The following is a 108371-nucleotide window of genomic DNA, read 5'->3' on the forward strand; positions in this document are numbered from 1 at the left end:
CGCCGGGATGCCGACCTGACGGCCGAGCAGGATGTGCTCGCGCGTCTGCGGCATCGGGCCGTCGGCCGCGTTCACCACCAGGATCGCGCCGTCCATCTGCGCCGCACCCGTGATCATGTTCTTGACGTAGTCGGCGTGGCCGGGGCAGTCGACGTGCGCGTAGTGGCGGTTGTCGGTCTCGTATTCCACGTGCGCCGTCGAGATCGTGATCCCGCGTGCCTTCTCCTCCGGCGCGCCGTCAATCTCGTCATACGCCTTGAAGTCGCCAAACTGCTTCGTGATCGCCGCCGTCAGCGTCGTCTTGCCGTGGTCAACGTGACCAATCGTGCCAATGTTGCAGTGCGGTTTCGACCGCTCAAACTTTTCCTTCGCCATTGTGACTGGCACCCTCTGTCGTTGGGGGGTGCGCCGCGTGCCGGCCACCCGGGTTGGTTTCGCGCGGCAAATATGGCGGAGGCGGACAAAAATCAAGCGGTTTGCGCGCCTCTGTCAGAGCGCGTTCAGGCCGCCTCGTCGGCGTCCACCGCACCCTCAGAAGCGAACCAGCCGGCCTCTTCCGTCTGGCGCACCAGCCACAGCTCGATCTGCTTGGACGCCGAGCGCGCGAGGCTCGCCACCTGCTCCTCTGCGGTCTGCGTCAGGCCCGAGCCGAACAGGGTCTTTGCCGAGGTCGATTCCACGATAAAGAACCGCTCCGGCTCTTCCGTCAGCTTGGCCCCCGCCGCGTCGTCCCAGACCGTCACGAGGATGACCATGCCAGAGCGCGGCGCCGCGACGACTGGAATACCGCCCATGGCGAGCTCATACTGCGCGATAACCACGGACAGGTGGTAGAGCCCGCTCCCGGCATAACGCGAAAACCGAGCGTCGACGGCGGCTTGCATGGCGTCCGTCAAAAGCTCTTCCTCGACCTTGCGCGACAGAGCAGAGGATTTGGGATCAACGGCCACCGCCACGTTGTGCCCGAGGCGGAAGTCGCCGAGCGGCACCGGTGGCCCACTCAGATCGTTGCCCGAGGCACACGCGGCCACCAAAACCAGGGCCACTAGCCCGATCACGCTGCGCATCTGCCATCCCCCAAGCTGCGACGCCATGGCGGGATAGCCGAACTTGCGCGCGATGGCAAAGCACATAGATTTACAGGCGACCGTGGCCATCACAGGACCCCTCCGATGCCCGACACGTACCGCCCCGCCCCATTCGAGCCTGTCAAAGTGCCGCTGCACGAAACGCCGCTTGGCCTCCTGCAAAGCTGGCGCGCCGCCCGCGAGAACGTCATCAACCTGATCCCGGGCGCCGCCACACGCGACAAGATCCTCTCCGGCCACACCGGTACGCGCTGGCACATGGTCATGGACCCCGCCGCGCTCAAGGAGGTTCTCCTCGACCGGCTGGACGACTACCCCAAAAGCAAAGTGACCAAAGCGCTGCTCTCCCCGGCCATCGGCGACTCCCTCTTCATTGCCGAGGGCAAGCAATGGCGCTGGCAACGGCGCACGGCGGCGCCGGTCTTCAGCCACCGCAACATCAGCGCGCTCACGCCGATCATGTCGCGCGCCGCGGACCGCACCGTAGACCGCATCGCCGCCGCAGGACCGCGCGCGATCGACCTCTCGGGCGAAATGGTCACCACAACCTTCGATGTGATCGCGGACGTCTGTTTCTCCGGAGACGCAGCCTTCGACGCCGCCTCCGTGCATGCGGCCATCGACGACTACATCGCGGACGCCGGCAAAATCTCCCTCCTGGATGTGCTCGGCGCGCCCGACTGGCTTCCCCGCCCCGGACGCATCCGCAGCACGCAGTCCCTCAACCAGATGAAGCGCGCCGCGGACACCATGATCGCCGCACGCGCCGCGCGAGCAGACGGCGAAGTTTCCGACCTGCTCGACCTGCTCAAGGCGGGCGAGGACCCCAAATCAGGCCGGCAGATGACCACCGAAGAGCTGCGCGACAACCTCCTGGCGTTCGTTGTCGCGGGCCACGAGACAACCGCACTGGCGCTCAGCTGGGCGCTCTACCTGCTGGCCCACCACCCGGACATCCAGGAACAGGCGCGCGATGAGATCATTGCCACCTGCACGGGCGACAGCGTGACAGGAGACAACGCCGCAAACCTGCCGCTCACCCGCGCGATCATCGACGAGGCGCTCCGCCTCTACCCGCCCGCCGCGGTTGTCTCCCGGACCGCACAGAAACCCGACACGCTCCTAGGTGCCGACATCCGGCCCGGCGACACGGTGATGATCCCGATCTACGCGATCCACCGCCACCAGGCGCTTTGGGAAAACCCCGACAACTTCGATCCCGGCCGCTTTGCCGACCGCAAGGCGATCCGGCGCTACAGCTACCTGCCCTTCGGCGACGGCCCGCGTATCTGCATCGGCGCGGCCTTCGCACTGACCGAGGCGGTGATCATCCTCGCCACACTGCTGCGCCGCTACCGATTCACGCCGATCAAAGGCAAGGACCCCGAGCCCGTGATGATCCTGACACTGCGCCCCCAAGGTGGCGTGTGGCTCGAAGCAGAGCGGGTCTGACTTCTCTGGTTCCGAAATACCTCGGGGTTTGGGGCAGCGCCCCAATTCGGGGGCTTGGGGGCAAGGCCCCCAAAAGTAGAGCGTGCGCACCCGCGCACCCCGTCAAGGCTTTGAGGTAAAACGATTGTCCCGCGGGAAGCCGCGCGGCGCCATGCGGCCCGTGCCCGCGCGCTTGCCACGCCATTCGGCCAAATCCGCCTCGGTGCGCGTCCGCCCCGCCGGATCGAGCCAGCTGAGGCCTTCGGCCCAATTGAACGTGGTCGCATCGGACAGCCCGCCGTCCTTGTATTTCTGCAGCCGCACGCCCTTGCCACGGGTCATTTCAGGCAGCTCGCTGAGGTCAAAGACCAACACCTTGCGGTTCTCGCCAACCACAGCGACCGCGTCCCCCGTCACAGGGCGGCACACCCGCGCCACCACGGGCGCGCGCACATTGAGCGCCTGCTTGCCAGCCCGGGTCTGCGCGACGACCTCGTCCTCCGGCACGACGAACCCGTCCCCTGCCGACGAGGCCAACAGCAGCTTGCCGCCCGCCCGGTGGATAAAGAGATCAACGATCTCAACCTCTTGCGGCAGGTCCACCATCAGGCGCACCGGTTCTCCCATACCCCGCCCGCCCGGCAGGTTCGACGCCTGCAGCGTGTAGAAACGCCCGTTCGAGCCAAAGAGCAGCAGCTTGTCCGTCGTCTCCGCGTGAAAGATGAAGCGGGGTCCATCGCCGTCTTTGAACTTTAGCTCGCGCGCCAAGTCGATATGCCCGGTCATCGCGCGCACCCAGCCCATCTGGGAGCAGACCACCGTGATCGGCTCCCGCTCGATCATGGCCTCAAGCGGCACGTCCTCGACCTCCGCGGCCTCCGCGAGCTCAGTGCGGCGCGGACCCAGCACGTCGTCCTTGCCAAAGACCTTCTTGGCCTCTTTCAGCTCCTCGGCGATGCGCGCCCATTGCAGCGCCGGATCGCCCAGCAGCGCCACAAGCCCCGCCTTTTCCTCCAAGAGCGTCTCGCGCTCGCGGTTCAGCTCCATTTCCTCGAGCCGGCGCAGCGAGCGCAGGCGCATGTTGAGGATCGCCTCGACCTGCACTTCGGTCAGCGCCGGATCGGGGCTGAGACCGGACAGACCAATTGGGCTGACATAGTCGCTCTCGTCCATCGCGCGGGCAATGTCGCGGTCCCAATCCTCGGCCATCAGCGCCGCCTTGGGATCGTCGTCGTACCGGATGATGTCGATCACACGGTCGAGGTTCAGAAAGGCGATGATCAGCCCGTCCAGCACCTCGAGCCGGTGGTCGATCTTTTCCAGCCGGTGCGCCGAGCGCCGCTGCAGCACTTCCCGCCGAAAGTCGAGAAAGGCGCGCAGCACCTCCTTCATCGAACAGACCTTGGGCGTGATCCCGTCGATCAGCACGTTCATGTTGAGCGAGAATCGCACCTCGAGATCCGAGTTGCGGTAGAGCATGTTCATCAGAACATCCGCGTCGACATTCCTGGTGCGCGGCTCCAGCACGATGCGGATGTCGTCGGCGCTCTCGTCGCGTACGTCGCTCAGGATCGGGACCTTCTTGGTCTGGATCACCTCGGCCAGCTTCTCGATCAGCTTGGACTTCTGGACCTGGTACGGGATCTCGGTGACGACGACCTGCCACTGGCCGCGGCCCAGATCCTCGATCTGCCATTTCGCGCGCAGCCGGAACGAGCCGCGCCCCGTCCGGTAGGCTTGCGCGATGTTCTCGGCCGGCTCCACGAGCACGCCGCCCGTCGGAAAGTCCGGCCCCGGCACGTAGTTCAAAAGCGTGTCGTCGCGCGCATCCGGCACCCGGATCAGGTGCAGGCAGGCGTCGATCAGCTCGGCGATGTTGTGCGGAGGAATGTTGGTCGCCATGCCGACCGCGATGCCCGAGGCGCCGTTCGCCAAAAGGTTCGGAAAGCGCGCCGGCAGCACCACAGGCTCGGTCAGGGTGCCGTCATAATTGTCCCTGAAATCAACGGCGTTCTCGCTCAGCCCCTCGAGCAACGCCTCGGCCACCGCCGTCATCCGCGCCTCGGTGTAACGCGAGGCGGCTGGGTTGTCCCCGTCGATGTTGCCAAAGTTGCCCTGCCCGTCCACCAGCGGGTAGCGCACCGCGAAATCCTGCGCAAGGCGCGCCATCGCGTCATAGATCGCGGCATCCCCGTGCGGGTGGTAATTGCCCATCACGTCGCCCGAGATCTTTGCCGATTTTCTGAAACCACCCCCGGAACTCAGCCGCAGTTCGCGCATTGCGTAGAGGATACGCCGATGCACAGGTTTCAGCCCGTCGCGGGCATCCGGCAGAGCGCGGTGCATGATCGTCGAGAGCGCATAGGTCAGATAGCGCTCGCCGATGGCACGCCGCAGCGGTTCTGCAACGTCGCCTGGGCTGGGAGTATCGACCGTATCCGTCATAGCTCTTGTGTAGCTGTGGCAGAAAACCGCAACAAGATGTGGCGGGGGAAATTGTCGTACCAATTGCCCCTTAAGATTGTCAGCGGCAAATGATATGGCCTTGAGCGGGTCTGAAGCGTGGGGATACCTACCATGATAAAATTCATGGCAGTCTGTTTTCTTTTTCTCGGCTGGGCGTTCTGGGAGCTGAGTGGCGGGTCCGAGTTCGAACCCGCCGTGACGCGCACCGCCGTGGCTGACGTGACCGCAACGACGCTCGACGAAAGTCCGGCGGAGGAGGTGGAGGTCGTGGCCTCCGAGCCAGTGGCACCAGAGACTGACACGACCGAGCCGGAAACCACCGAGATCGCGGCGGTGGACCCCGCGCCCGAACAGACCCCGGAAAGCGTTCTGACGACCGAGCTGAACAACGCCCTCGACAGCGCCATCGAAGAGACGGCCCAAGAGACCGCGGCGCTTGCCGAAGAGGTCGTTCCCCAACCCGTTGCCGCCCCTATTGATCTGCGCCGCGTCTCCGGCGACCGCGTCAACATGCGCCAGGGTCCAGGGACCAATTTTGGCATCGTCACACGCCTGACGCAGGGCGACGAGGTCGAGGTCATTCAGGAGCCCGGCAACGGCTGGCTCGAGTTGCGCGTCGTCGAAAGCAACAAGATCGGTTGGATCGCCGACTGGCTGGTCACAGGCGGCTAAGCGCTTCGCCGTGGCAAGCCGCTCCGTCCTCATCACAGGCTGCTCCTCGGGAATCGGGTACGATGCCGCGCTTCGTCTCCGGGACAAAGGGTGGACGGTCATCGCGTCCTGCAAGCAAGAAAAAGACTGTGTGCGACTGCGCGAGATGGGCTTTGTCAGCCCGCAGCTCGACTACACCGACGACGCCTCCATCACCCGCGCGTGGGACGAGACGCTCGCCGCGACAGGCGGCACGCTGGACGCGCTCTTTCACAATGGCGCGCACGCCCTGCCCGGACCGGTCGAGGACCTGCCTACCGATGGTCTGCGCGCGGTGTTCGAGGCCAACTTCTTTGGCTGGCATTCCCTCACGCTCAAGGCGATCCCGGTCATGCGGCAGGCTGGCGCCGGGCGGATCGTGTTCAACTCGTCGGTCCTCGGCTTCGCCCCGATGAAGTGGCGCGGCGCCTACAACGCCACCAAGTTCGCCGTCGAAGGGTTCACCGACACGCTCCGGCTCGAGATGCAGGGCACCGGCATCGAGATCGTCCTGATCGAGCCGGGTCCGATCCGCACCAGGATCCGCGAAAACTCGATCCCGCATTTCGAGCGTTGGGTGGATTGGGAGGCCTCCGCTCGGGCCGATCAATATCGCGAAAGCCTGCTCGACCAGCTCTACGAGGGGCAAGCAGGTGCGGCGTTCCAGCTCGAACCCGAGGCCGTGACGGGCAAGCTGATCCACGCGCTCACCGCCAAACGCCCCCGCCCGCGCTATTATGTCACGACGCCGACCCATGTGATGGGCGCGCTCAAACGGCTATTGCCGACACGGTGGATGGACTGGGTGCTGAGCCGCGCGGGCTGACTTTCCTTCACCCGTCACACGGCTACATACCGAACTGAACTCTGAGCCTGCGGGAGATACCATGCTCGACGACCCCCTTTTTATCGTGGCCGCCATCGCGGTGCTGGCCGTGGCCGGCATCCTGATCTTTGGCATCGGCGTCTTTGCCAAGGGCGGCGAGTACAACCGCAAGCACGCGAACAAGATCATGCGCTGGCGCATCGGCGCGCAATTCGTCGCGGTCCTGTTGATCCTGCTCTTCGTCTTTATCCGTCGTCAGACCGGGGGCTAGGCCGTGGTTGTCCTCAACAAGATCTACACCAAGACCGGCGATGCCGGTGAGACCGCGCTCGGCAACGGCGCGCGGGTGGCAAAGCACGCGCTGCGGGTGACGGCCTACGGCACGGTCGACGAGACAAACGCGGCGCTCGGCCTTGCGCGCCTGCACAGCGATGGCGAGATGGACGCGCGGCTCGCGGCGATCCAGAACGACCTCTTCGACCTCGGTGCGGACCTCTGCCGCCCGGACATGGAGAAGGACGCCGAGGCCGAGTACCCGCCGCTGCGCATGTCCGAGGCGCAGGTGAAACGGCTTGAGAGCGAGATCGACGCGATGAACGCAGACCTGGCCCCGCTGCGCAGCTTTATCCTGCCTGGGGGTACTCCTTTGGCCGCGCATCTGCACCAGTGCCGCACGGTTGCCCGCCGCGCCGAACGTCTGACGGTCGAGCTGGCCACGGTGGAGGCCGTCAACACCGCCGCAGTCACCTATCTCAACCGCCTGTCCGACTGGTTCTTCGTCGCTTCGCGCGTGGTGAACGACAACGGCGCAGGCGATGTTCTGTGGGTTCCCGGAGCGAACCGCTAACGTTCGATTTGGAACGGGCCTCCTTCGACGTGACACATACAAGTTAGACGATCACGCGCCGTCCCGCGGGGTGGCGCATCGCGCCGCCCCAGGGGGGCGGGTCGGCGCGGCCTGACAGTGCCTGTCAGGCAGGTGCTTTGATTTGGGCAAGGAGCTAGCCAGCCACCGGCTCCCACAACTCGATCGGGTTGCCCTCGGGGTCCTCGATATGCGCAAACCGGCCGATGCCGGGCATGTCGTCGAGGACCTTCACCTCCGTTCCGCCAGCCCGCACCTGCGCGATCATCCTATCGAGGTCCGTCACGCGAAAGTTGAGCATCACGCGCCGGTCCTTGCGGAAATAATCCGTGTCGCTGGGAAACGGCGCAAAGATCGTCGCGCCCGCCTCTTGCATCCACGGCATATCGCCGGGCCCTTGCGGCACCGGATCGACCCCCAGCGTATCGCGGTACCACGCGGCCAACGCGCTCGAATCATCGGCGCGGACAAAGATGCCGCCGATCCCCGAAACCCTCTCCATCCGTTTCCCATCCTCTCCATCCGTGCCCCTGCGGCGCAAACGCGACGTCGCGAGGCGCCAGTGCGGCGATTTTGTCCTGTCGCACCCACAGGCGAGAGAGTATCACACCGCTCGACAGAAATGTGCGAAATTGAGGAGAGCGCGACCATGAAGGTGCTGGTGCCGGTCAAACGCGTGATCGACTACAACGTGAAGGTCCGCGTCAAGGCGGACGGATCGGGCGTCGATCTTGCCAACGTCAAGATGTCGATGAACCCCTTTGACGAGATTGCCGTCGAAGAGGCGATCCGCCTCAAGGAGGCCGGCAAGGCCGAAGAGATCATCGCGGTCTCCATCGGGGTCAAGCAGGCGCAAGAAACGCTGCGCACCGCGCTCGCCATGGGCGCCGACCGCGCGATCCTCGTGATCGCCGCCGACGACGTGCACACCGACATCGAGCCGCTGACGGTCGCAAAGATCCTCAAGGGTGTCGTCGACGCGGAACAGCCCGGCCTCGTCCTCTGCGGCAAGCAGGCGATCGACAACGACATGAACGCGACCGGGCAGATGCTGTCGGCGCTGATGGGCTGGTCCCAGGCGACCTTCGCCTCCGAGGTCGACATCGACGGCGACAGCGCAACCGTGACGCGCGAGGTCGATGGCGGCCTGCAGACGATCAAGGTCAAGATGCCAGCAGTCGTGACCGTGGACCTGCGCCTCAACGAGCCGCGCTACGCGTCGCTGCCGAACATCATGAAGGCCAAGAAAAAGCCGCTCGATGAAAAGACCGCCGCCGACTATGGCGTCGACGTCGCGCCGCGCCTCGAGATCGTGAAGACGACCGAGCCCGAGGCACGCGCCGCCGGGATCAAGGTCGGCTCGGTCGACGAGCTTGTGGAGAAACTCAAAGAAGCGGGAGCTGTGTAACATGGCCGTTCTTTTGATTGCCGAAGTCACCAATGGCGAACTTAACGCCGACGCCACCGCCAAGGCCGTCACCGCTGCCAAAGTCATGGGCGATGTGACGGTGCTGGCCGCCGGCGCGTCTGCGGCGGATGCCGCCGCCGAAGCCGCCAAGATCGACGGCGTGGCCAAGGTGCTTTGCGCCGAGGACCCGTCGCTGGGCCACCGTCTTGCGGAATCGACTGCCGCGCTCATCGTTAGCCTCGCAGGCGATTACAGCCACATCGTCGCCCCGGCCACGACCGACGCCAAGAACGTGATGCCGCGCGTCGCCGCGCTGCTCGACGTGATGGTCGTCTCCGACATCTCCGCCGTGGTCGATGCGGACACGTTCGAGCGTCCGATCTACGCGGGCAACGCGATCCAGACGGTCAAATCGTCCGACGCAACCAAAGTGGTGACCGTGCGGACCTCGACCTTCGATGCTGCGGACATGGGCGGCTCTGCCGCGGTCGAAACCATCGGCGCAGCTGACAACCCGGGTCTGTCGGAATGGGTCGAGGACAAGGTCGCCGCTTCGGACCGCCCCGAACTCACCTCGGCAGGCATCGTGGTCTCCGGGGGCCGCGGCGTAGGCTCCGAGGATGATTTCAAGATCATCGAGGCGCTGGCCGACAAGCTCAACGCCGCCGTTGGCGCCTCGCGCGCCGCTGTGGACTCGGGCTACGCGCCGAACGACTGGCAGGTCGGCCAGACCGGCAAGGTCGTCGCGCCCGACCTCTACATCGCCTGCGGCATCTCCGGTGCCATCCAGCACCTCGCCGGCATGAAGGACTCCAAGGTGATCGTCGCGATCAACAAGGACGAAGAGGCTCCGATCTTTCAGGTGGCCGACTATGGCCTTGTCGCCGATCTTTTTGACGCCGTGCCCGAGCTGACCGAAAAGCTCGGCTAAGCGCGCCATCAGACCGGGATCGAAGGGCCTCGCCAAACGGCGGGGCCTTTTTCGTGTGATCGCTTCACGTCCGGATCACTTCACGTCCAGATCATCGTCTCCACCTCGCGCGACAGCGTCATCGCCACTTCGACATGTGCCGAAGGACCCAGCAGCTCTGCCGCCATCTGGGCCTGCATCGGGCCAAAGATCATTCCGCGCGTGTTGGTCGCAAGTGCGGCGGCACTGACGCGGATCACGATGGGCGGCTCGGGCGCCACGCGCGCCATCATGTCCACGTCGACAAAAAGCGGCGCACGGCGCATCCGGTGATCGCCTGGCTCGGGCGGCGTGGTGTCCGAAATCCACGTGAGCAGCACCGGCGGTTCGAGCCGCTCCATCAGCGCGATCATCGCCTCTTCCCACGCCCCCTTGAGCGCGAGCACCACCGTCTCGAACCGCTTGCGCGACACCTGCCGCAACCTCAGGAGCATGGCGCGGGTAAAGTGATGCTCGGTAAAGTCGACCTCGGGGTAGAGCGCGGTCAGCGCCTCCGTCGGCGCGATAAAGCGGTCGTTACGGCGCGGATGCACCGTGTAGAACGGATTGTTGAGGTTGTGCGCGCACATGACCTGCACCACCCGGCACCCGGCGGCGTTCGCCGCCTCGATCAGCGCGGGGTCCTGCAGGAATGTGTCGACGCCCGCATTGTCGGCCCCGAGGTTCACGCACGGCACGCCCACCAAATCCTGCACGAGCTGGGGAAAGGGCTCGGGCACGAACTTGCCAAACGTGTCGGTGCTGCCAAGGCAGGCCACGCTTTCCGGCGAGATGGTCTGTTTCGGCCCGCGCACCGGCACCATCGACGCGCCATACCGGCACGGCGCATAATCCAGCGCGCCAAGGGACGAGCGTTCGAATGTCATGTCTACCTCCTGCACCCCGGACGCAGGGCTAGACCGGCGGGCGTTACCAAGGTGCTAAAGCTAAAAAGCTGCAGGCTTCCCTTGAGGGTCGCGGCGCGCGGTCTTATCGTCTGGGGCGTGACCCCAGACAGCAGGTGAGCGATGGAGATCCAGCGGATTGGCGTGATCGGCGCAGGACAGATGGGTAATGGCATCGCGCATGTCATGGCGCTCGCGGGCTATGACGTGTCGCTCAACGATGTCTCGGACGAGGCGCTCGCCAAGTCATTGAAGATCATCGATAAAAACCTCGAACGGCAGGTCGCGCGCGAGAAGATCTCCGAAGACGACAAGGCCACGGCGATGGGCCGGATCACCACCACCCGTGCGCTCGAGGAGCTGGGCCAGACCGACCTCGTGATCGAGGCCGCGACCGAGCGGGAGACGATCAAGAGCGCCATCTTCGAGGACCTCGTGCCGCATCTCGCGCCGCATACGATACTTACGTCAAATACGTCTTCAATTTCGATCACCCGCCTTGCGAGCCGCACGGACCGGCCGGAAAAGTTCATGGGGTTCCATTTCATGAACCCGGTGCCGGTGATGCAGCTTGTGGAGCTGATCCGGGGGATCGCCACGGACGAGCCGACGTTCACCGCCTGCAAGGGCGTCGTCGACACGCTCGGCAAGACGGCGGCGACGGCGGAGGATTTCCCGGCCTTTATCGTGAACCGCATCCTGATGCCGATGATCAACGAGGCGGTCTATACGCTTTATGAAGGTGTCGGGAACGTGACCTCCATCGACATGGCGATGAAGCTGGGCACGAACCACCCCATGGGGCCGCTGGAGCTGGCGGACTTCATCGGGCTCGACACGTGTCTGGCGATCATGAACGTGCTGCACGATGGGCTGGCGGATACCAAGTACCGGCCCTGTCCGCTCCTGACCAAGTATGTCGAGGCCGGATGGCTGGGCCGCAAGACGCAGCGCGGGTTCTACGATTACCGCGGCGAGAGCCCGGTGCCGACGCGCTAAATTTTTCTTGCGAAAAATTTACGTGAGAATTTTCGCAGGAAAATTCTGCTCAGGCTTCATCTTTGAGCGCCAGCGTCCGCTCGCGCAGCCACGCCATGAACCCACGCGGGTTCGACGTCCACGCTTTGAGCTCTTCGGGATCGATCGGCTCGCCGACCACAGGCGCTTGCGGCTTATTGAGCGCATGCACGACTTCGAACAGCAGCAACCCCTGGCGCAGCACCGCCGCCGTCTTGTTCGCCATCTGGTACCAGCGCGAGTTCTGCCCCGGAAAGAAGATCGGCAGCACCTGCGCGCCCGAGCGCTGGATCATCTTGGCCGTGAACGGGTTCCACTCGCGCTCGATGGCCGGGCCAAACATCGTCTCGGACGCGGCCACGACACCCGACGGGAAGAGCACGACGACGCCGCCCGCCTTGAGGTGATCCATCGCCTGCTTGCGCATCTCGAGGTTCTTTTGCAGCGCGTCGTCCTCGTGCGGGAACGGCACGGGGATCATGAATTCCTCGATCTCGCCCACGCCCGTCAGCAACGACCGCGTCAGGATCTTGTAATCGGTGCGCACCTTGCCGATCAGCTCGGCCAGCACCATCCCGTCCACCAGCCCGTGCGGGTGGTTGGCGGTGATGACCACCGGGCCGGTCTTGGGGATGCGGGCGATCTGGTGCGCGGGGGTGGTCAGCGTGATCCCCATCACGTCGAGCGCCTGCTTCCAGAAGCCCTGCCCGTGCGGGACGCCCATCCCCTCGAACTTGCGGATCAGGCGCAGGAGGCGAATCTTCCCGGTGAGCAGCTCCATCGTCTGGATCGTGCGGCGGGCCCACCAGTTTTCGAACGTGTTGGCGTAGCTCAGGCGGCGGCGGTCATACGCCTCGTCCGCCAGGTTGCTGCCATCGCCCTGGCCCACCGGGCGGCGCACCGGGTGGTTGTGCATCAGCACCGACTTGCGTCCTGCCGTCTCGACCATTGATCAGCACTCCCTGAACCGCGCGAGCCGCGGTCAGTTCTCTTCCCCAAACCGGTCCTTGACCAGCGCCTCGATCGCGTCTGCAAGCGCGCCTGCCTGCGGTCCCGAGGTCTGGACTTCAATAAAGGTTCCCTTGGAGGCTGCCAACATCAAAAGCCCCATGATGGAATCGCCCTCGGCGGTCAGGCCATCTTTTGAGACTTCTGCCCGCGCCTCAAAGCTCTCGACCACCTCGACCAATTTGGCGGACGCGCGCGCGTGCAGCCCCTTGGTGTTGCAGATCTCGAGGCGGCGGGGGGCGGTGTCAGTCATAAGGCTATGCAATCAGGAGATATTTTTGGCGTCGATATACTTGCGGCCGGCGTTCAGGGCGCGGCTCACCGCCTCGTCCACCGGCAGGCAGCGGACCTTGGCCAGCTTGATCAGCATCGGCAGGTTCGCGCCGTAGACGATGCGGCGGTTGGTGGGTGCACAGGCCTTGAGGCTGAGGTTCGAGGGCGAGCCGCCGAACATGTCCGTGACCACGACCACGCCGTCGCCTGTGTCGACGTCATCGGCGGCCTTGCAAATCTCGGTCTGCTTGGCGGCGCGGTCGACCTCGACCCCGATGGAAATCGCCCGCATCCCGTCCGCGGCGCCCACGACATGCTCGACTGCCGCGAGGTACTCCCGCGCCAAGCCGCCATGTGCCACGATCACGATCCCAATCACTTACGCGCTCCACTCAGGCCGGACGTGGCGCGCGCGGTCGCGCGGCCCTGCCGGTCGAGGTCCCTGTGCCTTACTGACACTTGCCAGCCGCCTTCTGCAAGCCCGGCCGCCACGGCCTCGGCCATCATCACCGACCTGTGGCGCCCGCCGGTACAGCCGAACGCGGCGGTGAAGTGCGCCTTCCCTTCGTCGATGACCGCCGGCAGCAGGAAGGTCAAAAGGTCGAGGGCCTTGTCCTGGAACGGCGCGTGGCGCGGATCCGCCGCGACGTAGTCGGCCACCTCCGCATCCCGCCCGGTGAGCGGTCGCAACGCGGCGTCCCAGTGCGGGTTGCGCAGAAACCTGCAGTCAAAGACCACGTCTGCGCCGCGGGGAAGGCCATGCTTGTACGAGAACGACACGACCGACAGGGCAAGCCGCAAGTGGCCGTCCACCGAGAAACGCTGCGCGATCTCGGCTTTGAGCTCGTGCGGCGACAGCTCGGACGTGTCTAGCACATCGGTCGCCAGAGGCATCAGCGGCGCAAGCAGCTCCGCCTCGCGCGCGAGGCCCTGATCCGGCCCGTCGCCTTGCGACAGGGGATGCCGGCGGCGCGTTTCCGAGAACCGCCGCAGCAGCACATCCGTGCGGCAATCGAGGTAGAGCAGGTCCGGCGCCATCCCCATGCGGTCCGTCAGTTCTTCGATCAAGGCCGCCACGCGGTCCGGCTCGAAATCGCGGTTGCGCGCATCGAGGCCGAGCGCCAGAGGGCGCCCTTCGCCAGAGAGCAGACGCGGGATCAGCGAGACCGGCATGTTATCGATCGCCTCGTAGCCAAGGTCCTCGAGCGCCGCGATGGCCGTGCTGCGCCCTGCCCCGGACGGGCCGGTGACCAGCACCAAACGTGCGGCGGGATCGCGGGACAGGGACATGGGTCAGACGGGGTCCGGCTGCTTGAGAAACTGCAATACTGCGGCCGCAAAATAGGCGTGCTGCACCGCCGATATCAAGGGCACCGCATGACCAAGGTAGTGTGCGTGACGTGGCGGCGGCAGGCGCGCGTTGCTCACGTCTTCGAGATCGACGACCAGCCTAAGCCGCGCCTGCTCGATCGGTGCCGCGCGCAGGATGCCAATGCCGCGCGCCTCTATGCTTCCCCGGATCGTCTCCGGCGCCGCCATCTGCACGCCGCCCGCATCAGCGGTCAGCGCCACCTGATCGTCCGCCACCAGCTCTGCGCCAAACGCCATGAGCTGCAGCGTCAGCGCTGATTTGCCGCTGCCGGACGGGCCTAGAATGAGAACGCCGCGGTCCCCACCCACGGCCGCGGCGCTGCCGTGTATCGTTGAGCCTGTGACGCGGGCGGCGAGGTCCATGTGCGGTGCCGCCCGTCCGGTCAGACGGGCAGACCCACCACGAAACGCGCGCCCAGCGGCTCGGAGGTCACGTCGGCCTCGGTCGGGCGGATGTTCTCCGCCCAGACGACGCCGCCATGTGCCTCGACGATTTGTTTCGAGATCGCCAGCCCAAGGCCAGAGTTGTTGCCAAAATCACCCGCTGGTCGCTCGGAATAGAACCGCTTGAAGATCTTGTTCAGCGCCTCTTCGGGGATACCCGGTCCTGTGTCCTCGACCACCGCCAGCACGCGGTCGTCCTTGCGCCGCGCCCAGATGCGGATCGCGTCACCCGGCTCGCAGAAACTGATCGCGTTGGTGATGAGGTTCACGAACACCTGCGCCAGCCGCGCCTCGAGCCCGTGGATCACGATCGGCTCGTCCGGCAGGTCGGTGATGAAGTCGATGCCCTTGGACTTGGCATCCTCGCCGAGGAACTGACCGAGATTGCCCAGCATGTCCAAGAGGTTGAACGCTTCCTGCTCCTCCTTGACCAGCTCACTGTCGAGGCGGGAGGCGTTGGAGATGTCGCTCACCAGCCGGTCGAGGCGGCGCACGTCGTGGTCGATCACATCGAGCAGCTTTTCGCGCTGGTCGTCCCGTTTTGCGACGCGCAAGGTGCCCACTGCGGAGCGGAGGGAGGCGAGCGGGTTCTTGATCTCGTGCGCGACGTCGGCGGCGAATTGTTCGTTGCCGTCGATCCGGTCGTAGAGCGCCGAGACCATGCCGCGGAGCGCGCCAGAGAGGCGCCCGATCTCATCGGGGCGGGCTGTCAGGTCCGGGATGCGGATGCGGCCCGAGGAGTACTTGCCCTTGTCCCGCGACCGGCCAACTTCGGCGGCAGTCGCGAGGTCCGACAGCGGGTTCGAGATGGTCGAGGCCAGCACCAGCGACAGGCCGATGGAGACAAGCGTTGCGATCACGAACATCTGCAGCATCGACTCGCGTTCGGCGCGGACCGTCGCCTCAATCTCACCGGCGGCGCTGGCGATGGCGACGACGCCCGTCACTTGGCCCGCGTCATCGAATATGGGCGTGTTCACGGTGTAGATCGCGCCACCATCCGGTCCAAGCGCCATGGACACCTTGGTCTGGCCTGCCAGCCCCGGCGCCAGCATGTCGGCGATCTGCGTCTCGAGAGGGGGTGGCGGCAAGTCGCTTTCGCCTGACAGCAGCGAGGCGCCCGCGCCCCACAGCCAGGACAGCGCGTCCACGATCACCGTCGACTGCGGCTCGTCGGACGCGCGGCGCAACGACGGCGCGCGGTCCCCGACACTGCGCGCCACCAGCGCGCTGTCGGTGTCGAACACGAATGCCTTGACCCCGCCGCGCAAGTCCAGGTTGTCGAGCACCGCCTGGCTGTCAACATCCGCGCCGGACTGCGCCTCGAAGACGTCAGCCACAAGCTCGGCCTCGGACACAAGCGACGCCGCCCGTTCGATGGCCAGCGAGTCGCGTGTCGAGTTGAGGTAGAGAATCCCGACAACGAGGATGTTCAGCGCGATCAAGTTGAACGTGATGATCTTGCGCGTCAGCGGCGAGCGTTTGAGGCTGAAAAGCCCCCTGCGCGCGCGCCGCTCCTGCACTTCATCCTCGACCATGCCTCGCGGCGCGATCCAGTCGTCACCCAGCACGACCTCGGCCCCGCGACGCGGCGCGTCCTTCGGGGCCTGGGGCGTGAAGTCTATGCGTTCGGCCAGAGCCATCAGACGCGCCTCACGTTATTCTTCGTTGTAGCGGTAGCCGATCCCGTAGAGCGTCTCGATCGCCGAAAACTCGTCATCGACGGCGCGCATCTTCTTGCGCAAACGCTTGATATGGCTGTCGATTGTGCGGTCGTCGACATAGACCTGATCGTCGTAGGCCACGTCCATCAGCTGGTCGCGCGACTTGACGAAGCCCGGACGCTGCGCCAGCGCCTGCAGCAACAGGAATTCCGTCACGGTGAGCGAGACGTCCTTGCCCTTCCAGTTCACGGCGTGCCGCAGCGGGTCCATCGAGAGATCCCCGCGCACCATCAGCTTGGCATCCTCGGCCTCGCCGCCGAGATCGCCCGACACCGCGTCCTGACGGCGCAGGAGCGCGCGGATGCGTTCGACCAGCAGGCGCTGCGAGAACGGCTTTTTCACGTAGTCGTCCGCGCCCATGCGCAGGCCGAGCACCTCGTCGATCTCGTCGTCCTTGGACGTCAGAAAGATCACCGGCATCGTGGTTTTCTGGCGCAGCCGCTGCAACAGGTCCATGCCGTCCATGCGCGGCATCTTGATGTCTAGCACGGCCATATCCGGCAACTTTTGGTTGAATGCGTCCAGCGCAGACTGACCATCGTTATATGTTTCGACCTCGAACCCCTCCGCCTCAAGGGTCATCGAAACGGACGTCAGGATATTCCTGTCGTCATCGACAAGAGCGATCTTCGACATGTGTCTGATCCTTCGTACTGCTCATTTTTATATTTTTGATCTTTATGAGCGGTTTCCATCTTTACAATCAATCGCAAACTGCGAATCAGCCGCGAGCTGTGCCAAATTTCCACCACAATTGGTGAAGGCTTGACTAATTTGCCTCTGGTTTTGTGCACCTTTTGTCCTTGGTGGCGCTAACCTGTTGCCGTGATTGCGCAAACATGCCGACCGCTTGCGCTAACCTTGCGGCTGCACCTGTTCAGGCCAAAAATTGCCATGTTAAGAGCGTTTCATCCGCCGAAACAAATTCGGCCATCAGGAGCGACTAGCCATGGAACATGGACGTGTGAACCCCGACTTTCAGTTGTCCCACCAGGGGATCGAAGGCCTAGGCCACGTCTATTACAACTACGCCGAGCCTGCCCTGATCACCGAGGCGCTCAAGCGCGGCGAGGGCACGCTGGGACAGGGTGGCGCGTTCCTGTGCTCGACCGGCAAGTTCACCGGCCGCTCTCCCAAGGACAAACATGTGGTGCGGACGCCTTCGGTCGCGGACAGCATCTGGTGGGAGAACAACGCGGAGATGTCCGAAGAGGGCTTTGACGCGCTCTACGACGACATGCTGGCCCACATGAAGGGGCGCGATTATTTCGTGCAGGACCTCGTGGGCGGTGCCGACCCGGCGCATGCCATCGACGTGCGCGTCGTGACCGAGCTGGCCTGGCACTCGCTTTTCATCCGCACCATGCTGCGCCGTCCCGAGCGGTCTGAGCTCGACGACTTCTCCGCCGATTTCACCGTGATCAACTGCCCGAGCTTCCAGGCGGACCCGGCCAAGCACAACTGCCGGTCCGAGACCGTGATCGCGATGAATTTCGACCGCAAGCTGATCCTGATCGGCGGCACGGAATATGCGGGCGAGAACAAGAAATCGGTCTTTACCCTGCTCAACTACCTGCTGCCCGAGAAAGGCATCATGCCGATGCACTGCTCGGCCAACCACGCGCCGGGCAATCCGGTCGACACGGCGGTCTTCTTTGGTCTGTCGGGGACGGGCAAGACGACGCTCAGCGCCGATCCCGACCGCGTGCTGATCGGCGACGACGAGCACGGCTGGTCCGACCGCGGCACCTTCAACTTCGAGGGTGGATGCTATGCCAAGACGATCAACCTCAGCGAGAAAGCCGAGCCTGAGATCTACGCGACCACGACCAAGTTCGGCACCATCATCGAGAACATGGTGTTCGACCCCGAGACGTTCGAGCTCGATTTCGAGGACGACAGCCTGACGGCCAACATGCGCTGCGCCTACCCGCTGCACTACATCTCGAACGCGTCGCCGGCGGCGCTTGGGGGCCATCCCAAGAACATCATCATGCTGACCTGCGACGCCTTTGGCGTGCTGCCGCCCATCGCGCGGCTGACCCCGGCGCAGGCGATGTATCACTTCCTGAGTGGCTTCACGGCCAAGGTGGCCGGCACCGAGAGGGGTGTGACCGAGCCGCAGCCCACGTTCTCCACCTGCTTTGGCGCGCCCTTCATGCCGCGCCGGCCGGAGGTCTATGGCAACCTTTTGCGCGAAAAGATCGCCAAGCACGGCGCGACCTGCTGGCTGGTGAACACCGGATGGACCGGCGGTGCCTTTGGCGAGGGCGAGCGGATGCCGATCAAGGCGACGCGCGCCCTGCTGACCGCCGCGCTCGACGGCTCGCTCGCGGATGCCGAGTTCCGCAAGGACGCCAACTTCGGGTTTGAAGTCCCGGTCGCCGCGCCCGGCGTGCCGGAGGTGCTGCTCGATCCGCGCCGCACCTGGACGGACAAGGCCGCTTATGACGCCATGGCGGAGAAACTCGTGGGCATGTTTGCCGACAACTTCGAGCAATATATCCCGCATATCGACGACGACGTTAAGGCCGTGGCGATCGGCTGAGGCTTAGAGCCCCATAATTTTCTTGCGAAAATTATGGGGTGCGCCGCGCATGCTAGTCTTTTAGCGGATCGTGGCCCCAGTTCATCAGGGAATACCGCCAGGCCGAAGTTTCGACATCTGAGTCCGGCCCGCCCTGGCTCAGGTGCCGTTTGACGTAGCCGACGACCTTGGCCATGTGGTCCCACTGGTCCTCGGTCAGGTCGTCCTTGTTGGTGCGCTTGATCTCTACGATCCTGCGCCCTGACTTGTGGCCTGTGCTCTCGCCCGAGTCGCTGTCGCCGACGGATTTGCTCTCATCCGTCTCGAGCCAATCCTCCAGCTCCTGCGGCGCCATGTTCACCAGGTCCTGCCATTCGTCCCAGATTTGGGCGTTTGATTTCTCGCTCATGCGGCACTCTCCGTTTGCTGTTTGAGAGCACAGCGCGTGAGAAAGGCATGCCGTTCCGCAATTTGCACAGCTTCGTGAGGTGGGGTTTTGCCGGTGCGCCGTGTGTGCGACAGACGGACGCAGACCCAAGCCGCTGACACACCAAAAAGGCCCTCCCGATGCTCACACCCCGCCAAAAGACACCCGACCTGAAACTGCCGACCCTCGACGGGAGCGAATTTGACCTCTCCGCCCAGACTTCGGAGCGCGGCACGATCGTGTGCTTCTACCGCGGGCTGCACTGCCCGCTTTGCGCCACGTATCTCAAAGAGTTCGACAAGCTCGCCCCCGCCTTTGCCGAGCGCGGTGTGGACAGCGTGGCGGTGTCCTCGGACGGGCAAGAGCGCGCGCAGGCCATGGCGGACAAGATCGAGAACGCGCACCTGCGCTTTGCCTACGACCTGCCGCTGCAGGTGGCGCGGGACTGGGGGCTCTATATCTCGACCTCGCGCGGGAAGACCTCTATCGGGATCGAGGAGCCGGCGCTCTTTTCCGAGCCGGGCCTGTTCATGGTGACGCCCGAGCAGACGCTCTATTACGGCTCGGTGCAGACGATGCCGTTTGTGCGGCCGCACTTCTCCGAGCTGGTCGGCGCGCTCGATTTCGCCATCGACAAGAGCTACCCGGCCCGCGGCGAGTACACCGGTGCGGTCTAGGCGGTAAGGTGGGCCTCGGCCCACCCTACCCCATCAGTCCCCGCCGGATCAGGTTGGCCGCCGCCACCAGCAGAACGATCAGTGTCAGCCGCCGGAACATCGCCTGGTCGATGCGCGGCTGCATCAACGTGCCGAGCGCCATGCCGAGCATCGCTGGCACGACCATCAGCACCGACAGGACCAGCCCCGCGCCCGTCAGGATACCAGACGCCAGGTGCGAGCCCACCAGCAGCACCGCGCCCAGCCCGTAGATCACGCCTTGCACCCGCATCTGCTTGGCCTTTTCCGTGCCAAACGCCGTCAGCATCATCACCGTAGGCGGTCCCCAGACGCCGGACAGCCCGCCCATCGTGCCTGCGATGACGCCTGCCCCGGTCTCCACCCGCGTGCGGGAATAGCGGTGCAGCGGAGGCGTCCACCCCCAAAGCTGCGCCAGCGAGAACACCAGCACCGGCACGCCCAGCAGCACGAAAAAGAGCGCGGCATCGAGATACGGCACCACCTGCGCCATCAGCACGAGGCACACACTGCTGACGATCAAAAACCGCCGGAACGCCTTGGCATCGCGCCACGCGGCGGCAGCGCCCTGCGCCAGCGCCTGCTGCACGTTGGTCACCAGCGTCGGCAGGATCAGCGCCGCCAGCGCCAGCTCGGGTGCCAGAAAGCTGCTGAGCCCCGCGATCAGGATCATCGGCATGGCGAACCCGACGAGCCCTTTGACAATGCCGGCGACGCAGGCAACGCTGGCAGCCAGGACAAGAAGCGGCACGGGCACTTGAGCAAGCAGGAGGTCCATCGGCACTCTCTACCATCCGCGTCACGGAGCCGCAGCGCGAAAAGCGTGTGAGGCAGCGAAGGCCAAGCCTGCTTGCCCCGCCGATGCGGCAACCATGACGCAAGAATAAAACACATCTAAGCAGTGCGCGGTATTTTTGTTGCGCTGCAACTGCGAAAAGACTACTGCACCTGCAACACATGACGGAGGATTCCCATGGCGCATGATGGTCAGGACATGATGCTCGAAACACCGGCACTGCTGCCCGATCTGCTGGACCTCACGCGGCAGGCCGTGGCGCCGGCCGAGGATATCCTGGCGCGCGCCAAGGCGTCCGTGGCGGCGCTGGTTACGCAGGACGGACGGGTGTCCGGCGCGCTCGTCGAGGCACACCAGACAGCGGCGCATGGCCTCGCGTGGCTTGCCACCTACGTCGAGGCGCTGCGTCAGATGCAGGCGTGGGCGGAGGCGCTCGAGGCCGACGGCAAGTTCCGCGAGACCGAGCAGCTGATCCACCAGATCGCCTTTGGCGAGTACCTCTGGCAGCTCTACGGCGGCATCCAGATGAACCAGGGCGAAATCGTGCGGATGCAGGACCTCGGCCTTGGCCAGGAGGACCAGCGCGCGCTCATGAGCCCCGCGGTGATGACGCTCACCCAGTCGGGCAACACGCAAGCCGCGCGCCTGCGCCTTGTCGAGCTGATGCAGGAGCAAAAGGCCAATGCGACCGTCGGCGCCTCGGGCCTCGATGAAGAGCTGGAGATGATCCGCGACCAGTTCCGCCGCTTTGCCCTCGACCGCGTCGAGCCGCATGCGCACGAATGGCACCTCAAGGACGAGCTGATCCCGATGGAAATCATCGAGGAACTCGCTGAGCTTGGCGTCTTTGGCCTGACGATCCCAGAGGAATACGGCGGGCTTGGCCTCTCGAAAGCCTCGATGTGCGTCGTGTCCGAAGAGCTTTCGCGCGCCTATATCGGCGTCGGCTCGCTCGGCACCCGCTCCGAGATCGCCGCCGAGTTGATCCTCTGCGGCGGCACGGACGCACAGAAAGAGAAGTGGCTTCCGGGTCTCGCCTCTGGTGAAATCCTGCCGACGGCGGTCTTTACCGAGCCGAACACCGGCTCTGACCTCGGCGCGCTGCGCACTAAGGCGACGCGTGACGGCGACGACTGGCAGATCACCGGGAACAAGACCTGGATCACCCACGCCGCCCGCACCCACGTGATGACCGTGCTCGCGCGTTCGGTCGAGGGGACCGACGACTACAAGGGCCTGTCGATGTTCCTAGCCGAAAAGACGCCCGGCACCGACGAGGCGCCCTGGCAGGACCCCGGCATCTCCGGCGGCGAGATCGAGGTGCTCGGCTATCGGGGCATGAAGGAATACACCGTCAACTTCGACGGGTTCGCCGTGAAGGGTGAGAACCTGCTCGGAGGTGTCGAGGGTCAGGGCTTCAAGCAGCTCATGCAGACCTTTGAAAGCGCCCGCATCCAGACCGCCGCCCGCGCGGTTGGGGTGGCTTGCTCGGCAATCGATGTGGCGATGCAATACGCAGAGGACCGCAAGCAGTTTGGCAAGCCCCTCATCGCCTTCCCGCGCGTCGCGTCCAAGCTGGCGATGATGGCAGTCGAGACGATGGTGGCGCGGCAGCTGACATACTTCTCCGCCTGCGAAAAGGACGAAGAGCGCCGCTGCGATCTCGAGGCCGGCATGGCCAAGCTACTCGGCGCCCGCGTCGCGTGGTCTGCGGCGGACAACGCGTTGCAAATTCACGGCGGCAACGGCTTCGCGCTCGAGTACAAGGTCTCCCGCATCCTCTGCGACGCCCGCATCCTCAACATCTTCGAGGGCGCCGCCGAGATCCAAGCGCAGGTCATCGCGCGGCGGCTGCTGGCCTGAGCCAACTTGCGTCTTTTGGCAGTTACAGCGAGTGTCTGCTTCTTAAGTTAGGAGCAGACAATGGACATCATGTGCCTGAATGGGTGGGGCGGAAAACTCCATGCGGCCTTGCTGCCCTACCTCGCCCGCACGGCTCCCGATATTCTGTGCTTGCAAGAGGTTATTCACAGCCCGGCATCCAAGAAAGACTGGCTGACCTATCGGGACGGGGATCATGTTCTGCCGCAACGCGCCAACCTGTTTGGTGATGTCAGCGCGGCACTGCCGGAGCATGTCGCGATCTTTTGTCCGGCGGCGCAAGGCGTGCTCTGGGACGATGAGACGTCGATCCCGTCGCAATGGGGCCTTGCAACTTTTGTCCACCGCTCCCTGCCGATCATCGGGCAGGTGCAGGGCTTTGTGCACAAGGACTATTCCCCGGTCGGTTACGGCGATCACCCGCGGTCGCGCAGCGCGCATGGCGTTCGGGTGTGGGACTACGACGCCGGCCGCGCCGTCAGTGTCACTCACATGCACGGCCTGCGCGATCTTAACGGCAAGATGGATACGCCAGAGCGCACGGCGCAAGCGCACAAACTGCTCGACTTGTCGCGTGGTCTGGCGCAGCCGGGCGATCTCGAAGTGGTCTGCGGCGATTTCAATGTCGAGCCGGGGAGCGAAACGCTGGCGATCCTGAGCAGTGCCGGACTGACCGACTTGGTGACGGCGCGAGGTTTTGAGAGCACACGCAACACGCAGTACAAGAAACCGGGACGCTTTGCAGACTACATGCTGATCAATGAGGAAAGCGCGGTCAGAAGCTTCGACGTGATCTATGATCCCGAAGTTTCAGACCATTGCCCGCTGATCTTGGAGATCTAGCAGCTTGGGAAAGCTCCCGCCCCGGACCTGATCCGGGGCCTCTTTGCGGCAGTGAAATACCTCACGACAAGGGCGCTGGCACATTGCCTGCGCCGAAGCATTCTGCGCAGGGTTGCGTATCCCTGACAGGAGCGCTCCGACACATGCTCACCTTCGCCGCCGCGATCTTCTTTCTGATCATCACACCCGGGCCGGGGGTGCTGAGTGCGGCGGGCGTGAGTGCGGCGTTCGGGATGCGGGCGGGAGTGCGCTATGTGCTGGGGCTGATGATCGGCAATGCGGTGGTGATGCTGGCTGTGGTCACGGGGCTTGCGGCGCTGATCCTGGCGAGCCCGGTGATCCGCACGGTGCTGATGGTCGTCTCGACGCTCTACCTGCTTTACCTCGCGGCGAAGATCGGGCTCGCGGGGTCCAGGATCGCCTTCATCGACGCGGAGAAGGAGCCGGGGGTGCTGGGAGGGTTTCTCCTCCAGCCGATCAACCCCAAGGCGTATGTGGTCAACACGTTCCTCTTTGCGAATTTTCCGCTCTACCCCGACGCCTATCTGACCGAAGTTCTGGTCAAGGCGTTGGTGTTCAACGCGATCTGGCTGCCGCTGCACATCTTGTGGGTGTGGTTCGGGAGCGCGCTTCGGCGGCTCAACCTGCCGGAGGGGCAGCAACGGGCGATCAACGTGGGCATGGCCGCGTCGATGCTGATCGTCGTTGCGCTAGCGTTTTTTGCGCAGGGCGGGTGATGGGTGCGAGCACCCATCCTACGGGTCAGGCGGCTTTGGTAGGATGGGTGATGTCACCCATCCTTGCGGATTGTATCGTTTTTCGGGTCGTACGGGCTGTCCACGGTGACTTCTGCGTCCCAAAGCTTGTTCTGCATTTTCACCTGAACTTTCGTGCCCGGCACGGCGAGCGCAGTGGGCAGGTAACCCATGCCGATGGATTTGCCGAAGGCGACGGAATAGCCGCCCGACGTCAAACGACCCACGCGGGTCTCGCCATCGTAGAGCGCCTCGCGCCCCCATGGGTCGGCGTTGTCCGGTCCATCAATCAAGAGCGTGCAGCATTTCGAGCGGATGCCGATCGCCTCCATTGCCTCTTTCCCGTGAAAGTCCTTCGACAGGTCCACGAACCGCGGCAGGTCCGCCTCGAGCGGGGTCGCATCGCGGCCAAGTTCGGTGCCGAAAGCGCGGTAGCTCTTTTCCTGGCGCAGCCAGTTCTGCGCCCGCGCGCCCACGAGCTTCATCCCGTACTTTTCGCCCGCCTCCATCAGCAAATCCCAGAGGTAGTTTTGCATCTCGATCGGATGGTGCAGCTCCCAGCCGAGCTCGCCCGTATAGGCCACGCGGATGGCGTTCACCGGGCACATGCCGAGCTCGATCTGGCGGGCGGAGAGCCAGGGGAAGCGCTTATTCGAGAGCGCGGTATCTGGATCGGCGTCCTTGATGACCTCAAGCAGCACGTCACGCGACTTGGGTCCGGCGATGGCAAAGACGCCCCATTGCGAGGTCACATCCTGGATTTCGATGTAGCCAAATTCGCCCGCCTTGTCCTCGGCTGCTTTGCGCAAAAAGTCGGCGTCGTACTCGGTCCAGGCACCCGCGGAGACGAGGTAGTAGCTGTTCTCGCCATTGCGGACGATGGTGTACTCGGTGCGCGTCGTGCCTGCCGAGGTGAGCGCGTAGGTCAGGTTGATCCGGCCCACTTTGGGCAGCTTGTTGCAGGTAAACCAGTCGAGGAAGGCCGTCGCGCCCGGCCCTTTGACCACATGTTTGGTGAAAGCGGTCGCGTCGATCAGGCCTACGCCTTTGCGGACGGCTTCGGCCTCGGCCTTTGCGTACTCCCACCAGCCGCCCCGGCGGAAGGAGCGGGCGTCGTGGTCGAACCCTTCGGGCGCATCCACAGGCCCGTAGTAGTTAGGACGTTCCCACCCGTTCACGCAGCCGAACTGCGCGCCCAGCGCCTTTTGGCGGTCGTAGGCTGGCGCGGTGCGGAGGGGGCGGCAGGCTTCACGCTCTTCGTCGGGGTGGTGGAGGATGTAGACGTGCTCGTAGCACTCCTCGTTCTTGCGCGCGGCGTACTCGGTCGTCATCCAGCTTTGCGAGTACCGCTTGGGATCGAGGGAGGCCATGTCGATCTCCGCCTCGCCCTCGACCATCAGCTGGGCGAGGTAGTAGCCGGTGCCGCCCGCCGCCGTGATCCCGAAGGAGAAGCCTTCGGCGAGCCACATGTTGCGCAGCCCCGGAGCGGGACCGACGAGCGGGTTGCCGTCGGGAGTGTAGCAGATCGGGCCGTTGTAGTCGTCCTTGAGGCCCACGGTCTCGGACGACGGGATGCGGTGGATCATCGACATGTACTCTTCCTCGATCCGTTCGAGGTCGAGGGGGAAGAGGTCGGCGCGGAAGCTGTCGGGGCAGCCGTATTCGAACCGCGCAGGGGCGTTCCGCTCGTAGGGGCCAAGGATCCAGCCGCCGCGCTCTTCGCGCACGTACCATTTGGCGTCAGCGTCGCGGAGGACCGGGTGTTCGCCGTTGGTCTTGCGGTATTCCACGAGGGCGGCGTCGGGCTCGGTCACGATGAACTGGTGCTCGACCGGGATCGCCGGGTGCTTGATGCCGAGGAGCTTGGCCGTGCGCTGTGCGTGGTTGCCGGTCGCCGTTACGACGTGCTCGGCGTGGATCGTGATCTGCTCCTCGGTCGCGACCAGATTGCCGCCTTTGTCCACCATCTTGGTACAGGTCACGTCCCAGTGCTCGCCGGTCCAGTGGTAGGCGTCCACCTGCCACTTGCGCTCGATCATCACACCGCGCTGGCGGGCGCCCTTGGCCATCGCCATCGTGACGTCTGCCGGATTGATGTAGCCATCGGTCGGGTGGTAGATGGCGCCTTCGAGGTCGTCCGTGCGCACCAGCGGCCACCGCTCCTTGATCTCTGCCGGCGTCATCCACTCATACGGCACACCGCAGGTTTCGGCGGTGGAGGCGTAGAGCATGTATTCGTCCATGCGCGCCTTGGACTGGGCCATGCGCAGGTTGCCGACGATGGAGAACCCGGCGTTGAGGCCGGTTTCCTCTTCGAGCGTCTTGTAGAACTTGATCGAGTAGTCGTGGATGTGGGTCGTCGCATAGGACATGTTGAAGTACGGGAGCAGGCCCGCCGCGTGCCATGTGGAGCCCGACGTCAGCTCGTCCCGCTCCAGCAGCATCACGTCGTCCCAGCCGGCGCGTGCAAGGTGGTAGGCAATCGACGTGCCAACGGCGCCGCCGCCGACAACAAGAGCTTTGACATGGGTCTTCATGGCTGCGCCTCCGGGCCTCTACATCCTGCGTTGGTGTATCCCGCCGCGGCGCGCGCTGGCGGAAGGACCCGACGCCTTTGGCGTGGGAAACGACATGGCGGGCCGACACGCCAAGCCATGCAAAGACCGACTAGCAAAAATGCGCTGATTCCTCCGCAAGCCCCCCTTCAAACCGCTTGGAGCCGTCGATATAAGGCGCCACGCCCCACCCGGGATGCATCGCTTCGGGGCTCCATTGGTTTCTTGCAGGCAAAGGCGCACCGCACATGGCAGTGTCCGATCTTTTTGGGCTTTTCTCGTCCGACATGGCGATCGATCTGGGGACCGCGAACACGCTGGTCTACGTCAAGGGGCGCGGCGTGATCCTGAGCGAGCCTTCGGTGGTCGCCTACCACGTCAAGGACGGGCAGAAGAAAGTTCTGGCCGTGGGCGAGGACGCCAAGCTGATGCTCGGGCGCACGCCCGGCTCGATCGAGGCGATCCGCCCAATGCGCGAGGGCGTGATCGCAGATTTCGATGTGGCCGAAGAGATGATCAAGCACTTCATCCGCAAGGTGCACAAGCGCTCGACCTTTTCGAAGCCGAAGATCATCGTCTGTGTGCCGCATGGCGCAACGCCCGTGGAAAAGCGCGCGATCCGTCAGTCGGTGCTGAGCGCCGGAGCGCGCCGCGCGGGTCTGATTGCAGAGCCAATTGCCGCCGCCATCGGGGCGGGCATGCCGATCACCGATCCCACCGGCAACATGGTTGTCGACATCGGCGGGGGGACCACCGAGGTGGCCGTCCTGTCGCTGGGTGACATCGTCTATGCGCGCTCGGTGCGCGTCGGGGGCGACCGGATGGACGAGGCCATCATCTCCTACCTGCGGCGCCAGCAAAACCTGCTCGTGGGCGAGAGCACGGCGGAGCGGATCAAGACCTCCATCGGCACGGCGCGGATGCCCGACGACGGGCGCGGCGCGTCGATGCAGATCCGCGGGCGCGACCTTTTGAACGGCGTGCCGAAGGAGACCGACATCACGCAGGCGCAAGTGGCCGAGGCGTTGAGCGAGCCGGTGCAGGCGATCTGCGAGGCGGTGATGACCGCGCTAGAAGCGACCCCGCCGGATCTGGCTGCCGACATCGTCGACCGTGGCGTCATGCTGACGGGTGGCGGCGCGCTGCTCGGAGATCTCGATCTCGCGCTGCGCGAACAAACGGGGCTTGCGGTGTCGATCGCCGACGAGTCGCTGAATTGTGTCGCCATGGGCACCGGCAAGGCGCTAGAATACGAAAAGCAACTCCGTCACGCCATCGACTACGACTCGTAAATACGGCCTGGGTAGAGGGATGCCATGGCTCGGGAGAGGACCAGCGCAGAGGACTACACCACCCCGCTGAAACGTCTTTTGACGGGGGTTGTGGTGCTGTGCCTGCTGGGTCTGTTCCTCGTGTGGCGGATCGACAGCCCGCGCGTCGAGCGGTTCCGCGCCGCGGTGATCGACAGCGTCATGCCGGGGTTCGAATGGGCGATGGTGCCGGTCAACGCCGGGCTAAGCCTCGTCAGCGACGTGCAATCCTACCAGCGCCTGACCGAGCAGAACCGCGAGCTGCGCCGCGAGCTGCAGCAGATGAAGGCGTGGAAGGAAGCCGCCCTCCAGCTGGAGCAGGAGAACGCGCGGCTCCTCGATCTCAACAACGTGCGGCTCGACCCGCGGCTGACTTTCGTGACGGGTGTGGTGCTGGCTGACAGCGGCTCGCCGTTCCGGCAGACAGTGCTGGTCAACGTGGGCGCGCGCGACGGCATCGTCGACGGATGGGCGGCGATGGACGGGCTCGGCCTCGTCGGGCGCATCTCGGGCGTCGGTGCCTCGACATCCCGGGTGATCCTCTTGACCGACGGGGCGAGCCGGGTGCCGGCGACGCTGCCCGCCTCGGGGCAAAAGGCGCTGGTGATCGGCGACAACCAGGTCGCGCCGCCCTTGGATTTTGTCGAGAACCCCTCAGAAGTGCGCCCCGGTGACCGTGTGGTGACTTCGGGCGAGGGCGGGGTCTTCCCGCCCGGGCTGCTGCTGGGCGAGGTGGTGATCGACCCCGGCGGGCGTATGCGCGTGCGGCTGGCGGCGGACTACGAGCAGCTCGAATTCCTGCGCATCCTGCGCGATCACGCGCGGCGCGAGCGCCCGGCTGCCGCCGCGCTCTTGCCTCCCGCAATACCTCCGAGCCCGGCAGAGGAAGCGGCGGACGTGACCGATCTGGCGGAGGGCAGTGATGGCTGAGCGCGCGGACCTGTCGCATGTCTGGACGATGCGGGCGACGTTTGTCGCGCTCTGCTTTGGCGTGCTGGTGGTCTATCTTTTGCCGACGGACGCGCTGGGGAGCCGGTGGCCCGCGCCCGATCTCATGCTCGCCCTGACCTTTGTCTGGGCGCTGCGGCGTCCGCGCTATGTGCCGATCCTGCTGATCGCACTCGTCTTCTTGCTGGCGGACCTCCTCTTCCAACGCCCGCCGGGGCTTTTGGCGGGGCTCGTGGTGATGGCGACCGAGTGGCTCAAGGGGCGCGCGCGCACGATGCGGGACGGGGGCTGGGTCACCGAATTGGCAACCGCCGTGGGCGCGCTTGTCGCGGTGACCCTCGCCTACCGGCTGATCCTGATTGCGCTCTTTGTGCCGGTCCCGCCGTTGGCGCTGACGCTGATCGAGCTGATTTTTACCGCCGCCGCCATCCCGGTGCTGATGGTGCTCTCGCGGCTTGCCTTCGGCCTGCGCCGCACGGCGCCCGGCGAGGTCGATACGCTGGGGCACAGGCTGTGAGGCGCTCACCCCGCGATACCGCGCTCTCAGCGCGCAAAATCTCGCGCCGCGGGCTGCTTCTGGGCGGCGCGCAGCTGGCGTTCATGGGTGTGCTCGGCGCGCGGATGCAGCACCTGCAGGTGGAGGAGGCCGACGCCTTCCGCCTGCTCGCCGACGAGAACCGCATCAACATCCGCCTGATCCCGCCCGCGCGCGGGCAGATCTTTGACCGCAACGGTGTGGTGATCGCCGACAACGTGCCGTCCTACCGGATCGTGATGGTGCGCGAGGACGTGCCGGACGTGGACATGGTGCTCGACCGTCTGGCGCAGATCGTGCACCTGAGCGACGACGACCGGGCGAAGGCGGTGAAGGCGTCTCGCGCGACGCCGCTCTTGCCGGTCACCATCGTGGACCGCGTGACCTGGCAGGACGTCAGCCGCGTGGAAGTGAACGCCCCCGCCCTGCCCGGCATTTCCGCCGAGGTCGGTCTTAGCCGCATCTACCCGCTCGGCTCGGAGTTCGCACATGTGGCGGGCTATGTCGGGCCAGTATCAGAGCGCGATCTGTCCCGGTACGAAGACCCGCCCCCGGTCCTGCGCATCCCGCGTTTCCAGATCGGAAAGGTCGGCGTCGAGGCGCGGCAAGAGAGCCTTTTGCGCGGCACCGCCGGCTCCAAACGGGTGGAGGTCAACAATACCGGCCGCGTCATGCGGGAGCTTGGCCGGACCGAGGGACAAGCCGGATCGGACCTGCAGCTGACGGTCGACCACGATCTGCAAGCCTACGTGCAGGCGCGGCTTGGCGACGAGAGCGCCAGCGCCGTCGTCGTGGATTGCGAGACCGGGGACCTTCTCGCCATCGCCTCGTCGCCGTCCTACGATCCGAACCTCTTCGTGCGCGGCATCTCGGTCGCCGACTACGCGGGCCTTCGGGACAACGACCACCGCCCGCTGGCGTCGAAGACGGTGCAGGACACCTACCCGCCCGGCTCGACGTTCAAGATGGTTACGCTGCTTGCGGCGCTCGATGCGGGCATCGTCGGGCCAAACGACACGTTCAAATGCAACGGCCATCTCGAGGTCTCGGGCCGCAAGTTCCATTGCTGGAAGGGCGCGGGCCACGGCAATGTCGACCTTGAAAAGTCGATGTCCGAGAGCTGTGACGTCTACTACTACGAGCTCGCCCTGCAGACCGGGATCGAGCGCATCTCGGCCATGGCCAAGAAGCTGGGCCTCGGCGACAAGCTGGGCGTGCCGATGTCGGCGGAATCCACCGGCGTTGCGCCCACACGGGACTGGAAACGCGCGCGGTTTGGCAACGACTGGGTGATCGGCGACAGCGTGAACGCCTCCATCGGGCAGGGCTTTGTCGCCACGACGCCTCTGCAGCTGGCGGTGATGACGGCGCGCATCGCGACCGGGCGGTCCGTGACGCCGCGCCTCGTCAAGACGGTCGACGGTGCCGAACAGCCGACCGGCGCGGGCGCGCCGCTCGATCTCAACGAGAACCACCTGCGCATGGTGCGCAAATCGATGTACGCCGTCTCCAACGACCGCCGCGGCACCGCCTATGGCAGCCGCATCATCGCCGACGGTATGCGCATGGCGGGCAAGACCGGCACCAGCCAGGTCCGCAACATCACGCCCGAAGAGCGCCGCCGCGGCGTCATCCGCAACGAGGACCTCCCCTGGGAGCGCCGGGACCACGCGCTCTTCGTGAACTATGCACCGTACGACAATCCCAAGATCGCCGTGGCCATCGTGGTCGAGCACGGGGGCGGCGGCTCCAAGGCGGCCGCGCCCATCGGGCGGGACATCACGCTGCAGGCGCTGTACGGCGAGGACCCGCCGCTCGACGCCTACCCGACCAAGGACCGTGAGCGCATCCGCGTGCAACAGGCCGAACTCAAGAAGCTCCGGCGCGAGCTTGGCGCCGTGGCGCTGGGGAGCCGCGCATGAGCTATCTCGAGTATTCGGTCAAATACGTCCCCTCGGGCTTTCGCAAGATCTTCTACCTCAACTGGCCGCTGGCGCTGCTCTTGGCGGCGGTGGCCTGCGTCGGGTTCCTGATGCTCTATTCGGTGGCGGGCGGCTCGTTCACGCCCTGGGCGGAGCCGCAGATGAAGCGCTTTGCCGTCGGGTTTGCCGCAATGATCGTGGTGGCGATGGTGCCGATCTACTTTTGGCGCAACATGGCCGTGCTGGCCTATATCGTGGGGCTGCTCTTGCTGATCGCAGTGGAGTTCGTCGGCAGCACCGGGGGCGGCGCGCAGCGCTGGATCGACCTCGGCTTCATGCGGCTGCAACCGTCGGAGGTGATGAAGATCGCCCTCGTCCTGATCCTCGCCGCCTATTACGACTGGCTGCCGGTGCAAAAAACCTCCCGCCCGCTTTGGGTGCTGCTGCCGGTCCTCCTGATCCTTTTGCCGACGGCGCTGGTGCTGAGCCAGCCGGACCTCGGGACCTCGATCCTGCTCCTGACGGCAGGGGCCATCGTGATGTTTCTCGCAGGCGTGCACTGGCTCTACTTCGCCACCGTGCTGGCGGGCGTCGGCGCGCTCGTGACGGCCGTCTTTCAGAGCCGTGGGACGACCTGGCAGCTCTTGCAGGATTATCAGTACCGGCGGATCGACACGTTTCTGGACCCGGCCTCGGACCCGCTTGGCGCCGGCTATCACATCACCCAGTCCAAGATCGCGCTGGGATCGGGCGGCTGGAGCGGGCGCGGCTTCATGCAGGGCACCCAGTCGCGGCTCAACTTCCTGCCGGAAAAGCACACGGACTTCATCTTTACCACGCTGGCGGAGGAGTTCGGGTTTCTCGGCGCCTTCTCCCTCTTGGTGCTCTACGCGCTGATCGTCGTCTTTTGCATCGCCTCGGCGCTCGCGAACAAGGACCGGTTCTCGTCGCTGCTGATCCTCGGCGTGGGCGTGACGTTCTTTTTGTTCTTTGCGGTGAACATGTCGATGGTGATGGGGCTGGCGCCCGTGGTGGGTGTGCCGCTGCCGCTGGTGAGTTATGGCGGTTCGGCGATGCTGATCCTGATGCTGGGCTTTGGCCTCGTGCAGTCGGCCCACGTGCACCGCCCGCGCTGAGGAGGCTTTCCCCGTGATCACGATCCAATTTGCCGCGCGCACCGCGCGATGGGCCGAGTACGAGGCGCCCTTGCGCGCCGCGCTCGAGGCCCGGGACCTCCAATACCGGATGGCGAACTATACCGACGAGGCGCAGCTGCCGCCTGCCGAAGTCGACTACATCGTCTACGCGCCCAACAGCCACCTGCAGGACTTTACGCCCTACACCCGCTGCAAGGCCGTGCTCAATATCTGGGCAGGCGTGGAGGAGGTCGTGCACAACCCGTCCCTCACTCAGCCGCTGACGCGGATGGTCGATCACGGCCTGACGCAGGGCATGGTCGAGTGGGTGGTGGGCCACACGATGCGGCACCATCTGGGGATGGACGCCGACATCACGCGGCAAGACAGCACATGGGACAGGCACGTCCCGCCGCTGGCCGAAGAGCGCCCGGTCACCATCCTCGGCCTCGGCGCGCTCGGGACGGCCTGCGGGCAGGCGCTGACGCGCCTTGGCTTTCCGGTGCGCGGGTGGAGCCGTTCGCCGAAGTCGGTCGAGGGGATCGAGACCTTCAGCGGAGACGCCGGGCTTGCCCGTGCTCTGGAGGGGGCGCAAGTGGTGATCCTCCTACTGCCGGCCACACCGGCCACGGAGAATGTGCTGAACGCCGAGACGCTGCGCCTGACAGCGCCGGGTGCTTTTGTCCTCAACCCCGGGCGCGGGCCGCTCATCGACGACGACGCGCTGCTCGCGGCGCTCGATGCCGGGCAGATCGGTCACGCGACGCTTGACGTCTTCCGCGAGGAGCCCTTGCCGTCCGAGCACCCCTTCTGGGCGCATCCCAAGGTCACGGTCACGCCGCACATCGCGTCCGAGACGCGGGCCAGCACCGCCTCCACGGTGATCGCGGAGAACATCGCGCGTGGGGAGGCAGGGCAGCCTTTCCTGCACCTCGTTGATCGTGAGGCGGGGTATTAGGGCAGGCCTCTACCTTTGCATGCCCCCTCAATTCAAAGCGCCCGCCTGACAGGCACTGTCAGGCCGCGTCATGCCGTAGGCATGCCTCCGGCATGACCCGCCCCCGTCAAACCGTAGGTTTGCCTCCGGCAAAACGGGCGGCGCGATTGCGCCACCCCGCGGGACGGCGCGTGAACTTCTGTAGTTCTAAAATCGGATCGATAGATCGCCCGATTATCGCAACTTCGGCGGCTTGGACGGATCGCTGCCCGGCGCGACGGGCGGCTTGGGCGCTTCCGGCTCAGGCAAGTCGAACCGCAGGCCAACCTCGGAGATCGGCACCAGGGCCAAGTCCGTCGGCTCGAAGAACGCCACATCAAGCGCCAGCGGAGTGGCGGAGAACGCGGCGATTTCGGACACGGCTCGGGTGATCGCGCTTTGCGCCTCGGGCGCGGCGCCGACGATGGCGAGCAGCGTGCCGTCCCGCCCGTCGGTGTAGCGCGCATCCACGAGAAACGCGCGGGTGGCGCGTCCTCCCATCGAGGCCAAACGCCGATCCAAAGCGGCCAGCACCGGCTGCGGCAAATCCTGCGGCGCCCCGAGGGCGGCGATCTGGCCCTCGCCCTCCTCCGCCTCCTGATCGAGCGTTTCGGCGAGCCAATCGACGGCATCTGCATCAAGCAGATTGGAGGACGGCGCGACCTCGGGGTTGAGCGCCAGGCCGATCCCCTGACCATAGAGCATGCCCGCCAGCACCCGCCCGGACATGGCCGCAAAGGGCGCCGGCGCGCCGGTAAAGGCGGTCAGCCGGTCCTCGGTGTCGAAAACCAGCGCGTAAGTCGCGCCGTCCTCTTCGGCCAGCATCGGCGTGATCGCGTCACCTTCGGCGGGCGCTTCGAGCAGGATAAAGAGCTCCGCGGCAGCCAGCCGGGCGAAATAGCCAAGCCGCGCCGCCTCGTCCTCCGCATCGGCCTGCATCAGCACATGCGCCTCGTCGAGCGGGGTCAGGTAGGTCTCGTCCATCGTCACGCCAGCACCTCCGTCACGCGCGCCTTGAGCGCGGGCAGGACTTCGGCGCTGAACCACGGGTTGCGGTTGATCCAGGCGGTGTTGCGCCAGCTGGGATGGGGCAGGGCAAAGGTGGCAGGCGCATGGGCGCGCCACGCGGCCACCGTGTCCGTCACGCCGGACTTGACGCCCAGATGCCACTTTTGCGCGTAGCCGCCGACGAGGATCGTGAGCCTGATGCCGTTGAGCGACGCCATCACGCGCGCCCGCCAGGTGCGCGCGCAGATCGGCGGCGGCGGCAGGTCGCTGCCCTTGGCATCGTAGCCCGGAAAGCAGAACGCCATCGGCACCAGCGCGATGCGATTGGTGTCGTAGAAGGTCGCCTCGTCCAATCCCAGCCAGTCGCGCAGGCGGTCGCCCGACGGGTCGGTGAAGGGCTTCCCAGAGGCATGCACCCGTGCGCCGGGCGCCTGGCCTGCGATCAGGACGCGCGCCGATGCGGAGACCCACGTCACCGGGCGCGGCGTGTGCGCGGTGGCCGTCGCCGCGAACCGGTCGGCACAGAGCCGGCAAGAGGAGATGTCCGAGATAAGCGCGTCCATAGCGCCGCCTACCGCGAGACCGGGGCCTCTGCAATGCTGCGGCACTACACCCGTTGTTAGGTGACAGTAAGTCTTGCACAAACCGGAAGACCGTGGGTGAGGCCGGAAGAGGGCGGATAAAGCCAATAAAATCAGGCTTGTGGGGCGTGCTCGGGCCGGCGGAAAGGCGATGAACACTTGTTTTGCACAAAGCACGAAAACGGGCAGATCTGGACCGATTTGTGCAAGACCTTTGTCACAGAACGCCGATGAGCCGGCAAGCAGCTAAGCCCTTTTCAAACCACGTTTAATCCGGCTGCAACGTGCCTCGGGCGGCTGAAAATGCGGGCCCAAACGGATTTCTAAGTCGGAACTGGAGTTCCGACTTCCTAAGCGAGGACCGAAAACCGGAAAAAATCGTTTCCGGGCAATAGGTAACGGGATTGAAGCTGAAGGTTTCGACGTCGCGAACATGCAATCAAGTCGGAACTGATTTTGCTTATGCGACGGGCGTAAGGGCCCAAATTGCCTGCCCTTGAACCATGTACGCGGCCAGCTGGCGCCCCGTGACGATGTCAGGATCGCGATCCCTCTCGTTGCGCATCACGAAGAGAGTGTCTTCGTTCGGCTTGAGGAGCATCCTGATCTGGATGCGCCCCTCGATCCGAACGGCAAATGTGTCGAGCGTCGAGGTCGGGCGCTTGCCCTTGTCGATCAGATAGACCGTGCCATCGGGCCAGCGTGGCGCCTGGTCACGGCCAACCTGCTCGAAGAAGGCCAGGTCGTGGATCTTGGCGTCAAGCCGCTCCAGCCATTGCCGGCGCATCGCGATCGGAGGCTGCTCTTGCCGGGCACTTTCCGGCGACAGCCACGGGATGCGCAGGAAGTCCTCTGACGATGCTTTCGAAGGCTCCTTCGAAGCGGGGCTCGCAAAGATCACGTCGGGAGACGCGGGATCATCGGTTGAAAAGCGGCCGTAGCGCATCTCGAGGCCGAGGTATTCGAAGAGGGCGGCAAGAGCATCGAAGGCTGGCATTCGACCGTCCTTGATGTTCCTGATCAAACCATCGTGGCCGACCACGTCCATGCTCGCGCGTCGTGCGGATATGCCTTTCTCGTTAAGAGCAGACAGTACCAGCTCTTTGATCTCCGCTCTAGCGGTTTCGGAACGATCTCGGCTCAACAACACACGAAGGAGTTACGCAGGAAATCCTCGCCTTGTAAGGCAATTTAATCTCACAAGACATTTTTGTATTGACGAGATAAGGCAATACTGTCTTATCGTGGGTAGAGATAACGTATTAAACAACTGGCGAGAGAGCGATGAGAGCCGTCTTCACCCCGACCCCAGGTCAACATCTGTATAATGCGCTGCTTGCTGGGTTCCGTTCTCGCAACACCACGCTTCAAGCCTGGTGCAACGAGAACGGCATCACTCAGAATGAGGCGCGCTCTTGCGCATACGGATTGCATGGCGGGGTAAAGGGTCGAGCCTTGCGCGACCGATTGGTTGAGGCCGCCGGTGAGAAGGTCGTCCGGGTGGCATACGAAACCGCCATTGAAGCCGAGATCGACCGGCTCGCGTCATGAGCGCCCGAGCTCAAAGCATTGCTGATCAGCCTATCGAGCATCTGAGCGATCCTCAAAAAGCTGCGATGGCCGCACAGCTGATCAACTTGATCGAAGACCCAAGCTGTCAGCAAAGCCTCCGGCGACTGGCCCAAACCGCGACGCAGATCGCGGACGAACTTGAACGCACATCCTTCCTGAGAGAGCAGTCATGGAACCCTACAACGCACGCGGCGAAGTAGATCGCCCAACCTTTCCTTGCACCCTGAGCATTCGGAAAATCGGCAGCCTGTACGCGGTCTATGACCAAACGGGCAGTCGGCTCTCCCAGGTGAAACGTCGCCTCAGTGACGCCAAGAAGGACCTCGCTCTTCTGGAAAGCATGGTGACCGCCATGCGGCGCGCGGCCTCGCAGAAGGCAGCCTGATGCACGCCGCCGGCATGCACTCTCCGCGCCTGCGCCGCGTGCTCAAGGTCCTCAAGGACGGAAAGCCGCATAGCACCCGCGAGATCGTCCGCAAGGCTGGCGTCTGCGCGGTCAACGCCGTGGTCGCCGAGTTGCGTGCAAACGGAGCGGAGATCGCATGCTGGCAACAGCTCGTCGACGATCGGCGGGTCTGGTTCTACCGCATGACGAAGGAGCCAACGCGTGGCTGAGCTCATCCAGAAAACCACGATGCTTGATCCTGCCGAGATCAAGACTGTCTCACGGCTGAGGCCAACGAGCGCGAGCAAGGTTAAGCAGTTTGTCGAGCTCATCGCTGGACAGGGCTTCGTCCATCCCATCGTCGTGAGGAAAAAGCAAAACGCGGGATGGGTGCTGATCGATGGAGCGCACCGATTGTCCGCGGCTAGATCGCTGGGTTTGGAGGAAGTCCCAGTTCGCGCTTACCGTTGCAACGACCGGGAAGCGACAGAGATTGAGGTTGCTTCCAACCTCGCCGCAGGAATGACCGCGCTGGAACAGGCAATTTTTCTGGCGGAGGCACAAGTACTCTACGAGGAACGTCATCCAGAAGCGAAACACGGTGCAAGCAACGGAAAAAGAACGGGAATTGCAAAGAAGGCATCCATGCCTTCTTTCATTGCCAACGTCGCGAGAGAACGATCTTGCTCGCCGAGATACATCGGCAGACTAGCGCAGATCGGTCGCTCGTTTACGTCAGATCAGGTGGAAAAGCTAGCCAGTGCGAAAAAAGCACCAGGCGTTCAAGACTTACTCTCGCTCGCACAGCTCGACGAAGAGGCCAGGGCCACTGCTTGCGAAGCTTTTTCCAATGGCTCGTGCAATACCTTGCGCAAGGCCATCAACGTCCAGACAGCAAAACGCCCTGGTGCGGTGCGGCCTCCAGAGACATTGAACGCCCTGCTTTTGGCTTGGAAGCGCGCATCACAGTTAGATCGCCGGAAGTTTGTGGCAAAGCATCGCGATGCAATTCAAGCTCTTATCGATGAGCCGTCCAAATGACGGCTCTCGTGCAGAAAGAGTGGTGGTCCGTTCCCGAGATCATCGACGCGAAGCTCCCAGACTTCCCGAATACCGAACGCGGGATCTTGAAGCTGATCGAGCGATCCCGCTGGCGCAACACCGACTTCGCGCGCAAGCGGGCGGCTCGGGGCGCGGGCTGGGAGTATCACTGGACCCTCTTTCCTCAATACGCGCAAAACCACCTGATCCGCGCTGTCCACACAAAGCCGGATGCGGTTCCCCAGGAGGAAGACCGGACAGCTAAGTGGGCGGCTTACGAGCAGCTCCCCGCCAAGCACCAGGAGAAGGCGCAGTACCGCGCGGACGTCCTCGACCGGTTCCACAAACTCGTGCAAGGCGGCATGACAAAATTTGAGGCCGCGCATGAGGCAGGGAAGATGTCGAGCTGTTCTGCGCGCTCGATCTGGAACTGGCTCGATATGGTCTACGCCGTGCCGCGCGAAGACTGGCTGCCGTGCCTCGCGCCCAGCTATGCCAAGGGTGCGCGACCACGCGTAAAGACCCCGATCGACCCCGACTTTGTTGATCTCGTGAAGAGTGACTGGCTGCGGCTCGCCGGCCCGTCCTTCACCACGTCTTATGAGCGGGCCCGGCGTATCGCCGAGCACCGCGGGATCCCGACGGTGCCGGTGCATACGATGCGCCGGTGGATCAAGGCGAACGTGTCAAAAGAGACTGAAACCTTCCTGCGCAAGGGCGAGGACGCCTTGAAGCGGCTCTACCCGGCACAGACCCGCGACAAAACGGCGATGACCGCCATGGAAGGCGTGAACGGAGACTTCCACAGGTTCGACGTCTTTGTCCGGTTCCCAGGTGGACCAGGCCAGGCAGAAGAGATCGGGCGGCCGCAGATGGTGGCCTTCCAGGACATCTTCTCCGGCCGGCTGCTCAGCTGGCGCGTTGACCGGACGGCCAACAGCCATGCGGTTCAGCTTTGCCTCGGCGATCTGATCGAGGACTGGGGCATCCCGAACCACGTGCTGCTCGACAACGGCCGCGAGTTCGCGGCCAAGGCGATCACCGGCGGGACCCCCACGCGCTTCCGCTTCAAAGTTCGCGATGATGACATCCCGGGGCTGCTCACGTCGTTGGGCTGCAAAGTCCACTGGGCAACGCCGTATTCGGGGCAATCAAAGCCTATTGAACGGGCCTTTCGAGACCTGTGTGACAGCGTCGCTAAGCACCCCGCCTTTGAAGGCGCCTACACCGGCAATTCACCCACCGCCAAGCCGGAGGACTATGGCACCCGCGCGGTTCCTCTCGAACAGTTCCTCGCCGTGCTTTCAGAAGAAATTGAGCGCCACAACATGCGCCGCGACCGCCGAACGGAAACCGCCTATGGCCGCAGCTTTGCCGAGGTTTTTGACGAAAGCTATGCAAGCGCACCGATCACAAAGGCGACACCCGCGCAGCGCCGGCTATGGCTACTCGGAGCCGAGGGTGTCCGAGCACATAGCCGCACCGGACAAATCTCGTTCATGGGCAACAAATACTACGCCCCATGGATGCTGGAAATCGCAGGCGAAAAGGTTGTCGCCCGCTTTGACAGAGCCGACCTCTGGGCGGGATTGCACATCTACGATCTGACCGGAGAGTACCGGGGCCACGCGGTTTGCCAGGCCAAGGCAGGGTTCTTCGACGTGGAAGAGGGCAGAGCCCACGCCAAGGCCCGCGGCGACTGGATGAAGGCGGAGCGCGCAGCAGCCCGAGCGCATCGCAAGCTTACCGCGGCGGAGCTTGGAGAGGCGTTGGCAGAGGCTGCATTGCCGCAGGCGGAGGCCCCTGAACCCAAAGTTGTTCGCATTGCGACGACGCCACGGCCAGAGCCTAAGCCGGTGGTAGATGCCGGGATTGAGGCCAAGCAGGCCGAACTCATTGAAGATTTCGAGACGCGAAAGCTCGCTCACGTTCAGAGGCAGGACGATGAAGACGAACGCGATCTCGCACGACGGGCCTTCGACATAGAGGCCCGGTTGGAGAGAGGTGAGGAACTGACGCGCGATCAGCGCAAGTGGCTCAACTCGTTCCAGCGCACCCCCACCTACAAGGCGATGAAAGCCATGGTGGAAAGCTTCGGGGAAACCGCCCTGAGGAAATGAAAAAGCCGCCGTGGAGGTACGAGCTCCAGCGGCGGCAGAACAGTCATCTGGAGGATGGTATGACACAAGCCGAGCAGCTTTACAACAATGTCGCGCCGTTGCGGAATGTGGCGGCTCTTTGCCAACTCATCGAGCGGGTTCAGAACAGGGATTTCAGCCTTCCGGGCATGGCCTGCTTTTATGGGTTCTCGGGCTATGGCAAGACGAGTGCTGCGACCTTTGCGTCTGTCAAATACGGGTGCATCTCGGTCCAAGTCGCCGACAGCTGGTCCAGGAAGAAGCTCTGCCAGGCGATCCTTGCCGAAATGGGCATCAAGCCGCGCGGACTGGTCTATGACATGATGGATCAGATCAAGGAATGGCTGGCCATCCAAGACGTCCCGCTGTTGCTCGATGATGCCGATCTCCTGATCCGCAAAGGCATGATCGAAACCACGCGGGAGATCTACGAGGGTTCAGGCGCCTCGATCATTCTCATCGGCGAGGAGGAGCTGCCGCAGAACCTTGCACGGGTCGAGCGTATCCATGGACGCATGCTCGACTGGGTCGCGGCGCAGCCTGCGGACGCCAGCGATGTCGACCATCTGGCCGACCTTTACGCCGCCGGCGTCACGGTATCGCAGGAGTTGAAAACGAAGATCCTCGAGCAAGCCAGAGGCTCGCTCCGCAGGATCGCCGTGAACCTCGCGACGTGCAAAGAGATCGGCGCAACCAAAGGGATTGAAGCGATTGGCCTGGATGATTGGGGCAAGCGCCAGTTCTTCACCGGGAACGCACCAACGGCGCGGCGTGGTGCGGCATGAACGCTCAGCTCCGCTCAGGACATCCAAAGCACTGGCGTGCTGCCCAAGAACTCAAAGAGTTCACTGTACCGCAGCTGATCGCCCGAACCAGTGGCGCGCAAGAAACCTCAGTCCGTTCGCACATCAGAAGGTGGCTGGCACTTGGGCTCATCGAACAAGCCTCCGAAGGCGTACGTGGTGAGCCCGCTACGTTCCGCCTTACCGGCAAAACGCCTCCCATTTTGGAAGCCGATGCAAGCGATCAGTCTCCTGAACGCAATATGTGGCGCGCGATGCGCGGCCTCGCATCCTTCACGCCGTCCGACGTGTCCTGTCATGCATCGACCGAAGAATGTGAAGTCAGCAGCCATCTTGCTGAAACTTACTGCCGGGCACTCTACGGGGCTGGTTTCCTACGGATGCTCCGTGGCGGCAAGCGCGGGCTTCGAGAACCGATCTACAGGCTTCTGCCGATTAGCGGTCCTTTGCCACCGGTCATTCAACGCGTTCGTGCTGTTTGGGATCCCAACGAGAAGCGTCACATCGTACTGACGCCGCCACCGGCATGAGCGCCGTCGACAAAGCGCGGGAGGCGTGGGGCAGCGAGTTGCCCGACTGGGTCGAGGCAATGGCCGTCGCATGCGATGACAGCTCGCAGAACCAGGTGGCCAAACGCATCGGCCGCAGCTCCTCCGTCGTCAGCCACGTGTTGCGCAACGCTTACCCGGGCGACATGGCCGCGACCGAGGAGCTCGTCCGCGGCACCTTCATGTCCGGGCGCACGGACTGCCCGGCGCTCGGCAAAATTCCGAGCAACGAATGCCGCCTTTGGCGGGAGCGAGCGAAGTCCTTCTCAAGCCACAATGCGCAGCGCGTGCAGATGTTTCGCGCGTGCCGCAGGTGTCCAGTCAACCGGGGGGCAAAATGATGGCCCGAACGGATAGCAGAGACCAGGTGGTTGCGTTGGCCAAGCTCAACCTACCGCCAGCAGAGATCCACGAACGGACCGGCCTCGCGCTGGGGTCGATCTACACCATCCTTTCAAAAGCCCGCGCAAAAGGCATCGATCTGCCTTCGTTCAAGCGTGGCAGGCCGCGTGGCGAGCTCAAGGGCGGCGTGATCCTGCGCCTGCCACAGACGCTGGTCACTCAGCTCGAGCTCGCTGCCGAAGACCGTGAAACCACACCCCGCGAACTCGCAACCACCATCCTGGGCGTCGTGATCGCCGAAGGGCTGATCGACGCCGTGCTCGACGACGGAGGAACCCGATGACACAAACCCCGCTCCCGCCGCCACCAGGCTCGCCCGAAGCCGTAGCCAAAGGCTGCACCTGCCCGGTGCTCGACAACGCCCGCGGCCTTGGCTGGAAAGGCGGCGTCAAAGACCCGGAAACGGGCGAGACGCTTTACGTGATGCAAATCGATTTCCCGCTGCACGGGAGGATCGCCGCATGAAGCCGCGCCTCACCCAGCGTCAGGTCTTTGAACTGAGCGCCAGCGCCGTCGCCAAGGTCCACATGCGCGGCCGGCGCGGCGCCGAAAGTGTCACGGTCGACGAAGTCGAGGCGCTTGTGATCCTCACCGTCGACCTCGGCAAAGACGCCTTGTCCCACACCCCAGAGGAGACCACCGATGAACATGCACGTCGTGCCTGAGGGCTACATGAAGAACGCCCGCGGGGAGCTGATCCCTGAGGAGAACATCAAGCCTGCACAAAAGCTGCAGGACGAGCTGGTGCGCGGGTTGATGAAAGACGCGCGCCGCATCCACGACGAACTGCGCACCTTCAAGGCGCTCGCGCTGAGCGAAACGCTGGCACTCCGGGAGACCGTGGCACAGGACTATGACGTCAGCCTCGGCGGGCAGAAAGGCAACGTCACGCTGCGCTCGTTCGACGGCACGATGGAAGTCCAGATCGCCGTGCAAGAGCATGTGACCTTCGGGCCGGAGCTCTCCGCCGCCAAGGAGCTGATCGACAACTGTGTGACCCGCTGGTCCGAAGGCGCAAATAGCAACGTCCGCGCGCTGGTGGATCACGCCTTCCAGGTCAACAAGACCGGCAAGATCGACACCCAGCGCGTCCTGTCCCTGCGCCAGCTCAACATGGCAGGCGACCCCGAGTGGCACCGCGCAATGGACGCCATCGCCGACGCCATCATCGTGACCGGCTCCAAGACCTACATCCGCTTCTACGAGGTCGACCCGAAAACCGAGCGGAAAGTCGCCCTGTCGCTCGACATCGCGAAGGTGTGAGGTGTGCAATGAAGCTACTTCAACCTGTAGTCGTAACGGCATTGGCAGCGCTGCCAGCAGCTGGTCAACGGCAGTCGTTCCATGTTTTTCTTCGCGACGCGCTTTCCATCGCGCTTCGCCATAGCCGGGCAAGCGTCGCTGCCACAAGAAAACCGGTGGTGTCCAATACGGATGCGTTTCGCGCGGGCCAAAGCCTGATCGCTTTGCACCCATTTCCTCACGCGACCAATAACCAGCTTTGCGTAATCACGATCAATTCCTTCGGGATATTCACCGACTTTGACGTAGGCGCCAACCCAACCAGCCTTTGCCAATTCCGCGATCCGTTCGGCATCCATTCCAGTTGGCTCTGGCGCATGCGCCAGTACCTCTTTCGCGTATGGAAGCAAATCCACGGGGCCGTCTGGCGTATCAACAACAACCTTCGACGGGCTGCCACCAAAGAGAAACTTGAACATCAGCACCCCCATGCGTTCAAACCGAGTCGCCCAAGCATATCGGAACGCCTCCTTTCTCTCAAAAACACTGAACCCAGCCTTTGGGCGTTTGACGCGGGGGTGAAGACGTGACCCGCACCCTCCAAAAGCTGATCCACGTTGGATGCCGCGAGCTGGGGCTCGACAGCGATGACCGTAAGGCGATGCAGCTCGCGTTGACGGGCAAGGCCAGCATGGCCGACATGTCCGAGGCCGAGCTGACGGTGATCGTCGACAACCTCAAGGCCAAGGGGTTCAAACCCAAGGGCGGGCGCAAACCAAAGGCGCCCCGCAAGGATCTGCGGCTGGTGCATGTGCTTTGGTCGAAGCTGGGCGAGGCCGGCGTGCTCGAGCGACCCGATCGGGCCGGGCTCAATGCCTTTATCCGCAAGCGCTTCGAAAAGTCGTGGGGCTCGGTCCCGGCCGACGTCGACATGCTCCGCGACCACACCCAGATCGACGACGTGATCCAAGCGCTCAAGTCTTGGGCGACGCGCGTTGCGACTGGGTTCGATCCGAACGAGGCGCAGCGATGAAACATGCCGCAGTTCGCGTCTCAGATCACGCCGTCGTCCGGTACCTCGAACGGGTCAGAGGCGTCGACATCCGCGCGGTCCGCGCCGAGATCGCCGAGGTCGTGGCGCTGGCGGAGGAACACCCGGGAGCGAACGGCGTCCGCAGCGGAGGCCACGTCTACCGCATCAAAAACAACACGGTCGTGACGGTAGCGCCCACCTGTGAGGCGAACCTGCGCACGCACAGGGGAAGGTCGTGACCCAACTTCCTGGCACCGCTGGCATGATCGAGGCCGTGATCGGCCTTGAACGCACCGCGACCTTGCTCAAGGCGCGCGGCGGCACCGAGATCGAGATCCCTGTGCGGGTCCCGGGGAGCCTGATCGCATCGATCATCGGCGAAGAGGCTGCCACCCAGTTGCGCGACGCCTTTGGCGCCGGGCGCCTGACTCTCCCCTGTTCGCATATGCGCGGCGCCGGTGCGGTTCGGCTATCGAAGCGCAAGCATGCCGAACGCCTTTTGCGCGCCGGGAAGAGTATTCAGGAAGTTGCACTTGAAGCTGATCTGCACATTCGCACCGTGCGCAGATACAAGCTCGAGCGTGCCTTCGAGAGCCGAGAAACTGACGAACCGATGCTGCCGTTTGACAGGGACGACTGAGCTCAGGCACAGTCCAACCATCGAAGCAGCACGCCCCCGGGACCGGTGTCCCGGGGGTTTTCGTTTCCCCGACCTGCGACATTGCGAGGGCAACCGCAGAACGGGAGAGCTGCCATGGCCCGCGGGTTTTCACGACACAAATGGAAGGGCGCGAGCTACCACGCGGCGCACCACATGGGCGGGGCGATCATCCCTGAGCTGGTCGTCGTGCATGACACCGCCAGCCGGATCGAGTTTGACAATGCAGCAGCGTACCTGCGGTCGGACAATCCGCCCAGAGTGTCCGTCCACTTCGTGATCGAGCGGAATGGGGACTGCCAGCAGCAGGTCCCGGTCAACCGCCGCGCAAACCACGCGGGCCGGTCGCATTACCACGGCCGCGACTGGTGCAACGGCTTCTCGGTCGGCATCGAGCTGGTGAACCCCGGCCGCATGGAGCGCGGCCGCGAGGGCTTTGCCCTGGCCTACTGGGGCGAGCACTTCTCGATTGAGGAACACAACATCCTGTGGCGCCGCACCGAAGAACACGGTGACGGGTACTGGATGCCCTACACCGAGGCGCAGCTGGCGACCCTTGAACGGCTCCTTGAAGACCTCTTCACGAAGTACCGCGGCCTCGAAGACATCGTGCCGCATTGGTACATCTCGCCGGGCCGGAAGATCGACACCAACCCGCTCTTCCCGCTCGACGCGCTCAAGGCACGCATCCTTGGCCGTGATGAGCCCAACGCGCAGGAAATCGAGGCGACCGAGAAGATCGCCGACGGCTTTGTCGCGATCGAGGTGCCGGGAGACATCCTCAACATGCGCCGCTGGCCGAGCTTCAACCCGAACGTGATCGCGAAGATCCCCGACGGTACGGTGGTGCCGGTGCTGAACGAAGGCGAGTTCAACGGGCGCGCCTGGGTGAAGGTCGTCTATGCCGGTCAGGAGGGTTGGGTCGTGAAAGGCTACACCGCTTCGATCATCACCCGTGACGCCGTCGAAGCCATGAAGCAGGTGCTGTGATGGAGCTGAGCGGCAAATTGCGCGACGTGGTCGCGGCGGTCGCGCCGACGCTTGCCGCTGCCCTAGGTGGCCCCCTGGCCGGCGCGGCGGTGGGCAAGATCGGGCAAGTGCTGTTGAACGATGCGGGGGCATCGGTTGAGGCGATCGAAGATCTGCTGCGCCGCCCGACACCGGAAGCCCTCGCCGCCCTGCGCAAGCTCGACACCGAGTTCGACGCCGAGATGAAACGCCTCGATGTGGAGCTCGAGCGGATCGACGCCGGCGACCGAGCCAGCGCCCGGGATCGCCAGGCCAAGATGCGCGACTGGACCCCGTCGGTGCTGGGCGGGCTGATCCTGCTCGGGTTCTTCGGCGTCTTGGCGGCGCTGATGTGGCTCGATCTGCCGGCAGGTGGCGCGGACGTGGTTAAGATCATGCTGGGCGCGCTTGGCGCGATGACCACGCAGGTTGGCAACTACTTCTTCGGATCGTCGCGCGGCTCGGCCGCCAAGAACGACATCATCGCACAACTCAAGGGCGTGGCCTCACCGGAGGGACGTGAAGCACCGCGCCCAGGTACCGTCTTTTGAAGGGAGCTTTCATGCGGGACGCAGACATCCATCAACTGGCCACGACCTGGTTCCGTGCCTGGCTGGCAGTGATCCTGCTGCTGCTTTGCGCGGCGCTGATTATTGGCGGAACGATCACGCTGCTGGGGATGATCTTGTGAGCTGGGACAACGTGACTGCTGCCAGCCACGTCACCCTCGTGGTCGCACTGGTGTTCGTCGGCTTGAACCTCTACGCCGTCGGCTCGGGCAAGCCCGGGAGGCTCGGTGCAGCCCTTGCGATCGTGGCGATGCTGGTCGAGCGGTCCTACTACGTCTTTGCGCGTCTGCTCGCAGGGCATCAAATCGACCTTTGGTCCGCGCACCCTGCTCCAGCCCTTCTGTCCTTCTCGGTGGCGATCAGCGTGTTTGCGATCGTCGCCCTTCCGATGTGGGATGAGGGGGGAAAACAGCGGCGCGATGTGGTTGTCGTAGGTATCGCGATGGCGGCGCTGTGGACGCTCGTCGCGCTTCGCGCTGAGTGACGCATGTTGGAGTTGCTCAAACTCACCGAAGTGATCGTCGGTCTGGTGATCACAGGCTTCGGGCTCCTGCTATCGGGGTTCCTGTGGTGGGACAAGCGGCTGTCCGCGCGCGCCACGAGCAAGGCCAACGCCCTGCGCGGCCAGATCGAGCAGGTCGACAAACACATGATCAACCGCCTCGACAAAGTCGAGGAGCGTATGTCCAGCCTCGAAAAGGAAAGCGAGGCGACGCAACGCCGGGTGAACCGGATCGAGACCAGCATCGGCAAGCTCGCAACCAGCGAGCAGGTGAGCGAGATCAAAGCGGATGTGGCCCGGCTAGGCGAGGCATCGCGGCAGATGAGCGGCACCCTCGACACCCTTTATCAGGCTGCTATCCGGGCCGCGGAGGCACGCAAATGATCAGCGCGCCGTGGCCAGTCAAACAGGTCGAAACCGAGAAGCGCCGCCTTGAAATACTGCGCTGCCTCAACGCCGCCCCGGAGTACACGCTGCAAGCTCCGATCCTCCGCCAACATTGCGTGGCCATGGGCATCCCTTCGACCAACGACCAGGTCGCAGCTGCGCTGGAATGGCTCGAGGAGCAGGAGCTTGCCTGTACGCGCCGTACGATGGCGCGGGTCCTCGTTGCCACCCTCACCGCCCGCGGCGCCGAAGTGGCAACCGGCGCAGCAACCACCGCCGGCGTCGCCCGGCCCTTGCCATGAACGGAGACCCCCGATGAACGACAACACGGCGCATCGCCGCCTTTCGATCCTCCGCCATCTGGCCCAGTCGAGTGAGTATACCTCCAACGCCTCGATCCTGGTCGATGTGTGCCGGGGCGTCGGGATCCCGACGACGACGGATCAGATGCGCACCACGCTCGCCTGGCTGCAAGAGCAGGAGCTGATCGAATTGACCGACCACAGCCACGTGGTGATCGCCACCGCCACCGCCCGCGGCGTCGAGGTTGCGCACGGCCAGGCGGCACATCCCGGCGTCAAAAAGCCCAGCCCGCGGAGCTGAAGCGATGCCGGTGCCGCGCAAGATCGACCGCATCCCCGCCGACCTCCGGCAATGGCTGCAAGACGCCCTGCGCGAAAGTGGGTTCGGCGGCTATGTCGAGCTGACCGACGAGCTCAACGCCAAGCTCGAGGAGCGCGGCGAGGAGATACGCCTCGGCAAGTCGGCCGTGCACGCGTTCGGCCAGGACTTCGAGGCGTTCGTCAAGGCGCAGGAGCAGGCGGCGGCATGGGCGGAAAGCTGGATGGCCGACAACGGGCTCGAGGACGAGGCCAAGCGGCACAACGTGCTCTTCCAAATGGTCACAACGCTCGCCTTCAAGGTGATGAGCGCGCAGATGACCAAAGAGGGCGACGAGATCGACCCCAAGGAGTTGCACTTCATCGGGCGCATGCTCAAGGACGTGATGACCTCCTCCGGCATCCGCGAGAAGCTGCTGGCAGACGAACGCGCACAGATCGCGAAGGAGGCGCGGGAGGCGGCGGCGAGCGCGGCCGAGAACGTAGCCCGGGAGCAAGGGCTGTCAGGCGATACCGTCCAGGCCATCCGGGCCAGCATCCTCGGGGTGGCGGCATGAGCGATCCGATCCGATGCACCTTCTACGGTTTCGCCACCTACCTCGATGAGGAGCTCGGTCATCTTTGGGTGGAGCATGACGGCACGATCACCTGGGACCAGCTGCAGGCGATCAAGTCGGCGGTATGGGGTGCGGAGGCGCGCGCGATCGAGGTCTATCCGGCGGAGGGCAACGTCATCAACGCCGCCAATATCCGCCACCTCTGGCGGCTCGGCCCGATGGATTTTGCTCCCGATCTCGTCGGTGAAGACGGGTTTGAAGACAGCCTTCAAACCCGGTTTGCAGATGCCTGGGCGGAGGCGCGGCGATGAGCGCGAGCCCTGCACAGGTCGCCAACGACATGGCTGCGCATGCGACATACTGGGATCGGCGCGATCGAGAAGTTGCGCGACTGTGCAGGGATGTTGCGCATGTGATCCGGTTGCGGCTAGCTGGAGGATCGATAGACGGCAGGACATGGGCCGGCCTTCACCGCAGGTTGAGCCAAAGGCTCGACTGGGGGTCGAGGCTGCAGGGCAAACCCAACTTCCGACGCGCACTGGCAACGGTTGAAGAGCTGGGGCCATACGCAAGAGGCAGGGCATGACCCAAACGCTCACCTCCCCCCCGCGTGACCTGCCACGAGTCGAATGGTCGGGGCACCAAAGGTGCTACATGCAAGACCGCTGGTTTGCCACGGTGGGTGGTGAGCGTTTCGCGCTCGAAACCTACCATAGGGGTTTCCATGTAGGACGCACGTCCCTGTCCCGCTTGCCTGACTGGCAGCGCCTCGGCGTGTTCAATTCCAGGGATCAAGCGATTTCCTGGGCGCCCAAGTGCATCTGGTATTTTCTATATGGTTGAGGCGCGTTCACCAGAGATCCCCGAGCAGCTGAGCGGCGCAGAGCTCCCGGCGGTCCTTCTGCCCTACCAGGCCAGTCTGCTCGAAACGACGGCAATCTCCCCCTTCACGGTCTGCGAGAAGTCGCGGCGGATCGGGATGACCTGGGGCGTGGGCGCGGACGCGGTGCTGACGTCCGGCGCGTCCCGCCAAGCCGGCGGGATGGACACGCTCTACATCGGGTTCAACCTCGATATGGCGCGCGAGTTCATCGACGTCTGCGCGATGTGGGCCAAGGCGTTCATGTCGGCGGCGGGCGCGGTCGAGGAGTTCATCTTCAAGGACCAGACCGAGGACGGCGCCGAGAAGGACATCAACGCCTTCCGCATCAGCTTTGCCAGTGGGTACGAGATCGTCGCCCTGACATCGAAACCACGGTCGCTGCGCGGCCGTCAGGGCTACGTGATCTTTGACGAGGCAGCGTTCCACGACGAGCTCGACGAGATGCTCAAGGCGGCGATGGCGCTCCTGATGTGGGGCGGCAAGGTGCTGGTGATCTCCACCCACGACGGTGTGGACAATGCCTTCAACCGGCTGATCCTCGACATCCGCGCCGGCAAGCGCGACGGGAAGATCCTCAAGGTCACTTTCGACGACGCGATCGCAGACGGCCTGTACGAGCGCATCGCGATGGTGACCGGCAAGCCCGACACCGCCGAAGCCAAGGCGCAGTGGATCGCGGACATCTTCGGGTTCTACGGAGACGCGGCCGACGAGGAACTGCACTGCATCCCGCGCGCAGGCTCGGGCGCTTACCTGTCGGCCGCGGCCGTCGAAGCGTGCATGTCGGACACCCATCACGTCGCGCGCCTGACCTGCCCGGATGGGTTCGAGCTTCGCCCGATCGACGAGCGGCGGGCCTTTGTCGCGCGGTTCCTCGAGGAGGAGGTCGCGCCGCATCTCGGGCGGCTCGACCCCGATCGGCTGACCGGGCTCGGTGAGGACTTTGGCCGATCATCGGACTTGACCGTCCTCGCGATCGGACAGGAGCGGAAGGACCTGAGCGTCGTCGTGCCGCTGATCATCGAGCTCAAGAACATGCCGATCGAACAGCAGTTCCAGGTGATCGACTTCGTGGTGCGAGGCTGCAAGCGCTTCCTCGGTGCGAAGTTCGACGCCACCGGCAACGGCCTCGGGCTGGCGGAGCGGGCGCAGGAGGCGTTCGGATATGACCGGATCGAGGCGGTGAAGCTCAGCCAGTCCTACTATCTCGAGCATGCGCCGCTGCTCAAACGGCACTTCGAGAACCAGTCGATCGAGCTGCCGCGCGACGCCGACATCCGCGACGACATGCGGGTGGTCAAGCTCGTGCGCGGCATCCCGTCGATCCCAGACGCGCGGCACAAAGGGCGGCACGGCGACGCCTTTGTCGCGCTCATGCTGATGATCGCCGCGCTCAAGACCGACTATCAACCCTACGCCTACCGCCCGGTGAAGAAGGGCGGGGACACCCTAGCGCGCCCCGTGCGGACGACCGCCGGGTTCGCGGCCAGAGAAGGAATTTGGTGATGATCGACTGGCTTTGGCTGATCCCCGCCGTCGCGTTTGGCTATGTGATCGGTGCAGCGGCTTCCAGGCGCTTTGGTGCAGGCGTGTCGCTCGGCATTATCGGGACTATCCTTGCGTGGATCGGCTTGAGCTGATGGCCGGCTGCATCGTCCAGGTCTGGTTCAAACCCGAGCGCGGGATCGACGATCGGTCGACCAAATTCCAGATCATCGAAACCGAGTTCGACGATTTCGCGAGCTTTTGCGAGGCCGTCGCCGACGACGTGTTCATCGGCGGAGCAGTCCTTTGGACGACGCGCCTGTCCGATGGGACAAACGAGGTCCGCAATCGACAACCCTGCGCGTTTTTCGGCAGCAGCGTCGCGCGCTGCGCCCTGCCGCGCTGGACCTTTGTGGAAGGAAAGTAGCCATGAACCAACTTGTCGATCCCTTTGGCCGCCCCGTTCGCAAGAAAGTCCTGACCCTGCCGCAGGCCGAGCCCGGCCTGGCGTCGGTCCGATCGGCCTGGGCGACATCGGTGGCAAGTGGTCTGACGCCGGCACGGCTTGCCGGAATACTGCGCGCTTGTGACGAGGGTGATCTTCAGGACTTCCTGATCCTCGCGGAAGAGATGGAAGAGCGTGACCCGCACTACGCGGCGGTGCTTGGATCGCGGAAACGCGCGATCTCGTCTGTCCCGCCGCGGGTCGAGCCGGTCTCGGAAAGCGCAGCGGACAAGAGGATCGCCGAGGCGGTCGAGCAGCGGATCGCCGAGCACGACGGGTTCGCCGACCTTGTGGAAGATCTGCTCGATGCCATCGGCAAGGGTTTTGCGGTCGTCGAGATCGACTGGAAATCCTCGGCGTCAGAGTGGTGGCCGCGCGCCTTTGTGTGGCGCGATCCGCGGTTCTTCAGCTTTGACCAGGAGACCGGGCAAGAGCTGCGCTTGCGCGACGAGCAGGACATGGCGCACGGGATCGAGCTGGCCCCGTTCAAGTTCATCCAGCACCGGGCCCGGCTTAAATCCGGCTTGCCGTTCAGAAGCGGTGTCGCGCGGGTCGTGGCCTTCACGTGGATGTGCAAGGCGTATGACCTGAAGGACTGGATGGCCTTTATCGAAACGTACGGCTTGCCGCTCCGCCTCGGCCGCTACGATGGGTCGGCCACGAAGGAGGACGTCGAGAAGCTTTTCACAGCTGTCGCGAACATTGGCACCGACGCGGCGGCGGTGCTGCCGAAAAGCATGGACATCGACTTCGAAAACACGGGCACCGTCACAGGCGACCAGCTCTTCGAGAACCTCGCGCGCTACCTCGACGAACAGGTGTCCAAGGCGGTGCTCGGCCAGACGATGACGTCGGACGACGGGTCGAGCCAGGCGCAGGCCAAGGTCCACAATGACGTGCGCTACGACATCGCCGCCGCCGATGCGCGCGCGATCGAAGGCACGCTGAACCGAGACCTGGTGCGGCCTTTCGTGGACCTCAACTTCGGACGGCAAGACAGCTACCCGCGGCTGAAGCTGCACATCGAAGAGCCCGAAGACACCGACATGGTCATGCGCAATGTCTATCGCCTGGCGTCAACCGGTGTGGCCTTCAAGCAATCCGAGCTGCGCAACCGACTAGGGTTTTCCGAACCCGAGCGCGGCGACGACATTGTAGGCTCGCTGGGCGAAGGAGTGAGGCGCTCCGACCTGAACCGCGAGGACGACGGCGGCGCGGACGACCTCGACGAGATTGAAGCCGAGATGCTGGAGGACTGGGAGGACGTGATGGACCCGATCCTCGAACCGATCCGTGCCGCGATCGAGGGTGCCACGAGCTACGAGGACGCGCTCGAGCGGATCGAGGCCGCTGCTCCAAACATCGCGACCGGTGCGATGATCGAAACGCTCGTGAAGGGAATGTTCAAGGCCCGCGCGATTGGCGATGTGAGGGACGACTGATGGCGTTTGACTTCGGACAAAAAGACGAGGAGCCAGAAAGCTGTGCCATCTGTGGCGGCACAGGCTTCGAGGCCGATGCCGTGCCGGCGTTGCGCACGTCCGGTCCGTCAGTCGGCACAATCGTCACGCGCAAGGCGTGCGTCGCCTGCAACCCTAATCCGCACGGATGCTCGATCTGCGGCGGGCTCTACGGCCTCGGGTTCAACGTGCTTTGGCAGTGCGAGGGCGCGATCGCGCGCATGACCGTCGGCCACATGGCCTGCCCGCGGTGCAATGGCTGAGTTCCGCGACAAGCCCGGTTACGCCTTTGGCGCCGATACACCGCCGGAGGTCTCGAATTTTCTGCGCAACAAGCGTCTGACGCCGAGCTTCAGCTGGCGCGATGTCGAGCCCGAGGAGCATGCGGTTGCTTTCACGGTGGCAAAGGCTATGCAAGCCGACGTGCTGCGCGACATCCGGGACGCGGTGCAATCGGCGATCGACAACGGTGAGACGTTCGCCCAGTTCCAAAAGGAGCTGCGTCCAAAGCTGAACAAGCTTGGCTGGTGGGGCGTCAAGGAGATGACGGACCCGGTTACCGGCCAACGTGAATTGGTGCAGCTGGGCAGCCCGCGCCGGCTCAGGACGATTTACCGAGCCAACCTGCGCGCAGCGCGCGCAGCAGGCCAGTGGGAACGGATCGAGCGCACCAAAGCTGCGCTGCCATTTCTCGAATACAACCTGGGCCCGAGCGAGCGCCATCGGCCGCACCACGAGAACAAACAGGGACTTATCCTACCGGTCGACGATCCTTTCTGGGACAACTGGATGCCGCCCAATGGCTGGGGCTGCAATTGCTGGGTCCGGCAGATCACACGCCGGGAAGCCGAGCGCAGGGGTGTCAGTGAACCCCCGAACGTGCGCGTGGACGAAAAGCGGAACCGCCGCACCGGTGAAATTCGCCAAATCCCGCGGGGCATAGACCCGGGCTGGGATCGCAACCCAGGCAAGCTGCGGCTTCGGCACATGGAGCAGCTGCTCCTCGATCGCATCACGACGATGTCGCCAGCGGCGCGGGACGTTGCCGTGAAAGACATCGCGACCAGTTGGCAGGCTCAGCGCGTGCTCGACGGCACTGCTTCTGGGGCTGTACCCGTAGCGATCGTGCCGGAGGCGCTGAGCCGTTTTACCGGTGGCGGCACACTGGTCCGAATGACGAGCCATTACGGCGACAAACTGCTAGGCGAAAACCGGGACGTAAGAACCGATCAGCTTTTGATCCTGAACGAGGCATTGGAAACCGGACGCATTGCACTCGACGAGTCGGACAATCGGCAGAGGCTGCTTATTCTGTCGAGAGGGAAGCGTCCTTGGAAGTTTGTCTTGCACCTGTTGCCGCAGAAACGCGAGGCGTGGATCGTATCGATTTACCGTGTCGAGAACCGACACTGGCGGTCTCTGTTGCGTCGGGAAAAGGTCGTTAGCGTGAGAGAGTAGTCGCGCCTGGGGGGACGGGCATCTCCCCCACTGCACATAGTCGCAGGCTCACCGGTAATTTGACTCAGGCGCGGGCCGATCATAAGCACAGTTGCCCCAAATTGCCACCCATGCCGGCTATTGCCACCTCGCCGCGCCGTCAGCACGTCCATAGAACACCTATTAAACGGGTCAGGAACGCGAAGTCGCGATTTTGCGAGGGTTGGCCCCAGAAGCGTGCGCGAGCGCCTTTCTGGGGCTTCTGAGCGCCTCGTCGATCTGAGGCATGCGGTAAAGGTCGGCGATGGCAGACCCGGGATCGCGATCCCGGGTCACTGAATATTCCGCTGATGGCAGTGTCACCGACATGACGCTGCCCGATCAACCCCCATTCCAAGCCATCGCGCTCAACGCCGAGAAGGGCGCGCCCGAATGGGTGCAGCTCACGCCTCCTGGCCCCATAATCACCGGGCGGGACGGTCGGCGCTGGTCGCTCAACACCGAAGCCGTGCTTGCCAACTTTGAGGCGCGCGGCAGCGAGTTCGTGATTGATGTCGAGCACGCCTCCGCCCGCAAAGCGCCCAAGGGCGAGCCGGCGCTCGCCGCCGGTTGGGTGCGCGAACTTGACGTGCGTGACGGGGCAATCTGGGCGCGGGTGGCCTGGAACGATGAAGCGCGCGGTTGGATCGAGGCTGGGCAGTACCGCTTCATCTCGCCCGAAGTGATCTACCACCCGCGAACGCGCCAGATCGATTTCATCAAGACGGCCGGCCTGACCAACACCCCGAACTTTCAGATGACCGCCCTCAACTCCGAGGACGTGGAAGAGGAGAACCCCCAAATGGATCAGTCGATCCGAGAGGCCCTCGGCCTCAACAGCGAGGCCACGACGGCCGATGCTCTGACCGCGATTGCCAAGCTGAAAAGTGACAAGGCAACCGCTCTCAACTCCGCCCAGCACCCTGACCCGGATAAGTTCGTGCCGGTCGCAACGCACAAGACGGTTGTGGATCGCGTCGAGGCGCTTGAGGCGGCCGACAAAGAGCGGATGGAAACGGCCATCAACTCAGAGGTCGACGCCGCGATCGAGGCGGGCAAAGTCGCGCCGGCCGATCGCGATTTCTACGTCTCCGCCTGCAACACCGAGGGTGGTCTGGAAAAGTTTCGCAGCGCGATGGAGGGCCGCAAGCCGATCGTGACGCCGGCTGATCCCAAGAAGCCGGCCCTCGACGTCGCCTCCGCGCTCAACTCCCAAGAGCACTACGCCGCGCAGCAGCTCGGCATGTCGGTCGAGGACTACCGCGCCGCGAAGAAGGAAGAAGCCTGATGGCCATCATCACAGCAGCCCTGCTCGAAGCCCTGCGCGTTGGCTTCAAAAAGCAGTTCAACGACGCGTTCACCGCCGCCCAGGCCGCGACTTTCTACCGGGGCGTGGCGACCATCGTGCCGTCCACCGCCGGGTCCGAGACCTACGGCTGGCTGAGCGAGTTCCCGGACATGCGCGAGTGGGTCGGTGACCGCACCGTCAAGGACATCTCCGAGACCGGCTACCAGATCGAGAACAAGGACTGGGAAAGCACGGTCGGCGTCAAGGCGAACAGCATCAAGGACGACAGCCTCGGGATGTACACCCCGATGTTCCAGGGTATGGGGCGCGCCGCCGCGCGCCACCCGGACCGGTTGATGGCCGAGTTGATGAAGACCGGCAACGCCGCGCTCTGCTATGACGGTCAGAATTTCTTCGATACCGATCACCCGGTCTATGCCAACCACGATGGCACGGGCGCGGTCACGACGGTGTCGAACTACGATGACGGGGGCGGCGCGCCGGGGCCGGGTTGGTTCCTGCTCGACACGTCCCAGCCGCTGCGCCCGTTCATCTTCCAGGAGCGGGAGAAGGTCGACTTCACCGCCAAGACCGATCCCAAGACGTCCGACAGCGTCTTCATGTCGAACAAGTACATGTACGGCGCTTCGGCCCGGCATAACGTCGGGTTCGCGCTTTGGCAGTGTGCTTACATGTCCCGGTCGGCGCTCAACGGCGACAACCTGGATGCCGCGATCGCAGCGATGATGGAGGTCAAACGCGACGGCGGGAACCCGATGGGCATTTCCCCGACGCACCTCTACGTGCCGCCCGCGCTCCGCTCGGCGGCGCAGCAGACGGTCAAGGCGATGTTCGGTGACGGCGGGAAGTCGAACACCAACTACGAGGTCGTCGAGCTCAAAGTCATCCCGTGGCTGGCATAAAGGAGGGCGTGAAGGTGAACATCCTTTTCATCGCGTCGGTGACCGGCGCCCAGTTCTTCCGGGCAGGTATGCGGTTCGTCAAAGAGGGCGCACTGCACGACGTGTCCGACTGGGCAGAGGACAAGCTCGAGCGGATCGTCAACGACCCGAACCTCAAGGTACGGCCGCCTACGGATGCCGAGCTCGAAGCCGCCGCCGCCGCGGACGGTGCAGTCGAGGTCGACCCCGCTCTGCATGACGAGCTGATGAAGGCGATCCCCCAATTGCCGCCGGGGGCTTTCAAGGGCGACGGTCAGCCGAAGCTCCCGAACGTACGCAGCGCGGTGCTCGAGGCCGATCCCAAACAGATCACCGCCGAGACCGTGAAGGCGGCGATGGATGCCCTCGTGGAGGGTGGGTTCAAGGTTCCTGCCGCCCCGACATGATGAGCTCTGGCCGGTTCTCGTAAGGCACCGGCCATCGCCCCGCCCCAGCACTTCAGCACCGCCGGGGGCGGGGCGCGAAATACCCCAGAGAGAGGGGGCAACAGGTCCGGGCCGCAAGTCCGTCTGCACCCATAGACCGCCGGTCACCTACCACAGCCCATGCTACGGGCGCCGGCGCAGGGGACGTCCAAGAGCGTAGAGCTGAAGCTAGGCCCCCAAACACCACTGCGAAGCGCGATGCCGGCGCGAAACAGGCAGGTGAACGTCGGCATTCCAGACGTGACAGCGCGGAGAGACGGCACCGACACATGAATGGTTCGCGTCGTCAGAACTCCTCCCAAGGAAAGGCGCGACCGAGGCCCCCGGCGCCCAGGAGCAGCGCGGCGCCGGGGGCAGAAACGAGGAACGGCACCCATGGCCTACGCGGCACAAGCTGACATCGAGACGCTCTACGGCGCCGCCGCGCTCTACGTCGCCGAGCGCGACGGCGCCGTCGACGTGCCTGCGGTGGCGCGCGCCCTCGATGCCGCCTCGGCCGAGATCGATAGCCATCTTGCCGTGCGGTATGACACTCCGGTCTACGCGACGCCGCTCTTGCAACAGTTCGCGATCGATATTGCGCTCTACCGGCTGGCGGCAGCGGCCGAGCTGATGAGCGAGACCCTGCGCGAACGGTACGAAGATGCCACCGCTCACCTTAAGCGGATCGCGGAGGGCAAGGCGGCCCTGGTGCTGCCGTCCGACGACGCGGGCGATGGTGGCGATGAGGGCGCATCCGATGGTGGACCACGTCCGATCGTGGCCGGCGGACCCGAGCGTGAATTCACCCGCGAAAAGATGCGGGGTCTCTGATGGCCGGCGTCGCAATCGAAACCCAAGGGCTTGACCTCGCGATCGGCACGTTGATCGGCCTGTCACGGGCGGATTATGTGGACCTGACCTTCCAGGTCGGCCAGTTCCTCGAAGGCTCCACCAAAGCCCGGTTCGCGGATGAGGAAAGTCCCGACGGTGATCCCTGGGCGGACTGGTCGCCGGACTACGCGGCGTCCCGACACCGCGGGCAATCCCTTCTCCAAGCCGAAGGCGATCTGCTCGACAGCGTCGCGAACCGGTCTCAAGGCACCGTCGCGCGCGTCGGAACACCGCTGATCTATGGCGCCATCCACCAGTTCGGCGGCGACGAGGTCGAGATCAACATCCCGGCACGCCCCTACCTCGGCGTCTCCGATGATGATGAGGCGGAGATCCGGGAACTGGTCACCGGTGAATGGCGAGGGCTGCTCGCATGACCAGCCTTCTTTCTTCGGATACCCACGCGCTTCTCGCTGATGTGCCCGAAGACATCGCTGCAAAGCTTGGCGCGTACCTCCCGGAGCTGGTGACCTGCGAGGCGATGGCGGGCGCGTTTGACCTCGAGCTCCTCAAAGCAAGCGGGTTCCGCGCACCGGCGGTCTTCGTCTCGATCCTCGCGGCGCGCCAGGCGCAGACGCTGGCCGGCGGGCTGCACACCTTTGATCTCAGCATGGCCGCCTATGTCGCAACGTCTGACCGGACATCGCCCAGAAGTGACCGGGACGCCTTTGCCAAGGCGATCGGCCAGGCGCTGATGGTGATCATCCCTGACAAGCGATGGGGCAAGAGCCATCTCGGTGCCGCAAAGGAGGTGGCATTGCGCAGCCTCGTGAACCGGAACAGCAAGCGGACAAGTGCGAGCCTCGTCGCCATCAGCTGGACCCAGCCGGTCACGCTGAAGTCTGTCCCGGACGGTCAGCCGATCGATCTGTCGATCTACCTCGGTGAAGCGCCAGAGATCGGGGCCGATCACGAAGGTGACTACGCCCTCGTCGCCGGCGAGGAGAAACGGACATGAGCCGCGCCGCGGCAGAGGCCGACCGCCGGATCGCCAACGTTCTTCAGGTCGGGCGTGTGACCAGCATTGATCCCGGCTCCGCGACGGCCGTCGTGGACATCGGCGATCTCGAAACACCGCCGATCCCGGTCGCACAACTCCGCGCCGGCGCGATGCAAACATGGTGGATGCCGACTGTCGGGGAGCAGGTGCTTATTGCAGCCCCCTCAGGTGACATCGCGCAGGCCGTCCTCCTCGCCTCGATCTACGCATCCAACGCCCCTTCCTCGGACCCGAGCACCCCCGAGATGAACCTCGGCGGCGGGACCATGAAGATCAACGGCACGCTGGTTTTGACCGGCGATGTCATTGCGCAAGGCATCAGCCTTGTGAACCACACCCACCCCCACGGCGATCCCGCCGGCAGAACAGGACCCCCAGGCTGATGAAGAAACCGACACCGAAAGATGCGCCCAAACCGAACGTGGCACCGAAGGCGATGACCTACGTCGTGACGCAGGCCGGCTTCGTCGCCGGTCAACGCCGCGCGAAGGGCGAGGAAGTGCAGCTGAACGCCGCGCAGGCGAAGTACGAGCACGTCGAGCTGAAGCCCGGGCAAGAAGGGTCCGGGCCTGTCGAACAGGACAAGCCGAAAGCCGATCGCGGGGCCGCCAAAAAGTGAGCGGGATGAACCGGCATACGGGGCGCAAGCTCGACGGCGCGGATCACCTCGCGCAGTCGATCCACGACATCCTCACGACGTCCAAAGGGACGCTCGTGATGCTGCGGGACTACGGCTCCAATTTGCCGGACATCATCGACCAGCCGCTCAACGGCGAGACCTTGATCGATGTCTATGCAGCGACAGCCGAGGCACTTGATCGTTGGGAGCCGCGGATCCAGCTCGGCCGTGTCCAAGTCGTCGAGGCTGGGCCCGGCTTTGCCGAGCTCGAGCTCACTGACACGGAGGGTCGCGTGTTGCCGATGCCCCTCGATCTACGCCCGGAGGCCGCGGCATGACGGCATTCAGTGCGATCGACCTCAGCAAGCTGCCGCCGCCACAGGTGGTCGAGACCGTCAGCTTTGACGTGCTCTTCGATGAGATGAAAGCCGACGCCATCGCGGTCATGCCCGAGCTCGCGCCGTTCCTCGAATTGGAAAGCGAGCCGACCACTCAGCTTTTGCGCGTTTGTGCGTATCGCAGGATGCTGGACCGGCTCGAGTTCAACGACGGCGCGCGCGCCAGCATGCTGGCCCTATCCACCGGCTCCGATCTCGACCAGTTGGCCGCGTTCTGGGGCGTTGCGCGTCAAACCATCCAGGAGGCCGACGACAGCGTCATCCCGCCCATCGAGGCGGTGCAGGAGAGCGACGAGGCGTTTCGCAGGCGCGTTCAACTGTCGCTCGAAGGGCATTCGACGGCTGGTCCGAAAGGTTCGTATCTCTTCTGGGCGCTGTCCGCGTCCGGGCAGGTGCGTGATGTGAACGTGGAAAGCCCGGCGCCGGGTGAGGTCCTGGTTACGATCCTCAGCCATAAGGCAAATGGCGAACCTTCGGCGGAGGTCATCGCCGCCGTCGAGGCACAGCTTACGCACGAGGATGTCCGACCTCTCACGGACCTGGTTACGGTCCAGGGCGTGACCATCACCACATTCGACGTTGAGGCCGTCCTGACGCTTTACGAGGGACCGGACGAGGCAACAGTCCTGGCGGCCGCGGAAGCTGCGCTGGACATCTACCTGTCCGACCGCCACCTGATCGGCCACGATGTGACACGCTCGGGATTGCATGCCGCGCTGCATCAGCCCGGTGTGCAAAACGTCGACCTGATCAGCCCGGTAGCTGACCTTGTGGTTGACGGCAGTCACGCTGCATACTGCGCGGCAGGATCGCGCACCGTCACGGTGGGAGGGCGCGGTGTCTGATCGTCCGTCCATCCTAAAGCCCAACGCAACGCGCCACGACATCGCCATCGAGCGCGGGATGATGGCCGGCGACCCGGACCTTTCCGCTATCGCCGAGCTGATGCGCCCGGAAACCTGCCCTGCCCATCTTTTGGGATGGCTCGCATGGGCGTTCTCGGTGGATGTCTGGGATGCCGCCTGGACCACCGAGACGAAGAGGACCGTCCTTCGCGACACCATCAGTGTTCATCGTCGCAAAGGCACGATCGGTGCCGTGCGTCGTGCGCTGCAATCGATTGGGTTCACGACAGACATCTCGGAATGGTTTGAAACGGGTGGCGACCCGCACACCTTCCGGGTCGAAACCTATGGCGAGAACGTGTTCGGCGCGGGGCTCCAGGTGGACGCCAGACTGCTTAGCACCATCACCCGCCTGATCGGAAACGTGAAACCGGTGCGCTCTCACTTCACGCTCCGCGTTGGCGAGGCTTTTCGGAGCGACGTCTACATGCGTGCAAAGAGCCGGCACGCCCACGTGCACAAGCTCAACCTCGACCCATCGCCGCGCACACACCTTGCATCGGCGGCGATGTTTTTGCGGGCGCGTTCCAAAGCGCGACTGGTCAATCGTCTGGCGCATAAGCCGGCGCCAAGTGTGGCGCGCACCTCGGCCATTGTCTTCGTCCGCAGCGCCAGTGCGCAACGGTGCATCAGCCGGATTACCCACAATTTTCCCGTGAAGGAGGGCGCCGCATATGTCGTCTGACGGTATCGACATCATAACCGATCTTGGCGAGGCCAAGCTGAACGCCGCTGCCGGCTCGGGTCTCGCGGTGGAGATCACCGAAATTGCGCTCGGCGATGGCAACGGCGCGAACTACGATCCCAGCGCGCAACAGACCGCGCTGAAACGGGAGCTTGCACGCCGGCCATTCGACAAGAGGCACATGGTCGGCACAAATGCCTGGCGCGTCACCGTCGCCTTTAGCCCTGACACGCCCGCATTTTGGGTGCGCGAAATGGGATTTTTAGACGCTGAGGGCGATCTGATCGCCATTTGGGCAGGTCAAAACATCGCCGCGCGGCAAACTGGTGCCGTCGAGTACGCGCTCCAACATGTTCTCAATTTCAGTCGCGTCCGTGAAGGGTTGGTGATCGTGGAGGCGCCTGACGATCTGCTCTTCGATCTGGCGCTGAACACCGCTCATGCGACCGCTCAATTTCAACTCCAGCAACTGCGCCAAGCCGATCAAATCCGGGCGCTGCGCCTAGGCTCGTAAGGAGACACCTGTGACCGACATCAGCACCGAAGAAATTATCGCGAATATGCGAGGTTGGACTGATCTAACCGCGTATTTCTTGGCCGCCGAGGAGCGTTGGGATAGTGTCCGACAAAACGCACTGGGCGCTAACATCTTCAACCATTTTGTGCACCCAACTGACGGCAGTGACGTCACGGGTAATGGGACAAGCACTGCACCGTTCAAGACGGTTCAAGCGGCAATCGATGCAGCAAGCCCGCTCGGCGAAGTGAACGTGCGCCTCCAGGATGATCTCCACATGTCCCGGCGCGTGGCTGGCCCGCGTGGCGGCAGATTGGCCCTCATTGGAAGCAAAGCTGACGGCACCAAAGCTGTGGTGACCTTTGCGGAAGAGGCTGGCAATAGCCCCGGCTCTGCACCACGCATCGACCTTCCGGCGTATGGTGTCGCACACGTCAGCTTATCCAACGTTCACCTGAAACTGCGCGAATTTTCGGGCAGCGTCGTGAACAGGGAGTTCGTAAGCCGGCGAGGGTTCACTGGGATCAGCCTGTTGAACTCCACCGCTGAAGCACTTGCGGGTTGCAACCAGACGCTTTTGGGCCAGGGCGGTGGCTTCGGCATTCACATGGCCGGTGGCACCCATATTGGCATGGCAGGATTGTGGGCTGGCGGCGTTGCCGCAGGCAGCGATCCAAACGCCGTCAAGGAGTGCGCTTACTCAACTCTCGGTTCACTTTAAGGAGGCCTGTAGAAAATGATCAGTCTATTTTGGAACGGCGCCAACTTGGAAGATTGGACAGTCGAAGAGCTTTTGAAAGCGGGTGTGCCGCAGTCGGCTATTGGTGAGGCCGCCAAAGACGCGGGCGCTGCGCAGATCATCGCCATGATGGAGAACTACCGAGCGCGGATCGGTTCGGCATCAGCCGGCAAGCTGGCTGAATATCGCATTAAGGAAGAGATCGGCCGCGACCCGACGATCGCCTCGGAAAGCGAACTCGAGATGCTCGATCGTGAAGCCGCCGCACGCGGAATGGATCGCGCCGGACTGCTTGCGATGATCAACGCGCAAGCGGCCATCTATCGGAACATCGCACTGCTCATCGGTGCGCTAGAGGCCGAAGCAAAGGCGGCAATCCACGCCATCCCTGACGATGCGCCCGATTTTGAAGCCCGCATCGCCGCGACCATCGCGGCCTCCAAAGCAGAGGCCGATGCGGCTTTTGCCGAGGCCACCACACTTCTCAACGGAGGTTCCTGAACCATGCCCGAACAGTTTCTTCATGGGGTCGAAGTCGTCCAGGTGGACGACGGTATCCGGCCCATTGCGACCGCAAAGAGCTCGGTTATCGGCCTCGTCGGGACCGCGCCAGATGCGGACGGCGACATTTTCCCGCTCGACACGCCCGTGCTTGTCGAAGGGCCGCGCAAGGCGGCGCTGTTCGGTGATGGCGGCACGCTCAAAGATGCCTACTCCGCGGTCTATTCGCAGGGTGCTGTGGTCGCGGTGGTGGTCCGAGTGGCGGAAGGCGCTGACGCCAATGCCACGCTCGCCAACGTCGTCGGCGATGCCACGGCTGGCACCGGGGTCTGGGCGCTCGAAGCCGCGCGCTCGGCGCTCGATCTGACGCCGCGCATCCTCGCCGCGCCTGGCTTCACTTCGATGCCGGCAGCTGATCCAGCGAGCCCAGTCACGACCAACCTCGTTTCCGTGGCCGAAAAGCTGCGGGCGATCGTGGTCGCGGATGGGCCCAACACCAACGAAACCGAGGCCAAGTTGGCGCGGCAAAAATGGGGTTCCGATCGGCTCCTCTTTGTCGATCCGGCGGTCCAGGTGTTCGACACCGAGACGGCGGCTTACGTCACACGGCCGGCGTCGGGCTACGTGGCGGGGCTCATCGCCAAACGCGATCTCGAGCGCGGGTTCTGGTGGTCGCCTTCGAACCAGGTGATCAACGGCATCACAGGCACCGCGCGTCCGATCGGCTTCAACCTGTCATCCACGGAGACCGAGGCGAACCGCCTCAACGAAGACGAGGTCACCACGATCATCCGCCGCAATGGCTTTCGGCTGTGGGGCAACCGCGGCACCGGCGCCGATCAGAACTGGGCCTTCATCTCGGTGCGGCGCACGGCCGACATCATCTACGAGAGCATCGAGGCCGCGCACCTTTGGGCGATGGACCGGCCGATGTCGGCACAGCTTATCGAGGACATCCGCGATGGTGTGCAGGGGTTCGGGCAGTCGCTCGTGAACCAGGGCGCGCTGCTGGGGTTCAATTGCTGGCTCGATCCCGAGCTCAACACCGAGGTCAACCTCAAGGCGGGCAAGCTCTTCTTGAACTTCGACTTCGAGCCGCCGGCGCCGCTGGAGCATCTGATCTTCCGCGCGCACCGCAACGGCGACTACTACGAGGACCTGGTCTCCCAGGTCCGGCAGGCGGCGTAAAAGGAGAGCTGACCGATGATCAACTACCCCCGGACAATCCGCAATTTCAACGCCTTCGTGGACGGCATCGGCTATGCCGGGATCGCGACCGAGGGCAAATTGCCCGATCTCAAGCTCAACGAGGCCGATCATCGCGGTGGCGGTATGGACGGCATTGTCGCCATCGACATGGGCATGGAGAAGATGCAGGCCACCGTGACGGTCGCCGAGTGGCGTCCCGAACTGATCACGCTGTTCGGTACGCGCCGGCAGATGACCCTGCGCCCAGGCGAGCTCGGCGAGGACAATTACGATGCCGTTCCGATGGTCGCCACAATGCGCGGCCGGTGGTCCTCGGACGAGTTCAACGACCTGAAGCCCGGCAGTGAAGTACCGCTCAAGCTGACCGTCAGCGTTGACTACTTCCGGTTCGTCCACAACGGAATTGAGCTTTTCGAGATCGACGTGCGTGCTGGCAAGCGCGTGATCGGCGGTGTCGATCAGATGGCGTCGATGCGCGCGGCCATGGGCTTCTGAAACCGGGCCCGCGCGGCCATCGCGCGGGCGCTGCAACTGCTTTTCAATGGGGTATTGAATGACCGAAGATACTGAAGCAATGTCGGCCGAAGACAGGCTGCTTTCCGGGCAGCTCACGCTGATCAACGCCGTCGAGATCGACGGCAAACCGGTGAAGCATATCCAGCTGCGCAAGCCCAAGGCAGGCGACATGCGCGGGTTGAAAATGACCAACATCCTGCAGATGGACGTCAGCGCCATGATCACGCTGATCCCGCGCATCTCGACGCCCGCTCTGACACCGCAACAGGTTGATCAGATGGAAGTCATGGACTTCACAATCCTGTGCAGCGGGGTACTGGCTTTTTTCGTAGGCCCCGATCAGGTTCGGGCTCTGATGCAATAGCGCTTCCCGACGACGTCGAGGAGGCGATGGCGGACATCGCGGCGATCTTCCACTGGCCGCTTTCGGAAATGGACCGGATGTCGCTGGAGGAACTGGCCCGGTTCCATGCGCTCGCCGTCAAACGGTACAACGTGATGAGAGGAAAGCAGGGTGGCAGGTGACCTCAACATCGCGCTGATCTTGCGCCTCATCGATCAGGTTTCGAAGCCAGCGGAGAAAGTTGTCGGTGCCGTCCAGAAAGTCGGCATGGCGTCCGAGGGCTACGGCCGGCGCGGCGTCGAGTGGGCAGACCGTCAAACCGAGGCGCTTCAAGCGCGCCGGTCTGCACTTGCGGGCGAAGCCGCGGGTGTCGCCGCGACGGGTTTCGCTCTTTTCCAGGCGATCCAGCCGGCGATCGAGTTCGAAAGCGCGATGGCGGGCGTGTCGAAGGTCGTCGAATTCGAGACGCCTGCTCAGCTGCTCAAGCTTCAGGAAGACATCCTTGCTCTGACGTCGTCTGGCGGCCTTCCCATGACTGCCGAAGGGATCGCCGCGATCATTGAGGCGGCAGGCCAGGCCGGGATCGTCGATGCGGCTTTGCCAGATGATGAGCAGCGCGCGCAGCTGATCGCCTTTGCCCGGGACGCCGCGCAGATGGGCGTGGCCTTTGACATGTCGGCCGAGCAATCAGGCGCGGCAATGTCGAAGTGGATGAGCGCGATGAAGCTCACGCGCGAAGAGGCGCTCGAGCTTGGCGATGCGGTCAACCACCTGTCGAACAACATGGACGCCACCGCGCCTGATCTCGTGGAGATCATCCGACGCCAGGGCGCAGTGGCGATGACGGCGGGTCTGTCCGAGACGGAAGTCGCGGCGCTCTCGGCATCGTTCCTCGCCGGCGGTGCAGGCCCCGAAGTCGCGGCGACGGGGATGAAGAACTTCCTCAATGCGCTGACGAAAGGCGAGGCGCTGACGAAGCGTCAGGATGAGGTGATGGACGCTCTGGGGCTCGACCCGGTCGAGCTGGCAAAGCGCATGCAAACAGACGCGCAGGCGGCAATCCTCGACGTCCTGGACCGGATCGACCAACTGCCTGAGCACCAAAAAGGCAGCTTGTCCGGGATCCTCTTCGGTGAGGAAAGCAAGGGCGCGATCATGCCGCTGCTTTCCAACCTCGATCTTTTGCGCAACGCGTTCGGGTTGATCTCGGACGAAAGCGTCTATGCGGGATCAATGCTCGAGGAGTACCAGAAGCAGGCTGGCACGACGGCTGCCGCGGTAAGGATCAGCCGGAACTTCATGCGCCAGTTCGCCATCATCATCGGCGCGGCGGTCTTGCCGGAGCTTAACGAGCTGATGCGCAGCGTGGGTCCTGTCGCGATGATGTTCACCGACTGGGCGCAAGAGAACCCGGAGTGGGTTGCCAGTGCACTCAAGCTGGCTGGTGGCCTCCTCGCGCTGAAGGCTGCCAGTATCGGCTTGCGGTTCGCTGCCTACACGACCGCAATCCCACTGCTCGGTCTGTTCCGCGCGCTGTCTTATGTGCCGATCGCGGGCGGCCGGAGCATACAGATGCTGCTGCGCCTTGCGTCGGCAGCGACGTTGATCGTCCGACCTGTGGCGCTGGCACGCGCGGCTCTGGTCGGTCTGCGCGTAGCTCTACTGGCATCCGGTCTCGGGGCAGCCATTGCCGGCATCGCTTTGGGCGGGATGTGGGTCTACAACAACTGGTCGGGTTTGCTGGAGTTTTTCGACGCGTTTGGTGAGGCGTTTGTGGGCGCCCTCGGACCGGCTGCGCCTATGCTCGAGAACCTGGTGGAGTGGACGTCTGCATGGTGGGAATGGCTGTCACAGCTGTTCGGGCCGGTCGAGGCCAACGGCGAGACCTGGCGGGCCTGGGGCGAGACCGTCGGAGACGCGGTGGGCGGCGCTGTCGAGTGGGTCACACGCCTTGTCCGTGGCCAGGGGCAAATGGGAACAGTCGCCGCGCAGGCGTTCGGCGGGCTGCTGCTGTTCCGGTTCGGTCTGTCCGGTGCGATGCGGGTTGCGCGCCTGTTTCTTGGCCCGCTGGGCGGCGTAATTGGCATCTTCGGGCGGCTGATCGGCCTTCCGGTCTTGAAGCTCGCGGGGAAGTTGTCGCTGGCCGGCATGAGCGCGATCGGCGGCACGCTCGCGAGTGTGCTGAGCGATTTCACCGACTTTCGCCGGCGCGGAGCCGCAGAGTTCACAAAGCTCGGGGACGCCAGCGATCGCGAGGCACGTCGTATCCAGGCCAACAAACGCAAGATGGGAGCCGGCGCCGCAGCGACCACACTCCGCTTCCTGACCAAGGCTCTGCCCTACGTCACGGCGATCGCGGCTCCGACCGCCCTCGGCAACGGGGAGGCGCGCCCGGAAGACGAGGCGTTTTTCGCCCGACCAAAGGACCAGCAGCAAGTCGTCATCGATCAAGAGGCTGCCAGAACGGAGCTAGAGGCACTGGCAGAGGGGTGGCACACGCCGCTCGATGTCGAGGTCCCGCTCAATGTGACCTTCGAAAATGGTGGCGATCCACGGGCTGTCGTCGAGGCGATGCGGCAGGTTGCAGAAGAGACCACGCTGCGCCAGCTGCCGACTGCCGATTACACCGATGACCTCCGGCGGGACATCGCCGAACATCGTGCTCATATCAGCGAGCTGCGCCAAGAGATCGCCGACCTGGAAGCGACCGGAGGTCCGACTGTCGCTGCGCTGGTGGCACCAAAGCAACAGCTCCTTAACGCATTAATCGGGAGAGTTTCTCAGCTTGAGGAGGAGCTCCTAAGAGCGGACGCTGCAGTTGATGTGATCCAGGCTGGATTGACCGCCTTGGGATTGATCGAGGCACATCCCACGATCAATCGGACATCGATCGAGGCTTTCAACGAAGAGGCACAGCGTGCCGTACGGTTGGTGAATAGCCTCAACTCTGGGGCTGCGCCGGCGACACCTTCAAGCTCTCGGAGCGATGCCAACGCACCTGGCCGAGACCGGGGCGGTGCAGTCCGCGCGGGGTTTGCATACCGGATCAACGAGCGGTTCGAAGAGCTGTTCGTCCCAGGCATGAGCGGCACCGTGTTGCCAGGCAGCGTTTTGCAAGCCGCTGAGGCTGCGCCAGCCCATATCGCGAAGGCCGCCGCAGCTATGGCTCTCGCGGCAACGCCATCGCTTTCTAGCGCCACTGGTGCTGAGCCAACTTCCGTAGATCGCGTTATGCGCATGGCGCAGAGCATCCTCGTCTCTTCGGAGGCTGGGCCGACCGAACCGAACCCGCAGGCCGGGTTGGCTTTGGCGGCCACGTCGTCTCTCGCGGGACATGGTCACGCCGGGCCTGTTGCCATTGATCGCATCTTGCGTATCGCTCAAGGCATCTCGGCCTCGTCAATGGCCGCACGGGTCGGAGAAGGGTCTCCGCCAGAGCTTCAAAAGGGTCTAGTAGAGAGGCTGCACCCCAGCGAGGTTTCGAACCAAAGCCTTCTGGTCGACACCTCAGATACGACGCTTGCGACCACCTCAGTCACCGAAGAGAAATCGCCCGCCGGACCTCAGCAGGGCTCAGTCCATCATTGGCACATCCACCCAAGTGCGGGCATGGACGAGGTAAAACTCGCACAACACATCGCTCGTGAAATGGATCGGAGGGAACGGAAGAAAGGTGCGGCTCTGCACGACGGGGTGGACTACTGATGCCGGTAGCGCTCGTGATGATGGCGCTTGGGAGCTTCAGGTTCGGCAGCTCAAATGAAGCCTACCAGAATTTCGCCAGGACAGCAGGGTATCGATGGGGAAAGGTTGAGCGGATCGGAGCTGCCCCGGCATTGCAGTACGCGGGACTTGACACGCAAGAGGTGACGATTGAGGGCGTGATCTACCCGCACTTTCGCGGTGGGCTCCGACAACTTGACTTGATGCGCGCGGTCGCCGGCGCCGGGGTTCCGATGATGATGGTCGACGGTCTCGGGTGGGTCTGGAACCGATGGTGCATCGTCTCGATAGAGGAGCGTAAGTCGTACTTCCTTAAGGACGGCGCGCCCCGGAAGATTGAGTTCACGATCACGCTCCAAAGCTACGGAGGCGGGTTCCCTTGACCATTTACAGAACTCAGCAAGGCGACATGGTCGACGAGATCGCATGGCGGCTCTTCGAAGACGAAGCCATGGCGATCGACATCTACGAAGCTAACCCGCGCTTGGCTGTTGTGGGGCCGGTTTTGCCCTCAGGCATTGAGCTGCAACTGCCGCCGAAGCGCGCACAGAAGAGCGACCAGCCGGTCAGGTTATGGAGCGCGCGCCGTGCGGATTGACTATCAGGTGATCGCCAATGGTGAGGACATCACCGGGCTTCTCGACAAGCGGCTGGTGTCCATCATGCTTACGGATCAGGCCGGCATCTCGTCGGACACCTGCGAGCTGTCACTTGATGACCGCGGTTGGTCGATCGAACTCCCCGAAACGGATGCAGAGCTCGAAATCTCCCTCGGCTTTGTCGAAACCGGCCTCACCAGCATGGGCATCTACCTGGTCGACGAGGTGCGAGGGGCCTTCATGCCGGACACTATCGAGATCACAGGAAAGGCGGCTGACATGATCGGCCCTATGAAGTCACCCGCAACCAAAGCCTGGAAAGAGAAAACGCTGGGGCAGATCGCTCAAGAGATTGCGGGCCGGCATAGCCTCCGGTCTGAGGTCGCACCGGCGCTTCGAGACGTGTTCTATGCCTATGTGGCCCAGACAGCCGAAAGTGACATGCACTTCATCACACGCCTCGCGCACGATGTTGATGGTACGGCAAAGATAGCGGGAGGAACCCTTCTAATCGCGGAGCGCGGCGCTGGGAAAACCGCCAGTGGAGAGGATTTCCCTGTCGTTTCTTTGACCCGATCGCAGTTCAGTTCCGGTGGGTTCACTGTCGGCACACGCGGCAAACACAAGAGCGTCTCGGCGCGCTGGGAAGACAGAGCGGACGGAACGGTCAACACCGCAACTGCCGGCAGCGGTGATCCAAAGCGTGAGCTGCGGCACAAGTTTCCGACCAAAGATGAAGCCCAGCGCGCCGCCGATGCCGAGCTTGCACGCGGGGCGCGCTCGTCAAATACCTTCTCCGGCGTCATGGCGGGGTTCTTCCCGTCGCTGACGGCCGAGGGGAAAATCGACGTGCAGGGCGTTCGGCCGGAAGTCGCTGGAGAATATACGTTGACCAGCGTGACGCACACGCTCCAAGGCACACTGACCACGAGTTTTGAAGCCGAGCGCGCGCCGCCGGAATAGGGACGCGGCAGGTTGCCCTGCCGCACCGGGCCCATCGTCAAACACGCCCGTCCGACCCCAACTTCCTCAGAGCCGATCCCATCCCTTTTCAGGGACAAAGGCATGATGAGGTGAGTCGGGTTAATGAACCTTCAACTCCGTTGCCGCAGTTGCCGTCGCCTGTTATTCGAGATGTCAAAGAACGCGATCGCCGGCGAAGTTTCGATCAAGTGTCCAAGATGCGGAGCGTTCAACATATTGAGGCCCTCGAGCCCTTCACAAGAACGCTCCAAGCGTCATGGAAGGCAGGCCAAATGTGGTTGTTCGTCCCCCCAGAAGACATGACGAAATTCGAGGCATCAGCCTTTGCTCCGGCGTCGGCGGCCTCGATCTTGGACTTCACATCGCAGAGCCCGGATACCGCTCTGTTTGTTTTGTCGAACGACAAGCCTTCTGCGCGTCCGTTCTCGTGGCGCGGATGGCGGACCAGAGCTTTCGTCCGGCACCTGTCTGGGACGATTTGCGCACCTTCGATGGCCACGCGTGGCGTGGCCGCGTTCATCTCGTCTCTGCCGGCTATCCATGCCAGCCGTTCTCATATTCGGGACACCGCAAAGGTCGCGACGACCCCCGGCACCTTTGGCCTAATGTCGCCCGTGTGGTCCGAGAGGTCTCGCCACGATGGGTTTTCCTTGAAAACGTGCCAGGGCATCTGTCCCTCGGTCTCGACCACGTCGTCGGACAGCTTCAGGACATGGGCTTCGGGGTTGCTGCGTGCGTCACATCGGCGGCTGAAGCAGGCGGGTCGCACCTCAGGCAACGGGTGTTCATTTTGGGCGACGCCAACAGCGCGGTCGGCTGGAAATCGTGCTGCGATCCGGTTGAGCGATCAAGGTCTGCGGTTCCTTTGCGACGAGAACCAGACGGGGTCACAGATCGGCCTGAAAAATCAGGCGGTAGCGTGGTGCCTTCTGTGGCAGCTGATGAAAGCCTTCGAGGTCCCGACGGGACAGCCCCGCTCTTCGCACCCGGACCGGGTGATTTTGCTATCTGGGGAGAAATACTCGGGCAGCAGCCTCAGCTTAAACCCTGCCTTCGCAGACTGGATGATGGGATGGCCGATCGGGTGGAGCGATGCGCAGCGGCCGGTAACGGGGTGGTCCCACTGGCTGCGGCGCGCGCGTGGATCACTCTTAGAGCGGCTTTAGAAGTCCATTCAAATGGCATTCAAGGGCAAGGCTGAACGCCCGGATTTGAAGTCCTATCGAGGCGCCGGCATCCACAGTTCGACGGCAGCACTCCCGAACTGCGCTCAAAAAACGCAATGTTGCAAGTTTTGCTGTCACAAATTGCAAAACCTCCTGTCGCGCTACACCCGTCAAGATTACTTCTACATTTCTCGAAATATGACTTGCGGGCGCGCGATCATTTCGACAAACGTAGAAATATGAAACACGACTCGCTTCAAAACCCTGACGAACTGTCGCTCGAAGAAGCGGCCTCGACCTTTGCCGCGCTCGGCTCCGAGCAGCGCCTGTCGGTTCTCTTGACGCTGGTGCGCGCGGGGCCCGAGGGGCTGACCATCGGCACGCTCGGCGAGCGGTCGGGCGTGACCGGCTCGACCCTGACGCACCACATGAAGCTCCTTGCGCAGGCCGGGCTTGTCCGGCAAGAGCGGCAGGGCCGGTCGATCATCTGCGCCGCGGTTGCCTATGGCACTGTCCACGCGCTTTCGGATTACCTGCTGAAGTCGTGCTGCGCCGACACCACCCCTCCCGAACATTGCCCAGGACGCGACCATGGCTGATTCCACGCTCCCCTCGCCACGCCGCCCGCTTGCCGCGCGGCTGAAATCACTCGACCGCGTCGTGCTCGCGGTAGCGGTGATCCTTGCCGTCTTGGCGCTGGTCGATCCGGCGGAAGTCTGGCCGGCGGTCACCTTCACCGCCGGCGCGATGGCGCATACGGCGCCCTTCATCCTCTTTGCGGTGTTGGCGATCGGTTACCTCAAGGCGACGGGCGCGGAATCCCTGATCGCCAAAGCCTTTGAAGGGCGCGAGACGCAGATGATCTTCATGGCAGCCGCGCTTGGCGGGCTGTCGCCGTTCTGCTCGTGCGAGATCATACCCTTCATCGCCGCGCTTCTGGCGGTCGGCGCGCCGCTGTCGGCGGTGATGGCGCTGTGGCTGTCCTCCCCCCTGATGGACCCGGCCATGTTCGCGATCACGGCAGGTGCATTGGGGATCGAGTTTGCAGCCGCCAAAGCCGTCGCCGCCATAGGGATCGGCGTCATGGGCGGGTTCGTGACAAAGGCGTTTGCACACTCCCCGGTCTTCGCAGACCCCTTGCGCGAAAAACCCCAAGTCGGTGGATGTTGCGGCGTGAAAAAGCCGTTCCAGGGCGCGCCCGTCTGGAAGTTCTGGACCGATAGCGAACGTCGCGCGACCTTTCAGGACGCGGTGCTGAGCAACGGGGCCTTTCTGCTCAAGTGGCTGATGCTGGCCTACCTGATCGAGGCGCTGATGCTGCGCTACGTCCCGTCCGAATGGATTGCCCAAGTGCTGGGCGGTGACGGCGCCGGTCCGATCATCCTCGGCGCTCTGGTCGGCGCGCCGGCCTACCTCAACGGGTATGCTGCCGTTGCGCTGGTGGATGGCCTGCTCGAACAGGGCATGGCGCCGGGCGCTGCGATGTCTTTTGTCATCGCGGGTGGCGTCAGCTGCATCCCAGCTGCGGTGGCAGTCTGGGCGCTGGTCAAGCCGCGCATCTTCGGCGCCTATATCGCGCTGGGATTTGTCGGGGCGCTTCTGGCGGGGTTTGGCTGGGCGGCGCTTGCCTGACCCAAACCCGTTTTGTCACCTCAGGTTGGCGGAAATGGCGTGATCCGGGCGGCACACCTTGCAGGGTGTGCCGCCTGATTTGCCGGCGAGGTCTGTTGCGCGCCGCCGGGCGATGGCTTACCCAAACCGGATAACCTTTCGCCGAGGGCTGCTGAATTCGATGTATAAAGTCTGGAACTTTGTCACCAACTACTCGCTCCTGCTGATCATCGGTGCGGTGATCGCGCTCGTCTGGGCCAACACTGCCGGAGACAGCTACCACCACTTTGTCGAATATCCCCTTTGGTGGAACGACCACATCGGGCTGACCATCGACTATTGGAAGAAAGCCTACGGCGAGGGCTACGACAAGTTCGGCCCGTTTGAGACCGAGAAGGTCCTGACCTTCCACTACCTCGTGAATGACCTTTTGATGGCGTTCTTCTTTGCCATCGCGGCCAAGGAAGTCTGGGAGGCGGTGATCCTCAAGAACGGCTCCCTGCGCGGGCGCAAGGCAGCCACGCCCCTCTTTGCCACGGCTGGCGGAATGTTCGGACCGATCGCGGTCTACCTCGGGCTTGCTGCCTTTCTCGGCTCGGATACTTACAATGCGGTTGCCAATGGCTGGGCGATCCCGACGGCGACGGACATCGCGTTCTCGTACCTGATCGGGCGGCTTGTCTTCGGCGCGGGCCACCCCGCGGTCCGCTTCCTGCTGCTGCTCGCGATTGCGGACGACGCGGCGGGTCTGATCATCCTCGCGATCTTTTATCCGACCGGGGACCTGGCACCGGCATGGCTGCTGCTGTCGTTCGGGGCGGCAATTGGCGTCTACGCGCTCTTTAACTGGCTGCCGCGCCGCATGGACCGGCACAAGCAGGACCGCCCCAACTCGACCTTCGTGCGCCAGACGCTGTCCTTCTGGCCCTACCTGATCGCGGGCGCGCTCTCGTGGTACGGGTTTGCGCAATCGGGCCTGCACCCGGCGCTTGGCCTCTTGCCGATCGTGCCGACGATCCCGCATGCCGACCGCGCGTTCGGCATCTTCTCGGCGGCCGAGCAGCACCTGACGGACTTGCTCAACATGATCGAGCATGCGCTCAAGCACCCGGTCGAGATCATCCTCTTCTTCTTCGGGCTCCTGAACGCCGGCGTCGAGTTCAAGTCCATCGGCGATGCCACCTGGCTAGTGCTCGCGGGGCTCATCATCGGCAAACCCATCGGCATCCTCGCCTTTGGCTGGTTTGCCGCGCGGCCTTTGAAGCTCGGTATCCCAGAGGGCATGCGCATCATCGATCTTGTGGTGATCGGGTTTGTCGCGGCCATCGGCTTTACCGTGTCGCTCTTTGTCGCCTCGGTCGCCTTCCCGCCGGGAGAAGTGCAGGCGGCGGCCAAGATGGGCGCGCTCTTCAGCTTTGCCGCGGCGGGGATCTCGATCATCGCGGGCATCGTGTTCAGGGTGAAAAAGCAGCACCACTAAAGGGTCGCCTATCTCAAAGCACCCGCCTGACGGGAACCGTCAGGCCGCGCCGACCCGCCCCATGGGCGGCGCGTGAACCTCTGTCATTTGTGTATCAAACGTGAGGTCGCCGGAAATAGGAACCGGCCAACCCCCCAAAACCACCCGAGTCTTCCCAGCAACGGCCGGCGTCCAAATGGCGCTGGCCGCTCCACGATGTTTGCCAAGTTGTTTCCCGTTTCGACATAATGAAAACAAAATTGGCTTTTAGACACACCGTTAACAAACAACGGGTATGAGGCGGCCGAGCAGCCGGAGCACGTCGATGCTGGAATTCGACAACGTCAGCAAGTCCTTCTGGACGGGCACACAGCGCAAGGTCATCCTCGACCAGGTGTCGTTTCGTGTGGACGTTGGCACCTCGCTCGGCATCCTCGCCCCCAACGGCACCGGCAAGACCACGCTGATCAAGATGATGGCCGGCCTCGAAAAACCCGACGAGGGAGAGATCCGGCGCGGATGCCGCATCTCGTTCCCGCTGGGGTTCATGGGCGGCGTCGTGGCCAAGCACTCCGCCCGCGAGAACGCCCGCTACATCGCCAAGCTCTACGGGATCGACCCGGACTACGTCGAGGCGTTCTGCCGCTGGCTCTGCGGACTGGCCGAGTACTTCGACCAACCGCTTGGCACCTATTCGCAAGGCATGCGCGCGCGGTTCACCTTTGCGCTGATGCTGGCGCTCGACTTTGACATGTACCTGATCGACGAGGGGATGCCCTCCTCGACCGACGTGGAGTTCAACCGCAAGGCCGGCGACGTGCTGCGCGAGCGGCTCCAGACCACGACGATCATCATCGTCTCGCACCAGGCTGAAATCCTTCAGAAATTTGCCCGCCGGGCGGCCGTTCTGATGAACGGGCACCTACACATGTTCGATACCTTGGAAGAAGCGAAGCACCTCTATGACTACGAAACCCAAGGCTAAAAAGTTCCGTATCCGCCGTCCCGCCGCCACTGGTGAAACAGGGGCTGCTCCGGCACCGGCAGCCGCCCCCGCCCCGCAGCCGCAAGCCCCAGCGCGCGCGCCTGCGCAGACGCCCGCGAGTGCGGCCGACCAAAGCTCGGTCACGCCGATCCGTCCGGCACAGCCCGCAGCGCGCCCGGCCGCGCAGGCTCAGCCGCAGGCACCCGCGCAACCTGCCCCGCAACAGACGGCGCCTCAGCAAGCCTCCGCCACCGCAGGCCCCAACCCGCAGGAGGTCGCCTCAGCCGCGGAGACCAAAGCAAACACCTCGATGGAAGCCATCCGCAAGGAGGGCCTGACGGGACGCCAGCTGCGCATGGCGCGGCGCATGGCGCAGAAACACGGACTGGCAGCGACGTCGGATTTCGACGCAGTGCGGCTTCTGCGCCAGAACGGCATCGACCCGTTCCAGAAATCCAACATGCTCGAGCTGGTCGTGCCCGGCGCCGAAAAGACGCCGCAAAAGCAGACGCTCGGCCAAATCCAGCTGCCGCAGACGACGCAAGCGGGCCAGCCGCAACTGCCCTCGACCGAACGTGTCGAGCCCGCCGTGCAGCGCGCCCGCGAGATCTCGGATATCCAGCGCGACATCGCCAAGCGCCGCCGGCGCAAGATGGCGCAGCTGTTTACCCGGCTGGCGTTCTTTGTCGGCCTGCCGACGCTGATCGCTGGCTATTACTTCTACGCAATCGCCACGCCCATGTACGCGACCAAGTCCGAGTTCCTAATCCTCAAGGCGGAGTCGGGCGGCGGCGCGATGGGCGGGCTGTTCTCGGGCACGCAATTCGCGACCAATCAGGACGCCATCGCGGTGCAGAGCTACCTGACCTCCAAGGACGCGATGCTGCGGCTGGACGAGGATTCGGGCTACAAGGCGCACTTCACGCAAGACTGGATCGATCCGATCCAGCGCCTCAGCGAGAACCCCTCGAACGAGGAGGCGCACAAGGTCTTCATGCGCAACGTCAAGATCGGGTATGACCCGACCGAGGGCGTGATCAAGATGGAGGTGACCGCCGCCGAGCCGGAAGTCGCCGCCGATTTCTCGCGCAAGCTGATCTCGTATGCCGAAGACCGCGTCGACACGCTGTCGCTGCGCAAACGTGAAAACCAGGTCGAGGACGCGCAGAACGCGCTCGACGAGGCCGCCGTCAACCGCCGCGCCGCTCAAGAAGATCTCGTGCGGCTGCAGCAGGAAAACCAGATCGTCGATCCGCAGGGCCGCATCGCCTCGCTGCGCACGCAGATCGGCAATATCGAGACGCAGCTTCTGGAAAAAGAGCTGCAGCTCGCGGCCCTTCTCGACAACGCCCGCCCCAACCGCTCCAAGGTCGAGGCGACCCAGGCGGAGGTGCGCCGGTTCGAGAACACGTTGGCCGAGCTCAACGCCTCTATGACCGAAGCGGCAACGGGTGAGACCTCGCTTGCCGAGCTGAACGCCCGCATCCAGATGGCCCAGGCCGACCTCGCGACCCGCGATCTGATGCTGCAATCGGCGCTCGAGACGATGGAACAGACCCGCCGCGATGCGCTCAGCCAGGCGCGGTACCTGACGACCTCGGTGGTGCCCGTCGCCTCCGAAGACCCCAGCTATCCGCGCAAGTTCGAGAACACGGTTCTGGCCTTCCTGATCTTTTCGGGCATCTACCTGATGATCTCACTGACGGCTTCGATCCTGCGCGAGCAAGTCTCGAGCTAGGGTCTCCACCCAAACACGCGACAGACATGGAAACGCTGAGAGGCCCGGGGTGACAAGCTCCGGGCCTCTGCCTATAAGGCGCGCGACTTCTCCCACGCACGCAACACAGGCACGCAGGCAGCATTCCCATGACGACACTGGTTTTTGGCCACAAATCCCCCGACACCGACTCGACCGGCTCCGCGATCCTCTGGGCGTGGTACCTGAACGAAGTGAAGGGCCAGGCGGCCGAGCCGCGCCTTCTCGGCACGCCGAACACCGAGGCCGCCTTCATGCTCGAACGCTGGAACCTGCCGCAGCCGCAGATCATCGACGGCGTCGAGGCCGGCACGCCGGTCATCATCGTGGACACCAACAACCCTGCCGAATTGCCGGACGCGATCAACGACGCGGACATCACGGCGATCATCGACCACCACAAGCTGGTCGGCGGGCTCGAGACCAAAGGCCCCATCGACATCACCATCCGCCCGCTCGCCTGCACCGCGACGATCATGCTCGACCTGATGGGCGATGCCGCCGCCGGGATGCCGGACGCGATCAAGGGCGCGGCGCTCTCCTGCATCCTCAGCGACACGCTCGAGTTCCGCTCGCCGACGACAACCGACCACGACCGGGCGACGGCGGAACAGCTCGCGCGTGACCTGGGCCTCTCTATCCCCGACTACGCCGCCGAGATGTTCGCGGCCAAGTCCGACGTCAGCGCCTTCTCCGACGCCGAACTTCTGCGCATGGACAGCAAGGAATACGCCGTCGAGGGCACCAAATTTCGCGTGTCGGTGCTGGAGACAACCTCACCTGCCACCGTGCTCGACCGCAAGGCGTCGCTGATGGAGAGCATGGCAACCGTCGCGTCCGAAGACGGCGTGGACCAGGTGCTGCTCTTTGTCGTCGACATCCTCAACGAGGAAGCGACGCTGCTGGTGCCGAACGACCTGGTGAAGACGGTCGCGGCCAAGTCTTTTGACGCTCAGGCATCTGGCGACACGGTGGTGCTGCCCGGTGTCGTGAGCCGCAAAAAGCAGATCATCCCCAACCTCGCCGTCTGAGCGTACCCCGCCCCGGACGTGATCCGGGGCGTCGCGACCGACCACTGCGCCAAAACGTCCACAGGAGCCGACATGACCCGGATCATCTCATCGCTTTCCGAGATCGGCCAGAACTACGACGCGGCCTTCGTGGATCTATGGGGGTGCCTGCACAACGGAGTGACCGCCTTCCCCGACGCGGTCGCCGCGCTCGAGGCATTCCGCAAACAGGGCGGCATCGTCGTCCTGCTCACCAACGCCCCACGCCAGCGCAGCGAGGTGGCCAAGCAGCTTGTCAAGTTCAACGTGCCGGACACCTGCTGGGACACGATCACCACCTCTGGCGACAGCGCGCGGCTGGCGATGTTCACCGGCGCGGTCGGCGAAAAGGTCTACTTCATCGGCCAGCCGCACGACCAGCCGTTCTTCGACCCGCTCAAGCTGGTCGAAAATCCGACCCCGATCCAGCAGGTCCCGCTGGAAGAGGCCGACGGCATCGTCTGCTGCGGCCCGTTCGATCCGCTGGCCGATCCCGAGGTGATGCGGCCGGACTTTCTTTATGCCAAGCAAAAGAACCTCCCACTCCTCTGTGCCAACCCCGACATCGTCGTGGACCGTGGGGAGACGCGGGAGTGGTGCGCCGGCGCGCTTGCCAAGCTCTATACCGAGATGGGCGGCGAGAGCCTCTATTTCGGCAAGCCGCATCCGCCGATCTACGACCTCGCGCGGCGACGGCTCGCGGAGGTCAAGAGCGGGGTGCAGGACCGGCACATCCTCTGCATCGGCGACGGCGTTCTGACGGACGTGCGCGGCGCGCTGGGTGAGGACCTCGACTGTCTCTTCATCACCGGCGGCCTCGCGCGCGAGGAAACCGGCACCACCGACCAGCCCGACCCGGCAAAACTTGACGCCTATCTGCAACAGGAGATGGTCTCCGCGGACTTTGCCATCGGGATGCTGCGCTGATCACCCTTGATCTTTCTGCATCTGCAAAGTAATAAAATTTCCGAAACAGGGCGGCGAATGTCAAATTCGTTGCGCATCTGATCGGAGACGGACATGCTCGACAACCAACCGCGTGGCACGATTGTCATCGAAGACATCGAGATGGGCATGTCCCGCTACCTGCATAAGGTCATCACCGACGAGGACATCGAAAAGTTCGCCGAGGTCTCGACCGACCACAACCCGGTGCATCTCGACGACGACTATGCGCAGGACACGATCTTTCAGGGGCGCATCGCCCACGGTATGCTGACCGCCGGCCTGATCTCTGCCGTGATCGGCGAGCAACTGCCCGGTCACGGCACGGTCTACATGAGCCAATCGCTCAAGTTCCTCGCGCCCGTTCGTCCCGGCGATCTCGTGCGCGCCGAGGTCACGGTGACCGACATTGAGCACAGCAAGCGCCGCGTCAAACTCGACTGCGCCTGCACCATCGACGGCAAGAAGGTCCTCGTGGGCGAGGCCATGGTGCTCGCCCCGTCCGGCAAGTTCGACTGATCCCGGCCCGCCGCCTTGCGCCGCCCGCACACGCGGGCTAGGCCAAGGCCATGAAGACGCTTCGCGACTTTTCCTTTGTCGCGCCCGAGGATCGTGGCGCCTCTGCGGCCATCGGCAATTTCGATGGCGTGCATCTGGGCCACCGCTCGGTGATCGATCTGGCGCGCGCGCAGGATGGGCCTTTGGGAGTGCTCACCTTCGAGCCGCACCCGCGCAGCTACTTTCAGCCCGATGCCCCCAGCTTTCGCCTGATGAGCGCGGCCGCCCGGGCGGCCGAGCTTGAAGCGCTTGGGGTCGAGCGGCTTTTCGAAGTGCCCTTCAACCAGGCGCTCGCGAACCTCACCGCCCGCGAGTTCGCCAAGGCGGTGATCGCGGACGGGTTCGGCCTGAGATCGGTGGTGGTCGGGCAGGACTTTTGCTTTGGCAAGGGCCGCGAGGGCAATGTCGACACACTGAAAGAGCTGGGCGCGGAGCTGGGTTTCGACGTGATCGCCGCGCCGCTGCTCGACATTGCTGGCGCGCAGGTCTCGTCGACCGCGATCCGCACCGCGCTGAGCGAGGGGCGCCCGGAGGACGCGGCCAAGCTGCTGGGCCATTGGCACCGCTTCGAAGGGCCGGTCATTGGCGGGGAGCAGCGCGGGCGCGAGCTGGGTTATCCCACGGCGAACATGTCCATCGACGGGCTGCACTTGCCGAAACTGGGTGTTTATGCCGTCGAGGTCGAGGTCAAGGACGGTCCGCATCAGGGGCGCTACCACGGCGCTGCGAGCCTCGGCGTGCGGCCGATGTTCGGGGAGAACACGCCCAACCTCGAGACCTTCCTCTTTGACTTCTCGGGCGATCTTTACGGCGCGACCCTCTCGGTGGCGCTGGTCGCGTTCCTGCGGCCCGAGCTCAAATTCGACAGCCTCGAGGCGCTGATCCAGCAGATGGACGCCGACTGCGCCGAGGCGCGGGCGATCCTGGCCGCATGACGGACCCGATTGCGTCCCGAGGACTTTCGCCGAGGTTCTGGCGCAAGCCGCTCGAACGGCTCAGCCGGGTGGAGTGGGAGGCGCTCTGCGACGGGTGCGGGAAGTGCTGCCTCAACAAGCTCGAGGACGAGGACACTGGCGAGGTCGCCCTGACCCGCGTGGCCTGCCGCCTCTTGGACGACAGCACCTGCCGCTGCGCGCAGTATGAGATCCGCCACCAGTTCGTGCCAGAGTGCATCGTGCTGACGCCGAAGAACCTCGAGGACAACCTCTACTGGATGCCGCAGACCTGCGCCTACCGATTGCTCCACGAGGGGCGCGACCTGCCGGACTGGCATCCTCTTGTGACGGGCGATCCGAACTCCGTGCATGCCGCGGGCGTCTCGATGCAGGACCGCACGGTCTCGGAGTTCGACACGCCCGAAGAGGATTGGGAAGACCACATCATCGAGGAGCCGATCTGATGTTCTTTGCCTCCGACAACGCCGGCCCTGCCCTCCCGCAAGTCATGCAGGCGCTGGTGGACTGCAACGCCGGGCACGTGATGCCCTACGGCGCGGATGCGCACACGGCGGAGGCGGTGCGGCTGGTGCGCGAAGCCTTTGAGGCGCCCGAGGCCAGCGTGCATCTCGTCGCCACGGGTACCGCGGCCAACGCATTGGCGCTCGCGACGCTTTCGCAACCCTGGGAAACCATCTTTTGCACACCGGTCGCGCATATCCATGAAGACGAGTGCAATGCGCCTGAGTTCTATACGGGTGGCGCCAAACTCACGCTGGTGGGCGCGGGTCACAAGATGACCCCCGACGCTTTGCGCAAAGCGATCGAGGCAGAAGGCACACGCGGTGTGCATGGCCCGCAGCGCGGCCCGGTGTCGATCACGCAAGTCACCGAGAAAGGCGGCGTCTATGCGGTGCCTGAGATCGCGGCGCTTGCGGAGGTCACAAAGGCGTATGGCCTGCCATTGCACCTCGACGGGGCGCGGTTCGCGAACGCGCTTGTCACGACCAATGCCTCACCCGCCGAGATGACTTGGCGCGCTGGCGTCGATGTGGTGAGCTTTGGCGGCACCAAGAACGGCTGTCCCGGGATCGAGGCTGTGGTCTTCTTTGACCCGGCGCATGGCCAGGAATTCGAGCTGCGGCGCAAACGCGGCGGGCATCTTTTCTCCAAGCACCGCTACCTCGGGGCGCAGATGGAAGCCTACCTCAAAGACGGTCTGTGGCTCGACGCGGCGCGCAAGGCGAACCGGGCCGCCGGGCGCTTGGCCGAGGGCTTGCGTAAGGTGGGCAGTGAGTTCCTGGCCGAGCCCGAAGCGAACGTGATCTTTGCCCACCTTACCCGCGCGCAGCACCAGGCTTTGCACGCGGACGGGGCGGTGTATTACCTGATGGACGGGCCGTTGGAGACGGGACCTGCGGATGAAAAGCTGCTCTGCCGGTTTGTCTGCGATTGGTCGATCAGTGACGAACAGATCGACACGTTTCTGGCGCTGCTCTAAAGCACACCGTTCTCAACCTGATTTTTAACAGACAGGCATTCACGCGCCGACCCGGTGGGGCGGGTCATGCCGAAGGCATGCCTTTGGCATGACGCGGCCTGACAGTGCCTGTCAGGCGGGTGCTTTGATCAGAGTGAGTTCGTGTAAGGTCTAGGGTCGCGCTGCCCTAATCACGCCTGCGCGGGAAGACATCTTCAGGCCGGTAGATGTCAAAGCTGCTGAGCCTCTGCGCGTCACACTCCTTCTGCCAGCGCGAGCCGGGCACGACGGCAGAGATCACTGGATACCGCGCGCGCAATTCCAGAACCCTTGGCGTGTTCTCGACGGCGATGGCGACGAGGCCTGCGACTTCTCCTTCTTGCTGACCGACCAGTTGGATGGCGCCGTCCATGGTGCCTCCCGTCTCCACCCATTGATCGACGAGCAGGACGCGGGTGCCGGGTGCAAAGGCGGGCAGGCGCATCTCGAGATCCTGCGTGCGGCCGGAGTAGTTGGTGAAGCTCGCGGCATCGGTGTCGACGCAGAGCTTGCCCGCCTTGCGGATCGGCAGGAACCCCGTCCCGGTCCGCGCCGCCAGGGCCGCACCCAGCACAAATCCCATCGCATCAAGCCCGCCGACCACGTCAAATGACAGGTCCCCGATGTCGTCGAGCAGGTCCGTCAGAAGGTCCTGAAAGGCATCCTGGTTGATGTAGATCGAGGTCGGATCGAGCCAGGCGAACTGCGGGCCCTTGGTGTTGGGCGCCATCAGGTTCAGGTACCAGCGGTCGTCGCGGGGACCTTTGGCTTGCGCGTCGGTCATGTGCGGTCTCCCTTGAGCTTAAGTGTCCGTGCGACCTGCAAGAGCGCGCGCAGGCGGGCCGGGTCCATATCGTAGAAATTTCCCGGATGGTTGATACCAGTCGCGACCATGAAGCAATCGGCGGCGGCGTAGCGGTGCGCGTTGTCCGGCGTGACACCCGAGGCGAGCGCGAGGGGTGCGTCGCCGATGGCGGTGCGGAAGGTGGCGACCTTGCCGTCGTCCGCCTCCTCTCCCGTCGCGATGCCGGAGGTTGTGACGACGTCCATCCAGTCCGCCGCGATCCGGGCGGAGGTGGCGTGGTCTTCGGACGCGACAGGGCGCTGCTTTTTGAACGCGGTGCCGCCAAAGTAGAGCCCGTCCCAGCCTGCGCGGGCGGCGGCGATCTCGGCGGCTTCGGTTTGCATCGCTGCGCGCTCGTCGATGCGGGCGTCGTCCGCCCAGTAGGCGTCGATGCGGCAGCCTTCCGCGGTCAACACCGCGAGCTGCGGGAAAGCCTCCCGCCCGGTCACGGCAAGGAAATTCACGCCCAGCCAGACGTCCGGCCGCGCCGCGCGCACCTCGCGCAGGATGTCGAGGAAGGGCGGCACGCCAAAGTCGTGGTTGATTAGAAAGACGCCCGGAGCGCCCTCCTCCACCGCGATGTCGAGGTTGCGCAGGGTTCTGTGCGTTTCGCGAACATGGATCACCGGCAGCACAACCGAGCCGTGTGTCCCGAACATCTGGCGAAAGCTGGCGCGGTCCATTTGGCGGGTCCTGCGATTACTTTTTGTGCAACGCCGCGAAATTTGGCAGACTGCCCGTGATCAATCCGGCGAACCTGGGGGAAGTCTGTCTGCCGCTCGCTAGTCTCGTCAAGGATCGATTCCTCGGGACACATCAAAGGGGCTACCGCCATGACCAAACATCTGACCACTCTGAACAAACGCGCGTTTCTCAAGACGGGCCTCGCTGCTGCGGCGCTGTCGACGCCGTTTGTGAACCGCGCCTGGGCGAACACGGTCGAGCTGACGATGCTGGGGTGGTTCGGGACTGCCGAGCCCGACATGGTCGGAGAATTCGAGGAGGCGAACAACGTCAAGTTCGTGCCGAAATACTACGCCGGCGGGGACAACATGCTGGCCGCGCTTGCGCAAAACCCGCCGGGCACGTTCGACATCATCCACACGGATGCGGAATACGCCAAGCTCTTGGTCGCCAACGACCTGGTGATGGAGCTCGACCCGAGCGCCTACGCCTATGACGACATGCTGCACGAGGACTTTACCAAGTTCGCCGGCCACTGGGGGCCCGATGGCAAGCTCTACTCGCTGATCACGCGGTTCGGGCATCTGGGCGTCTCCTACAACAAGGACGTGCTGACCGCCGAAGAGGCGTCGACCTACGAGGTGTTCTGGTCGCCGAAGGTCACGGGCAAGGTTGGTCACTTTGACTGGCACCTGCCGTCGCTCGGCCAGATGAGCCTGCTGACGGGCAACCCCTCGCCCTTTGACATCGACGACGCGGCGTGGTCGGCTGTGCAGGACAAGACGCTGTCGCTCAAACCGCAGGTGGGCGGATATTTCGACTTTGGCGGCACCTTTGCGGGGCTCAAGAACGGCGAGATGCTGGCGATGTGCGGGATTGGCGACTGGGTCACCGGCATCCTCGAGCGCGACGGCGCGCCGGTGTCGTCGGTCGTGCCGCAAGAGGGCGGCATCCAGTGGACCGAGAGCTATTCGATCGCCGCGACCTCCGAGAAAAAGGACATGGCCCTCAAGTACCTCGCCTACACCCTGTCGCCGCAAGGCCAGGTCAAGACGGCGCAGATGCTCGCCTACCCCGGCCACTGCGTCACGCAGGCCGGCCGCGCGCTCTTGAACGAGATGGACCCGGCCGAGGCCGCACGCTCGCACCAGGTAAACGGCGATCCGCAGGACCCGATCACGCTGATCAACGAGGGCCGCATCAGCTATCGCGACATCCCCGTGCAGCAGAGCCTCGAGGACTGGAACGACTTCTGGTCGGAGTACAAGAACGCCTGATGACGGCCAGAGCATGACGACCAAACTATGACGGGCAAAACGGAGGCGGCGCCAAAGAAGCGCCGTCTCGATCTTTACGCGCTCACCTTTCGTCTGCCGATCATCCTCTGGCAGGCGCTCTTCTTTGTGGGGCCGCTGATCTTCATGGTCGCGATGTCGTTCTTCGTGGTGAAGAACTTTCGCATGGTCGAGACCTTCGAGTTCGACAGCTGGGAGAGGATGCTCAGCCGCGGGTTCGTGTGGGACGCCTATTGGTACACGATCACGATGGCGGCCTCGGCGGCGGCGCTGGCCTCGGTGATCGCCTTTCCGGCGGCGTATCTCTTGGCGTTTCATACCTCGGCGCGGGTGCGGCAGGTGTTTGTGCTACTGCTGATGATCCCGTTTTTTACCAGCTATCTGGTTCGCACGTTCTCCTGGTACGTGATCCTTGCCGGATCGGGTGTGCTGAACGGAGCCTTTGGCCTCGTTGGCCTCGGTCCCTACACGATGCTCAACACGCCTTTTGGCACGCTGGTCGGGTATCTGACGTTTACCCTGCCGCTAGTGCTGATCCTGCAGACGGTGACGCTGGCGAACATTGACCCGAGGCTGGTGCAGGCGGCGCTGAACCTTGGCTGTTCGCCCTTGCGCGCGGTGCGCTCGGTGATCCTGCCAGCGGCCAAGGCTGGCCTGGTGATCGCGGCGCTCTTTGCATTTATCCTGTCCTTCGGGGATTTTGTGGCGCCCTACTACCTGGGCGGGTCCAAGCCCCCGACCCTGCCGATCCTCATCATCGACACGACCAAGGCGGGCCAGCAATGGCCGCGCGCGGCTGTGGTTGCGGTGATGATGATGCTGACGCTCTTTGCCGTCGCCTTCTCCGCGATCCTCTTTGCCTACCGCAAGAGGGCGAGCCGATGAGCACAACCCACACAGTCTGGCTGCTGCGCATCTGGCTCGCGCTGGTGATCGGGTTTGTCTTCCTCCCCATTGGGGTGAGCCTGCTCTTTTCGTTCAACGATGCACGCTTTCCGACGCTGCCGCTGAGCGGGTTCACGACGCAGTGGTACGAGATGATCTTTGCCGATCCCGATGTCTGGCGCGCGGCGCGGACAAGTGCGGTGGTCTCGCTGACGACGGCAGTGCTGGCGACGGTGCTGGGGTTCTGCACAGCCTACACTGACTACCGCTACACCTTCCGGGGAAAGAGCCTCTATCTGGCGATCATCCTTCTGCCGCCCACGATCCCGCTCATCATCATCGCGCTGGCGATGCTGGCGTGGTTCTCGAAATTCGGCGCATCAGGTCAGGTCACCTCGATCATCGCGGCGCACACGGTGCTGACAGCGCCCTTTGCCATGGCGATCATCCGGCTGCGGCTGAGCCAGATGGACGCCAGCCTCGAGGCCGCCGCCTGGAACCTCGGCGCCTCGGAGTGGAAGGCGATGCGCCACGTGATCCTGCCCTTTTGCGCGCCCGCGATCCTGTCGTCGCTCTTTCTCACTGCCGCCGTGTCCTTTGACGAATTCACCGTCAGCTGGTTCGTCTCGGGCCTCAACAAGACGGTGCCGGTCCACATCCTCGAGATCGTGCAAGGCACCATCGACCCGCAGGTGAATGCCATCGGCACGCTGGTCTTTGGCATCTCGATGTCGCTGGTGATCCTGGCGCAAGCGATGATCTTTTTCAGACTGAACAGGAGCGCAAAGTGAGCGAGCCTCTGGTTGTCCTCGACAAGGTCGAAAAGCAGTTCGGCGATTTCACCGCCGTGCGGGAGGCGTCGCTCGAGATCGGCGCAGGTGAGTTCGTGGCGATCATGGGGCCTTCGGGTTGTGGGAAGACGACGACCTTGCGCATGCTGGCAGGGCTCGACGCGCCGACGTCGGGCGAGATCCGCATCGCCGGTCAGCGGATGAACGAAGTCTCCGCCCACGACCGCGACACTCCGATGGTCTGGCAGACTTTGGCGCTCTTTCCGTTCCTGAACGTGCGCGAGAACGTGGAGTTCGGGCTCAAGATGCGCGGTGTGGCAGCGCCCGAGCGCAAGAAGCGTGCGATGCTCTGGCTCGAGCGGATGGAGATTGCCCAGTTCGCCGAACGCAATGTGGAGATACTCTCAGGCGGTCAACGCCAGCGGGTGGCACTTGCCCGGTCGCTGGTGACCGAGCCGCAGCTTCTCCTCCTCGACGAGCCGCTTTCGGCGCTCGACGCGCACCTTGTGATCCGCATGCAGGCGGTCCTGACCAAGCTGCAGCGCGAGCTGGGGATCACGTTCGTATACGTGACCCACTCCCAGTCCGAAGCCTTTGCCATGGCCGACCGCGTGGTGATCATGTCCCAGGGCGAGATCGCGCAGGTGGGAAGCCCGCGCGACATCTACCGCGCCCCCGCCTCGCGCTTTGTCGCCGAGTTCGTGGGGCGCAACAACATCCTCACGGGCAAGGCGATCAGCGAGGCCGAGGTGGACACCAAACTCGGGCTCGTCTCGGTTGTACAAACGACACCCGGAGCACCGGTCAACATGGTGATCGCCGCCGACATGATGCACGTCCTGCGCGAGGGCGAGATGGCGGAGAACCGGATCGAGGCGACGGTACTCTCCGAAGAGTTCGTCGGCTCGGTCGTCACAGTCTTCCTCGAGGGGGACGACGGGACCGAGCTCAAGGTGCAGATGCAGGAGCGGAGCCTCACCGGGCTCGACCTGCGCGCCGGTACGCGCGTTGCGCTGGGGTGGTCCGCCGCCGACACGCACATCTTGCCAGACAGAACACAAGACGGAGGCCCGGCATGATCCAGAACCCGATCCCCTGGCCGAACGGTGCGCGCTGCGCCTGCGCGATCACCTTTGACATGGACGCCGACAGCCTCATACACATCGCAAGGCCCGAGGACAGCTTTGACCGGGTCTACCCGATCTCGATGGGGCAATACGGTCCCAAGGTCGCGATGCCGCGCATCCTCGAGACCTACCGGCGGCTCGGTCTGAAACAATCCTTCTTCATCCCCGGATGGTGCCTCGACACCTACCCGGACACCGTCGACGCGATCCTCAAGGGCGGGCACGAGATCGGCCACCACGGATGGATCCACGAAGACCCCATCGCCACCAAAGGCGCCCCGCAGGAGGAGGCGTTCGGCAAGGCGATGGACGCCCACATGCGCCGCGTCGGGAAAGCACCCGCCGGGTACCGCGCGCCGGTCTACAACGTCACGCAGCAGGTGCTCGACCTGCTCGTGGAGCACAAATTCCGCTATGACAGCTCGTTGATGGGCGACGACATCCCCTACCGGATGGAGACTGGCCCGGGCGCGCTTTACGAGATGCCGGTGCATTGGGGGACCGACGACTGGCCGCCCTTCGCCCATTACGACGAGATCGGGTACATGATGCCCGTGCGCGGTCCCTCGGCGGGGCTCAGCGCCTTTTGGGAGGAGTTCGAGGCGCAATACGCCGCAGGTGGCTTCTTCATGCTGATCGTGCACCCCTTCCTGACGGGGCGTCTGGCAAGGTGGCGGCTGGTGGAGCAGTGGCTCGAAGAGACGCTGGACACCAGGAACGTCTGGTTCGCGACCCTCTCGGAGATCGCCGACCACCTCGATGCGCTCACCGCAGACGGCTTTGATTTGCGCACTGATCAATTGCCCTACTACACTGAGCCGCAACGATGACCGGAGGCCCGCCATGCTGAGTGACACCGACGCCAAGTTCCTGCGCCTCGCCTATGACGAGGCCAAGGCAGGCTATGACGAGGGCGGCTGCCCCATCGGCTCGGTCATCGCACGCGGCGACGCGCTGGTCTCGCAAGGGCGCAATCAGCGTGTGCAAAAAGGCGACCCGATCGCGCACGGCGAGATGGACGCACTCCGCAAAGCAGGACGACAAAAGAGCTACCGGGACGTGACGCTCTACACCTCGCTCAGCCCCTGCATGATGTGCACGGGCACGATCATCCAGTTCGGCATCCCCCGCGTCGTGATCGGCGAGAACACGACCTTTGGCGGGAACGAAGAGTTCCTCCGCTCCAAAGGCGTCGAGGTGATCATCGCGGACGACCCGGATTGCATCGCGCTGATGACACGGTTCATCGAAGAAAAGCCCGAGCTCTGGAACGAAGACATCGCGGAGGACTGAGATGGAGACGTTGATCGACGGCACGCACGCCCTCCCGCAAGGCGCGGTCATCGAGGACACCGTGGTCCCGGCCCGCGCGCCCTGGTCGGTGGTGCTCAAGGCTGGCCAGATGCTGCGCCTCATCGACCTCGAGGGACAGCAAGCCATCGACTTTCTCTGCTTTGGCACGGAAACGCATAAAGGCCAGACCGAGCGCTATCACATGCCGAATACGATCAAGGTGCCGAAGAAGCTGACCCTCGAGCAAGGCTCCGTCCTGCGCTCGCAATTTGCGCGCCCGATGATGACCGTGATGGCCGACAGCTGCGGCGGGCATGACACGATCTTTGGCTGCTGCTCCTTCGCCGTGGATGAGGTCCGCTACGGCAAGACCAACGCCGCCTGCTGCCAGAAGAACTTCGAGGACGAGATGGCGCGCCACGGCCTCGGTCCCGAACACGTGGTCGCCAACGTCAACTGGTTCATGAACGTGCCCATCGGCGCAGACGGATTTGTCGAGATCAGCGACGGCCAGTCGCGGCCCGGCGACTATGTCGACCTGCGCGCCGACATGGACGTGATCGCGGTGCTGTCCAACTGCCCGCAAGAGCTCAACGCCGCCGCCGGAGGCGGACCCACGCCGGTCCGCGCCATAGTCTTCGAGGCGGACTGACCACGCCGACTTGCACCGCCGCGTCCTTCGGGCCATAGCCCCTGCAAACGATTTCGAGCGACGGCACCCCGCGTATGATGAACGCCATCTACCACATCGGCCACCACAAGGTCGGCACGACTGCGCTGCAGATTTTCCTGGCGCACAACTCTTACACGCTGATGAAGGCCGGCATCCTCTACCCCAAGATCGAGGCAGACGGTCTCATCGACTTTCTGTCGCGCGCGATGCGGGGCGGCGATGAGCTGCGCCTGATGGAGTATCAGGTCTGCCAGCCGCACAACGCGCTCGCCTACCGTATCCTCGGCAAAGAGCCCGGCTTTGAGATGTCGCCGCTCTATAAGAACGTGCCGGGCTTCATGCAGATCGTACGCAACGTGCGCACCCAAATCGAGGCGCTCCAGCCGAAGCACACGATCTTTTGCAGCGAAATCTTCTCGAACTTTGGCGCCGTGCGCCCTGAGATGATCGATATCGCCGGGACCATGGTCGAAGAGTCGCGGATGAAGCTCTACTGCGTGCTGCGCCGCCCGGATCAGTATCTGGCGTCGTGGCACTGGCAGTGGCTCAAGTTTGGTCGCAAGTCCCAAGCGCTCGACGCGGGCGGAACCGAGGATTACTTCGACACGATCCACTTTGACTATCAAAAGATGCTGGAGCCCTGGCTGACCTCCAACATCTTCAAGTACCAGTACATCCGGCCCTATTCGGACGTCATGGCGCAGGGCGGCGTGGTGCAGGACTTCTTCGACACTTGCGAGATCGACCTGCCGGAGACGCCCTTTGGCGAGGAGCGGCTCAACGTGGGCGTGCATGTTGCCTTCTTCGAGGTGCTGCGGACGGCGAACCACAAGTTCCGGTTCCCCAAATCCAAGAAGCTGCGCATCTTTATCGAGGAGGCGAATGCCTCGCTCGATCTGCCGAGCAAGGGCGACGTCGAGCTCTTCGGCAAGGACGTGCGCCGCGCGATGTACGATCGTTTCCGCCCGATCGAACAGTATTTGCGGGAGGTGACCGGGCGGGCTGCGTTCTTCGAGGACTTGGACAATATCCTCGACACCCGCCCCCTCGACGAGCCTCCGGTGCGCCGCGACGCTTGCACGCAGCTGATGGCGCTTCCTGCGTTTGATGCGCTCGACGACAAGCTCAGGGCGCACATCGCGGAGCACGCCGGCGCATAGCGGGCGAGCTTCAGCTAAAAGCGCATTCGCTTAATTCAAAACGCCCGCCTGACAGGCACTGTCAGGCCGCGTCATGCCAAAGGCATGCCTCCGGCATGACCCGCCCCCGTCAAACCAAAGGTTTGCCTTCGGCAAAACGGCCGGCGCGATTGCGCCACCCCGGGACGGCGCGTGCAAATCCGGTTCGACTTTATCAAGGCTAAAGTCGCCCGCTTTACCCCACTGCCCCGGCGCGCAACGCAATCAGCCGCGCCGTCTTCTCCTCTGCCTCTGCGCGCAGCTCCGCCAAATCGAGGCTCGGGAGGCGTCCGTCCACAACGACCGGCTTTCCGCCGACAAAGCTGTCGCGGACCTGCGCCGCGCCCGTAATGACCGGCGCAAGAGCCGGGTCGTGGAGACCAAAGTTGCGCGGGTGCGAGAGGTCGAAGAGGGCGATATCGGCGGCCTTTCCAACCTCCAGCGTGCCGATCCGGTCAAAACCGAGCGTCCGCGCGCCGCCTTGCGTTGCCCAGTGGAGGACGGTCTCGGCGCGTGTCGAGTTCACGCCCTTCGTCGCACGGTGGGTGGCAAAGGCCGAATACATCGCGGCGCCCATGTCTGCGGCCTCGTTGGCCCCTGCCCCATCGACCCCGATGGAGACGATACCGCCTTGCGCGTGCAAGAGGTCAGCTGGCGCGATCCCCGAGCCGAGCCGCGCGTTGGCCTGCGTGCAATGGGCCATCGCCGTGCCGGTCTCGACAAGATGCGCCTGCTCGGCGGCGTCGATCTCCACCAGATGCGCGAACCAGACGTCGGGCCCGGTCCAGCCCCGCTCGGCAAGCCACGGCACCGGGCGCTGGCCGTATTCGCGCAGCGTGTAGTCGACGTAGGTCTGGTTCTCACTCAGATGGGAATGCAAGCGCAAACCTATATCGCGCGCGGCATCGGCAAAGAGCGGCAGCTCGTGCGGGTCGAGGTTGAAGATCGGCGTCGTCGGCGCAAGCGCCATCCGTGTCATCGCCAGATCGGAGGGGTCGTGCCAACGCCTGGCGGCGTCCTTCACCGACGCAAGGAACGCCGCAGCAGGTTCGAAGAAAGCAGGCGGCAGGCTCGGGTCGTCGAAATACTCCCGCCCCTTGGTGTTCCCACCCCGCGCGAGCAGGAAGCGAATGCCGAACTTGGCCGCTTCGTCGAACAGCACCTCCGCCGGGTCATAGTCGTACTGCGGCGCAAAGAGGTAGTGATGGTCGCAGACGGTGGTGGCGCCTGACAACAGCACCTCGGCCAGACCGACCTGCGCCGAGACGCGCAGGGTCTCCGCATCGATGAACGGCCAAAAGGCGTAGGGGCATTTCTGCAGCCACGTGTCGAGCCCGGCGTTGATCCCGTCCGGCACTGCCTTGAGAAGCGACTGGAAGAGGTGGTGGTGCGTGTTCACGAGCCCCGGCGTCACCACCGTGCCGCGCGCATCGAGGACCCGCTCGCCGGGCTCTCGGGCGAGATCTCCGATCTCTGCCACAAGCCCGTCTCGCACCCGGAGCGCCCCGCTGAACCGCGTGCCCGCAGCGTCTCCGACCAGCCCGTGCGCGATGTTGGTGATCAGAAAATCGGTCACGCTGTGTCCCTCCAGTCGCGTTGCAACGCTAGCAAGGAAGACCGGGCGTGCAAGGTTTCAGGAGTGTGTGGACAGGTGACCTTGCGAGAGGTCCCCGCTTCGGACGTCAAAGCAGGCTTTCAAGCAGCTTGCGTGTGTTCTCTTCGGTCATCTCAATGGGATTGCCGCCGGTGCTGGGGTCGATCAGGGCGCCTGCGACCACGCGGTCCACGTCGACGTTTTCCAGACCCAGCCCCGCGAGCGAAGTCGGGATGCCGAGCCGGGCATTCAAACCGTCGACATAGGCGCAGAAGCCGTCGAAGCCGTCCTCGATCCCGAGGTATGCCGCCGCGCTGGCGAGGCGGTCCGTGATGGCGGGTTTGTTGAACTGCAAAACCTTCGGCATGCAGACCGCGTTCGTCGTGCCATGGTGCGTGTGGTAGATCGCGCCGATCGGGTGCGAGAGGGCGTGGATGGCGCCGAGCCCTTTCTGAAAGGCCGTTGCGCCCATCGCGGCGGCTGACATCATCTGCGCGCGTGCCTCGAGGTCCGTGCCGTCGTCATAGGCGCGCGGGAGGTACTCCTTGACCAGCCGCATCCCCTCGAGCGCGATCCCCTGGCTCATCGGGTGGTAATGCGGCGAGCAGAACGCCTCCACGCAATGCGCAAAGGCGTCGAGCCCGGTGCCGGCGGTGATGTGTTTCGGCATGCCGACGGTCAGCTCGGGATCGCAGATCACGACGGCGGGAAGCATCTTGGGGTGGAAGATGATCTTCTTCTCCGCCGTCTCCGAGTTGGTGATGACCGAGGCGCGCCCCACCTCCGAGCCGGTGCCCGCCGTGGTCGGGACCGCCACGACCGGCGCGATGGCATCCGCGTCGGCACGGGTCCACCAGTCGCCGATGTCCTCGAAGTCCCAGAGCGGGCGCGACTGGCCGCCGTGGAAGGCGATGACCTTCCCGAGGTCAAGGCCCGATCCGCCGCCAAAGGCGACCACGCCGTCATGGCCTCCGTCGAGATAGGCTTTCACTCCGGCGGCGGCGTTCTTTTCGTTCGGGTTCGGGTCCACCTCGGCAAAAAGCGCACGTCCGAGGCCCGCCTCTTCGAGCAGGTCGAGGGTGCGGGTGGTGATCTCCATCCCCGCGAGGCCCTTGTCGGTGACGAGCAGGGGCTTGGTGATCCCGGCAGCGGCGCAGGCGTCCGCGATCTCGGCGATGCGCCCGGCGCCGAACCGGATGGCGGTGGGGTAGGACCAGGTTCCAGTCAGGCTCATATGTCAGGCTTTCTTGAGGTGGTAGGATTTCGGCCGCGTCACGTTGTGATAGCCGATGACCGAGAGGCCGCCGCCGCGTCCGGTGTCCTTGCACCCGGTCCAGCAGAGCGCTGGGTCGAGGTAGTCGCAGCGGTTCATAAAGACGGTGCCGGTTTCGATGCCGTCGGCGATACGCTCGGCACGCGCGACGTCGCGGGTCCAGACAGAGGCGGTGAGGCCGTAATCGCTGTCGTTCATCAGGCGGAGCGCTTCGGCGTCGTCTTTGACCGGCATGATGCCGACGACGGGGCCAAAGCTCTCCTCCCGCATGACGCGCATGTCGTGAGTGACGCCGGTGAGGATTTGCGGGGTGAGGTAGGCGCCGCCGTCGTCGGCCTCCATCCTTGCGATGTGGGTCTGGGCGCCTTGCGCCACGGCCTCGTCGATCTGGCTGCGCACGAGATCGGCAAAGCGCACTTGCGCCATGGGTCCGATGTCGGTTGTTTTTTCGAGGGGGCTTCCGAGGGTGTAACCCTGAACGATGGCGACGGCTTTTTCGAGGAAGGCGTCAAAGAGGGGTTCGGCCACGTAGATGCGTTCGATCCCGCAGCAGCACTGGCCGGAGTTGAACATGGCCCCGTCGATGAGCGTTTCGGCAGCGGCCTCCACATCGGCGTCGTCGCAGACATAGCCGGGGTCTTTCCCGCCAAGCTCGAGCCCGAGCGCGGTGAAGGTTCCGGCAGCTGCCTCCTCCATCGCCTTTCCGCCGCCGACGGAGCCGGTGAAGTTCACCATCTGGAAGGCGCGGGAGGCGATCAGGTGCGAGGTCGTGGCGTGGTCAAGGAAGAGGTTCTGGAACACGTGCTCCGGCACACCTGCTGCTTGAAAGGCCTGCGCGAGGCGTTCGCCCACGCGCGGGGTTTGCGAGGCGTGTTTGAGCACGACCGCATTGCCCGCGATCAGCGCCGGGGCGACCGTGTTGATCGCGGTCATGTAAGGGTAATTCCAGGGTGCGACGACCAGCACGACGCCGTGCGGGACACGTTTGATCACGCGGCGGAAGCGCTCCGAGTCCTCGACCACGATGTCGGCGAGCGCCTCGTCCGCGATCTCCGCCATGTGGAGGGCGCGTTCCTCGAAGCCGCCGAACTCCCCGCCGTAGCGGATTGGCCTTCCCATCTGCCAGGCAAGCTCCGGCACGATCTCGTCGTTCATCGCGCCGATGCGGGCGACGGCGTCTTTGACCAGTGCGATGCGTTCAGCGCGCGGACGGGCAGCCCAAGCGGGTTGCGCTGACTTGGCGCGCGCGGCAGCGGCTTCGGCGTCTGATTGCGAGAGCACGGGGCGTTCGGCGTAGATCGAGCCGTCGAGGGGGGAGATGCAGCGGATCATGTCAGGCCCTTTCAAAGCCGCGCGCGACTTCGTAGTCGGTCACGATGCGGTCGAACTCTTCCTGCTCCCACTCGGCGCAGCGGGTGTAGTGGTCGATGACGGCGTCACCCATGGCGGTGCGGAGCATCTTGGAGCCTCGAAGGGTCTCGGTCGCAGCGCGGAGCGAGCGCGGGATTTCAGTAGCATCACCTGCGTCATAGACGTCGCCGCTGATGGGCGGGGCCAGCTCCAGCTTTTCCTCGATCCCAGCGATCCCTGCGGCCAGGAGGGCGGCCTGTGCGAGGTAGGGGTTGAGGTCGGAGCCACCGATCCGGCACTCGATCCGCACCGCCTTGGTCCCGTCGCCGCAAAGGCGGAAGCCAGCTGTGCGGTTGTCCACGGACCAGACGGTCTTGGTCGGGGCAAAGGTGCCTTTGGCGAACCGTTTGTAGCTGTTGATGTAGGGCGCGAGGAAGGCGGTGTAGTCGGGGGCGTATGTCACAAGCCCGGCCACATAGTGCCGCATCAGGTCCGACATGCCGAGCTCGCCGCCTTTGTCGTGGAAGGCAGGCGCGCCGTCTTTCCAGAGCGACTGGTGCACGTGGCTCGAACTGCCGACCCGGTCATGCGCGTATTTCGCGAGAAAAGAGGCGGCGTGCCCCTCCTGCCAGGCGATCTCCTTGATCGCGTGCTTGGCGATGGTGTGGTGATCAGCGCAGGCGAGCGCGCCCGCGTATTTGATGTTGAGCTCTTCCTGACCCGCCTCCGCCTCGCCCTTGGTGTTCTCGACGGGGATCCCGGCGTCATAGAGGTGGTTACGCACGCGGCGCATCACGCTCTCTTCCTTGGTGGTCTGGAGGATGTGGTAATCCTCGTTGTAACCGCTGATCGGCGCGAGATCGCGGAAGCCGCTGCGGCGGATGTCGTCAAAGGACTTCTCGAAGAGGAAGAACTCGAGCTCCGTCGCCATCATCGGCGTCAGGCCCAGCGCGTCCAGCCGTGCGATCTGTGCCTTGAGCATCTGGCGCGGCGCGTGCGGGACGGGTGCATGGGTGTGGTGGTCGAGGATGTCGCAGAGCACCATCGCCGTGCCTTCGAGCCAGGGCGTCGCCCGGATGGTCGAAAGGTCGGGCGCCATGATGTAGTCGCCGTAACCCTGCTCCCAGCTCGACGCGGCGTACCCTTCGGGCGTCGCCATTTCGAGGTCGGTGGCCAGGAGGTAATTGCAGCAATGTGTTTCCTCGAAGGCGCTCTCGACGAAGTGGCGCGCGTGGAAACGTTTGCCCATCAGCCGCCCCTGCATGTCGGGGAAGACCGCCAGGACGGTGTCGATGCTGCCGCCGGAGACGGCGGATTTCAGGGAGTCAAAGCTCATCGACATGGGCGGGTCCTTTGGTCTTGGTCGCAGTTGTCCCGGACCTAGTCCGGGACCTCGAGACGGTGTGAAAGCCGCGAGGTCCCGGGTCAAGCCCGGGACGGGTAGGTCTTGGGTGGTCGTGGTCCCGGGTCAAGCCCGGGAGGGTGGGTCTTGGGTGGTCGAGGTCCCGGGACAAGGCCCGGTACGGTCGCTTACGTGTAGCGGTAGGGGCGCCCGGCCTTTTCCATGTCCGCGTTGTACTTTTTGAAGATCTCGACAACCTTGGCCTTGGTCGGGCTTTCGGCAGCGATCTCGTCCCAGAAGACGCGGGCGGCGGCCTCGACCTGCGCCCATTCTTCGTCCGGGATCGAGGTCAGCTCCATCTTGGTGCCGTTGACGCGCAGGTTGGCCTCCCCGCCCCAGTACCACCACTGGCGGTAGTAGTGCGATTGGTCGCAGCAGACGCGGAAGAGGGTCTGCATGTCTTCGGGCAGCTCGTTCCAGCGGTCCATGTTGGCAAAGAAGGACCCCGCCCAGGCACCCGAGATGTTGTTGGTGAGGAAGTAGTTCGTCACGTCCGCCCAGCCGACAGTGTAGTCCTCGGTGATGCCGGACCAGGCGATGCCGTCGAGCTCGCCGGTTTGCACGGCGACTTCGATGTCTTCCCAAGGCAGGTTCACCGGCACGACGCCGAATTGGCTCATAAAGCGCCCGGCGGTCGGGAAGGTGAAGACACGCTTGCCTTCGAGGTCGGCGAGGCTGCGGATCGGGTCCTTGGTGGCAAAGTGGCAGGGGTCCCAGGCGCCGGCGCTGATGTGCTTGACCCCGACGGCGGAGTATTCTTCGTCCCAGATCTCGTTGAGGCCGTATTGGTTAAAGAGCACCGGCACGTCGAGCGAGTAACGCGAGGCGAAGGGGAAGTAGCCGCCAAAGACGGTGACTTCGGTGGGCGAGGCCATGGAGTCGTCGTCCGACTGCACCGCGTCGATCGTGCCGCGCTGCATCGCCTGGAAGAGCTCGCCTGTGGGCACCAGCTGGTCGGCGTAGAAGAGCTCGATCTGCATCTTGTCGCCGGCGATGGTGTTGAACATCTTGATGGCCGGGTCGATCACGTGCTCGGCGAGTGCCGCGCCTGCGTAGGTCTGCATCCGCCAGCGGATGGTCGATTGTGCCAGCGCCGGCGCCGCGAGCGCCGCGGCGGGTGCCAGGGCCGCGCCCTGAAGCAGCTTTCTGCGTGTGGTCATCGTATCGTCTCCTTGTTGAAAGTTGTTTGGGTGGGACCGCCGGTTGGGTCCGGGGTCGGGTGATGCTCGAATATCTGTCCGGTGAAGAATGCCTCTCCGACCCTTGGCCGGACTGCCCCCGACCGCCCCCATGGGCGGGGCAAGCCCCCACCCGCGGTCCGGGGCGCACTTTACTCAAAAGGGAGAGCTCAGTTGCCATACACCAGCTCCGGCAGCCAAAGCGCGATCTGGGGGAAGGCCATCACCAGCGCCAGCGCCCCCACCATCACCAGCACAAAGGGCGTGATCGAGGCGTAGATGTCGCGCAGCGAAATCTCGGGCGGCGCCATCGCGCGCATCAGAAAGAGGTTATAGCCAAAGGGCGGCGTCATATACGCGATCTGCGTCGTGATCGTGTAGAGGATGCCGTACCAGATGAGGTCAAAGCCCAGCGCCCCGACTAGCGGCACATAAAGCGGCGCGACGATAACCAGCATGGCGGTGTCGTCGAGGAAGGTGCCCATAAGGATAAAGCTCAGCTGCATCAGGATGAGGATCATCCAGGGGCCGAGGCCCAGCTGCTCGGTAAAGAGGCTCTCGATGGCCTTCACCGCGCCCAGCCCGTCAAAGACGGCGCCAAAGGCAAGCGCAGCGAGGATGATCCACATAAACATGCAGGTGATGCCCAGCGTCTTGCGGACCGAGTTCTCGAATACTTCGCGGGTCATGCGCCCCTTGAGGACGGCGGCAAAGAAGGCGGCGAGCGCCCCGATGGCGGAGCTTTCCACGAGCGACGTCCAGCCGTTCACAAACGGCACCATCATCACCGCAAAGATCACCAGCGGCAGCAGGCCCGCGCGCAGGAGGCGCAGCTTTTCGGCGCGCGGCATATCGCGGTCTTCGGCAGCAAGCGCAGGACCGAGGGCAGGATTCCACCGACAGCGCAGGGCGATATAGGCGATGAACAGCGCCGCCATCATCAGCCCCGGGATCACCCCCGCCAGCCACAGCTGACCCACCGGTTGCCGCGCGATCATCGCGTAGAGCACCAGCACCACCGAAGGCGGCACCAGGATCCCGAGCGACGAGCCCGCCTGGATCACCCCCGTGACCATCCGCTTGTCGTAGCCGCGTTTGAGAAGCTCCGGCAAAGCAATCGTCGCGCCAATCGCCATGCCCGCCACGCTCAGCCCGTTCATGGCCGAGATCAGCACCATCAGGCCAATCGTGCCAATCGCCAGCCCCCCGCGCAGCCCGCCCATCCAGACGTGGAACATACGGTAGAGATCGTCGGCAATCTTACTTTCGGACAGCACATAGCCCATGAAGATGAACATCGGCAGCGTCAGCAGCGGATACCACTTCATCAGCTTCATCGCGGCGGCAAAGCCGAGGTCATACCCGCCCCGGTCTCCCCAGAGGAGCAGCGCTGCGACCACCGCGACGAACCCGATGGCGCCAAAGACGCGCTGTCCGGTGAGCAGCATCAGCATCATCGAGGAGAACATGAGGGTGGCGATCAGCTCGTAAGGCATCAGGCGGGCGCCCCCTCTTCCTCATCCCAGACGCCCTTGAGGCGCAGGACATCCTTGAAGAACTCCGAGAGGCACTGGAGGAACATGAGCGTAAAGCCGACGAGCATCACCAGCTTGATCGGCCACATATAGGGACGCCACGCAGAGGAGGAGCGCTCGAGCCGCCCCACCTCTTCGGTCCCTACGGCGACGCCGAGGAGGTACTGCAAAGGCGTGTCCTTCCAGTAACCCAGCGAATAGGCGGTCGAGGCGATCGCGCCGTAGATCAGCACCCCGATGTAAAAGAGCAAGAAGCACACGGTGAAGAGGTCGAACCACGCCTTGCGCCGCAGAGACCAGCCTCCGTAAAGCAGGTCCATCCGCACATTCGATCCCATCTGGATCGCGTAGGGCCCGCCGAGGATGTAGTAGGCGACCATCGCGAACTGCGCCATTTCCAGCGTCCAGAGGGACGGCAGGAAAAAAGTCTTGCTGATCGAGGACCAGAGCAGGATCGCCATCAGCACGAAGATCCCGTACATCACGACGCGCCCGATCCCGTAGTTGAGACCGTCCACCGCCCGGATATAGCCGCGCATCAGGCCGAGCATCGGACCTCCTCGAGCTGCGCCAAGGCGCCTTCGATCCAGGTGGCGAGCCGTGCGCCCATGGCGGTTTGCGCGGCCTCGTCCGGCACCAGATCGTTGCGCACCTCAAGCATGACGTTCAGGTGCCCGCCCGGCAGCGCATGGGTTTTGAGCGTGTGCGTGACGCCATGTTCGGGGCCGTACGGCGCATTGCGCTCGACCCGGTAGCCACCCAGCGGCGCGGCCAGCAATGCGTCCGCCAGCCGTGCATCCGTGTCATGCAGGACCCCGATCTCCACCGGCCGCGGCGTGCCGTGATAGACCGGCGTAAACGTGTGGACCGTGATCAGGACCGGAGCGGCATGCGCCGCCATCTCTGCCGCGACCGCCGCCTTGAAGGGCGCGTAGACCTCGGCCACCCGCGCGGCCTTCTCGGCGTGCGACAGGCTGGCATTGCCCGGAACGCGCACCGCCTCGGACTGCGCTGGCATCGCGTCAGGCGCCTCAGGCGGACGGTTGCAATCATAGACCAGGCGCGAGACGCGCGATGCGATCAGCACCCCGCCCAGCGCCTGCGCCAAGGTCACCGCCATCTGCCGCGCGCCCGGGTCCCAGACCGCGTGGCTGAGGCGGTCCGTTTCGCTGAGGCCAAGCCCGTGGTACCTTGCCGGAATGTCGGGGCTGGCGTGCTCACACACCACAACCAGACCGGCGGAGTTTGGCGCGGGGAGACGCTCGACACTGGAGCCGGCCTGGTTGGGCGAGGGAGAACTCATGGCATCACCATTCCCCCAAGGGTTCGGCAGCAGCTCCCATCTGTCAACGATTTTGTGAAATTTTTACCACAAATCAGATTTTCTGGTATATTTCTAATCAACAAGGAGAGGCGATGCCCGAGGCGACACAGACCATCTCAGACCGTATCCAGGCCGGGCTCGACGGGTTCACCCGGGCCGAGAGGCAGCTGGCGCACTCGATTCTCGAGAACTACCCTGCCTCCGGCCTCGGCCCGCTGGCGGCGCTCGCCAAGGCCGCGGATGTGTCGGTGCCAACGGTCGCACGCATGGTGCAAAAGCTGGGCTACAAGGGCTACCCAGAGTTCCAGGCCGAGCTGCGCAGCGAGCTGCAGGCCCGCGCCCAGAACCCCATTGCCAAGCACGAGACCTGGGCGGAGGCCGCGCCCTCCGAGCATATCCTCAACCGCTACGCCAACGCCGTGATCGGCAACATCCGCACCACACTCAGCCACATCGACCCGGCGGCCTTTGACCGGGCAGCAGGGCTCATCGCGGATCCGAACCGGCACCTCTATATCGCGGGTGGACGCATCACGCACACGCTGGCCGAGTACCTCTTTCTCCACATGCAGGTGATCCGCCCGAACCTGACGCAGGTGCAGGCGACCTCCCACGCCTGGCCGCATTACCTCCTGAACGTCACCAAAGGCGACGTGCTCGCCGTGTTCGACGTGCGCCGCTACGAAAGCAACACACTCAAGCTCGCACGCATGGCACACGAGCGCGGCGCGGTGCTGGTCCTCTTCACCGACCAGTGGCGCTCCCCGATCAGCCAGATCGCAGACATCACCTTTTCGACGCGCATCGTGGTGCCGTCGGCGTGGGACTCGGGTGCGGCAAACCTCTTGCTGGTCGAGACACTCATTGCCGCCGTGCAGACGCAAGGCTGGGAGAACACCCGCGCCCGGATGGAAGAGCTCGAGGACATGTTCGACGACACCCGCCTCTTCCAGAAATTCACTTGAGGCGCACGCCGGTCCCCGTTGACCTGCGCCGCTGCGCGCATTACCCCGCGCGGCACCTCTCAACTCCACCTTCGGGACCCGCTCCACCATGGCACGCAAGCGCAAGGGCCGCGCCCTCTCCGGCTGGCTGATCGTCGACAAACCGGCCGGGATCACCTCCACCGCCGTCGTCAACAAGGTCCGCTGGGCGCTGGAGGCGCAAAAGGCAGGCCACGCCGGCACGCTCGACCCCGAGGCGACAGGCGTGCTCGCCGTGGCGCTCGGCGAGGCGACCAAGACGGTGCCCTACGTCACCGACGCGCTCAAGGCGTACACCTTCACCGTGCGGCTCGGGCAGGCCACCAACACCGACGACGCCGAAGGCGAGGTGATCGCCACCTCGAACATGCGCCCCACGGACGCCGAAATCGTCGAGGCGCTTCAGGGCTTTGTCGGTGAGATCACGCAGGTCCCGCCCAAGTTCTCCGCCGTCAAGATCGACGGGGAGCGCGCCTACAAGCTGGCCCGCGACGGCGAGGACGTGACCCTCGAAGCCCGCCCGCTCTGGGTGGAAGAGCTGGTGATGCTCGACCGACCCGACCCCGACCACGTCGTGCTCGAAATGACCTGCGGCAAAGGCGGCTACGTCCGCGCCATCGCCCGCGATCTGGGGGAGGCGCTCGGCTCTTTCGGCCACGTCCAGTCGCTCCGCCGCATCTGGTCCGGCCCGTTCGAGGCCGAGGGCGCCATCACTTTCGACCAGATCGAGGCCCTCGCCCGCACGCCCGAACTCGACACGCACCTCCGCCCGCTCGAAGACGGCCTCGGCGAGCTGAGCCAGGTGATCTGCCCCGACGCCTCTGTCTCTCGTTTGCGCAACGGAAATCCCGCCATGGTCATCGCCACCGAAGCCGAGTACGGCGACACCGTCTGGGCGGCGCACGAGGGCCGCGCCATCGCCATCGGCACGTACAAGGCCGGTGAGTTGCACCCCACCCGCATCATCCACCAGGCATGACGGTCACCCGCGCCTTCCAAAAGGGCGACGCCGCCTCGGTGGCCGTCTACTCGGACTGCGAACGCTACCGCTACGCCCTCACCCGGGTCTGGGACCCGGCCGGCGCGCGCGTGACATTTGTCATGCTCAACCCCTCTACCGCGACCGAGGCGCAGAACGATCCCACCGTCGAACGCTGCGAACGCCGCGCCCGCGCGCTCGGATACGGCGCGTTCCGCGTGGTCAACATCTTTGCCTGGCGCGACACCGACCCCCGCGCGATGCGCGCCGCGCCCGATCCCGTCGGACCCGAAAACGACACCGCCATCCTCGCCGCCTGCCGCTGGGCGCAGGATGTGGTCGCCGCATGGGGCACCCACGGCGCCCATCTGCAGCGCGGACCGCAGGTCGAGGCACTTTTACGCAAATCCGGCATAGCTTTGTCGCACCTCGGGTTAACCAAGGACGGACATCCCAAGCACCCGCTTTACATCGGATACACGGTCGTTCCCGCCCCCTGGCCCGCCTGATCGCAGGCCCCTGCCGTTAACCATTGGCTCGAGATGTTCTTGCTTTGATCCTCACGCCCGGCGACAAGACCGCGGGGGCCTGAGCTTGAGGCAGGGTCATGTTAATTCTGGCAGCATTGCTGGGCGCCGTCGCCGTCGGCAGCCTTGTGATTACGGGTGACGGCGACGACGAGGACGCTGACGAAGAGGCGCAACGCAACCAGGATGACCTCGACCAGATCGGGGAAACCAGCATCCGGGAAACCGATGTGCCGGACAGCGTCCTATCCTACGCGACCGCGTCACCCTCTCCGACGGAGGCGGATACCGGCGGCGGCCTTGCCGGAACTGTCCAATCGACCTCGTATTCCGACCCTGAGGTCTCTAACGAGGAAAGCTCGGAGCATACCGCATCCGAAGACAGCGGAACGGGTGATACCGCCCCCGGCTGGGGAACTCCCGAAACGGACGAGGCCGAAGACCCCGCCGAGCCGCGCAGCCTCACGGTCGGCACCGACACCTCCGACATCCTCTCCGGCACTGGCGAGGGTGAAGACATCTTTGGCGCCGCCGGGATGGACCAGATCAACGGCTACGCAGGCGACGACTTCATCAACGGCGGGGAGGGCATGGATTATCTCTTCGGCGACGAGGGTGACGACACGCTCAGCGGCGACATCGGCGACGACACGCTGCACGGCGAGGAAGGCGACGACCTCCTCCTCGGCGGTGACGGCGATGACGACCTTTTCGGTCACATTGGCGACGACGTCCTGCGCGGTGGCGACGGCAACGATTCGCTGCAGGCCGGCTCCGGCGACGACCTTCTGGACGGCGGCACCGGCGACGACGCGCTGCACGGCCACGACGGCGACGACACCCTGAGCGGAGGCAGCGGCGAAGACACGCTCTTTGGCGGCGACGGCAATGACCTCGTCACCGGTGACGACGATGCGGAGTCGGACTTTCTCAACGGCGGCGAGGGTGACGACACGTTGATCGCCGGCGCCGGCGACATCCTGACCGGAGGCAGCGGCGCGGACACCTTTGTGATCGGATCGGACGCCGCCCCCGTGCAAGTCATCGACTTCGAGGACGGCGTCGACACGCTCATGCTCGATTTCAGCCAGGTCTCGGACGCCGGCGACATCTCGGTCTCGCAACTCGAGAACGGCACCGCCGAAGTGCGCTCCGGCTCCGTGCTGATCGCGACCGTGCAGGACGCCCCGACACTGACCTCGGACGACGTCATCATCGTCGGACCCGAAGGGGCAGCGGCGCTCCCGGCGGCCTGACACGGAACGCGTCACCCGAGGCCAGAAAATCCGTTGGCGGCGAAAAGGCGTTGCATTTCCCGCCACGATCTCTATTCGGCTCCGGTGCGCCGCGATCCGGCGACGCGCATCTCCACGGGCCTGAGCTGGACGACATCCCGGCCTGCGCCATAACCCTAGCTTTTAAGGAGGCCCCGATGTCGATCACTGCCGAAGAAAAAGCCCGCGTGATGAAGGAATACGCAACCAAGGAGGGCGACACCGGTTCGCCCGAAGTCCAGGTTGCCATCCTGACCTCGCGCATCGTGACGCTGACCGAGCACTTCAAGACCCACAAAAAGGACAACCACTCCCGCCGTGGTCTGCTCAAGCTCGTCGCCCAGCGCCGCAAGCTGCTCGACTACCTCAAAGGCAAAGAGGAAGCGCGCTACCGCGACCTGATCAAGCGTCTCGGCCTGCGCCGCTAAGCGTATGCACCAAAATTTTCAAGCGGCCGTGCCTGACCAAGGCGCGGCCGTTTTCATTTTGGGCTGCTCAGTTTGTATCGCCTATCGCAGGTCCGCGCTCGAAGGCGGTGGACTGCAACCCTCTAGGCGTGCCGCAAACGCGCCGCGCAATGCGACGACCAGAACACTGCCCAGGCCGTAAAGCCGGCCAGTTTCAGCAAGTCTTCCATCGCGTAAGAGGACTCGCCGAGGATTTCGAGGTCCGCCACCACCGACAAAGCCAGGAAAACGAGTGCCGGCAACAACCCGGCGATGTGGCGCGGTCCCCAGCCCCGCCACGCAAGCCCGACCACCCACAGCCCCATCGCGGCGTAGAGCGCGAGGAACACTTCCTCCGGCAGACCCAGCGCCGCGGGCAAAACCCGCTCGTGCAACAGGAACTGGTCATCGAGGCACAGCACCACGTTCAAGACTGCGAGCAGGATCAAGAGACCACGCCGGTCCGGCACGAGCCGCGCAGTGAAGGCCGCAATTCCGGCGGTCACGGCCAGCAGCATGACGCCGAGAAACGTCACCGAGCCCGCAAGCACCGGCAAGTCGTAAGCCGCCGCCGCATCACGCAGCACATCGCCCGAGCTCATGCCTTGCGCCTCGCCCCACTCGACAAGCACGCCGCCAACGGCCGCGCCGAGCACGCCAAGCCCAGTCGCCAACAGTGGGCCGATACGCGGCGGAGAGGATTGTGGGGTCAAGGCGGGTCTCCTGATCCGAGTTTGAGGTCCTTCGGGGTGTGCCACACAGGCGGGCACACCGCCAGTGCGCCTTGGTTGACGGTCCTAAAAAGGTCGTGTGGACTACTCAAATGATTTCCCGCACACCGCAACAGCTTGCCATCCTCGGCGTCTGCGTCCTGCTCTTTGCCAGCGGGCAATTCCATCGCGCCGCGGGGGGCGTTCTGGCGCCGATCTGGGCGCAAGAATTCGCGCTCGACCCGGCGCGACTGGGGCAGGTTATCGGCGTCGTGTTCCTAGCGACCATTGTGGCGCAAGGTCCGGTGGGCGCCGCGCTTGACCAGTTTGGCCCGCGCCGGGTGCTGCCCCTGTCGATGCTCTTTCTCGCGGTGGCCACGCTTGGCTGCATTGCGGCGGAGGGCTATGCCAGCCTGATGGCGGCGCGGATCGGGATCGGTATCGGGCTCGCGTCGACCGGGATCGGCATGTACCTTTTGATCGCCCGGCATTTCGACGCGGCGGAGTTCGGCTACCTCAACGGCCTGATGGTCACGCTCGGCGGCATCGGCGGGTTGGCGGCGACCTACCCGCTCGCAGAGCTGATCGCGCGGCTAGGGTGGGTCACGGTGTTTGTCGGGCTCGCGGGTGTCACGGCCCTGCTCGCCGGTCTGATCGCAGTCGTAACGAGGCCCGGCGCGGAAGAGGAGGCAAGCCGCAAGGCCGCGCCAGTGTCCTATCGCGCCGTGCTCGTGGCACCCGGCTTGCCGCTGCTGCTGGCGCTCTCGGTGGTGACCTACGCGCCGATCGTGACGCTGACCGGGCTTTGGGGCGGGCCGTATTTCGCAGACGTGCACGGGCTGACGTTGCAGCAGACGGGCGCGATTCTCTTTTTGCTGTTTGCGGCGACCATGGCGGCGGGCAGCGTCTTTGGCTGGCTCGACAAGCGCGGCACGGACCGGCGCCTGGTCGTGGCAGGCAGTGCTGCCCTGTCGGCAGCCGCGCTTGGCGGGCTGGCGCTTGGGGCAGGCGGAACGGCCTTAACCGCAGCAGTGTTGATGGCAATCAGCGTCTTTGCGCAGCAGTTTTACGTGCCGCTCCTCGCCGAGCTCAAGGAGCGCGTGCCGGACGCGGCGCTTGGCCGGGCGAGCGCGCTTTTCTCGATCCTGGCGGTCGGGGCGATCCCGGCGATGCAGACGCTCTTTGGCGTGCTGCTGGACTGGAGCGGCGGCTACGCCGTGCCGTTCGGAGCGATGGCGCTCTGCCTTACGGCGGCGAGTGCGGCCATGGCCGCGCGCGGATAATCCGTTTCCCTTCCTGCAAAAAATCGGATAAGCGCGCCGCATCTGAGACGTAACGCACCGGTCCCGCGCTCAGGCATAAGGACAGGGACCGGCGGCAATGGGGCCGCCATTTCAATGGAAGACCCGGGACCGCCCGGGAGCACTTCCAAACAGGATGACATGATGTTCAACGAAGTGAAGAAAAGCATCCAGTGGGGCGAAGAGACGCTCACGCTGGAGACAGGCAAAGTTGCGCGCCAGGCCGATGGGTCGGTGATCGCGACGCTCGGCGAGACCTCGGTGATGGCCAACGTCACCTTCGCCAAGAAACAGAAAGAGGGTCAGGACTTCTTCCCCCTCACTGTGCATTACCAGGAAAAGTATTACGCGGCGGGCAAGATCCCCGGCGGGTTCTTCAAGCGTGAGGCGCGCCCCACCGAGAAAGAGACCCTGACCGCGCGTCTGATCGACCGCCCGATCCGTCCGCTGTTCGTGGACGGGTTCAAGAACGAAGTGCTCGTGATGTGCACCGTGCTGAGCCACGATCTGGTCAACGACCCGGACATGGTGGCGATGATCGCGGCCTCGGCGGCGCTGACGCTGTCGGGCGCGCCCTTCATGGGTCCGATCGCGGGCTGCCGCGTGGGTTTCGAGGATGGCGAGTACGTTCTGAACCCGACCGTGGACGACATGCAGGACTTGCGCCTGAACCCCGAGCAGCGGCTTGATCTCGTTGTCGCGGGCACCAAGGACGCGGTGATGATGGTCGAGTCGGAGGCCTACGAGCTGACCGAGGAAGAGATGCTCGGCGCGGTGACTTTTGCCCATGCGCAGATCCAGCCGGTGATCGACCTGATCATC

At 64.3% G+C, this 108371-nt stretch carries 129 protein-coding genes (1 of these 129 running past the window's edge); 98 read left to right on the plus strand and 31 right to left on the minus strand.

What is annotated here, in order from left to right:
- Positions 1-375, minus strand: a 375-nt coding sequence (locus ACU0B3_RS04250) for a GTP-binding protein (protein WP_446259580.1), incomplete at its 3' end; no start/stop codon positions are given.
- Between the two features lie 125 nt (positions 376-500).
- Complete coding sequence (locus ACU0B3_RS04255) at positions 501-1157, minus strand: hypothetical protein (RefSeq protein WP_446259581.1); 657 nt, start codon at positions 1155-1157, stop codon at positions 501-503.
- Between the two features lie 15 nt (positions 1158-1172).
- Here ACU0B3_RS04255 and ACU0B3_RS04260 point away from each other — a divergent pair, with 15 nt between their 5' ends.
- Entirely contained in the window at positions 1173-2540 is a 1368-nt protein-coding gene (locus ACU0B3_RS04260) for a cytochrome P450 (protein WP_446259582.1), read from the plus strand.
- A 102-nt stretch (positions 2541-2642) separates the two neighbouring features.
- Here the strand turns inward: ACU0B3_RS04260 and ACU0B3_RS04265 are convergent, their stop codons facing one another.
- Positions 2643-4964 carry a DNA topoisomerase IV subunit A gene (locus ACU0B3_RS04265; protein WP_446259583.1) on the minus strand — a complete coding sequence of 774 codons (2322 nt, stop codon included), beginning with the start codon at positions 4962-4964 and terminating at the stop codon, positions 2643-2645.
- A 144-nt stretch (positions 4965-5108) separates the two neighbouring features.
- Here ACU0B3_RS04265 and ACU0B3_RS04270 point away from each other — a divergent pair, with 144 nt between their 5' ends.
- From ACU0B3_RS04270 to ACU0B3_RS04285, 4 genes are all read left to right on the plus strand, one after another.
- The gene (locus ACU0B3_RS04270; protein ID WP_446259584.1) at positions 5109-5657 is read left to right on the plus strand and encodes an SH3 domain-containing protein; all 549 of its coding nucleotides are present in this window, start codon (positions 5109-5111) and stop codon (positions 5655-5657) included.
- 10 nt (positions 5658-5667) lie between these two features.
- Positions 5668-6501, plus strand: a complete 834-nt coding sequence (locus tag ACU0B3_RS04275) for an SDR family NAD(P)-dependent oxidoreductase (protein ID WP_446259585.1) — start codon at positions 5668-5670, stop codon at positions 6499-6501.
- A 61-nt stretch (positions 6502-6562) separates the two neighbouring features.
- Positions 6563-6772, plus strand: a complete 210-nt coding sequence (locus ACU0B3_RS04280) for a twin transmembrane helix small protein (protein WP_446259586.1) — start codon at positions 6563-6565, stop codon at positions 6770-6772.
- Between the two features lie 3 nt (positions 6773-6775).
- Positions 6776-7348: a cob(I)yrinic acid a,c-diamide adenosyltransferase gene (locus ACU0B3_RS04285; protein ID WP_446259587.1), complete on the plus strand. Its 573-nt coding sequence runs from the start codon at positions 6776-6778 to the stop codon at positions 7346-7348.
- Between the two features lie 154 nt (positions 7349-7502).
- Here ACU0B3_RS04285 and ACU0B3_RS04290 read toward each other — a convergent pair whose 3' ends face one another.
- Positions 7503-7868, minus strand: coding sequence for a VOC family protein (locus tag ACU0B3_RS04290; protein ID WP_446259588.1), 366 nt, complete (start codon positions 7866-7868; stop codon positions 7503-7505).
- 147 nt (positions 7869-8015) lie between these two features.
- On the opposite strand from ACU0B3_RS04290, the gene ACU0B3_RS04295 reads away from it, so the two are divergent.
- Complete coding sequence (locus ACU0B3_RS04295; protein ID WP_446259589.1) at positions 8016-8774, plus strand: electron transfer flavoprotein subunit beta/FixA family protein; 759 nt, start codon at positions 8016-8018, stop codon at positions 8772-8774.
- Between the two features lies 1 nt (position 8775).
- A complete protein-coding gene (locus ACU0B3_RS04300; RefSeq protein WP_446259590.1) occupies positions 8776-9705 on the plus strand; it encodes an electron transfer flavoprotein subunit alpha/FixB family protein in 930 nt (309 codons plus the stop codon).
- Positions 9706-9785: 80 nt separating this feature from the next.
- Here ACU0B3_RS04300 and ACU0B3_RS04305 read toward each other — a convergent pair whose 3' ends face one another.
- The gene (locus ACU0B3_RS04305) at positions 9786-10610 is read right to left on the minus strand and encodes a DUF6473 family protein (protein WP_446259591.1); all 825 of its coding nucleotides are present in this window, start codon (positions 10608-10610) and stop codon (positions 9786-9788) included.
- A 141-nt stretch (positions 10611-10751) separates the two neighbouring features.
- On the opposite strand from ACU0B3_RS04305, the gene ACU0B3_RS04310 reads away from it, so the two are divergent.
- Positions 10752-11627: a 3-hydroxybutyryl-CoA dehydrogenase gene (locus tag ACU0B3_RS04310; RefSeq protein ID WP_446259592.1), complete on the plus strand. Its 876-nt coding sequence runs from the start codon at positions 10752-10754 to the stop codon at positions 11625-11627.
- Between the two features lie 49 nt (positions 11628-11676).
- Here ACU0B3_RS04310 and ACU0B3_RS04315 read toward each other — a convergent pair whose 3' ends face one another.
- The 7 genes from ACU0B3_RS04315 to ACU0B3_RS04345 all read right to left on the minus strand — a co-directional run bounded on the left by ACU0B3_RS04315 (position 11677) and on the right by ACU0B3_RS04345 (position 17101).
- Positions 11677-12561 (minus strand): lysophospholipid acyltransferase family protein, encoded by an 885-nt coding sequence (locus tag ACU0B3_RS04315; protein WP_446260198.1) that lies wholly within the window; start codon positions 12559-12561, stop codon positions 11677-11679.
- A gap of 66 nt (positions 12562-12627) precedes the next feature.
- Positions 12628-12906 (minus strand): HPr family phosphocarrier protein, encoded by a 279-nt coding sequence (locus tag ACU0B3_RS04320; protein ID WP_446259593.1) that lies wholly within the window; start codon positions 12904-12906, stop codon positions 12628-12630.
- 12 nt (positions 12907-12918) lie between these two features.
- Complete coding sequence (locus ACU0B3_RS04325) at positions 12919-13305, minus strand: PTS sugar transporter subunit IIA (RefSeq protein WP_446259594.1); 387 nt, start codon at positions 13303-13305, stop codon at positions 12919-12921.
- A complete protein-coding gene (rapZ, locus tag ACU0B3_RS04330) occupies positions 13302-14216 on the minus strand; it encodes an RNase adapter RapZ (RefSeq protein ID WP_446259595.1) in 915 nt (304 codons plus the stop codon). Before rapZ ends, ACU0B3_RS04325 begins: the two co-directional genes overlap by 4 nt.
- A gap of 3 nt (positions 14217-14219) precedes the next feature.
- Positions 14220-14660, minus strand: a complete 441-nt coding sequence (locus ACU0B3_RS04335) for an HPr kinase/phosphorylase (RefSeq protein ID WP_446259596.1) — start codon at positions 14658-14660, stop codon at positions 14220-14222.
- A 20-nt stretch (positions 14661-14680) separates the two neighbouring features.
- Entirely contained in the window at positions 14681-16384 is a 1704-nt protein-coding gene (locus tag ACU0B3_RS04340) for a sensor N-terminal transmembrane domain-containing protein (protein WP_446259597.1), read from the minus strand.
- A 15-nt stretch (positions 16385-16399) separates the two neighbouring features.
- Positions 16400-17101 (minus strand): response regulator transcription factor, encoded by a 702-nt coding sequence (locus tag ACU0B3_RS04345; protein ID WP_446259598.1) that lies wholly within the window; start codon positions 17099-17101, stop codon positions 16400-16402.
- A 313-nt stretch (positions 17102-17414) separates the two neighbouring features.
- On the opposite strand from ACU0B3_RS04345, the gene ACU0B3_RS04350 reads away from it, so the two are divergent.
- A complete protein-coding gene (locus ACU0B3_RS04350; protein ID WP_446259599.1) occupies positions 17415-19013 on the plus strand; it encodes a phosphoenolpyruvate carboxykinase in 1599 nt (532 codons plus the stop codon).
- Positions 19014-19065: 52 nt separating this feature from the next.
- Here ACU0B3_RS04350 and ACU0B3_RS04355 read toward each other — a convergent pair whose 3' ends face one another.
- Positions 19066-19401 carry a DUF3140 domain-containing protein gene (locus ACU0B3_RS04355; protein ID WP_446259600.1) on the minus strand — a complete coding sequence of 112 codons (336 nt, stop codon included), beginning with the start codon at positions 19399-19401 and terminating at the stop codon, positions 19066-19068.
- 158 nt (positions 19402-19559) lie between these two features.
- Here ACU0B3_RS04355 and ACU0B3_RS04360 point away from each other — a divergent pair, with 158 nt between their 5' ends.
- Positions 19560-20096, plus strand: a complete 537-nt coding sequence (locus ACU0B3_RS04360; RefSeq protein ID WP_446259601.1) for a peroxiredoxin-like family protein — start codon at positions 19560-19562, stop codon at positions 20094-20096.
- 25 nt (positions 20097-20121) lie between these two features.
- On the opposite strand, the gene ACU0B3_RS04365 is transcribed toward ACU0B3_RS04360, so the two are convergent.
- Positions 20122-20892 carry a TSUP family transporter gene (locus ACU0B3_RS04365; protein ID WP_446259602.1) on the minus strand — a complete coding sequence of 257 codons (771 nt, stop codon included), beginning with the start codon at positions 20890-20892 and terminating at the stop codon, positions 20122-20124.
- 195 nt (positions 20893-21087) lie between these two features.
- Between ACU0B3_RS04365 and ACU0B3_RS04370 the strand changes: the two genes are divergently transcribed.
- The 3 genes from ACU0B3_RS04370 to ACU0B3_RS04380 all read left to right on the plus strand — a co-directional run bounded on the left by ACU0B3_RS04370 (position 21088) and on the right by ACU0B3_RS04380 (position 24371).
- Complete coding sequence (locus ACU0B3_RS04370; protein WP_446259603.1) at positions 21088-22773, plus strand: acyl-CoA dehydrogenase family protein; 1686 nt, start codon at positions 21088-21090, stop codon at positions 22771-22773.
- A gap of 60 nt (positions 22774-22833) precedes the next feature.
- Entirely contained in the window at positions 22834-23634 is an 801-nt protein-coding gene (locus tag ACU0B3_RS04375; RefSeq protein WP_446259604.1) for an endonuclease/exonuclease/phosphatase family protein, read from the plus strand.
- A gap of 143 nt (positions 23635-23777) precedes the next feature.
- On the plus strand, positions 23778-24371 hold the full coding sequence (locus tag ACU0B3_RS04380; RefSeq protein ID WP_446259605.1) for a LysE family translocator: 594 nt from the start codon (positions 23778-23780) through the stop codon (positions 24369-24371).
- A 53-nt stretch (positions 24372-24424) separates the two neighbouring features.
- On the opposite strand, the gene ACU0B3_RS04385 is transcribed toward ACU0B3_RS04380, so the two are convergent.
- Positions 24425-26926, minus strand: coding sequence for a GcvT family protein (locus ACU0B3_RS04385; RefSeq protein ID WP_446259606.1), 2502 nt, complete (start codon positions 26924-26926; stop codon positions 24425-24427).
- A 266-nt stretch (positions 26927-27192) separates the two neighbouring features.
- On the opposite strand from ACU0B3_RS04385, the gene ACU0B3_RS04390 reads away from it, so the two are divergent.
- Genes ACU0B3_RS04390 through ACU0B3_RS04415 form a run of 6 tightly spaced genes read left to right on the plus strand, consistent with a single transcriptional unit; the run spans position 27193 to position 33753 of the window.
- Positions 27193-28236, plus strand: a complete 1044-nt coding sequence (locus ACU0B3_RS04390) for a rod shape-determining protein (RefSeq protein ID WP_446259607.1) — start codon at positions 27193-27195, stop codon at positions 28234-28236.
- A 24-nt stretch (positions 28237-28260) separates the two neighbouring features.
- Positions 28261-29184, plus strand: coding sequence for a rod shape-determining protein MreC (mreC, locus tag ACU0B3_RS04395; RefSeq protein WP_446259608.1), 924 nt, complete (start codon positions 28261-28263; stop codon positions 29182-29184).
- Positions 29177-29719: a rod shape-determining protein MreD gene (locus ACU0B3_RS04400; RefSeq protein ID WP_446259609.1), complete on the plus strand. Its 543-nt coding sequence runs from the start codon at positions 29177-29179 to the stop codon at positions 29717-29719. The genes mreC and ACU0B3_RS04400 overlap by 8 nt, the downstream gene beginning before the upstream one ends.
- Entirely contained in the window at positions 29716-31659 is a 1944-nt protein-coding gene (gene mrdA / locus ACU0B3_RS04405) for a penicillin-binding protein 2 (RefSeq protein WP_446259610.1), read from the plus strand. The genes ACU0B3_RS04400 and mrdA overlap by 4 nt, the downstream gene beginning before the upstream one ends.
- Entirely contained in the window at positions 31656-32795 is a 1140-nt protein-coding gene (rodA, locus tag ACU0B3_RS04410) for a rod shape-determining protein RodA (protein WP_446259611.1), read from the plus strand. Before mrdA ends, rodA begins: the two co-directional genes overlap by 4 nt.
- Before the next feature lie 13 nt (positions 32796-32808).
- Positions 32809-33753, plus strand: a complete 945-nt coding sequence (locus ACU0B3_RS04415; protein WP_446259612.1) for a 2-hydroxyacid dehydrogenase — start codon at positions 32809-32811, stop codon at positions 33751-33753.
- Between the two features lie 213 nt (positions 33754-33966).
- On the opposite strand, the gene ACU0B3_RS04420 is transcribed toward ACU0B3_RS04415, so the two are convergent.
- The 3 genes from ACU0B3_RS04420 to ACU0B3_RS04430 all read right to left on the minus strand — a co-directional run bounded on the left by ACU0B3_RS04420 (position 33967) and on the right by ACU0B3_RS04430 (position 36408).
- Positions 33967-34755 (minus strand): SseB family protein, encoded by a 789-nt coding sequence (locus ACU0B3_RS04420; protein ID WP_446260199.1) that lies wholly within the window; start codon positions 34753-34755, stop codon positions 33967-33969.
- Positions 34756-34757: 2 nt separating this feature from the next.
- Positions 34758-35342 (minus strand): uracil-DNA glycosylase family protein, encoded by a 585-nt coding sequence (locus tag ACU0B3_RS04425; protein ID WP_446259613.1) that lies wholly within the window; start codon positions 35340-35342, stop codon positions 34758-34760.
- A gap of 478 nt (positions 35343-35820) precedes the next feature.
- Positions 35821-36408: a hypothetical protein gene (locus ACU0B3_RS04430; RefSeq protein ID WP_446259614.1), complete on the minus strand. Its 588-nt coding sequence runs from the start codon at positions 36406-36408 to the stop codon at positions 35821-35823.
- A 236-nt stretch (positions 36409-36644) separates the two neighbouring features.
- Here ACU0B3_RS04430 and ACU0B3_RS04435 point away from each other — a divergent pair, with 236 nt between their 5' ends.
- From ACU0B3_RS04435 to ACU0B3_RS04490, 12 genes are all read left to right on the plus strand, one after another.
- Positions 36645-36911 carry a hypothetical protein gene (locus tag ACU0B3_RS04435; protein WP_446259615.1) on the plus strand — a complete coding sequence of 89 codons (267 nt, stop codon included), beginning with the start codon at positions 36645-36647 and terminating at the stop codon, positions 36909-36911.
- Between the two features lie 190 nt (positions 36912-37101).
- Positions 37102-37317: a hypothetical protein gene (locus tag ACU0B3_RS04440; protein ID WP_446259616.1), complete on the plus strand. Its 216-nt coding sequence runs from the start codon at positions 37102-37104 to the stop codon at positions 37315-37317.
- The gene (locus tag ACU0B3_RS04445) at positions 37317-37547 is read left to right on the plus strand and encodes a hypothetical protein (protein ID WP_446259617.1); all 231 of its coding nucleotides are present in this window, start codon (positions 37317-37319) and stop codon (positions 37545-37547) included. The genes ACU0B3_RS04440 and ACU0B3_RS04445 overlap by 1 nt, the downstream gene beginning before the upstream one ends.
- Positions 37540-38358: a ParB/RepB/Spo0J family partition protein gene (locus ACU0B3_RS04450; protein ID WP_446259618.1), complete on the plus strand. Its 819-nt coding sequence runs from the start codon at positions 37540-37542 to the stop codon at positions 38356-38358. Before ACU0B3_RS04445 ends, ACU0B3_RS04450 begins: the two co-directional genes overlap by 8 nt.
- Complete coding sequence (locus ACU0B3_RS04455) at positions 38355-40478, plus strand: transposase domain-containing protein (protein ID WP_446259619.1); 2124 nt, start codon at positions 38355-38357, stop codon at positions 40476-40478. Before ACU0B3_RS04450 ends, ACU0B3_RS04455 begins: the two co-directional genes overlap by 4 nt.
- Before the next feature lie 59 nt (positions 40479-40537).
- Entirely contained in the window at positions 40538-41281 is a 744-nt protein-coding gene (locus tag ACU0B3_RS04460) for an AAA family ATPase (protein ID WP_446259620.1), read from the plus strand.
- Positions 41278-41829, plus strand: a complete 552-nt coding sequence (locus ACU0B3_RS04465) for a hypothetical protein (RefSeq protein ID WP_446259621.1) — start codon at positions 41278-41280, stop codon at positions 41827-41829. The genes ACU0B3_RS04460 and ACU0B3_RS04465 overlap by 4 nt, the downstream gene beginning before the upstream one ends.
- A complete protein-coding gene (locus tag ACU0B3_RS04470) occupies positions 41826-42188 on the plus strand; it encodes a hypothetical protein (protein WP_446259622.1) in 363 nt (120 codons plus the stop codon). The genes ACU0B3_RS04465 and ACU0B3_RS04470 overlap by 4 nt, the downstream gene beginning before the upstream one ends.
- Before the next feature lie 35 nt (positions 42189-42223).
- Positions 42224-42532: a hypothetical protein gene (locus ACU0B3_RS04475; protein WP_446259623.1), complete on the plus strand. Its 309-nt coding sequence runs from the start codon at positions 42224-42226 to the stop codon at positions 42530-42532.
- Positions 42529-42714 carry a hypothetical protein gene (locus tag ACU0B3_RS04480; protein ID WP_446259624.1) on the plus strand — a complete coding sequence of 62 codons (186 nt, stop codon included), beginning with the start codon at positions 42529-42531 and terminating at the stop codon, positions 42712-42714. Before ACU0B3_RS04475 ends, ACU0B3_RS04480 begins: the two co-directional genes overlap by 4 nt.
- Positions 42711-42914, plus strand: a complete 204-nt coding sequence (locus tag ACU0B3_RS04485; RefSeq protein ID WP_446259625.1) for a hypothetical protein — start codon at positions 42711-42713, stop codon at positions 42912-42914. Before ACU0B3_RS04480 ends, ACU0B3_RS04485 begins: the two co-directional genes overlap by 4 nt.
- Positions 42892-43512: a DUF3164 family protein gene (locus ACU0B3_RS04490; RefSeq protein WP_446259626.1), complete on the plus strand. Its 621-nt coding sequence runs from the start codon at positions 42892-42894 to the stop codon at positions 43510-43512. The genes ACU0B3_RS04485 and ACU0B3_RS04490 overlap by 23 nt, the downstream gene beginning before the upstream one ends.
- A gap of 14 nt (positions 43513-43526) precedes the next feature.
- Here the strand turns inward: ACU0B3_RS04490 and ACU0B3_RS04495 are convergent, their stop codons facing one another.
- Positions 43527-43982 (minus strand): hypothetical protein, encoded by a 456-nt coding sequence (locus ACU0B3_RS04495; RefSeq protein ID WP_446259627.1) that lies wholly within the window; start codon positions 43980-43982, stop codon positions 43527-43529.
- 95 nt (positions 43983-44077) lie between these two features.
- Here ACU0B3_RS04495 and ACU0B3_RS04500 point away from each other — a divergent pair, with 95 nt between their 5' ends.
- On the plus strand, positions 44078-44524 hold the full coding sequence (locus ACU0B3_RS04500) for a gp16 family protein (protein WP_446259628.1): 447 nt from the start codon (positions 44078-44080) through the stop codon (positions 44522-44524).
- A gap of 20 nt (positions 44525-44544) precedes the next feature.
- On the opposite strand, the gene ACU0B3_RS04505 is transcribed toward ACU0B3_RS04500, so the two are convergent.
- Positions 44545-44679, minus strand: a complete 135-nt coding sequence (locus ACU0B3_RS04505; RefSeq protein WP_446259629.1) for a hypothetical protein — start codon at positions 44677-44679, stop codon at positions 44545-44547.
- A gap of 107 nt (positions 44680-44786) precedes the next feature.
- Between ACU0B3_RS04505 and ACU0B3_RS04510 the strand changes: the two genes are divergently transcribed.
- The 51 genes from ACU0B3_RS04510 to ACU0B3_RS04760 all read left to right on the plus strand — a co-directional run bounded on the left by ACU0B3_RS04510 (position 44787) and on the right by ACU0B3_RS04760 (position 82885).
- Positions 44787-45164, plus strand: a complete 378-nt coding sequence (locus ACU0B3_RS04510; RefSeq protein WP_446259630.1) for a hypothetical protein — start codon at positions 44787-44789, stop codon at positions 45162-45164.
- Between the two features lie 114 nt (positions 45165-45278).
- Positions 45279-46172, plus strand: a complete 894-nt coding sequence (locus tag ACU0B3_RS04515) for an N-acetylmuramoyl-L-alanine amidase (protein WP_446259631.1) — start codon at positions 45279-45281, stop codon at positions 46170-46172.
- Positions 46172-46741 (plus strand): hypothetical protein, encoded by a 570-nt coding sequence (locus tag ACU0B3_RS04520; RefSeq protein ID WP_446259632.1) that lies wholly within the window; start codon positions 46172-46174, stop codon positions 46739-46741. The genes ACU0B3_RS04515 and ACU0B3_RS04520 overlap by 1 nt, the downstream gene beginning before the upstream one ends.
- A gap of 11 nt (positions 46742-46752) precedes the next feature.
- Positions 46753-46881 carry a hypothetical protein gene (locus tag ACU0B3_RS04525; protein WP_446259633.1) on the plus strand — a complete coding sequence of 43 codons (129 nt, stop codon included), beginning with the start codon at positions 46753-46755 and terminating at the stop codon, positions 46879-46881.
- Entirely contained in the window at positions 46878-47243 is a 366-nt protein-coding gene (locus tag ACU0B3_RS04530) for a hypothetical protein (protein ID WP_446259634.1), read from the plus strand. Before ACU0B3_RS04525 ends, ACU0B3_RS04530 begins: the two co-directional genes overlap by 4 nt.
- A gap of 3 nt (positions 47244-47246) precedes the next feature.
- A complete protein-coding gene (locus ACU0B3_RS04535; RefSeq protein ID WP_446259635.1) occupies positions 47247-47645 on the plus strand; it encodes a hypothetical protein in 399 nt (132 codons plus the stop codon).
- Positions 47642-47950 carry a VpaChn25_0724 family phage protein gene (locus tag ACU0B3_RS04540; RefSeq protein WP_446259636.1) on the plus strand — a complete coding sequence of 103 codons (309 nt, stop codon included), beginning with the start codon at positions 47642-47644 and terminating at the stop codon, positions 47948-47950. Before ACU0B3_RS04535 ends, ACU0B3_RS04540 begins: the two co-directional genes overlap by 4 nt.
- A gap of 13 nt (positions 47951-47963) precedes the next feature.
- A complete protein-coding gene (locus ACU0B3_RS04545) occupies positions 47964-48251 on the plus strand; it encodes a VpaChn25_0724 family phage protein (protein ID WP_446259637.1) in 288 nt (95 codons plus the stop codon).
- Positions 48252-48255: 4 nt separating this feature from the next.
- A complete protein-coding gene (locus ACU0B3_RS04550; protein ID WP_446259638.1) occupies positions 48256-48825 on the plus strand; it encodes a phage protein Gp27 family protein in 570 nt (189 codons plus the stop codon).
- Positions 48822-49136, plus strand: a complete 315-nt coding sequence (locus ACU0B3_RS04555; protein WP_446259639.1) for a DUF7694 domain-containing protein — start codon at positions 48822-48824, stop codon at positions 49134-49136. The genes ACU0B3_RS04550 and ACU0B3_RS04555 overlap by 4 nt, the downstream gene beginning before the upstream one ends.
- Positions 49137-49660: 524 nt before the next feature.
- Entirely contained in the window at positions 49661-51214 is a 1554-nt protein-coding gene (locus ACU0B3_RS04560; protein ID WP_446259640.1) for a hypothetical protein, read from the plus strand.
- Positions 51214-51348 carry a hypothetical protein gene (locus tag ACU0B3_RS04565; RefSeq protein WP_446259641.1) on the plus strand — a complete coding sequence of 45 codons (135 nt, stop codon included), beginning with the start codon at positions 51214-51216 and terminating at the stop codon, positions 51346-51348. The genes ACU0B3_RS04560 and ACU0B3_RS04565 overlap by 1 nt, the downstream gene beginning before the upstream one ends.
- A complete protein-coding gene (locus tag ACU0B3_RS04570; RefSeq protein ID WP_446259642.1) occupies positions 51330-51620 on the plus strand; it encodes a hypothetical protein in 291 nt (96 codons plus the stop codon). The genes ACU0B3_RS04565 and ACU0B3_RS04570 overlap by 19 nt, the downstream gene beginning before the upstream one ends.
- A 2-nt stretch (positions 51621-51622) precedes the next feature.
- On the plus strand, positions 51623-53140 hold the full coding sequence (locus ACU0B3_RS04575; protein WP_446259643.1) for a DUF935 domain-containing protein: 1518 nt from the start codon (positions 51623-51625) through the stop codon (positions 53138-53140).
- Positions 53140-53421 (plus strand): hypothetical protein, encoded by a 282-nt coding sequence (locus ACU0B3_RS04580; protein ID WP_446259644.1) that lies wholly within the window; start codon positions 53140-53142, stop codon positions 53419-53421. The genes ACU0B3_RS04575 and ACU0B3_RS04580 overlap by 1 nt, the downstream gene beginning before the upstream one ends.
- A complete protein-coding gene (locus ACU0B3_RS04585; RefSeq protein WP_446259645.1) occupies positions 53414-54616 on the plus strand; it encodes a phage head morphogenesis protein in 1203 nt (400 codons plus the stop codon). The genes ACU0B3_RS04580 and ACU0B3_RS04585 overlap by 8 nt, the downstream gene beginning before the upstream one ends.
- A gap of 346 nt (positions 54617-54962) precedes the next feature.
- Positions 54963-55922, plus strand: a complete 960-nt coding sequence (locus tag ACU0B3_RS04590) for a phage protease (RefSeq protein WP_446259646.1) — start codon at positions 54963-54965, stop codon at positions 55920-55922.
- Positions 55922-56845: a Mu-like prophage major head subunit gpT family protein gene (locus tag ACU0B3_RS04595; RefSeq protein ID WP_446259647.1), complete on the plus strand. Its 924-nt coding sequence runs from the start codon at positions 55922-55924 to the stop codon at positions 56843-56845. Before ACU0B3_RS04590 ends, ACU0B3_RS04595 begins: the two co-directional genes overlap by 1 nt.
- A gap of 14 nt (positions 56846-56859) precedes the next feature.
- Entirely contained in the window at positions 56860-57270 is a 411-nt protein-coding gene (locus ACU0B3_RS04600) for a hypothetical protein (protein WP_446259648.1), read from the plus strand.
- A 414-nt stretch (positions 57271-57684) separates the two neighbouring features.
- On the plus strand, positions 57685-58122 hold the full coding sequence (locus ACU0B3_RS04605; protein WP_446259649.1) for a gp436 family protein: 438 nt from the start codon (positions 57685-57687) through the stop codon (positions 58120-58122).
- Positions 58122-58559: a phage virion morphogenesis protein gene (locus ACU0B3_RS04610; RefSeq protein WP_446259650.1), complete on the plus strand. Its 438-nt coding sequence runs from the start codon at positions 58122-58124 to the stop codon at positions 58557-58559. The genes ACU0B3_RS04605 and ACU0B3_RS04610 overlap by 1 nt, the downstream gene beginning before the upstream one ends.
- Positions 58556-59140: a hypothetical protein gene (locus tag ACU0B3_RS04615; RefSeq protein ID WP_446259651.1), complete on the plus strand. Its 585-nt coding sequence runs from the start codon at positions 58556-58558 to the stop codon at positions 59138-59140. The genes ACU0B3_RS04610 and ACU0B3_RS04615 overlap by 4 nt, the downstream gene beginning before the upstream one ends.
- Positions 59137-59565 (plus strand): phage baseplate assembly protein V, encoded by a 429-nt coding sequence (locus ACU0B3_RS04620; protein WP_446259652.1) that lies wholly within the window; start codon positions 59137-59139, stop codon positions 59563-59565. The genes ACU0B3_RS04615 and ACU0B3_RS04620 overlap by 4 nt, the downstream gene beginning before the upstream one ends.
- Complete coding sequence (locus tag ACU0B3_RS04625) at positions 59565-59801, plus strand: hypothetical protein (RefSeq protein WP_446259653.1); 237 nt, start codon at positions 59565-59567, stop codon at positions 59799-59801. The genes ACU0B3_RS04620 and ACU0B3_RS04625 overlap by 1 nt, the downstream gene beginning before the upstream one ends.
- Positions 59802-59806: 5 nt before the next feature.
- Positions 59807-60139 carry a GPW/gp25 family protein gene (locus tag ACU0B3_RS04630; RefSeq protein ID WP_446259654.1) on the plus strand — a complete coding sequence of 111 codons (333 nt, stop codon included), beginning with the start codon at positions 59807-59809 and terminating at the stop codon, positions 60137-60139.
- Positions 60136-61044 (plus strand): baseplate assembly protein, encoded by a 909-nt coding sequence (locus ACU0B3_RS04635; RefSeq protein ID WP_446259655.1) that lies wholly within the window; start codon positions 60136-60138, stop codon positions 61042-61044. The genes ACU0B3_RS04630 and ACU0B3_RS04635 overlap by 4 nt, the downstream gene beginning before the upstream one ends.
- Positions 61037-61789, plus strand: coding sequence for a phage tail protein I (locus ACU0B3_RS04640; RefSeq protein WP_446259656.1), 753 nt, complete (start codon positions 61037-61039; stop codon positions 61787-61789). The genes ACU0B3_RS04635 and ACU0B3_RS04640 overlap by 8 nt, the downstream gene beginning before the upstream one ends.
- Positions 61779-62303, plus strand: a complete 525-nt coding sequence (locus ACU0B3_RS04645) for a phage tail-collar fiber domain-containing protein (protein ID WP_446259657.1) — start codon at positions 61779-61781, stop codon at positions 62301-62303. The genes ACU0B3_RS04640 and ACU0B3_RS04645 overlap by 11 nt, the downstream gene beginning before the upstream one ends.
- Positions 62304-62313: 10 nt before the next feature.
- Positions 62314-63027: a hypothetical protein gene (locus tag ACU0B3_RS04650; protein WP_446259658.1), complete on the plus strand. Its 714-nt coding sequence runs from the start codon at positions 62314-62316 to the stop codon at positions 63025-63027.
- A 15-nt stretch (positions 63028-63042) separates the two neighbouring features.
- Entirely contained in the window at positions 63043-63546 is a 504-nt protein-coding gene (locus ACU0B3_RS04655) for a hypothetical protein (RefSeq protein ID WP_446259659.1), read from the plus strand.
- A 3-nt stretch (positions 63547-63549) separates the two neighbouring features.
- Positions 63550-64734 (plus strand): phage tail sheath subtilisin-like domain-containing protein, encoded by a 1185-nt coding sequence (locus tag ACU0B3_RS04660; protein WP_446259660.1) that lies wholly within the window; start codon positions 63550-63552, stop codon positions 64732-64734.
- Between the two features lie 15 nt (positions 64735-64749).
- Positions 64750-65250, plus strand: a complete 501-nt coding sequence (locus ACU0B3_RS04665) for a phage major tail tube protein (protein WP_446259661.1) — start codon at positions 64750-64752, stop codon at positions 65248-65250.
- 58 nt (positions 65251-65308) lie between these two features.
- A complete protein-coding gene (locus tag ACU0B3_RS04670) occupies positions 65309-65635 on the plus strand; it encodes a phage tail assembly protein (RefSeq protein WP_446259662.1) in 327 nt (108 codons plus the stop codon).
- 26 nt (positions 65636-65661) lie between these two features.
- Entirely contained in the window at positions 65662-65796 is a 135-nt protein-coding gene (locus tag ACU0B3_RS04675; RefSeq protein ID WP_446259663.1) for a GpE family phage tail protein, read from the plus strand.
- Positions 65786-69319 carry a phage tail tape measure protein gene (locus ACU0B3_RS04680; protein ID WP_446259664.1) on the plus strand — a complete coding sequence of 1178 codons (3534 nt, stop codon included), beginning with the start codon at positions 65786-65788 and terminating at the stop codon, positions 69317-69319. The genes ACU0B3_RS04675 and ACU0B3_RS04680 overlap by 11 nt, the downstream gene beginning before the upstream one ends.
- The gene (locus tag ACU0B3_RS04685) at positions 69319-69720 is read left to right on the plus strand and encodes a phage tail protein (RefSeq protein WP_446259665.1); all 402 of its coding nucleotides are present in this window, start codon (positions 69319-69321) and stop codon (positions 69718-69720) included. Before ACU0B3_RS04680 ends, ACU0B3_RS04685 begins: the two co-directional genes overlap by 1 nt.
- Positions 69717-69935 carry a tail protein X gene (locus ACU0B3_RS04690; RefSeq protein WP_446259666.1) on the plus strand — a complete coding sequence of 73 codons (219 nt, stop codon included), beginning with the start codon at positions 69717-69719 and terminating at the stop codon, positions 69933-69935. Before ACU0B3_RS04685 ends, ACU0B3_RS04690 begins: the two co-directional genes overlap by 4 nt.
- Positions 69925-70899, plus strand: coding sequence for a phage late control D family protein (locus ACU0B3_RS04695; protein WP_446259667.1), 975 nt, complete (start codon positions 69925-69927; stop codon positions 70897-70899). The genes ACU0B3_RS04690 and ACU0B3_RS04695 overlap by 11 nt, the downstream gene beginning before the upstream one ends.
- A gap of 123 nt (positions 70900-71022) precedes the next feature.
- A complete protein-coding gene (locus ACU0B3_RS04700; RefSeq protein WP_446259668.1) occupies positions 71023-71223 on the plus strand; it encodes a Com family DNA-binding transcriptional regulator in 201 nt (66 codons plus the stop codon).
- Complete coding sequence (locus ACU0B3_RS04705; protein WP_446259669.1) at positions 71177-72121, plus strand: DNA cytosine methyltransferase; 945 nt, start codon at positions 71177-71179, stop codon at positions 72119-72121. The genes ACU0B3_RS04700 and ACU0B3_RS04705 overlap by 47 nt, the downstream gene beginning before the upstream one ends.
- A 204-nt stretch (positions 72122-72325) precedes the next feature.
- On the plus strand, positions 72326-72685 hold the full coding sequence (locus tag ACU0B3_RS04710; protein WP_446259670.1) for an ArsR/SmtB family transcription factor: 360 nt from the start codon (positions 72326-72328) through the stop codon (positions 72683-72685).
- Positions 72678-73718 carry a permease gene (locus ACU0B3_RS04715; protein ID WP_446259671.1) on the plus strand — a complete coding sequence of 347 codons (1041 nt, stop codon included), beginning with the start codon at positions 72678-72680 and terminating at the stop codon, positions 73716-73718. Before ACU0B3_RS04710 ends, ACU0B3_RS04715 begins: the two co-directional genes overlap by 8 nt.
- A 160-nt stretch (positions 73719-73878) precedes the next feature.
- Complete coding sequence (locus ACU0B3_RS04720; RefSeq protein ID WP_446259672.1) at positions 73879-75177, plus strand: Na+/H+ antiporter NhaA; 1299 nt, start codon at positions 73879-73881, stop codon at positions 75175-75177.
- Positions 75178-75481: 304 nt separating this feature from the next.
- Entirely contained in the window at positions 75482-76141 is a 660-nt protein-coding gene (locus tag ACU0B3_RS04725; protein ID WP_446259673.1) for an ABC transporter ATP-binding protein, read from the plus strand.
- The gene (locus ACU0B3_RS04730; RefSeq protein ID WP_446259674.1) at positions 76119-77879 is read left to right on the plus strand and encodes a capsule biosynthesis protein; all 1761 of its coding nucleotides are present in this window, start codon (positions 76119-76121) and stop codon (positions 77877-77879) included. Before ACU0B3_RS04725 ends, ACU0B3_RS04730 begins: the two co-directional genes overlap by 23 nt.
- 128 nt (positions 77880-78007) lie before the next feature.
- Entirely contained in the window at positions 78008-78928 is a 921-nt protein-coding gene (locus ACU0B3_RS04735) for a manganese-dependent inorganic pyrophosphatase (RefSeq protein WP_446259675.1), read from the plus strand.
- A 72-nt stretch (positions 78929-79000) separates the two neighbouring features.
- The gene (locus tag ACU0B3_RS04740; protein ID WP_446259676.1) at positions 79001-79873 is read left to right on the plus strand and encodes a TIGR01459 family HAD-type hydrolase; all 873 of its coding nucleotides are present in this window, start codon (positions 79001-79003) and stop codon (positions 79871-79873) included.
- A 93-nt stretch (positions 79874-79966) separates the two neighbouring features.
- Complete coding sequence (locus tag ACU0B3_RS04745; protein WP_446259677.1) at positions 79967-80410, plus strand: MaoC family dehydratase; 444 nt, start codon at positions 79967-79969, stop codon at positions 80408-80410.
- A gap of 50 nt (positions 80411-80460) precedes the next feature.
- Positions 80461-81384, plus strand: a complete 924-nt coding sequence (locus tag ACU0B3_RS04750; RefSeq protein ID WP_446259678.1) for a bifunctional riboflavin kinase/FAD synthetase — start codon at positions 80461-80463, stop codon at positions 81382-81384.
- Positions 81381-81848: a YcgN family cysteine cluster protein gene (locus ACU0B3_RS04755; RefSeq protein ID WP_446259679.1), complete on the plus strand. Its 468-nt coding sequence runs from the start codon at positions 81381-81383 to the stop codon at positions 81846-81848. Before ACU0B3_RS04750 ends, ACU0B3_RS04755 begins: the two co-directional genes overlap by 4 nt.
- Positions 81848-82885, plus strand: coding sequence for a threonine aldolase family protein (locus tag ACU0B3_RS04760; RefSeq protein WP_446259680.1), 1038 nt, complete (start codon positions 81848-81850; stop codon positions 82883-82885). The genes ACU0B3_RS04755 and ACU0B3_RS04760 overlap by 1 nt, the downstream gene beginning before the upstream one ends.
- Before the next feature lie 166 nt (positions 82886-83051).
- Here ACU0B3_RS04760 and ACU0B3_RS04765 read toward each other — a convergent pair whose 3' ends face one another.
- On the minus strand, positions 83052-83687 hold the full coding sequence (locus ACU0B3_RS04765; RefSeq protein ID WP_446259681.1) for a phosphoribosyltransferase family protein: 636 nt from the start codon (positions 83685-83687) through the stop codon (positions 83052-83054).
- A complete protein-coding gene (locus tag ACU0B3_RS04770; protein ID WP_446259682.1) occupies positions 83684-84430 on the minus strand; it encodes a BtpA/SgcQ family protein in 747 nt (248 codons plus the stop codon). Before ACU0B3_RS04770 ends, ACU0B3_RS04765 begins: the two co-directional genes overlap by 4 nt.
- Before the next feature lie 150 nt (positions 84431-84580).
- Between ACU0B3_RS04770 and ACU0B3_RS04775 the strand changes: the two genes are divergently transcribed.
- From ACU0B3_RS04775 to ACU0B3_RS04810, 8 genes are all read left to right on the plus strand, one after another.
- Positions 84581-85708, plus strand: coding sequence for an ABC transporter substrate-binding protein (locus ACU0B3_RS04775; protein ID WP_446259683.1), 1128 nt, complete (start codon positions 84581-84583; stop codon positions 85706-85708).
- A gap of 27 nt (positions 85709-85735) precedes the next feature.
- Positions 85736-86611, plus strand: a complete 876-nt coding sequence (locus ACU0B3_RS04780; protein ID WP_446259684.1) for an ABC transporter permease — start codon at positions 85736-85738, stop codon at positions 86609-86611.
- Positions 86608-87402 (plus strand): ABC transporter permease, encoded by a 795-nt coding sequence (locus ACU0B3_RS04785; RefSeq protein WP_446259685.1) that lies wholly within the window; start codon positions 86608-86610, stop codon positions 87400-87402. The genes ACU0B3_RS04780 and ACU0B3_RS04785 overlap by 4 nt, the downstream gene beginning before the upstream one ends.
- Positions 87399-88481, plus strand: a complete 1083-nt coding sequence (locus ACU0B3_RS04790; RefSeq protein ID WP_446259686.1) for an ABC transporter ATP-binding protein — start codon at positions 87399-87401, stop codon at positions 88479-88481. Before ACU0B3_RS04785 ends, ACU0B3_RS04790 begins: the two co-directional genes overlap by 4 nt.
- On the plus strand, positions 88478-89359 hold the full coding sequence (locus ACU0B3_RS04795; protein WP_446259687.1) for a polysaccharide deacetylase family protein: 882 nt from the start codon (positions 88478-88480) through the stop codon (positions 89357-89359). The genes ACU0B3_RS04790 and ACU0B3_RS04795 overlap by 4 nt, the downstream gene beginning before the upstream one ends.
- Positions 89360-89372: 13 nt before the next feature.
- Positions 89373-89822, plus strand: coding sequence for a nucleoside deaminase (locus tag ACU0B3_RS04800; RefSeq protein WP_446259688.1), 450 nt, complete (start codon positions 89373-89375; stop codon positions 89820-89822).
- Between the two features lies 1 nt (position 89823).
- The gene (locus tag ACU0B3_RS04805) at positions 89824-90474 is read left to right on the plus strand and encodes a DUF1989 domain-containing protein (RefSeq protein ID WP_446259689.1); all 651 of its coding nucleotides are present in this window, start codon (positions 89824-89826) and stop codon (positions 90472-90474) included.
- A 77-nt stretch (positions 90475-90551) separates the two neighbouring features.
- Positions 90552-91655, plus strand: coding sequence for a hypothetical protein (locus ACU0B3_RS04810; RefSeq protein ID WP_446259690.1), 1104 nt, complete (start codon positions 90552-90554; stop codon positions 91653-91655).
- 214 nt (positions 91656-91869) lie between these two features.
- Here the strand turns inward: ACU0B3_RS04810 and ACU0B3_RS04815 are convergent, their stop codons facing one another.
- From ACU0B3_RS04815 to ACU0B3_RS04850, 8 genes are all read right to left on the minus strand, one after another.
- Entirely contained in the window at positions 91870-93249 is a 1380-nt protein-coding gene (locus ACU0B3_RS04815) for an amidohydrolase family protein (RefSeq protein ID WP_446259691.1), read from the minus strand.
- Positions 93250-93355: 106 nt separating this feature from the next.
- Positions 93356-94501, minus strand: a complete 1146-nt coding sequence (locus tag ACU0B3_RS04820; protein WP_446259692.1) for an iron-containing alcohol dehydrogenase — start codon at positions 94499-94501, stop codon at positions 93356-93358.
- 3 nt (positions 94502-94504) lie between these two features.
- Positions 94505-95872, minus strand: coding sequence for an aldehyde dehydrogenase family protein (locus ACU0B3_RS04825; RefSeq protein WP_446259693.1), 1368 nt, complete (start codon positions 95870-95872; stop codon positions 94505-94507).
- A gap of 1 nt (position 95873) precedes the next feature.
- On the minus strand, positions 95874-97232 hold the full coding sequence (locus tag ACU0B3_RS04830) for a glutamine synthetase family protein (protein WP_446259694.1): 1359 nt from the start codon (positions 97230-97232) through the stop codon (positions 95874-95876).
- A 188-nt stretch (positions 97233-97420) separates the two neighbouring features.
- Complete coding sequence (locus tag ACU0B3_RS04835) at positions 97421-98452, minus strand: TRAP transporter substrate-binding protein (protein ID WP_446259695.1); 1032 nt, start codon at positions 98450-98452, stop codon at positions 97421-97423.
- Between the two features lie 188 nt (positions 98453-98640).
- Positions 98641-99966, minus strand: a complete 1326-nt coding sequence (locus ACU0B3_RS04840) for a TRAP transporter large permease (protein ID WP_446259696.1) — start codon at positions 99964-99966, stop codon at positions 98641-98643.
- Positions 99966-100556: a TRAP transporter small permease subunit gene (locus tag ACU0B3_RS04845; protein ID WP_446259697.1), complete on the minus strand. Its 591-nt coding sequence runs from the start codon at positions 100554-100556 to the stop codon at positions 99966-99968. Before ACU0B3_RS04845 ends, ACU0B3_RS04840 begins: the two co-directional genes overlap by 1 nt.
- Complete coding sequence (locus tag ACU0B3_RS04850) at positions 100544-101308, minus strand: N-formylglutamate amidohydrolase (RefSeq protein WP_446259698.1); 765 nt, start codon at positions 101306-101308, stop codon at positions 100544-100546. The genes ACU0B3_RS04845 and ACU0B3_RS04850 overlap by 13 nt, the downstream gene beginning before the upstream one ends.
- A gap of 113 nt (positions 101309-101421) precedes the next feature.
- Between ACU0B3_RS04850 and ACU0B3_RS04855 the strand changes: the two genes are divergently transcribed.
- From ACU0B3_RS04855 to rpsO, 5 genes are all read left to right on the plus strand, one after another.
- Positions 101422-102294: a MurR/RpiR family transcriptional regulator gene (locus ACU0B3_RS04855; RefSeq protein ID WP_446259699.1), complete on the plus strand. Its 873-nt coding sequence runs from the start codon at positions 101422-101424 to the stop codon at positions 102292-102294.
- Between the two features lie 88 nt (positions 102295-102382).
- Positions 102383-103291 carry a tRNA pseudouridine(55) synthase TruB gene (truB, locus tag ACU0B3_RS04860; RefSeq protein WP_446259700.1) on the plus strand — a complete coding sequence of 303 codons (909 nt, stop codon included), beginning with the start codon at positions 102383-102385 and terminating at the stop codon, positions 103289-103291.
- The gene (locus ACU0B3_RS04865) at positions 103288-103800 is read left to right on the plus strand and encodes a DUF1643 domain-containing protein (protein WP_446259701.1); all 513 of its coding nucleotides are present in this window, start codon (positions 103288-103290) and stop codon (positions 103798-103800) included. The genes truB and ACU0B3_RS04865 overlap by 4 nt, the downstream gene beginning before the upstream one ends.
- 98 nt (positions 103801-103898) lie before the next feature.
- Positions 103899-105074 (plus strand): calcium-binding protein, encoded by a 1176-nt coding sequence (locus ACU0B3_RS04870; RefSeq protein WP_446259702.1) that lies wholly within the window; start codon positions 103899-103901, stop codon positions 105072-105074.
- Positions 105075-105250: 176 nt separating this feature from the next.
- On the plus strand, positions 105251-105520 hold the full coding sequence (rpsO, locus tag ACU0B3_RS04875; RefSeq protein ID WP_446259703.1) for a 30S ribosomal protein S15: 270 nt from the start codon (positions 105251-105253) through the stop codon (positions 105518-105520).
- 122 nt (positions 105521-105642) lie between these two features.
- Here the strand turns inward: rpsO and ACU0B3_RS04880 are convergent, their stop codons facing one another.
- Positions 105643-106251, minus strand: a complete 609-nt coding sequence (locus ACU0B3_RS04880; protein WP_446259704.1) for a hypothetical protein — start codon at positions 106249-106251, stop codon at positions 105643-105645.
- A gap of 110 nt (positions 106252-106361) precedes the next feature.
- Between ACU0B3_RS04880 and ACU0B3_RS04885 the strand changes: the two genes are divergently transcribed.
- Both ACU0B3_RS04885 and pnp read left to right on the plus strand, forming a co-directional pair.
- The gene (locus tag ACU0B3_RS04885; RefSeq protein WP_446259705.1) at positions 106362-107531 is read left to right on the plus strand and encodes an MFS transporter; all 1170 of its coding nucleotides are present in this window, start codon (positions 106362-106364) and stop codon (positions 107529-107531) included.
- A gap of 162 nt (positions 107532-107693) precedes the next feature.
- A protein-coding gene (gene pnp, locus ACU0B3_RS04890) for a polyribonucleotide nucleotidyltransferase (RefSeq protein ID WP_446259706.1) crosses the window boundary here: on the plus strand, positions 107694-108371 show its start. The gene runs 1467 nt beyond the window's last position; 678 of the gene's 2145 nt are visible here — the first part of the coding sequence; the start codon lies at positions 107694-107696; the stop codon falls past the right edge of the window.

Source organism: Pseudaestuariivita sp. (assembly GCF_052825805.1).

Excerpts from the sequence above, each read along its gene's own strand:
- rodA (WP_446259611.1), top strand. The coding sequence starts at position 31,656 with ATGAGCTATCTCGAGTATTCGGTCAAATACGTCCCCTCGGGCTTTCGC.
- ACU0B3_RS04435 (WP_446259615.1), top strand. The coding sequence starts at position 36,645 with ATGAGAGCCGTCTTCACCCCGACCCCAGGTCAACATCTGTATAATGCG.
- ACU0B3_RS04265 (WP_446259583.1), bottom strand. The coding sequence starts at position 4,964 with ATGACGGATACGGTCGATACTCCCAGCCCAGGCGACGTTGCAGAACCG.
- ACU0B3_RS04375 (WP_446259604.1), top strand. The coding sequence starts at position 22,834 with ATGGACATCATGTGCCTGAATGGGTGGGGCGGAAAACTCCATGCGGCC.
- ACU0B3_RS04425 (WP_446259613.1), bottom strand. The coding sequence starts at position 35,342 with ATGGACGCGCTTATCTCGGACATCTCCTCTTGCCGGCTCTGTGCCGAC.
- ACU0B3_RS04305 (WP_446259591.1), bottom strand. The coding sequence starts at position 10,610 with ATGACATTCGAACGCTCGTCCCTTGGCGCGCTGGATTATGCGCCGTGC.
- ACU0B3_RS04725 (WP_446259673.1), top strand. The coding sequence starts at position 75,482 with ATGCTGGAATTCGACAACGTCAGCAAGTCCTTCTGGACGGGCACACAG.
- ACU0B3_RS04525 (WP_446259633.1), top strand. The coding sequence starts at position 46,753 with ATGCGGGACGCAGACATCCATCAACTGGCCACGACCTGGTTCCGTGCC.
- ACU0B3_RS04385 (WP_446259606.1), bottom strand. The coding sequence starts at position 26,926 with ATGAAGACCCATGTCAAAGCTCTTGTTGTCGGCGGCGGCGCCGTTGGC.
- ACU0B3_RS04870 (WP_446259702.1), top strand. The coding sequence starts at position 103,899 with ATGTTAATTCTGGCAGCATTGCTGGGCGCCGTCGCCGTCGGCAGCCTT.
- ACU0B3_RS04460 (WP_446259620.1), top strand. The coding sequence starts at position 40,538 with ATGACACAAGCCGAGCAGCTTTACAACAATGTCGCGCCGTTGCGGAAT.
- ACU0B3_RS04855 (WP_446259699.1), top strand. The coding sequence starts at position 101,422 with ATGCCCGAGGCGACACAGACCATCTCAGACCGTATCCAGGCCGGGCTC.
- ACU0B3_RS04555 (WP_446259639.1), top strand. The coding sequence starts at position 48,822 with ATGAGCGATCCGATCCGATGCACCTTCTACGGTTTCGCCACCTACCTC.
- ACU0B3_RS04515 (WP_446259631.1), top strand. The coding sequence starts at position 45,279 with ATGGCCCGCGGGTTTTCACGACACAAATGGAAGGGCGCGAGCTACCAC.
- ACU0B3_RS04810 (WP_446259690.1), top strand. The coding sequence starts at position 90,552 with ATGAACGCCATCTACCACATCGGCCACCACAAGGTCGGCACGACTGCG.
- ACU0B3_RS04445 (WP_446259617.1), top strand. The coding sequence starts at position 37,317 with ATGCACGCCGCCGGCATGCACTCTCCGCGCCTGCGCCGCGTGCTCAAG.
- ACU0B3_RS04835 (WP_446259695.1), bottom strand. The coding sequence starts at position 98,452 with ATGACCACACGCAGAAAGCTGCTTCAGGGCGCGGCCCTGGCACCCGCC.
- ACU0B3_RS04590 (WP_446259646.1), top strand. The coding sequence starts at position 54,963 with ATGACGCTGCCCGATCAACCCCCATTCCAAGCCATCGCGCTCAACGCC.
- ACU0B3_RS04340 (WP_446259597.1), bottom strand. The coding sequence starts at position 16,384 with ATGGCTCTGGCCGAACGCATAGACTTCACGCCCCAGGCCCCGAAGGAC.
- ACU0B3_RS04710 (WP_446259670.1), top strand. The coding sequence starts at position 72,326 with ATGAAACACGACTCGCTTCAAAACCCTGACGAACTGTCGCTCGAAGAA.
- ACU0B3_RS04400 (WP_446259609.1), top strand. The coding sequence starts at position 29,177 with ATGGCTGAGCGCGCGGACCTGTCGCATGTCTGGACGATGCGGGCGACG.
- ACU0B3_RS04850 (WP_446259698.1), bottom strand. The coding sequence starts at position 101,308 with ATGAGTTCTCCCTCGCCCAACCAGGCCGGCTCCAGTGTCGAGCGTCTC.
- ACU0B3_RS04290 (WP_446259588.1), bottom strand. The coding sequence starts at position 7,868 with ATGGAGAGGGTTTCGGGGATCGGCGGCATCTTTGTCCGCGCCGATGAT.
- ACU0B3_RS04380 (WP_446259605.1), top strand. The coding sequence starts at position 23,778 with ATGCTCACCTTCGCCGCCGCGATCTTCTTTCTGATCATCACACCCGGG.
- ACU0B3_RS04825 (WP_446259693.1), bottom strand. The coding sequence starts at position 95,872 with ATGATCCGCTGCATCTCCCCCCTCGACGGCTCGATCTACGCCGAACGC.
- ACU0B3_RS04740 (WP_446259676.1), top strand. The coding sequence starts at position 79,001 with ATGACCCGGATCATCTCATCGCTTTCCGAGATCGGCCAGAACTACGAC.
- ACU0B3_RS04840 (WP_446259696.1), bottom strand. The coding sequence starts at position 99,966 with ATGCCTTACGAGCTGATCGCCACCCTCATGTTCTCCTCGATGATGCTG.
- ACU0B3_RS04780 (WP_446259684.1), top strand. The coding sequence starts at position 85,736 with ATGACGGGCAAAACGGAGGCGGCGCCAAAGAAGCGCCGTCTCGATCTT.
- ACU0B3_RS04735 (WP_446259675.1), top strand. The coding sequence starts at position 78,008 with ATGACGACACTGGTTTTTGGCCACAAATCCCCCGACACCGACTCGACC.
- ACU0B3_RS04830 (WP_446259694.1), bottom strand. The coding sequence starts at position 97,232 with ATGTCGATGAGCTTTGACTCCCTGAAATCCGCCGTCTCCGGCGGCAGC.
- ACU0B3_RS04310 (WP_446259592.1), top strand. The coding sequence starts at position 10,752 with ATGGAGATCCAGCGGATTGGCGTGATCGGCGCAGGACAGATGGGTAAT.
- ACU0B3_RS04575 (WP_446259643.1), top strand. The coding sequence starts at position 51,623 with ATGAACCAACTTGTCGATCCCTTTGGCCGCCCCGTTCGCAAGAAAGTC.
- ACU0B3_RS04795 (WP_446259687.1), top strand. The coding sequence starts at position 88,478 with ATGATCCAGAACCCGATCCCCTGGCCGAACGGTGCGCGCTGCGCCTGC.
- ACU0B3_RS04885 (WP_446259705.1), top strand. The coding sequence starts at position 106,362 with ATGATTTCCCGCACACCGCAACAGCTTGCCATCCTCGGCGTCTGCGTC.
- ACU0B3_RS04655 (WP_446259659.1), top strand. The coding sequence starts at position 63,043 with ATGATCAGTCTATTTTGGAACGGCGCCAACTTGGAAGATTGGACAGTC.
- ACU0B3_RS04490 (WP_446259626.1), top strand. The coding sequence starts at position 42,892 with ATGAACATGCACGTCGTGCCTGAGGGCTACATGAAGAACGCCCGCGGG.
- ACU0B3_RS04775 (WP_446259683.1), top strand. The coding sequence starts at position 84,581 with ATGACCAAACATCTGACCACTCTGAACAAACGCGCGTTTCTCAAGACG.
- ACU0B3_RS04360 (WP_446259601.1), top strand. The coding sequence starts at position 19,560 with ATGCTCACACCCCGCCAAAAGACACCCGACCTGAAACTGCCGACCCTC.
- ACU0B3_RS04320 (WP_446259593.1), bottom strand. The coding sequence starts at position 12,906 with ATGACTGACACCGCCCCCCGCCGCCTCGAGATCTGCAACACCAAGGGG.
- ACU0B3_RS04675 (WP_446259663.1), top strand. The coding sequence starts at position 65,662 with ATGGCGGACATCGCGGCGATCTTCCACTGGCCGCTTTCGGAAATGGAC.
- ACU0B3_RS04760 (WP_446259680.1), top strand. The coding sequence starts at position 81,848 with ATGTTCTTTGCCTCCGACAACGCCGGCCCTGCCCTCCCGCAAGTCATG.
- ACU0B3_RS04355 (WP_446259600.1), bottom strand. The coding sequence starts at position 19,401 with ATGAGCGAGAAATCAAACGCCCAAATCTGGGACGAATGGCAGGACCTG.
- ACU0B3_RS04430 (WP_446259614.1), bottom strand. The coding sequence starts at position 36,408 with ATGGACGTGGTCGGCCACGATGGTTTGATCAGGAACATCAAGGACGGT.
- ACU0B3_RS04545 (WP_446259637.1), top strand. The coding sequence starts at position 47,964 with ATGAACGACAACACGGCGCATCGCCGCCTTTCGATCCTCCGCCATCTG.
- ACU0B3_RS04720 (WP_446259672.1), top strand. The coding sequence starts at position 73,879 with ATGTATAAAGTCTGGAACTTTGTCACCAACTACTCGCTCCTGCTGATC.
- ACU0B3_RS04700 (WP_446259668.1), top strand. The coding sequence starts at position 71,023 with ATGAACCTTCAACTCCGTTGCCGCAGTTGCCGTCGCCTGTTATTCGAG.
- truB (WP_446259700.1), top strand. The coding sequence starts at position 102,383 with ATGGCACGCAAGCGCAAGGGCCGCGCCCTCTCCGGCTGGCTGATCGTC.
- ACU0B3_RS04335 (WP_446259596.1), bottom strand. The coding sequence starts at position 14,660 with ATGGACCTCGCCGCCCGCGTCACAGGCTCAACGATACACGGCAGCGCC.
- ACU0B3_RS04800 (WP_446259688.1), top strand. The coding sequence starts at position 89,373 with ATGCTGAGTGACACCGACGCCAAGTTCCTGCGCCTCGCCTATGACGAG.
- ACU0B3_RS04485 (WP_446259625.1), top strand. The coding sequence starts at position 42,711 with ATGAAGCCGCGCCTCACCCAGCGTCAGGTCTTTGAACTGAGCGCCAGC.
- ACU0B3_RS04610 (WP_446259650.1), top strand. The coding sequence starts at position 58,122 with ATGGCCGGCGTCGCAATCGAAACCCAAGGGCTTGACCTCGCGATCGGC.
- ACU0B3_RS04560 (WP_446259640.1), top strand. The coding sequence starts at position 49,661 with ATGGTTGAGGCGCGTTCACCAGAGATCCCCGAGCAGCTGAGCGGCGCA.
- ACU0B3_RS04805 (WP_446259689.1), top strand. The coding sequence starts at position 89,824 with ATGGAGACGTTGATCGACGGCACGCACGCCCTCCCGCAAGGCGCGGTC.
- ACU0B3_RS04295 (WP_446259589.1), top strand. The coding sequence starts at position 8,016 with ATGAAGGTGCTGGTGCCGGTCAAACGCGTGATCGACTACAACGTGAAG.
- mreC (WP_446259608.1), top strand. The coding sequence starts at position 28,261 with ATGGCTCGGGAGAGGACCAGCGCAGAGGACTACACCACCCCGCTGAAA.
- ACU0B3_RS04660 (WP_446259660.1), top strand. The coding sequence starts at position 63,550 with ATGCCCGAACAGTTTCTTCATGGGGTCGAAGTCGTCCAGGTGGACGAC.
- ACU0B3_RS04565 (WP_446259641.1), top strand. The coding sequence starts at position 51,214 with ATGATCGACTGGCTTTGGCTGATCCCCGCCGTCGCGTTTGGCTATGTG.
- ACU0B3_RS04645 (WP_446259657.1), top strand. The coding sequence starts at position 61,779 with ATGTCGTCTGACGGTATCGACATCATAACCGATCTTGGCGAGGCCAAG.
- ACU0B3_RS04350 (WP_446259599.1), top strand. The coding sequence starts at position 17,415 with ATGGAACATGGACGTGTGAACCCCGACTTTCAGTTGTCCCACCAGGGG.
- ACU0B3_RS04705 (WP_446259669.1), top strand. The coding sequence starts at position 71,177 with ATGGAAGGCAGGCCAAATGTGGTTGTTCGTCCCCCCAGAAGACATGAC.
- ACU0B3_RS04820 (WP_446259692.1), bottom strand. The coding sequence starts at position 94,501 with ATGAGCCTGACTGGAACCTGGTCCTACCCCACCGCCATCCGGTTCGGC.
- ACU0B3_RS04635 (WP_446259655.1), top strand. The coding sequence starts at position 60,136 with ATGACGGCATTCAGTGCGATCGACCTCAGCAAGCTGCCGCCGCCACAG.
- ACU0B3_RS04270 (WP_446259584.1), top strand. The coding sequence starts at position 5,109 with ATGGCAGTCTGTTTTCTTTTTCTCGGCTGGGCGTTCTGGGAGCTGAGT.
- ACU0B3_RS04280 (WP_446259586.1), top strand. The coding sequence starts at position 6,563 with ATGCTCGACGACCCCCTTTTTATCGTGGCCGCCATCGCGGTGCTGGCC.
- rapZ (WP_446259595.1), bottom strand. The coding sequence starts at position 14,216 with ATGTCCCTGTCCCGCGATCCCGCCGCACGTTTGGTGCTGGTCACCGGC.
- ACU0B3_RS04750 (WP_446259678.1), top strand. The coding sequence starts at position 80,461 with ATGAAGACGCTTCGCGACTTTTCCTTTGTCGCGCCCGAGGATCGTGGC.
- ACU0B3_RS04315 (WP_446260198.1), bottom strand. The coding sequence starts at position 12,561 with ATGCACAACCACCCGGTGCGCCGCCCGGTGGGCCAGGGCGATGGCAGC.
- ACU0B3_RS04595 (WP_446259647.1), top strand. The coding sequence starts at position 55,922 with ATGGCCATCATCACAGCAGCCCTGCTCGAAGCCCTGCGCGTTGGCTTC.
- ACU0B3_RS04510 (WP_446259630.1), top strand. The coding sequence starts at position 44,787 with ATGATCGAGGCCGTGATCGGCCTTGAACGCACCGCGACCTTGCTCAAG.
- ACU0B3_RS04670 (WP_446259662.1), top strand. The coding sequence starts at position 65,309 with ATGACCGAAGATACTGAAGCAATGTCGGCCGAAGACAGGCTGCTTTCC.
- ACU0B3_RS04715 (WP_446259671.1), top strand. The coding sequence starts at position 72,678 with ATGGCTGATTCCACGCTCCCCTCGCCACGCCGCCCGCTTGCCGCGCGG.
- ACU0B3_RS04685 (WP_446259665.1), top strand. The coding sequence starts at position 69,319 with ATGCCGGTAGCGCTCGTGATGATGGCGCTTGGGAGCTTCAGGTTCGGC.
- ACU0B3_RS04550 (WP_446259638.1), top strand. The coding sequence starts at position 48,256 with ATGCCGGTGCCGCGCAAGATCGACCGCATCCCCGCCGACCTCCGGCAA.
- ACU0B3_RS04580 (WP_446259644.1), top strand. The coding sequence starts at position 53,140 with ATGGCGTTTGACTTCGGACAAAAAGACGAGGAGCCAGAAAGCTGTGCC.
- ACU0B3_RS04665 (WP_446259661.1), top strand. The coding sequence starts at position 64,750 with ATGATCAACTACCCCCGGACAATCCGCAATTTCAACGCCTTCGTGGAC.
- ACU0B3_RS04605 (WP_446259649.1), top strand. The coding sequence starts at position 57,685 with ATGGCCTACGCGGCACAAGCTGACATCGAGACGCTCTACGGCGCCGCC.
- ACU0B3_RS04520 (WP_446259632.1), top strand. The coding sequence starts at position 46,172 with ATGGAGCTGAGCGGCAAATTGCGCGACGTGGTCGCGGCGGTCGCGCCG.
- ACU0B3_RS04470 (WP_446259622.1), top strand. The coding sequence starts at position 41,826 with ATGAGCGCCGTCGACAAAGCGCGGGAGGCGTGGGGCAGCGAGTTGCCC.
- ACU0B3_RS04260 (WP_446259582.1), top strand. The coding sequence starts at position 1,173 with ATGCCCGACACGTACCGCCCCGCCCCATTCGAGCCTGTCAAAGTGCCG.
- ACU0B3_RS04765 (WP_446259681.1), bottom strand. The coding sequence starts at position 83,687 with ATGACCGACGCGCAAGCCAAAGGTCCCCGCGACGACCGCTGGTACCTG.
- ACU0B3_RS04770 (WP_446259682.1), bottom strand. The coding sequence starts at position 84,430 with ATGGACCGCGCCAGCTTTCGCCAGATGTTCGGGACACACGGCTCGGTT.
- ACU0B3_RS04455 (WP_446259619.1), top strand. The coding sequence starts at position 38,355 with ATGACGGCTCTCGTGCAGAAAGAGTGGTGGTCCGTTCCCGAGATCATC.
- ACU0B3_RS04785 (WP_446259685.1), top strand. The coding sequence starts at position 86,608 with ATGAGCACAACCCACACAGTCTGGCTGCTGCGCATCTGGCTCGCGCTG.
- ACU0B3_RS04255 (WP_446259581.1), bottom strand. The coding sequence starts at position 1,157 with ATGGCCACGGTCGCCTGTAAATCTATGTGCTTTGCCATCGCGCGCAAG.
- ACU0B3_RS04420 (WP_446260199.1), bottom strand. The coding sequence starts at position 34,755 with ATGGACGAGACCTACCTGACCCCGCTCGACGAGGCGCATGTGCTGATG.
- ACU0B3_RS04625 (WP_446259653.1), top strand. The coding sequence starts at position 59,565 with ATGAAGAAACCGACACCGAAAGATGCGCCCAAACCGAACGTGGCACCG.
- ACU0B3_RS04615 (WP_446259651.1), top strand. The coding sequence starts at position 58,556 with ATGACCAGCCTTCTTTCTTCGGATACCCACGCGCTTCTCGCTGATGTG.
- ACU0B3_RS04440 (WP_446259616.1), top strand. The coding sequence starts at position 37,102 with ATGGAACCCTACAACGCACGCGGCGAAGTAGATCGCCCAACCTTTCCT.
- ACU0B3_RS04480 (WP_446259624.1), top strand. The coding sequence starts at position 42,529 with ATGACACAAACCCCGCTCCCGCCGCCACCAGGCTCGCCCGAAGCCGTA.
- ACU0B3_RS04345 (WP_446259598.1), bottom strand. The coding sequence starts at position 17,101 with ATGTCGAAGATCGCTCTTGTCGATGACGACAGGAATATCCTGACGTCC.
- ACU0B3_RS04755 (WP_446259679.1), top strand. The coding sequence starts at position 81,381 with ATGACGGACCCGATTGCGTCCCGAGGACTTTCGCCGAGGTTCTGGCGC.
- ACU0B3_RS04300 (WP_446259590.1), top strand. The coding sequence starts at position 8,776 with ATGGCCGTTCTTTTGATTGCCGAAGTCACCAATGGCGAACTTAACGCC.
- ACU0B3_RS04540 (WP_446259636.1), top strand. The coding sequence starts at position 47,642 with ATGATCAGCGCGCCGTGGCCAGTCAAACAGGTCGAAACCGAGAAGCGC.
- ACU0B3_RS04370 (WP_446259603.1), top strand. The coding sequence starts at position 21,088 with ATGGCGCATGATGGTCAGGACATGATGCTCGAAACACCGGCACTGCTG.
- ACU0B3_RS04730 (WP_446259674.1), top strand. The coding sequence starts at position 76,119 with ATGACTACGAAACCCAAGGCTAAAAAGTTCCGTATCCGCCGTCCCGCC.
- ACU0B3_RS04620 (WP_446259652.1), top strand. The coding sequence starts at position 59,137 with ATGAGCCGCGCCGCGGCAGAGGCCGACCGCCGGATCGCCAACGTTCTT.
- ACU0B3_RS04585 (WP_446259645.1), top strand. The coding sequence starts at position 53,414 with ATGGCTGAGTTCCGCGACAAGCCCGGTTACGCCTTTGGCGCCGATACA.
- rpsO (WP_446259703.1), top strand. The coding sequence starts at position 105,251 with ATGTCGATCACTGCCGAAGAAAAAGCCCGCGTGATGAAGGAATACGCA.
- ACU0B3_RS04865 (WP_446259701.1), top strand. The coding sequence starts at position 103,288 with ATGACGGTCACCCGCGCCTTCCAAAAGGGCGACGCCGCCTCGGTGGCC.
- ACU0B3_RS04390 (WP_446259607.1), top strand. The coding sequence starts at position 27,193 with ATGGCAGTGTCCGATCTTTTTGGGCTTTTCTCGTCCGACATGGCGATC.
- ACU0B3_RS04535 (WP_446259635.1), top strand. The coding sequence starts at position 47,247 with ATGTTGGAGTTGCTCAAACTCACCGAAGTGATCGTCGGTCTGGTGATC.
- ACU0B3_RS04745 (WP_446259677.1), top strand. The coding sequence starts at position 79,967 with ATGCTCGACAACCAACCGCGTGGCACGATTGTCATCGAAGACATCGAG.
- ACU0B3_RS04365 (WP_446259602.1), bottom strand. The coding sequence starts at position 20,892 with ATGGACCTCCTGCTTGCTCAAGTGCCCGTGCCGCTTCTTGTCCTGGCT.
- ACU0B3_RS04630 (WP_446259654.1), top strand. The coding sequence starts at position 59,807 with ATGAACCGGCATACGGGGCGCAAGCTCGACGGCGCGGATCACCTCGCG.
- ACU0B3_RS04495 (WP_446259627.1), bottom strand. The coding sequence starts at position 43,982 with ATGGGGGTGCTGATGTTCAAGTTTCTCTTTGGTGGCAGCCCGTCGAAG.
- ACU0B3_RS04465 (WP_446259621.1), top strand. The coding sequence starts at position 41,278 with ATGAACGCTCAGCTCCGCTCAGGACATCCAAAGCACTGGCGTGCTGCC.
- ACU0B3_RS04845 (WP_446259697.1), bottom strand. The coding sequence starts at position 100,556 with ATGCTCGGCCTGATGCGCGGCTATATCCGGGCGGTGGACGGTCTCAAC.